This is a genomic window from Gryllotalpicola ginsengisoli DSM 22003, assembly GCF_000419445.1.
GTDB lineage: Bacteria > Actinomycetota > Actinomycetes > Actinomycetales > Microbacteriaceae > Gryllotalpicola > Gryllotalpicola ginsengisoli.
Map to the genome: position 1 here is coordinate 1 of NZ_AULK01000003.1, position 111,871 is coordinate 111,871.

A 111,871-nucleotide genomic window follows, 5' to 3' on the forward strand; every position below is an offset into this window, starting at 1 on the left:
GGTCGAGTTCCGCAGCGAAAAACGCCGACGCGGTCTTCAGGATCTCGTTGGCGCGGCGCAGTTCGGCGTTCTCGCGTTTGAGCCGCTTCAACTCGGCGCTTTCCGCCGTGGTCACCCCGGCGCGCTGGCCGGAGTCGATCTCGGACCGGCGGCGCCACTTGCGCAGCGTCTCCGGACCGATGCCGAGCTTGGTGGCGACATGACGGATCGCCGAGTACTCGGTCTCGTGCTCAGGGATCGCCTCTTCCAGCATCCTGAGCGCACGCTGCCGGAACTCCGGCGCGAACTGACGGGGCATGATTCATCCTCCCAAAGGAAGCGGAACCAAACCCAGGGCGAATCAGAGCTCATCCCCGACATGCGCTACCGCGCCCCCGAGGGCACCTACATCGCCTGGCTCGACGCCCGCGACCTCGGCATCGACGGATCGCCCGCCGAATTCTTCCGCGAACGCGCCGGAGTCGCCCTCACCGACGGCGCCGCCTGCGGCGAGGCCGGCCGCGGATTCCTGCGCTTCATCCTCGCCACCCCGCGCCCGATCCTCGAGCAGGCGGTGCGCCAGATGGCCGAGGCGCTCGACGACCTCCGGACTGGCGCCGCGGCCGAGGCGGGCGACGCGGAGGCCGAAGTGGCGACCGAGGCAGCCGCGGCCGCCGCCGACAGCCCCGCGGCCACCCCGCTGCCATGACCTCATCGGATGCCCCGGCCGAGCGCCCCTCGGCTCCGAGTGCGCGTCGGGTGCGGCCGTCGGCGAGTGCTAGCTGAGTAGCGCTCTTCGGCCCCGCGCTGGCCCACTCACGCTGTGCATGAATGGAGACCCGCGCTCCCGCTATAGTCACTTCAGGTTCAAGAGTTGCAGCCTTCGGTACCTGGCCGGCTGCACGGCAACCCTCCTCCGTCGAGCGGGGTGCCCCAGGGGAAGAACCGGCCCGAGGCATCCGTCGCGGGCAAGTCGGCGGAGGCGCGCTGTGCCTCCCTCGTGACGAGGAGAGAGCTGTGGCTGCAGGCACTGACATCGACTATTGGGCGCCGATTGCGAAGGAGGACCGGCTCGCCTGGAGCGAGGCGCTTCTGCGCCATCCGCCAATCGCTATCCCGAACGGCGTCGTCGGAGCCGGAATCTCAACGGTTCATCGCAACGGCAAGTACCACCGGAATGCGACTTGGGCCGCGTACGCCGTCGAGCTCGCCGCCGCCGGGTTCCGGCCTGACGAGTTCGCAAAGCTGAGCGAGGCGATCAGAGACCTTCGCGAGCAGCTGTCGCGCCTGCGACCAGACATGATTTCTCGCATCCCCGACGGTGCGCGAACGGCATACCGGCTCAATCCGGCGAGATGGACGAGCTGGTTGCGCGCGTTGCGTCAGGGCCTCACCCCGGCGGACGCGCTGGTCGCGGAACGGATCTGGGTCGTCGCCGAGGAAGTGCGACCGGCCCGCTCGGTTGGATGACTGGAAACCGCGGTCATGCTCCATGACCCCCAAAGGTGGCCTTTGCAGCAGTTCAGCAAGAGCCAAGCATTGACGACGACATGACTCTGGGGGAGCCAGCCATGATGACGACGTGCGCTGAAGGACACGAGAACCCGGAAGGCGCTGTCTTCTGCAACACCTGCGGTGCGCGGCTCACTGATGAGCCCGCACCGATCAACGCCGGGGCAGCTACTCCGGTCGGGACCGCCAGAGATGCTGGGCCGGTTCCGGAAGCCAAGCGAGGCTTTCGTGCGCAGCCACGTTGGCTTCTCGGAGCAATCATCGCGGCTGCTGCCGTCGTGGCCGTGGCGGTAGCGGTGACATTGGGCGTGAGCCTCTCCAACGCTTCCGCAGCCGCGCACAAGAAGGCTGAGCAGAAGGCCGCCGCCGCCGCTCGACTCAAGTTGCTCCCCAAGGCCGCCACGAGCTGCGACCTACCCGCGGATGTCATCGGGGACAATGGGCGAAGCGCGTTTCTTGACGGTGAAGGCGATGACTTCGGTTCGGGCGAGCTCTCGGTCACAGATCTTGCATGCATGCTCGATGCGTTGAAGGCACCCGACGCCGTCATCGACCACATGGACAGCACACGATCCATTGACGGCACGCAGACTGATGATTGGGGTGACTTCAGCGCGTCATGGACCTACCACCCCGACAACGGTCTCGACATCATCATCAGACTGACCGACGAGTAGCGCGTGAGGGCCAAAGCCAAAGCTCCGCGCGACCGCTCGAGTCGGTGTTCGCGTCCGCGTGAGCGTCGGCGCCGCGAAGGAATGACCCCCGAAGTTGGCCTTTGCACGCGCTCGGCAAGAGCGAAGCATTGAGGCAGACACAACGGTGGGGGATCCATGTCCGCAGGCGCTTCAGCGGCCGAAGAAGCCGATCGGCAACGGCTGCTTGCCGAAGCGCATCGGCGGGCGGCATCCGAGGCGGCACGGCTCGCCCTCAACTACGCGGCCGCCGCGTCCTCTGAGAAGCAGACCGCGCGGCTGCTCGCCCGGCTCGCGGGCGTCGGCTATCACCTGTTGCCCGACCGCCGCTGGCCGGGCACCCGCCGAGCGAACGTCGACATGGTCGTCGTCGGACCGGGCGGCGTCTTCATCGTCGACAGCAAGAACTGGGCTTCACCGACCATCGCCGCCGGCCGCATCTACCGCGACCAGGAAGACGTCACCGACGAATTCGAGCGCCTCGAGCAGCTGGCCGACGACACCGAAGCCGCCCTCGGTGAGATCGGTCTCGCCCCTGGCGAGGTGCGCATCATCGTCGTGTTCACCGGCAACAAGCGCATCCGCCCGGGCACTGTCGGCCGCGTGGAAGTCGTCGGCGAAGCCGACCTCGTCACGCAGATCCTGGGCCGCGGCTACCGCCTCTCCCCCGACCAGGTCGACCGCGTGCTCGTCAAGGTGGTCGAGTTCTTCCCCGCGATCTCAGCGCCGAGCCCCTCCCCGGCGCCGGTCGTCGCATCCGTGCCCGAACCGGTCCTGGCCCCGCCCACGCCCCCGACGGAAGCCGACCTGCCCGACCCCGACGAGATCGACGACGCGATCCTCGAGGCGATGAAGTCGAAGCCCATCGAAGACTGGATGGCGTTCCTGCACCCCGACCAGGCCAAGCTCGTGCGGCGCAGTTTCGGCGGACCGTCGCGCATTCGCGGCGCCGCGGGCACCGGCAAGACGGTCGTCGGCCTGCACCGCGCGGCGTACCTCGCCCGCAGCAATCCCGAGGGAAAGGTGCTCGTCACCACCTACGTGCGCACGCTGCCGCAGGTGCTGAAGAACCTGTTCGCGCGCCTCGCGCCCGACCTCGTCGATCGGGTCGAGTTCACGAGCGTGCACCAGCTCGCGAGCCGCATCCTCAGCCAGAACGGGGTTCGGCTGAACCTGAACAAGCAGCGCGCAGACCTGCTGTTCGAGAAGGCGTGGGCCGAGGCATCCGCCCCGCTCATCGCGATCGAGAAGAACAAGGACTACTGGGAAGAAGAGGTGCGCCATGTCATCAAGGGGCGCGGGCTGACCACTCTCGACCAGTACCGCGACTGCGCGCGCGTCGGCCGCAACCGCAAGCTCGGCCCGAACCAGCGCGCGGATGTCTGGAAGCTCTACACCGCCTACGACCGCCGGCTGCGCGAGGCGGGCGTGTGCGACTTCGAAGACCAGATCCTGCGGGCCGAGCAGGTGTTGCGCGAGCATCCCTTGACTGGGTACAGCGCCGTCATCGTCGACGAGGCGCAAGACCTGTCGTGCGCGATGGTACGGATGCTGGCGCGCATCGCCGGCGACGCACCCGACGCACTCACCCTCATCGGCGACGGGCAGCAGACGATCTACCCGGGCGGCTACACGCTGACCGAGGCGGGCGTCTCGCTCGGCAACCGCGGCGTCGTGATGGAGACGAACTACCGCAACACGGCCGAGATCCTCGAGGCGGCGCGCTCGATCGTCGCCGGCTCCAGCTACACCGACATCGAGGGGATCGCCGCGCAGGCTTCGGCACCCACCGCGCCTCGGCGCGGGCCGAAGCCGGTCTTCGCGTCGTTCCCGACGAAGGTCGCGCACAACACCGCCATGGTCGAGCGGGTGCGCGCGGCGACGAAGGCGATCGACGTGAGCGTCGGTGACGTGGCCGTGCTGTGCTTCTACCAGTACCAGGTCGACCAGGCGGTGCGACTGTTCGCGGCCGCCGGCATTCCGACGATCACGCTCGACAAGTACGACGGCACGACGACGGATGCGCTCAAGATCGGCACGATCAAGCGGTCGAAGGGCCTCGAGTTCAAGCACGTGCTCGTGCCGTGGGTTGCGCCCCGGTTGAAGGCCGAGCGCAGGGCGATCGGCGAGATGGATGCCTCGTCGGAGCGCGAGGACCGGGACCGGCGGGAGCTCTTCGTGGGGATCACGCGGGCGCGGGATCAGGTCTGGGTTGGGAGTGTGGGGGCTAAGTAGTGGGTGAGCTAGTGCCCGTGGCACTGCGATTCTTTCCCGCTTACGCATGAGGACCCCGGTCTGCTGCGCTCCGTCGCCTTGTGCGTCGTATAGGCCCAGCGTGAAGTAGGGCTTCTGCTGCCTTTCACCCTTGGCGATTACGGACCGGGGTAGCGCCTGTATATCGAGCGAATAGAATTACAGCATGGCTGGATACAAGAAACCGAAGAAGAAGCTGCACAGAGACTTTTTGTATTTGGACGACTCTGTCATAGTTAACGCCTTAAGCGCAATCGAGTCAGGCAAGGTTGACGAGATCATCGAGCAATCGCAGATAGTGAAGGATGCTGGCTTTGACGCCAGCCTAGGCTACGGCCCAGCCAAGATTGCAGCAAAGAAGGGACGGACTGCCGATATAACTGCCAATCTCGTTCGCACCCGTACGGCATTCTCCGCCTTTGAGGCTTGGTACCAGTTCCTGAAGGCCGAAGATGCCCTGGGAGAGCTAACGGATTGGAACGAGGCGACGCGAAACGAGCTGGAAGTAGGCGACACGCTGGAGGTGAGGGCAAGAGTCCAGTTTGCTCCCGTGCACAAGCTTTTCGCACTGTTTTTCTCGTATGTGGAGAACGCAAACAAGCCTGATTCGTTCTTTAGGGTCCCAGCCGCTGAGCTCGCCACGCTCAAACAGATCGCCAATCAGGCAAGGAGCATGGTTAAGGGAGCGGACGGTTCAATGGCGAACCTCGTTTACATACAACCGCTTGGGGTGGAGCGGCCGCTTGTCGTTGGCGCCCTAAGCGAAAATCACTTTGTCGGCGACAAGTCGAATATGGATGGGGAGTACATGGTTGTATGTCAAGTTACGTCGCTTCTCCGGCAGTCCGAAACGCTCGCGGCAGTCCGCGCGATGAGTGACGCTCCACGAACCGATACGGAAGCCGCGGGTGTTGCCCAGGCGCTTGACGGGCTCGCTGAGGCTGGCAAAGGTCTTGGCGTAGCGATCGGTGATGACGACAAGTCATTCACCTACCCGACGGTGGTCACGCGGCCCCTGGCGATCTACCGTTAGCACAAGCCGAGGGCGGTACGTTGATTGCGCCCGCGAATCTGAGGCCCCCTCCAGTGCTTGTGGGCTCTCAGCTCCGCTTGGCTTTCGGAGCGACCATCTGTGCCACTTTCAAGGCGACTTCAGCGGGAGATTCGTGCTCCCAGTATCGGAGCACCGTCCACCCGTCGGCCTCGAGCCGAGTCGTGGTTTCGGCGTCGCGCGCACGATTGCGAACGACCTTGTCGTCCCAGTAGTCGACGTTGGATGCCGGGCGCCGGTAGTGCTCAGGGCACCCGTGCCAATAGCAGCCGTCGATGAACACGGCCACCCGTGCGCGCGTGAATGCGATGTCGGCCGTTCGCCGAGGAAGTACCGGCGCTCCAAGGCTTTCCCGACGACTACAAGTTCATGGGGTCGAAGGTCGAGATCGCACGCCAGATCGGCAATGCCGTGCCCATCCCGCTGGGCGCCGCGCTCGGGCGACATCTGGCCCAATTCCTCTGAATCTCTGGACGCTCGACCTCATTCGCCTACGAGCGGTGACGACGGCCACACTCCCTCTGCACATGTTGCCGCGAGCTGTCGCGTTGATCACTCGGGAAGCCGGCGCGGAAGTTCCTGGGCGAGACGGGCCCCCGAATCGGGGCGCGACCAGGACGGCCAGGGACTGTCATGATGAGCTGTCCAGTTCGCACATCAAAGGACGCCCGTGACGACCCAAGTCGATGGCCCCAGAGTCGTAAGGGGTGAGAACCCGGAGCCTGAGTCAGGCTGGTCGTGGTATCTCACCGACTACGAGATCGCGTACATCCGTGAATTCAACGTCCGTCCGCCCCGCGGCGGCGCCTGGCAAGCGACTCCCGAGGCGGAATACCGACTCGAGACGGAAGCGGAGGGAATCCGACAGAAGACTTTCGTCACCGCAAAGACGCCGTGGCGAAAGCAGCGCGTTCGACGGTCGTGGCCGTGGGTCACCATTGCGGTTACACTCACGACCGGTTCGCTCGCCCTCGGCGCCTTGGGGTGCCTCGAATATCAGAAGGTCGAATCGATCGACCATCAAACGTCCCTCATCAAACAGAAGCTCTCCGATGAGTGAGCCGGATGCCCGCGAGCCGGGGGCTGCTTCAGAGTCACACGTTCGCGCGACCGCGCGGCAGAGGCGGCTCCCTCTCACAAGACTGACTGTCACGTGGATGACGGCACTGTCACTGCTGCTCGCCGCAGTCGGCGGCGGCTTCGCGGTGTTCGAGCGCGGGCAAGTCGCCATCGCTGCATCCGCGCACGCTTCGGCGATCAAGAAAAAGAAATCGCATGATGAAAAGGTCGCCAAGCGGGAAGCCGCGGAGGCGGCGGAGCGGGAGGCTGCCCAGGCGGTAGAGGACGCGGCCGCCGAGCTGGCGAGGCAAAAGGCACAAGCAGACGAATCTGCCGAGGAGGCCGGATTCACACCGTCTCCCACGGCAGACGGCCTCGTCTTCTACAAACCTGTCGAGGCGTCCTGCAGCTTGATGAGTTGCGCCTGGCTGGACATCGCGGTCGCGCAGGACTGCCCCAACGGTGTCTATGTCGCTGCGAATCTCGAGACGTCGAGCGGCGTGGTCGTCAGCTACGGCAACAAGATCACCGGCGCTTTGGACCCGTCACACGGGGCGGCGATCGAAATCGACTTCCCGAATGCGCCCGGTGGCGATTTGACCTACGAGATCACAGACGCGCACTGCATGTGATTCAACCTCAGCCCCGGCGACCTGACCGAATCCCGGCGCTACTCGTCAGCCCTTTTCGCGCGCGTCAGAGCGAGAGAATGCAGCGCAGCCCCCACTGCAGTGGCGTAGCCGCCGAGCTGGGCCGGCACGACTCTTACCGCCGCGCTGCGCATGCCTTCAGTGCGCAGACTCTCGAGCAGTGCGTCCCAGTAGAGGCCGCCGATGTCAGGGACGCCGCCGGCCAAGAGCACGGTGTCCAGATCCAGCGTGTTCGCCAAACCGCCGAGCGCGCGCCCCAGTAGAGCGGCCGCGCCGGCGATGACCTGGCGCGCAAGGGCTTCTCCATCACGCGCGCGCGCCGCAATATCCCGAAGCGAACCGACGTCGCCGCCCTGCTCGCGGTAGCTCTGCTCCATTCCTCGGCCTCCGGCGTACGCCTCCAGATGCCCTCGAGCACCGCAAGGGCATGTCCGCATGCCGCCGTGCGGTGCCGGAATGTGCCCAATCGAACCGGCGATGCCGCGAGCGCCCTCAGCAACCCGGCCCTTCATCACTAGCGCTCCTCCAACCCCGGTTCCCACGGCGACGACGAGCGCCTGCGAGGAATCCCGCAACGCTCCCACCCGGAGCTCACCGACCGCCGCGGCGTGCACGTCGTTAAGAAGTGAGACCGGACAACCGAGCTCGTCCGCGAGCATCGGAGCAAGCGGCGCCCCCGCCCAGTCAGGGATCAATGCATTGGCGGAGACCACCTGGTTGCCGACCACAACCCCGGCCGTGCCCACACCACACGCAGTAATCAGTTCGCCCGTACTTGACGCTCGCAAGCTTTGAACCAGCGAACGAGTGGCGTCGATGATGCGGCCTGCTCCTCCGGCCGGCGTCGGAACCTGTTGCGACTCCCGAACCGCGCCGGCCGTGTCGACGATCGTGCCCAGAATCTTGGTGCCGCCAATGTCAATTCCAATGGCCGCCCGTGGCTGAGTCATTTGAGCGCGCCGGCGGCGACGCCGCTGATGAAGTAACGCTGCGCGATGATGAAGACCGCGAAGGCCGGCAACGTGAACAAGACGCATGCGGCCATGAGTGGCCCCCACTCGACTCCGTGCTGCGAGAAGAAGGAGTAAAGCCCGAGCGACAGCGTGTACTTACTCGAGTCGCCCAGGTAGATCAGTGGATTCATGAAGTCAGTCCACGCCCACACGAACTGGAACACCGCCGAGGTGACGAGAGCGGGCCTGGCGATGGGCAACACGATGGACCAATAGACGCGGAGCTCGCTGGCGCCGTCCACGCGCGCCGCCTCCAAGAGCTCGTCCGGGACCGCTACGAGGAACTGTCTGATGAGGTAGATGAGGAACGGTGTGCCGAGGAAAGTCGGCACCACGAGCGGCACGAAGCTGTTCGAGAATCCGATCTTGTTCCACAGCAGATACACCGGGATCATCGTTACCTGCGGCGGCAGCATCATCGTCGCCAGCACGACGACCAGTAGGCCGTTTCGCCCGCGCCATCTGATTTTTGAGAGCGCGTATGCGACCAAGGGCGCTGAGACGAGAGCGCCGATCACGCTCAGCCCTGACACGAGCACCGTGTTCCCGAGGTACTGCCAGAACGGAATCGTGCTCAGCGCCGAGGCGAAGTTATCAAGCGTCCAGTGCCGCGGCCACAACTCCGGTGGCGAGTGGAAGATGTCCGAACTCGGCTTGAATGCGGTGGTGAGCATCACGACGAAAGGAAAGAAGAAGGCCGCGACCAGCAATATCAGCAGCACACGTTCAATCGCCCAAGCCAACCGGAACCGAGCGACGGTCCGCCGCCGAGCTGTGGTACGCACCGGCGCCTGACCGAGGATCTTAGTCATCGGGGTTGTCATAGTGGACCCACCTCCTGGACGACCAAAGCAGGATCAGCGTGATGAGCATTGTGAGGACGAAGAGCACCCACGCCATCGCTGAGGCGTAGCCCATCTTGAGGAACGTGAAGGCGTTCTGGAACAGATACATCGACAGGCTCAGCATGGAGTCACCGGCGCCCCCGCTTGCTGCCGAGCCGTTCCCGACGGCGGTGGTCTGTGTAAGCAGGTACGGCTGGGTGAATATCTGAAGGTAAGAGATCATGACGACGATGATCTGAAACAGCGTCACGGGGGTCAGTTGCGGCCAGGTGATACTGAAGAATCGGCGCCACGGCCCCGCACCGTCCATCTGAGCCGCCTCGTACAAGTCCTGCGGAACGTCACGGATCGCGGCGAGATAGATGATGATCGTGCTCCCGATCGTCCAGAGAGCGATCAACAGGATGGCCGGTTTGCCCCACTGGGGCTCGGTGAGCCAGCTCGGCTGCGGCAAGCCGACCAACTGCAGGAGCCGATCCACATACCCGTACTGGGAGTTCAACATCCAGCGCCACAGGTAGCTGCCGACGACGACGGGGACGATTACCGGAACGTAGACCAAGGCACGGTAAATGGCCTGGCCCCTGATGCGGAAGTTGAGAATGTGCGCGCCGAGCAACCCAATGATGATCGTGAGCGGAACGCCGATCACGCTGAGATAGAGCGTGTTCCAGAGGGCGTGCCAGAAGGTCGAGTCGCCGAACATGTGCCGGTAGTTGGCGAGGCCGACCCATTTCGGCGCCTGAAACAGGTTGAAGTCGGTGAAGCTATAGAAAGCCGAAGCGAGCATCGGATAAGCGATGAGCACCACGAACCCGAGCAGGAACGGCGAAGCGAATGCCAGGCCCTTCCAGATCGACTTCGTATTGCGCGAGCGACGGCTGCGGCGCGCCCGGAGGCGCGCCGCAGCATTCTCACTGGTCATAACTTGCGGCCTTACTTGCCACTGACTTCATGGCCTCTTCTGCGCTCTCCTTACCCAGCACGAAGGAGCTGAACGCCGAGGTCAAGTCGGCCTGGTACTGGGTTGTGTACGTGGCAGGAGCGAACGAGAACGCGTTCTTGCTCTTCAGGCCCTGCAGCCACACGCTGAATCCCGGAAGCGAGTCGTATGACGAGTCGTCGAGAAGCGACGTGCGGGCCGGCAGGTTGCCCAGCGCCTTCGTGAAACTCAGCATCGCCTTCTTGCCGGTGAGGTACTTGATGAACGTCGCCGCTTCCTGCTTGTGTTTAGAGTTCGCCGGGATGAAGAACATGCTGCTGTAGGTCTGCGTGGCGTTCTCGAGCCCAGGAACTGCGGTGGGGATGTCCGCCACGCCCCATTTCAGATTTGGCGCCACCTTCGCGATGTTGGCAGATTGCCACTCGCCGTCGAGCGTCATAGCGATCTTGCCGGTGTAGAACGGGTCCTGGGCAGTCATGTACTCGCCGTAGCCGGACTCGAACTTCGCAATGTTCGATGCCCCGTACTTGTCCAGCACGTTCGTCTTGTACCAGTTCAGAGCTGCGATGTTCCCCGCGTCAGTGGGACTTGGTTTCCCGTTCGTGTCCCATTTGCCGCCGAACACGTACGCGAGTGTGCTCAGCAGGTTGTACGCCGACGAGGTGCCGAGGCCAAGTTGCGTGATCGTGCCGTCGGAACTTTGTTTCGTGAGCTTGGCCGCGTCCTGAGCAAGCTCGTCCATCGTGGTCGGCGGTGACGTTATTCCCGCGGCTGCGAACTCTGCCTTGTTGTAGATCAGCTTGTACTCCTGCACAGCGATCGGCATGGCGTACAACTTTCCCTTGTACTTGTCCTGCTTGAGGACCGACGGAATGAAGTCGCTGGTGTCGAATGAGTAGTCGTCAAGAGGCTCGAGAATCCCCTTGGAAGCCCACGCGCCGACGTTCGAGCCGAACGAATCCGAGACGTCGAAGGAGCCGTTGGCGCTAGACATCGACGACAACTGTTTCGTCTGGTCCGGGTTGGAGACTGCCTTGACCGTGATCTTCGACTGGCTCTTGTTGAAATCGGCCACCACTTGCTTGAGCGCATCCGCCTCTTTTCCCGTCCACAGATAGGAGAACGTGATCGTGGTACGACCTCCGGTCGAGGCGGTACCGCTGCAACCGGCAAGAGCAAGTGCCGCTGCGACCGCCGCTGCCGCGGCTGCGGTCGCGATTCGGCCGCGACGGCCGAGGAACTTCATGGTCATGTCAACTCCTGGGGAGGGATTAAGGAGGTGCTGGTTAGATTGGTATAGCCCAGTCCGCGGCCCAGCATCAAGCCCGGCGCCAGGGTTTGCGGAATGCTTTTACATGCGCGACACATCACGACGCCCGATTGGTCAATACCATTACTATGGCTGCGACTGCCGAGTTGAAAGGCCAGGATGACCAGAACCGCGAGCCACGCCGACGAATCCCCCGCCCTTCGCGTCACCAAAACGGAACGGCTGCGCCAGCACATGCTCGGACTGATCGATGGGGGGCTGCAGCCACACGACAAGCTCCCGACTGAGCGAGATCTCGCTGAGCAGTTCTCCGTGTCGCGACTGACCGTACGACAGGTTCTCGACCGGTTGGAGTCGGAAGGCCGGGTCTACCGTGAGCAGGGCGCGGGAACTTTTGTGAGCGAACCGCGTATTGCGAAGTCGCTTGAGCTCACGTCATTCAGCGAAGACATGCGTTCGCGAGGGCTCCGGCCTGGGTCGCGGGATGTGTCGGTCTCTCTCGTGCCCGCCGGTGCCGAGATCGCGTTTGCACTGTCAATCAGTCCTCGCGCCGACGTGATCCACATCCACCGTGTTCGAACTGCAGACGATTCGCCGATGTGTATCGAAGACAGCTACGTTCCGGCCGACCTCGCGCCGGGCCTCACTGAGGCGGACTGGGGCGGATCACTCTATGAGGTGCTCGAGAACCGCTTCCACACGCGCCTCAATAGGGCGGAGCAGCGCATTCAAGCCACCGTGCTCAGCGCCGCTCAGGCAGGACAACTTGAAAGCGTCGAGTTCGGACCTGCTTTCGACGTCACCCGCATCGGATACGACGCGCGAAGCAGAAGGATCGAGTTCGCGCGCAGTATCTATCGCGGTGATCGCTACTTCTACGACCTGACGGTGTATCGGTGATCAGCCTGTCAAGTCAAGAGGGATCGATGAACAGGGCAGCCGGAGTCCTCAAGGGAGCAACGTGGGCGTGATTGATCGCATTAGTGGCGGACTTATCGTGTCCTCTCAGGCGATGGATCCGCGAAGTCCGCTATCCGACGCCCACCTGTTAGCCGTGCTCGCACAAGCGGCAGAACTTGGCGGACCGGTTGGTTTCCGGGTCGACGGCGCCGAGGTCGTCACCGAACTCCGGAAGCGAACGCAACTGCCGATCATCGGCATCCGCAAGCAACGAGAACCAGGTACCGACACCTACATCACAACGTCTGTGCGTGACGCAGTAGAGCTCATATCGGCTGGTGCCGATATCGTCGCAGTACAGGCGACCGACGGCTCCCGCCCGCACGAAACCTTTGCGGAGATCGCCCACGCCGTCCATGAGAAGGGCGGCGTAGTCATGGCAGACATCGCCACGCTCAACGAAGCGCTGGCCGCTGTGCAAGCCGGCGCCGACATCGTCGCCACGACCTTGGCCGGTTACACGAGCGACTCGGAGGACGCCTCTCGACCCGCAACGGAACTGGTGCGTAAGATCCGCTCGCGAACGAACGTTCCGGTCATTCTGGAGGGCGGAGTGTGGACCCCCGAGCACGTACGTGAGGGGTTCGCCGCGGGAGCGACCGCTGTTGTTGCCGGCAGTGCGATCACTGCACCTGATCTGATCACTCGACGGCTTGCAGCCGCAACCCCCAGGCTGAGATCTGACCGCCAGATGGATTAGCGCGACCGGCGCGCTGACAAGCACTCGAAACAACTGGTGGGCAGTGGGAACTGCGCACCGCCTTCGTCTGGTGCTACCGCTTCAAGTGTGCGGCTCAACGCGTGGAGATCGCGACCGGCTCGATGCCGTCGATCTCGGTGGTCTCACGTGCCCGGGCGAGGTCGTAACCCTCCTGCAGGCGCAACCAGAACTGCGGGCTGGTCCCAAAAACCGCGCTGAGGCGCAGGGCAATGTCAGCGGTGATCGCTTGCTGGCCGCGGATGATGCGCGAGACCTTCGATCGATCTACACCGATGCTCGTCGCGAGCTCGTGCTGCGTCATGCCGAACGGCTCAAGAAACTCCTTGAGCAAGGTCTCGCCCGGTGTGGACAGGTCATCGGTGATGGTCGATGAATTGGACATCGGTCGCCTCCCCTCCATCCCAGTCGAAGACCAATCGCCATTGGTCGTTGACATGATTACCCTCTTCCGCATGGCGCGCACCTTCTACTTGACCGTCGGCCGTGACGGTCGTCTCAAGTTGCCAGCGGGCACGTGTGCCCGATTCGGGTGGAGCGCTGGCACCACTCTCATTGCAACTGAGTGCGACAACGGAGTGGTGCTCACCCAGCGGGGTGAGGCGCTCAAGGCGATCCGCGCACAGTTGGCGGACAAGCCGGTACTTGAGGAGCTTTTCGATGAGCGGCGCCGGCAGGCGGCGCTTGAGGACGAAGGGATGGCATAGGGGAATCGGGTGCGGGGTCGCTGGTTTCGATACGCGCGCCTCCGGCGCGCTACTCAACCAGCGGGGGCGAGAGCAGGGCGGGGGCGGGAGCAGGGCGGGCGCGAAAGGTTCGCGCGCTATTGGCGGCGCAGGGAGACGCTGCCCTGCAATTCTTCGAACGGGCGTTCCCCCACGTCCCCCGTCTTCGGGGGTGATTTCGGTTTGATCGGGGGTTTGAGGGGCGGAAACGGGCCTCCAATGTCGGAGGTCGTCGGAAAGGTGCCGGTGCTTCACGCAAGACCGCGTGGAGAAACCGTTCGCACAGAAAGACGCATCACATGTCCGACGAACTTCCGCAGCCGACGCAGCCGCAGATCTACCCGCCCGTTCCGCCCCAGCCGACGACCCCGCTGGCCCCGCCCGTTCCGCCGACGCCCGACGACGGGTACGGGTACGGCTACGGCGCCGCCCCCGGCGGCCAGCAGGCGCCGCTGCCCGGAGCATCCGTGCCCGCCAAGTCCTTCCTCGCCACCTGGCTGTTTGCGCTGCTTCTCGGCTGCTTCGGCGTCGACCGGTTCTACCTCGGCAAGGTCGGCACCGGCATCCTCAAGCTGATCACCTGCGGCGGCGCGGGCATCTGGTACCTGGTCGACCTGATCCTCGTGCTCGCCGGCAAGCAGCGCGACAAGCGCGGCGCCCCGCTCGCCGGGCTCGACCACCGCCCCCTGCGCAACACCGCCTGGATCGTCAGCGCCTTCGTCGTCCTGCTCCTCGCCGTGGGCGGCGGCAGCGGCGCGGCGAGCGGCGACGACGCATCCGCTGCCAAGCCCGCCGCCTCGCACAGCGCCGCGCCCGACTGCTCGCAGTACCTCGACGCGACCGCCCAGCAGGAGTGCGCCGCCGGCGACACCGCGGCCGCCGACACCGCGCAGGACGCCGCCAATGCGAAGGCCTCGTGCCAGAGCGAGTACAGCGACTCCGCCGCCGAGGAGAAGTGCGAGGCGGGTGACACGGCCGCCGCCGACAGCGCGCAGGCCGAGGCCGACAAGGCCGAGCAGGCCGCCGCCGAAGCCGCCGAGAAGGCCCTGACCGTCGGCACCACCTACGACAACCCGAACCCGGCCGGCACCCACTCGACCATGCAGAGCACCAACCGGCTCGACGGCACCGAGGTCGACTACGAGGAGTGGTTCGACGGCTATAGCGACGACTGGCGCGGGTACGACGAGTTCGAGGCGCCGAGCGCCAACATGAAGTACATCTCCTTCACCGTGCACGTCAAGGGCACGGATGCCGGGCTCGACGCCTCCACCGCCGCATACGACGCGAACTTCACCGACACGAGCGGCACCATCTACGAGCAGGCCGACGTGTACGGATACGACGGCGAGATGCCCGACGTCACTCTCGGTGCCGGGCAGCAGACGCAGGGCGTCGTCGTCTTCGAGGTGCCGAACACCGTGCACGGGGGTGTCGCGACGTTCGGGGACGGCTCGGTGTTCACGGCGCTGCAGTGACCGCGGCGGCCGAACTCAGGAGCAGCGGGCAGCGGAGGGTGTGGGGGGCTCGAGTTGAGGCTGTTCCTGAGTTCGGGCGGGGCGAGGCCGGGGTCAAAAAATGTTCCGAAATCTGAACGGCGCACGGGCAGGTTTCGATACGGCCGCTGCGCGGCCTACTCAACCAGCGCGGGGCGGGGGCGGCGCGGGCCCGGCTTCGAGACGGCGCTTCGCGCCTCCTCAGCCATCGAGGGGGCGGGGCGCGGGCGGGTTTCGATACGGCCGCTTCGCGGCCTACTCAACCAGCGCGGGGCGGGGGCGGCGGGCGCGTCAGACCAGCCAGTCGCCGAAGGCGAGCACCGCGGTGCGGGCGAGCGAGTTGCCGGTACCTCTATATGTGGCGAGCAAGTCCACCGAGCCGGTGCGCAGGTAGGCGTGGCCGGCGACGTCGAGGATGGCGACCGTGTCGACATCGCGCATCAGCGCCCAGAACGGGTTCGGCAGCACGGTGCGCGACCGCAACGCCCCAGACGACCTCTCGTAGTACCCGAGCGACGCCCCGACCGCACCGGGGAAGGGGTCGACGGTGCGGTTCCAGGCATCCGTCGTCATGCCGGCCCACGCGCCCGCCGTCGGGTACCCGGGCAGCGACACCGCGTGCCACGTGTACCGGTCGTCGACGCCGAGCGCGAGCAGCTTGGCGATCAGCCGGTAGACCACGGATCGCTCCGTCATCGGCGGCGCGGTCGCCACGATGCCGAGCCCACTCTCGAGCTCGATGCGGCGCACGAGCTGCAGCGGCTCGTTGGAGCCGAAGAGCTCCGCCCACTCGATGCGCTTGAGCACCCCGCCGGCCAGGAACTGGATCGCCGTGCTCAGGTCGAAGCCGATCTTCATGCCCTCGCCCTCGTCGTGCACGAGCAGCACGGGCGGGGCGCCCTCCGACTCGCGGCGCGAGATCATAAGCCGCGGGTGCCGGCGCACCAGTTCGCTCGCCACCCACCAGGTCTGGGCGAGCGTGAACCGGTCTGCGATCACGCCCCGACCGCTTTCGTGGCGAGCTCGACGAGATCGGATGCTCCGAACGCGAACTCTCCCCCGGGCCATCCGTGCAGATTCTCGACCCACGCCGTCGGCAGCTGGGAGTATCCGTACCGCGCGCCGCCGAGCGACCCGGCGATCGCCGCCACCGTGTCGGTGTCGTTGCCGGCGCGCACCGCGAAAACGAGCGCGTCCTCGAGGGTGGACGTGTGGGTCAGCGCCGACCAGGCGGCCTGCAGCGCGGCGACGACCCATCCGTTGTTGCCGGTCAGCTGCCACGGCAGCACGGCCTCGGCCGCGTCGAGGCGGCGGTTCCACAGTGTGCGGCGGTCGGGCTCGAGCACGTCGAGGGCACAGCGCAGCCCGAACTCGCCGGTGAGGATCGCGTGCCGGATCGCCACCGACCAGATGGCGCAGGCGTCGCCGGCATCCGTCTCGAAGTGCGTGAGCTCGCTGACGCGGCGGGCGGCGGCGGCCAGCTCGGCGAGGGTGGCTCGGTCGTGCGGGTCGGCTCGGTCGTGCGGGTCGGCTCGGTCGTGCGGGTCGGCTCGGTCGTGCGGGTCGGCGGGGCCGGCGTCGAGGTAGCCGAGCGCAACCGGGCCGGTGCGCATGAGCGACCCGTTGCCCGCCGAACGGCCCGTCTCGTCGTGCACGGAGCGGGCGGCGGCGCGGGCGTCCTGCTCGGTGACGTGCCGCACGCGGGAGAGCACCGCCCTGGTCTGGATGCCGACGTCTTTGGCCACCCGCACCCAGCCGATCCACTCGGCGACGATGTGCGCGAGGGTGTCGGGGTCGTCGAGGCGGCGGCCGCGGGCCAGCTCCTGCAGGATCGGCACGGCCATCGCGGTGTCGTCGGTCCACTCGCCGAGCTCCCACGGGGGCGAGGCGTGCAGGGTGATCGGCTCAGGCGGCAGCACCGACGCCTGGAACTCATACGGCGCGCCCAATGCGTCGCCCGCCGCCGACGCCACCACGGCGCCGACAGCGCGATCGAGTTGCTCGCTCGTCAGCACCGCTTCTCCCTCAAACCTTAGGAGTTGACCGTAACCGGCAAAGGCCCCTGCGCACGTCCCCTAATACAAGGGTCGACGGGCGGGCCGCGACGCGGGCGACGGCCGCGGGGTGGGCGCGCGGCCGACGGGCGCGCGGCGGCGGCCGGGGCGCGGGTGGGCGCGCGCAGGCGTGCGGGGCGGGCGCGCGCAGGCGTGCGGGGCGGGCGCGCGGCCGACGGGCGCCGACCTCGAGCTGCGCCGCGGGCACAAACGTCACGATCGGGCACACGGATTCCCCAATACCCGTGCCCGATCGCACCACTTGTGCCCGGGCGGGCTGGGGTCCGACGCCGCCACCACCACGAAGGGCACACTTCGCGCCCTCGGGCACCCCGCAGCCCGGGTCCGGCGTGCCCCTGGCGGCGAAGAGCGCCGCTCGGCAAACCCGGCGCGCAGCGAAAATCCCAAGACGCAGGCTCGGGAGGAACTTTTCGCGAAAAGCTCCTCCCTCCGGTGCGTCTTGGGAGACTGGCGGCGACCGGCCCACCTTGGGCCGCTTGAGACGGCGGGCACGCCCCTAGGCTGACGGCATGACGGATGCCCCGGCCGCACGCCCCGGGATCGCCGAGCGCCTCTCGCGCTTGATCCGGGTGAACACCGTGAGCGCGCACCTCGTCGAGCACGGCACCGCCGAGTTCGAGGCGGTGCTCGAGGAGCTCTACCCGCTGGTGCACCAGCACCTCGTGAAGGAGCGCATCGGCGAGCGCGGCCTGCTCTTCCGGTGGGAGGCGGCGGCCGGAGGCTTCGAGACGCCGGCTCCGCCGGCTCCTCAGCCACCGAGTGGGGCGGCCGGAGGCTTCGAGACGCCGGCTCCGCCGGCTCCTCAGCCAACGGGTGCGGGCAGAACCTCGATCCCTGAGGAGCGGCCGGAGGCCGCGTCTCGAAGGGCCGCAACCCCCGCCATCCTCATGGCGCACTACGACACCGTGCCGCTGGCGGAGGACGACTCCTGGACGCACCCTCCCCTGAGCGGCGCGATCGAGCACGGCACCGTCTGGGGCCGCGGTGCCATCGACGACAAGGGCGCACTCGTCGTGCTGCTCGACGCCGTCGAGAACCTCCTGGCCGCGGGCGGAACCCCGAAGCGCCCCGTCTTTCTCAGCCTCGGCGGCGACGAGGAGACCTCCGGCGTGAGCGCACGGGCGATCAGCGAAGAGCTCGCGGCACGAGGCATCCGCCCCTGGATCGTGCTCGACGAAGGCGGCGCGGTGGTCGACGGCATCCTGCCCGGCCTGCCCCAGTCGGCGGCGGTCGTGGGGCTCGGCGAGAAGGGCGTGCTGAGCGTGCGGCTGACCGCCACCGCGCCCGCCGGTCACGCGAGCACGCCGGGCCGCGCCCGCACCGCCCCCGAGCGCATCGCGCGGGCCGTGACCCGGCTGCACCGCAACCCGTTCCCCAAGCGGCTGAGCCGCACCAGCCGGCAGATGTTCGAGGCCTACCGCGGCCACGCCCGCGGCGCCGGCCGCGTGCTGATCGAGGCCGTGCCGCGGCTCGCGCCGGTCAGCGCGCGGCTGCTCTCCCTGCTCGGCGGAGAGCCCGCCGCCATGGTGCAGACCACCGTCGCCACCACGGTGCTCGAGGGCGGCGGGGCGCACAACGTCATCCCGAACTCGGCGAGCGCCGTGCTCAACCTGCGCATCGCCCTCGGCGAGACCGTCTCCTCGACGCTCGCTGTGCTGCGCCGCGCGATCGGCGACCCGGCCATCTCGATCGAGGTGATCGAGGGGCACGACCCGAGCGCGGAGTCGCGCACCGACACCGCCCAGTGGCGGCTGATCGAGCGGGCAGTCGGGGCCGCATACCCGGGCACGCTCACCGTGCCGTACGTGATGATGCAGGCATCGGATGCACGGCACTTCCAACCCCTCGCGCCGGAGGCGACCTACCGGTTCGCGCCGCTGGCGATGTCGAGCGAGGAGCGCACCGGCCTGCACGGCGTGAACGAACGCGTCACCGTCGACGCGCTCGAGCGGGGCGAGCGGTTCTACCGCGAGCTGATCGGCGCACTGCCCGCCTACGATTGAGCCATGGCCGAGACGTTCGACAAGATCACCATGTTCGGCGCCGCGTGGTGCGGCGACTGCCGTCGCTCCAAGGCGCTGCTCGACAGGCTCGGAGTCGACTACGACTACGTCGACGTCGAGCGCGAGGTCACGGGCGCCGAGCGCGCCGAGGCGATCTCGGGGCGCAAGAACATCCCCGTCATCGTGTTCCCCGACGCGACCCATTTCGTCGAGCCGACGGATGCCGAGCTCCAGTCGAAGCTCGAAGAGGTCGGCGCCGCCTGATCGCTGGTCGAGTAGCGCGCAGCGCGTATCGAGACTCCCGCTGGTCGACTCACGCGAAGCGTGAATGGAGACCAAGGGGACGCTGCTCGGTCTCCATTCACCCGCTGCGCGGCTGAGTCGACCGGCGCCGCGCGCCGCGCGCTACAGCTACACCGCCGGCAGGTACGGCCGCCCCTTCAGCAGCCCCGCCAGGTGGAAGGCGTTCCTCGCCAGCGTGTGCGTCGTCGCCGCCACGGCCGGCGGAGTCTGCTCGAGCTGGTTGTAGTTCACCGTCTGCATGGCCTCGCCGTTCCAATAGGTCGAGCCCTGCGCCGGGATGGTGAATCCCACGTCGTTCAGCGCCTGGAACACGTCGGCGACGATCGCGTGCGCGCCGTCCTCATTGCCGACCACGGCGACCACGGCGACCTTTCCGGTCATGGCCTTCACTCCGTTGTCGTCGGTGACCGACAGCTCGGCGTCGAGGCGCTCGAGCACGCGCTGCGCGACCGACGACGGATGCCCCATCCACGTCGGCGTCGCGAAGACCAGGATGTCCGCCCCCAGGATGCGGTGCCGCAGGATCGGCCACTGGTCGCCGTCGCCCTCGTCGGCGGTCACTCCGGGGCGCACGTCGAAGTCGACGACGCGCAGCTGTTCGCCGGTCACGCCGAGCGCGGCGAGCTCGGAGAGCACCTCGCCGGCGAGCTTCTGTGTGCTCGAGTCGGCCGGGGAGGGCTTGAGCGTGCAGTTCAGGGCGAGTGCCGTGAGTTCATTGCTCATGTGGGCGCGGTACCCGCTTGGTCTCCATTCACGCCTCCGGCGCGAGTCGACCAGCGGGGTCGCTGCGCTGGGGCAGACTGACCACGTGCCCTCACCGCTTCGTACCCTGCGTGCCGGCGGCGCGTGGGTGTCGCGCACGAAGTGGTTCCGCCGCATCGGGCCCACCGTCATGCCGCCGTTCGAGCGGTTCATGCGCGCGATCACCGGCGGCCGGGTCACGGCGAGCGGCCTGCTCGTGCCCTCGCTCGTGCTGCACACGACGGGCGCCAAGTCCGGCCAGCCGCGCCGCACCGAGCTGATGTGCGTGCCCGATCACGGCACCTGGCTGATCACCGGGTCGAACTTCGCCCGCAGCACCCACCCGGCGTGGACGAGCAATCTGCTCAAGCATCCGGATGCCGAGATCGAATGGCGCGGCCGACGCATCCCCGTGCACGCGACGCTCATCGGCGACGACGAGCGCGAGGCGGTGTGGCAGACGATCCAGCGCCAATGGCCCGGCTACCGCCAGTACGAGCGCGAGGCGGGGCGAAAATTGCGTATTTTTCGCCTCGCTCCGCTGACGGAGAATTAGCCACATGCCCGACCTCGACGAGCTGCGGCGGCTGCGACGCGCCCGCGACCGCATGGACCGCGAGTACGCCCAGCCCCTCGACGTGCCCGCCCTGGCCAAGACCGCGCTCATGTCGACGGCGCACTTCTCGCGCCGCTTCCGCGAGGCCTACGGCGAGACGCCGTACTCCTATCTCATGACCCGCCGCATCGAGCGGGCGAAGGCGCTGCTGCGCCGCGGCGACATGACCGTGACGGATGCCTGTTTCGCCGTCGGTTGCACCAGCCTCGGATCGTTCTCCGCGCGGTTCACCGAACTCGTCGGCGAATCGCCGAGCGCCTACCGCGCCCGGAACCACGACGAACTCAAGGCGATGACGGGGTGCCAGGCGATGGTAGTGGGGCGCCCTTCGAGACGCGCTTCGCGCTCCTCAGGGACCGACCCTTCGAGACGCGCTGCGCGCTCCTCAGGGAGCGGGCCGATCAAGCCGAGCAGTTTCGGAGAAGCATCCGTCGTCTCGCCCGCCTAATCTCGGGCCCATGACCGTTTCTTTGAGCGGCGTGCACGTGCTCGTCGACGACCCCGACGCCGCGCTCGCCTTCTACCGTGACACCCTCGGACTCACCGTCGTGAACGACGTCTCGCAGGGCGGATTCCGCTGGATCACGCTCGTGACCCAGACCCAGCCCGAGATCCAGCTCGTGCTCGAGCAGCCGCACGGCGGCCGTTCGCAGGAGGACGGCGACACCCTCGCCGCCCTGCTCGCCAAGGGGCAGCTGCAGATGCTGCAGCTGCGCTCGGACGACCTGGAGGCGACCTTCGACAAGATCGCGTCGTTCCCGGGAGCCGAGATCCTGCAGGAGCCCACGGACCAGCCCTGGGGAGTGCGCGACGGAGCCGTGCGCGACCCCGCCGGCAACATGGTGCGCATCTCCCAGGCGTGAGCCGCGTGGTCTCCATTCAGCCGCTGCGCGGCTGAGTCGACCAGCAGAGCGCCGCTGCGCGGCTGAGTCGACCAACGGTGCACGCTGGTCGACTCACGCGCAGCGTGAATGGAGACCCGCACCGGCATGCCAGCATGGGGGCATGACGGATGCCGACCGCCCCCGCCGCTCGTCGCGCTGGGTTCTGCTCGGCGTCGGACTCGTGCTGGTGCTCGTCGCGGCCGCACTGGTCGCCTGGCAGCACGTGCGCACCGAGGCATCCCCCGCCCAGGTCGCGACCGAGTACTGGCAGGACCTCGCCGACGGCAAGGCGCAGGAGGCGCTCGCCCTCACCGACCTGCCCGCGCAGAACAACGCCCTGCTGCTCACCGACAAGGTGTACGCCATGGCCGACCGGCGCATCGCCGACGTGACCGGTAAGGGCGCGATGCAGGACGGCGACACCGCGACCGCGACGGTCTCGGTGAAACTGAACGGCGAGCCCACCACCGTGCGCATGAGCCTCGAGCGCGAGCAGCACGGATTCTTCAGCCCCCAGACCTGGCACCTCACCGACGTGAAGCTCGCCACGCTTCAGGTCACGGTCAGCGGCTCCGGCCACGCCGACGCCCTCTCCGTCGACGGCGTCACCCTGCCGCTGCCGCAGGGCGACGGCACCCTGTCGATCCCGGCCCTGCCCGGCGTGTACTCCATCGCGCTGCACAGCAGCAGCGCGCTGTTCACCGCCGCACCGCAGAAGGTCGCCGCCTTCGACACCGCCGCCACCCAGAAGGTCTCGCTCACCCTCGCCCCGTCGGCACAGCTCAAGCAGCAGGCGGTTTCGGCCGCGTCGAAGCTGCTGAGCGGATGCTTCACCCAGCCGACCCTCGCCTCCGGGTGCACGCTCACCCAGGGCATTCGCAACCTGTTCAACCTGACGGCCGAGGACAGCGTGACGTATCAGTTGACCGTGGCCCCGAAGCTGGCGTTCCGGCAGAGCGGGTCGACGATGGAGGTCGTCTCGACCTCGCCGGGCACGATCGTCGCCACGCCGACGGATGCCCTCTGGGGAACGTTCACCAACACGGCCCAGTTCTCGGCCGCGTTCGATGTCGCGGTGGACGGAGACAAGGTCACGGTCAGCCCGCGGCAGGGCGGGCTGACCCTCGTCGACTACACGGACTGAGTCGACTACGCGGACTGCCCCGGCTATCCGGGCCGACTCAGCTACGCGGAGTGGTCGGGCGCACCGGCGCGCTCGAGCTCGCCGGCGATCTCGAGGCCGTCGCCGGTCCACCTCGCGTGCGTGAGATCGGCGATCACCACGTCGCAGCCGAGGCCGAGCGCCGACGCGGAGACGCCGACCAGCGCGCCGACGCCCGCCGCCCTCGCCGCCCGGATGCCGTTCTCGCTGTCCTCGAAGATCGCACATTCCGAAATGGGAATACTCAGCTGCCGCGCTGCGGCGAGGTACGGGTCGGGCGCGGGCTTGCCGCGCTCGACCTGCTCGGCGGAGACGATCACCCGCGGCACCGGCACCCCCGCGGCGGCGAGCCGTGCGGCGGCGAGCGGCCGCGTCGCCGAGGTGACGACCGCCCGGGCCGGCTCGGGAAGGGATGCGACGAGCTCGGCCGCACCCGGGATGGCACGGGCCGTGTGCGCCGTCTCGAGCTCGAGGCCGTCGATCACCGCGACCGCCTCATCCACCTCGTCGGCCGGCACGTAGAGCGCGACGGTCTCGCGCGAGCGCCGGCCGTGCATGCCGTCGAGCACGGTCTCCGGATCCTGCCCGTACCGGTGCGCCCACTCGATCCACGCCTCCTCGCCGGCCCGCTTCGAGTCGACCAGCACCCCGTCGTTGTCGAACAGCACGGCACGGCAGGGCAGGAAGACGCTCACCCCCCGACGCTACAGCGCCCGCACGGCGCGGGCGCGCGCATACGAAGTGCTGCCGGGCATCCGAGCACAGCGAGACGTGCCGAACAGGATGCTCGCGACCCGCACAGTGCACACGACGCGCATGAGAGTCGCCCACATCCCCGAACGACTCAGATTCGGGAACATTTTCTACGTCTCGTAGAAAATGTTCCGAAATCTGAGCGCTTGAGCGCAGACGCTCCTAACCGACCGCCCGAAGCGGCCCGTAGGCTTTCCGGCATGTCAATGACGACAGAACCCGGCCACTCTGCGGCCTTCGGCAACGCCACGGCCTTCGACACCGCCGTCGCCCGGCTCCGCGCGGTCGTCCACCCCGGCACCGGCGCCGACTTCGCCGCCGAGCTCGCCGCCGAGACCGACGCGCTGGTCGGCGCCCTCACCGACGAGGAGAAGCTCGGCCTGCTCGACGGCGACGAGGAGTTCTGGGCCGGCATGACCGACATGGCGGTGAACGGATACAACACGCATCCGATCGTCATGGGCGCGGTCGACCGCGTCGGCCTGCCCGGCCTGCGCTTCTCCGACGGCCCGCGCGGCGCGGTAGTCGGCCGCTCGACGGCGTTCCCCGTGTCGATGGCGCGCGGGGCGACCTGGGATATCGCGCTCGAGGAGCGCATCGGGCGGGCGATCGGCGCGGAGATCCGGGCGCAGGGCGCGAACTTCTTCGGCGGCATCTGCATCAACCTGCCGAGGCACCCGGCGTGGGGGCGCATTCAGGAGACCTACGGCGAAGACCCGATCCTGCTCGGCGAGTTCGGGGCGGCGCTGCTGCGCGGCGTGCGCCGGCACGCGATGGGCGTCGCCAAGCACTTCGCGCTCAACTCGATGGAGAACGCTCGCTTCACGGTCGACGTGACCGCGGACGACCAGACCCTGCACGAGGTGTACCTGCCGCACTTCCGCCGACTCGTCGACGAGGGCGTGCACGCGATCATGACCGCCTACAACTCGGTCAACGGCGAGTGGGCGGGGCAGAACGCGCAGCTGCAGCAGCGGATCCTGCGCGAGGAGTGGGGCTTCACCGGCATCACCGTCTCCGACTTCATCTGGGGGCTGCGCGACGCGGCACTGTCGCTGGCCAACGGCCTCGACGTCGAGGAGCCGTTCGCGCAGCAGCGCGCGCAGCACCTGCCCGCCGACCTCGCCGCCGGCCGGGCGAGCTGGGCCGACGTGGAGCGGTCGGCCCGCCGCATCGTCGCCACGCAGCTCGCCTTCTACGCCGGCGAGCGCGACCCCGAGCCGGATCCCGCCGTGGTGTTCTCGGCCGAGCACCGGGCGCTTTCCCGCGAGGCCGCCGCCACCGCGATGGTGCTGCTGAAGAACGAGCCGGTGATCGAGGAGCCGGTGCTTCCGCTGCCGGCGGATCTCGCATCCGTCGCCGTCGTCGGCCGCCTCGCCGACGCCGCCAACACGGGCGACCACGGCTCGAGCGACGTGCGCTCCCCCGAGGTCGTCACGGCGCTCGCGGGTCTGCGAGCGGCGCTGCCCGAGGCATCCGTCACGCACGTCGCGGACGACCCGAGCGAGGCGGCCCGCGCCGCCGCCGACGCCGACGCGGCCGTGGTCGTGGTCGGCTACACCGCCGAGGACGAGGGCGAGTACGTCGGCGGCGAGTCGATGAGCGATCCGGCACTGCTCGCGCTGTATCCGCCGGCGCCCGACGGCGTCGACACCGCGCTTGTCGGCAACCCGGCGGGAATGATGGGCGGCGAGATCGGCGGCGACCGCGACTCGCTGCGCCTGCGCCCGCGCGACGTCGAGCTGATCACGGCCGTCGCCGCGGTGAACCCGCGCACGGTCGTGGTCCTCGTCACGGCTGGCGCCGTGATCTGCGAGGAGTGGCGGCACACGGTCCCCGCGATCCTGCTCGGCTGGTACTCCGGCTGCGAGGGCGGGCACGCCCTGGCCGACGTGCTGCTCGGGCGCACCGACGCGTGCGGGCGGCTGCCGTACGCGGTGCCGACGAGCGAGGCGCACCTGCCGTTCTTCGACAAGCACGCCACCGCGATCACCTACGACCGCTGGCACGGTCAGCGGATGCTCGACCGCGACGGCCATCCGGCAGCGTTCCCGCTCGGCTTCGGGCTCTCCTACACCTCGTTCCGCTTCACGGGGATCGAGCTGGGCGACGTCGAGGACGAGACGTTCCGGGCCACGGTCACCGTGCGCAACACGGGCGAGCGGCGCGGCCGGCAGGTCGTGCAGTTGTACGGCGTGACGGATGCCGCGGACTTCCCGCAGCGCGTGCTGCTGGGGTTCGCCCCGCTCTGGCTCGACGCCGGCGCCACGGGCCAGGTGGTCGTGACGGGCTCGACGCGCCCCCTGCAGCGCTGGAGCTCCGACGGCTGGGTGCCGGTCGACGTGGCGGTCACCGTCGAGGCGGCGGGCTTCTCGGGCGATCCACATGCCGCGCACGGCGCGCTCACTCTCGGCTGAGCGCGGGCGCGGGCCGCGGAAGCCCGGCCCTCACGGGGTGATGTTGCAGGTGTAGGCGCCGAGCCGGTTCGGCCCGGTTAGTGGAACCCCTCCTGCGGACGCAGTGCCTTCAGGTCCTCCTCGATGAAGCGCATGATCCGCTCGTCGCGGAACGCGAGGTACTCGGGGTCGTCCTCGATGCGCGGCCCGCTCAGGCGCGAGGCGAGCGCGCCGCCTACCTCGTCCCACGCGGCCACCTTCGCCTCGCCGACGAGCTGGGTGAGAGCGGATGCCTCGACGGCGGTCGTCTGCAGCGCCTGCGCCACCGCCCGCAGCGTCGCGGGGGTGCGCCGGTGCCGCTCGTCGACCTCGACGGGTTTGCCGCCCGGGAAGATGCGCCCGCTCGGCAGCTGCTCGTCGCGCCGCAGCTGCTCCTCGGCACGGTCGGCCGCGTCGAGGTTCGCCTCGGCTAGCCGCGCGTACTCGGCGCGGGCGAAGTCCATCAACTCCTCCTCGTCGAAGGGCTTGCCGTCGCGCAGCGCGTTGACGATGAGGTGGTTCTTCACGGCCATCCGCACGCCGTGGTAGGCGATCTTCAGCGCGTCGGCCACGACCAGCTCGAGCGGGGTGAGCGGTTTCTCCTCGGGCGGCACGAAGCGCCCGACGTCCCGCCGCGGCTTGCGGAACCAGCTCACCCAACTCACCCCTCCATCTTGCCCGTCGCCCGCGTCACGATCACGCCCCGGCGGGGTCATAAAGGGCATGGGTGACATCTATCTCGCCGGCGAGACGATCGCCGACAACGACCGACTGGCTCTGCGGCTGACGCCCCCGTGGCACGCCGAGACGATCACGAACGAACGCACCGGAGCGGTGCTGTTCACCGCCTGCGACTGCCCGATCGGCGCCGACCACGCCTACGCGCAGCGCTACCGCCACCTCCGCTCCCTGACCGCGTAGCGTCGCGCCCCGTCCCCCGAGGAGCGCCCACCGCCCCTTGCCCTCCCCTGAGGAGCGCCCGCAGGGCGCCTTGCCGTTCCCTGAGGAGCGCGCAGCGCCCCTTTCCGTTCCCTGAGGAGCGCCCGCAGGGCGCGTCTCGAAGGGCGCCCCCCCCGCTGGTCGACTCACGCCGCAGGCGCCCCCGCCGGTCGACTCACGCCGCAGGCGTGAATGGAGACCGAGGCGCGCCCCCGAGGCGCACGCTTCGCGCCCAGCGGCACATCGGATGCCGGGTTCGGCGGTGCCCTCCGCGTCGACATGTGCCGCTCGTGAAACCGCCCGCGCACCGAAACGCCCAAAACGCACCGTAAGGAGGAACTTTCGCCGAAAACCTCCTCCCTAGCCTGCGTCTTGGGCGATTGGCGTCCTACAGGTTCCAATACGGCCGCCCCGCGGCCCACTCAACCAGCGGAAGCCCGCTCCCTGAGGAGCACCCGCAGGGCGCGTCTCGAAGGGCTACCCCCGGTGCCGGTCCGCGCGCGGCACGAGCGCGATCGACACGAGCGGCGCCACCGCGACGAGCGCGAACGCGGCGGGGTATCCGACCGCGGTGATCAGCGCCCCGATGCCGGGGCCGACGGCCGAGGCGGCCACAAACTGCCCCGTGTTCTGGATCCCGAGCGCCTTGCCCGACCACGACGGCCCCGCCGCTTCGGCCACCGAGGTGAACGCGAGCCCGTTGTCGGCGACGCTGACCGTCGTCGCGATCACCAGCACGACGGCCCCGACCGCCGACCAGTGCAGCGCGCCGGCCGCGGCGAGCGCGAGCATCACCACGACGCCGCTCATGGCGACCCAGCGCAGCACCCGCACCCGGCTGCCCACCCGGTCGCTGGCCGAACCGATCACGATCCGCCCGAGCGCTCCGACGAACTGCGACAGCGCGATCACCGCCCCCGCGGCGGCCTGGCCCCAGTGCAACTGGGTGATCAGGAACACGAGCCCGAAGGTCGACAGCGTGAACTGCGGCACGACGAGCAGCAGCGAGACGGTGTGGATGCGGGCGAGGAATCCGCTCTCGCGGTACGGGTTGACGGATGCCCCGACCGCCCGCGCCTCGCCCCGCGGCGGGTTGCGGATGCCGACCGCGGTGAGCACCGCGAGCACCGCGGTCAGCGCGGCCGCCAGCAGCAGCGGCGCGGCGGTGCCGAAGCGATCCGCGAGCGGCGGTACGGCCACGGCGGCCACGGCCACGCCGAGCGGCTGCGACATCTGCCGGATGCCCATGGCGAGTCCGCGCCGCCTGCGCGGGAACCACCCGACGACCACCCGCCCGCTGGCCGCGTTGGTGCTGGCCGACGCCGCCCCGCCGAGCAGCAGCAGCACGCCCAGCCAGAGGAAGCCGTGCGCGGCGGCGGCACCGAGCGCGCAGACCGCCGTGAGCGCGAGGCCGCCGGCGATCACCCAGCGCTCGCCCCTCCGGTCGGCGAGCGCGCCCCACGCCACGAGGGTGAGCACCATGCCGAAGGTGGGGGCGGCGGCGAGCAGCCCGGCCTGGGCGAGCGGAACCCCGCGCTCCACGTGCAGCAACGGGATCAGGTAGGCGGGCGTCGAGACCAGGAGGGTGCCGGCGGCCTGCGCGGCGACGCCGAGCGCGAGCATCCGCCACGCCGCCGCCGTGGTCTGCTCGCTGTCGGTCCGGGTCATCTCCCTTGTGGAGTATGCCCTACCCGTCCCGCCCGCGCGCCCGCCCGTTCCCTGAGGAGCGCGCAGCGCGTCTCGAAGGGTGGTCCCCTCAGCCGCGCGTCGTCGCCTCGGCGACGAGCCGCCCGCCCTGCGTGAACGCGGACGCGACCACCGCCCCGCGCACCTCGGCGCGCAGCTGCGTGGCCGCCCCCAGCTCGCCGAAGGCGGGGAAGGAGATGCTCACATCGGCGGGCCGCCGGCCGACGGTCCGCTCGTGCAGTTCGACGGCGGAGTGCAGCAGCAGCATGCCCGGCAGGTGGTCGACGGCGTGGTCGAAGAAGAACGGGTCCGCCTCGTCCACGCCGACGCCCGCCGTGACCGTCGCGCCCCTGCGGCGCAGCCCCGGCAGCAGGTCTTCGGCGGTCTGCGGCAGGTGGTCGGCCAGCGCCGCCGCGTTGCGCCGGATCGCCCGGTAGTCCCGATCGGCGAGCACCTGCGCGCTGACATGCCCGCTGCCGGCGCCCGGCAGCAGGTAGTCGACCTCGAGCCGGTGCGGCACCCCGCGGCGCAGGGTCACCTCGCGGAACTCCACCTCCAGCACCGCCTCCAGCGCCCCGAACCGCGGGAACACCAGCAGGTCGGGCACCGTCTGCAGCGACATCGACGAGATCACGAAGTGAACGGATGCATCGAAGCCGAGCCCCGCCGTGCACACCGCCATCCCCGCCTGCCGCAGCGTCTCCGCCATCAGCGTGAGCGGCACGCGGCCGGGCCGCGGATGGTTCAGCCAGTGGCTGCGCGGCAGCGAGATGTGCGCGTTCCAGGTGGTGTCGCCGAGCTGTTCGACGGTGCGCACGAGCACGTCGGCCTGCGTGGACCGGTGCACGGCCGAGCGGTCGACCGCGGTGGCGCGGTGGGTGAGCGTTTCCATGTCGGCCTCTTTCACGGCGCCGGGGGCAGTGAGGGAAGGGGGGTGCCTTCGGCGCGCAGCGGCAGCCGAACGGTGAAGGTCGAGCCATGCCCGACCGTGCTGTGCACATCGACGGTGCCGGCGTGGGCCTCGACGATGGTCTTGACGATGGTGAGTCCGATGCCGGCGCCCTGCACCGCGCCCTCGCGTGCCTCCCGCGAGCGGAAGAACCGGTCGAAGAGGCGCGCCTTGTCCGCCTGGCTGATGCCGGGCCCCGAGTCGGTGACCGAGATCACGGCCTCCTCGCCGTCGCGCTCGAGGGCCACGGTGATCAGGCCGCCCGCGGGCGTGTACTTGACGGCGTTGGAGATCAGGTTGTCGACCACCTGGGTGACGCGGCCGGCGTCGAGGTGGGCGATCAGCGCCGGCTGCGGCAGCTCGAGCTCGAGCCGGTGCTCGCGCGCGGCGACCGCCGGCCGGAACTTGCTGGCCGACTGGGTGAGCAGCGCGTTCAGGTCGGCGGGCTCGATGCGCAGGCTGAGGTCGCGGGTGCTGGTGCTGAGCAGGTCGCGGATCAGTTCGAGCATCTGCTCGGCGTTGCGCTGGATGATGCGGAACTCGTTGCCGACCCCGAGCGCGTCGACGTCGTGGCTGTCGGCGATCAGGTCGAGGTATCCGACGATCGAGGTCAGCGGCGTGCGCAGCTCGTGCGAGACGGTCGCGAGGTACTCCTCGCGGATCTCGATCGCGTTGGCGAGGTCGGTGATGTCGTAGGTGACGACGGCCGAGCCGAGCGGCTCGCCGTCGGGCCGCACGATGCGGTGCGCCTCGGTCACGATGGCGCGCTGCTCGCCGGCGGGGTCGCCGATCCAGTAGATCAGGCCGCGCTGGTCGCCCTCGAGGGTCTCCGACACGATGTTCTTGCCCTGCTTGACCGGGGTGCGCCGGTCGGAGGCGTACACGTGCTTGCTCAGCCCGGTCGCCGGGTCGTAGCCCGTGAGCTGCAGGAACTCCTGCACCATCCGGTTGTGCAGGGTGGGCCGGTTCTCGGTGTCGTAGAACATCACGCCGACGTTCACCGCGTCGGCGATCGACCGGATGATCACCCCGAGGTCGTCCTTCTCGTCGAGCAGCCGCTGCAGCTCGCCCGACGTCTCGGCCAGCTGGTGCTCGACCCGCTGCTGGCGCTCCAGCAGATGCAGCTCGCCGATCGCGAGCGCGAGCTGCCGGCCGACGTAGTTCAGCAGCGACTTCTCGAACGAGGTGCGCCGCCGGTCGGCCGCATCGGCGAGCACGAGCACGCCGTCGACTCTGCCGTCGGCGACGGGCACCAGGGTGAGCCGCTGCGCGGGCCGCCCGACGAGCTCGAGCCACCACGCCTCGTCGCCGTCGTGCACGGCGACGCCCTCGTCGGGCACCTGGGCGAGTTCGGCCGTGAGCACCCGGCGGAGCGCCGCGATCTGCTCGGCCGTGAGCCGTCCGCCGTCGCTCCACCCGGCGGGCTGGTCGTCGTCGACGCCGTCGCCGTCGCCGAAGTGCGCCACCACGAGCGCCTGCGGTGCGAAGAGCTCCGCCAGCGCGTCGTGCACGATGCGCGTCGCATCCGTCGGGGTCGGCGCAAGGTGCATGCGCGAGACCATGCGCATCGTCTCCGCGCGCAGCCGCTCGGCGTCCGCCAGGCGAGCGCGGCGGCGGGCGTCGCGCTCGGCGAGCGCGGCGACGCGCACGGCGAGATCGGATGCGACGTGCTCGAGCACCACGAAGTCCCGGTCCGGCGAGCACGTCAGCGCGTCCCAGTCCACCTCGTCCGAATGCTCCACGACGAACAGCACGGGCGCGCGGTCCAGGTCGTCGCCGGCCACGGCCGGCCGCGCCACCTCGGGAGCGATGGCGGCTGCCTTCAGGGCGGACTCCACCTGGCCGGCGAGCGCGTCGGGGGCGACGACGAGCACCACCGAGGACCGCGCCGCGGTGCGCGGTGCGGATGCGGAACGAATAGCAGCGGGCAACGCGCCCTCCTCTCGGCGTGACCGACACCCCATCGCGTCGCCGTGGGCGGAAAGATCAGCACCGTCGGGTCGGGGCGGCGCCTTGGTGTCAGGGTACCCACGGGCAAGGCCGATCTGACCGGCCAATCCGGGGGCCACGGCCCCCCACTTCGGGGCGGGTCCGGGGCCGAGGTCGCGGCCTCGCGACAACCTTGAGCGGCTCTTGAGGTGATCCTGCGCTTCCCTCGCGGCACGCCCTGCAGACTGGCCGCGCGGCCCCGCCCCGAGAGGGCCGCGAAGCTCTCAACCCGAAGCAAGAAAATGGGGCGTCCTCGACCCGAACGAGGACGCCCCTCCCCCTTTTTCTCGTGGCGCTCTCAACCCGATGAGGCAGCCAGCGGGGCGGCGACGAAGTCAGACACGTCGCACGCCACTCCACAGGCTAGCGTCGCCCCGCGTCGCGCGGCCAGAGTCCGGGTCCGAAAGGTCGCCGAAGCCCACCCCGAGTTCGGGGGGCCAGTGCCGTTGAGGACAGTGCCGTTGAGGCCGGTCCTGTTGGGGCCTGTGCTGTCGGCAGCGCCGACCTCGAGCGCCGGTGCGCGTCAGCCGCGCGGCGCGGTGAGCCGGTAGCCCACCCCGCGCACGGTCTCGATGATGCGCGGATGCGCGGCGTCGTCCGCGAGCTTCTTGCGGAGGTTGCCGATGTGCACCTCGACGCCGCGCCGGTCGGCGTCGCTGACGTACGGGTCGGCCAGGTAGCTCTCGCCGCGCAGCAGCACCGCCAGCTCGGCCTTGGTGCGCACGGTGCGCCCCGACTCGAGCAGCGCCGTCAGCAGCTCGAACTCGCTGCGGGTCAGGTCGACCTGCTCCCCGTCGAGTTCGACCAGCCGCGCCGCCGTGTCGACGACCAGTGCGCCGTGGCGCAGCACGACCGCATCCGGGTCGATCCGGGGCGCCTCGGCCGTGGCGGCGAGCACCGGCGGCAGCTCCACGGTGCGCGGCCGGCGCAGCATCGCCTCGATGCGCGCCCGCAGCTCACGCGGCCGGAACGGCTTGAGCACGAAGTCGTCGGCGCCCGAGCCGAGCCCCTGCAGGGCGTCGATCTCCTCATCGCGCGCCGTGATCATCACGATGTAGGAGCTGCTGATGGCGCGAATCCGTTTGGCCGTCTCGAACCCGTCGATGCCCGGCATGTTGACGTCGAGCGTCACCACCACCGGCTGGTGGTCGGCCACCGCCTGCACCCCCTCGGCCCCGTCGCCGACGGCGACGACGGAGAGCCCGATCTGCTCCAGCACCGCCCCGATCAGCTGCCGAATGGAGTCATCGTCCTCGATGACAACGGCGCTGGGTCCCGAATCCCCTGCCATGGGGGAAGCGTAGCAACGGGCCGCTTCGGCACGGTCACCCCTAAGCTGGGCGCGTGCCTCAGCAGCGCGCCTCCTCGACTCGCGACGAGATCCTGCGCGCGGCGGCCGCGGAGTTCGACGAGTTCGGCTACGCCGGAGCATCGATGTCGGGCATCGGCGCCCGACTCGGCAAGACCAAGGGCGCGCTGAGCTACCACTTCTCCTCGAAGGAGGCGCTCGCGCGCGAGATCATCGAGAGCCAGTTCGACTACTGGGCGAGCGTGCTGCGCAGCATCCGCTCGGACGGCCACGACGCGCTCGCCGCCATGATCCTGCTCTCCTTCGCCGTCGGGCGCCGCTTCCGCGACGACGTGGTGGCGCGCGCCGCGATCGGCCTGCAGCACGACGCAAGCCTCGCCCGGGGAGTCGCGCCGACGCCGTTCGTCGGCTGGAACGAGCTGAGCTTCGAGCTGCTCGCCGAGGCGGTCGAGCTGCACCACGCGCAGCCGACGCTGAGCACGGATGACTCGGTCGAGGTGCTCGTCGAGGGATTCACCGGCCTGCAGCAGGTGGCGCGCCGCCTGACCGCCGCGGCCGACATCGACGAGCGCGTGCGCCGGTACTGGCTGCTGGCGCTGCCCGGTCTGGGTGTTCCGGCGCCCTGCGATCTCGTCGACCGGCTGGCGGCCGACACCCGGTACTGATCCGCCTGACCCACCGCGGGGGCGCTGTCCGATGCGCGCTGTCCCATTCGCGCGTGACCCGTGCTGGGGACTGGTGCCGAATCAAGACGACCGTCTAGGTTGATCGCATCGGGGGGTTTCGGCCCAGTGAGGAAAGACGGGCGGCGTGAGAGCAGTCACCGGCGCGTGGGCGCCACAACCATGAGCACGGCGGAACGGCCGGTCGCGGTCGTGATCGAAGACGACGAGAGCATCCGCTATCTCGTCGGCGCCGTGCTGGCCAAGCTGGGACTGCGCATCGTGCCCGCCGAACACGGCGAGAAGGGCATCGCCGACGTGCGCGAGCACCGGCCGGCCCTCGTCACGGTCGACCTGCGGATGCCGGGGATCGACGGTTTCGCGACCATCCGGCGCATCCGCGAGTTCAGCGACGTGCCCATCCTCATGCTCTCGGCCCGCGACAGCGAGAGCGACGAAGAGCTCGGCCGCGAGGCGGGCGCCGACGAATACCTGCGCAAGCCGTTCCGCACCCGCGAACTGCGCACCCTGGCCGCCGCGATGCTGCGCACGCCGCGCCGGCAGGACGCCGGCTGGGCCGCCTGCATCGTCGACTGACGGGGCCCCTGATCTACGAGAGCTGGTACTGCTTCTCGAGCGGATGGTTCACGATGTCCCACTTCCGCGTCTCGGCGCTGAGGAATCCGCCGACGACCATCAGCACGCCCGCGAGCACCAGGAGGACGACCGGCGTGTACGCGAACGGCACGATGTGGCCCAGCCAGTTCTGGTAGTAGGCGTAGAAGCCCGTGACGATCAGGGGGAGGCTGTAGCTGAGCCCATAACCGGTACCGCGGAGAGCCGCCGGGTAGCGCTCGCTGAGATAGGCGGGAGTGAGGGCGAACATGCTGGCGCCGCTGATGCGAATCACGACGACAAGCAGAAGGACCGTTCCGAAACCGATGACTCCTCCGTGCCCGAACACGGCGAAGCAGGCGGCGCAGACCGTACCGGTCGTTATGCCGCACAGAATGAAGAACATCTTGCGGCCGATCCGGTCAGACAGCGCACCGAAGACGGGGAACAGCACCGTGTGGATCAACTGTGCGATGACGATGATCAACGAGATTCCGGACGCGTCCACGTTGCTCCCGGATTTCGCCGTGCTCGCAAGGAGGCTGGAGGCCATGTTCGACGCGAACCAGACCCCGAGCATCATGACGAAGAGCGTCCAGTAGTTCTTCGGGGCCACGGGACCGAGGAGCCGGCCGACCGGGTGCTTGACACGCGTCACTTGGAGCTTGTGCGTGACCGCCAGGGAGTCCTTCGCGGCGCGCGAGTAATAGATGAGGAAGAACACGCTGAAAATAGCGCCGCAGAGGAACGGGATGCGCCATCCCCAGACGGTGAACGGGGCGTCAGCGCCGCCGGACGGAAAGAAGTGCAACGTCGCCCACGTAATGGCCGCGATCGCGCAGTACGAGAGCGGGAATCCCGCGCCCACCAGCGAACCGTAGAATCCGCGCCGGTCCTGCGGTGAGTGCTCGATCGCCAGTGCCATGGCGCCCGTGTACTCACCGCCGATGAAGATTCCGTCGACGAATCGCAGCAGGATCATGAGCACGACCGCTCCCGCGCCCCATTGTGCGTATCCAGGCAGGAACGCGATGAGGAAAGTGGCGGCTCCGCAGCCTGCGACCGACCACAAGGTGACCTTCTTGCGACCGACATGATCTGCGATCGGGCCGAAGATCATCGACCCGACGGGGCGCCCGAACAGAGTCGCGACGAACACAAGCGCCGTGATGATCGCCTTTGTCGCCACCGGAAGCGACGCGGGGATGAAGTAGACGGTGGCGGGCGCCAGGGCGATCGTCGGCAGGTACACGTCGTACATGTCGACGAAGAAGCCGAACGCGCCACCGACGACAGCGCCGGTCAGACGGCGTCGGCTCTCAGCTGTGGAAACGATTGCGGGCGCAGCCGCTGCTTGAGACATCGTGGTTCTCCAAACTCCATTGTTTGTTTCGCTGATTTCGGGACGCGTCTCCCCTGCGCTCGGAGACGTGCCGTTCCGAGCGCTGCGTCAGGGGCTGGGGTTGTTCCTAGTTCAGGTGGTCGCGTTCTCCTCGTCTTCCTTCCGGAAGCCGTAGGCGTCGTACGAGAACTCGCCGGCCTCCCAACGGACGCGAAGGCCGTTTTCCTTCGCTTCACGAGCGAGCGCGGCGTCGACCACCTCTTCGAGACGCTCGCGAGGAACAACCGTCACGCCGTCGGCGTCCGCGATGACGACGTCGCCTGGGTGGATGGTCTGGCCCCCTACCTGAACCGGAACCTGGACGGTTCCCCGGGCGTCCTTCGCGGCGCCGCGCATCCGAACCCAGCGGGACCACACAGGCAGGCCCAGTTCCCGCAGATCATCGGTGTCGCGCACGCCACCGTCGATAACCAAGCCCGCCGCACCCGCGTGTGCAGCCTGCGTTGCGAGCAGCTCCCCTACCAAACCGAAGGGGGTCGGGTTGGGGCTAGTGGCGACGAGCACGTCGCCTGGCGACAGCTTCGCGATGGCCTCGTGGATGCCCCGATTGTCGCCGTCCGCGCAGAGAACGGTGTAGGCCGGGCCGGCCACGCGCGTTCCCGGAAGCACCCGGATCCACTCGCCATCGACCATGCCTTTGCGTCCGGCCGCCTCATACACGGTGGCGGCGCCCAGGCGAGCTAGTTCAGCGACCGCCTCCGAAGGCGTCCCGGTCATCACAGCGCCTCCACGACGTTCGGAATCAGGCGCTGGAACGCCTCGGCCTGTCGGATCGCCTTGTTGCCGGTGACCTTGCGGGCATGGTTGCCGCGGTGCTCAGCGCGCTGCGTGTAGTACTCGCGCAAGTAGCTCTGCGCCTTCATGGCTTCCATAGCCGTCGCCTTCTTCTCGAACACAGACGTGATATCGACGAAGACGGACGGCACGAAGCCGCAGAGCTCCGGCTGGTGCGGTTCGAAGACGAGGAACTCGGTGGGAGGAGCAGTCTTGAACCCGGCTTCGACCACCGCGCCGGAGGTGAGCAGTCGTGCTTGCGCGACGATCCGGTGGGCGACCGGGTGGTCCGGATTGAATGGGTCCTTGTCGGGGTGGGTGAGCACGACGTTCGGCTGCCAGTCCCGAATCAGATCCGCGAGCCTGTCCACCGCCTCCGGGGTCTCGCGCAACGGGTAGTCGCCGAGGTCGAACCCCTCGAAGGTCGCGCCGACGGCCCGAGCGGCGGCCTCGGCTTCCTCGTGGCGAATGCGCTTGACGTTGTCCTCGGTCTGACCCGGCTCCTTCCAGAGCTCGCCGGACTCGCCGCGCTCGCCGTAAGAAAGCGCGACGATGCGCACCTCGCCGCCGTTATCCACCGTCTTTGCCGCGACTCCCGCAGCGCGCCAGACGAAGTCGGCGCTGTGGGCCCCGACGATGAGAAGTTTTCGTGACGTCACGACGCTGGTCCTTTCATTCTTTCCGTGGGTGGTCGCGCCTTCAGTCGATGACCGCAAGGTGCCGAGTGTTGGCGACCGCCATCGTCCTGATCTCGTCGTCGCTGAATCCGGCGCGATGAAGGTGGTCGGCCATGATGGGCAGGCCGTCCTCTACGGGTGGATTGAACGGCTGGCCGAGGTCGCTGGACAGGATCGAGTGCTCAGGTCCGACGTCGCGGATGTGGTCTTGCAACTCATCCCAGCTGACCTTCCCGCTGTGCGGGGTAGTGAAGCAGCGCTCGAGGAAGGCACCGAGTGCCGCGAGTTCCTTCTGCGTCTGCACGTCGAGGCGCTGGGAGGTGAACTCTGGGTGCGTGACGATGATGCGGGAGACACCCAGCTCGTGGGCCGCGTGCACCAGCGCCACGATCTCCGTTCCGGAAAGGTGCCCTGTCGCAAGCGTCATCTTGTACTTGGCGATGAGCTTGAGCACAGCGCGCGCCTCTTCGTTGACCTCGCCGTGCCCGTCAAGAACGTCGATCGGTGCCGGCTCGAGGCCGTCTGCCTTCAACTCGTCCTGCAGCGCCGCCCACATCGGCGGGACTGCACCCGGGGGAAGTTCGGCCCTGCTGTCCCGCTGGTTTCGTCCATCCACCGTGGGAAACCACACAACTCGCGCTCCCTCTCGGCCGGCGATGTCGACCGCCGAGGGGTTCAACCCTCCGACAGCTGCGTTGAGCGTGATGGCTCCCAGAGCATCCACCTCGGGCACCGCGTAACGCACCACCTCTGCACGCTCCGCCGTGGGTACGTAGTGCGACTTGAGGACGAACCCGGCCAGCCGGCGCTCGCGAAACCGTCTCGCGAGTTCGATGTCGTTGATCCGGCGCTTCATCACGTCCGGTGCCACGTGGACGTGGAGGTCGTACGCACCCTCGACGAGCTTCCGCGCATAGTCGCTCGGTTGGGGATGTTCTTCAGCCATCACGGCTCCTTCGGGTCACGGATCGACGCGGTGGCACGCGTTCTGTGCAACGCCCCGATCAGGTGGGTGAGATGCAGTTCCATGGCCGCCTTCGCCCGCTCGGGGTCGCGTGCCGCGATGGCCGACACGATCTCGGAGTGTTCCGCGAATGACTCCGCCGAACGCCCGGGGGCGAGAGCCGTGCGGAACTGGAATTTGACGGCCTGGATCTTCAACGACTGGACGATGCGCGAGAGGCGAGGATTGGCTGAGATGGCCAGAATCTTGTCGTGCATCGCGGCGTTGGCCGTCGAGTAATGGAATAAGTCGCCTGCCTCAAGATCTGACTTCATTTCCCGGACGTGGTCCAAGAGTTCTGCGATTTCCTTGTCGGTGGCCTTCACGGCCGCCTCCTCGGCCGCGAGCGCCTCCAAGGCGCGACGGATCTTCGTGATCTCGATCGCCTCCTCTTCTGACACGGATCGGACGCTGATGCCCTTGTTCGGCTCCTTGACTACGAGCCCGTCCTGCTCAAGACGAGCAAAGGCCGTGCGCACGGCCGTTCGGCCGACGCCGTATCGCTCGGAGACGGCCGCCTCCGTGAGACGTTGACCCGGCGGGAACTCACCCTCCGCAATTGACTGCTTGATGGCGTCAGTGAGCCCGTCGATATTCAGTGGAGTGCGGATCGTCATGCTCACGATCGTTCCCCCGCTCCCGCGAGCCTGTCCAACCATGCAACAGCGGCGAGAGTCATCTCCCGGTGGGCACCTGTCTCCGACAAGAACGCCGCGGCATCCTCCATTTCGTGGAGTCGGCGTTCCGCGTGCATGCGCGTCCCCGTGATGAGTCGCTCAAGCAACTCGCGGCCGGCGGGGCCGAGCTCGTCCGCCATCTGGTCCCGGAGCCATTCGCGCTGGCCGACTCTTGCAGACGCCTCGTCGGCTTCGATGACAACGGCTGCGAGCCCCTTCATGAAGACGCTCCGCAGCAGTTTTCGCGCGGCCGCGTCACCCATCTCGCCACGAATAGACTGCGCTTCGGCGCCGACTACATCTCGAAAGAACTCGGTTACGGCATCGGCACCGGGCCCGGAGACCAGGAGAGGCGTCTTCGCTCCCGCCCTCGGCACGGGGGCCAACACCGCAACGTCGGCCGCGATGGCGCCGGCCGCGTCCACGATCCTGCCGATCTCTCGCTTGAGTACGGGCGAGCCGGTATTGAAGTCGGCGTAGAGGGTCCCACGCGGGATAACCTCACACGCTTGCCGAGCAACGATGGCCGACGCTCGCGCACCGGTGAAGCTGATCACGATCTCGGCCGACTCGACCGCCTCCGCGAGGCTATCGCAGCGCCTGACGCCAGTCGGGGTCGGCACCGGCGCCGGGTCGAAGCCGAGGACGTCGACGCCGGCCGCGGCAAGGTCACGGCCGTACCGGCCGCCGGCCTCGCCCAGCCCCAAGATCGATAGCAACGTCATCGTTGTGTATCCAAAATTGTCGACAATCGTGTGGACAAGCAGAGTTTGCCACCGCGGCGGGCTGGTCGTCAATAGCCCGCGCCAGCAGGGCGGCGGATATAGAAGAAGGCCCCGAGCCGGAGCTCGGAGCCTTCTCGATCTGGTGCGCGAGGGGGGAGTTGAACCCCCACGCCCTCACGGGCACACGGACCTGAACCGTGCGCGTCTGCCTATTCCGCCACTCGCGCGAGATCAGTCGCCGACGTCGAACGTCAACCTGCAAGAAGATAGCACGCAGCGCGGGCGATCGCCATTCGAGGGCACGTTGCCAGGGCCCGCGGAAGACCCGGCCGCTAACATGCAACAGCAGGACCACACGACAGGGAGATCCGTGGGCTTTCTGGACAACTTCGAGAAAGGGCTTGAGCGCGCCGTCAACATGGCGTTCGCCAAGACCTTCCGTTCGGGGCTGCAGCCGGTCGAGCTCACCAGCGCCCTGCGGCGCGAGATGGACACCAAGGCGGCCGTCGTCGCCCGCGACCGCATCCTCACCCCCAACTCCTTCACCCTGCGCCTGGCGCCCGCCGACTACGAGCGGATGAGCCGCATGGGCGGTGCGCTCACCGACGAGCTCACCTCCTTCGTGCAGAAGCACGCCCGCGCGCAGCACTACGCCTTCGCCGGCGCCGTCTCGGTCGAGCTGCAGTCCGACACCGGTCTCAGCACCGGCGTGCTCGAGGTCGACTCCGGCAACGTCAAGCAGGACGTGCGCTGGAGCCCGGTCGTCGACGTCAATGGCAAGCGGCATCCGCTCACCCATGCCCGCACCGTGATCGGGCGCGGGTCGGAGGCCGACATCACCGTCGACGACACCGGCATCAGCCGCCGCCACGTCGAGATCGCCTGGGACGGCAATCGCGCGCAGGCCCGCGACCTCGGCTCCACCAACGGCTCCAAGCTCAACGACCGGCCCCTGTCCACCGCCGTGCTGAGCCCCGGCGACGTGATCACCGCCGGGCGCACCCGCATCGTCTTCGACGTCGTGCCGCAGGCCGCCGGCCGCCGCGCCCCCGGAACGCCGGCCCCGGGTCGCCGCCGGGACGCGGCACCGCAGCCGGGCGGGTTCTGGAGCGAGCCGTGAACGCGAGTTCGCTGACCCTGCTGGTGCTGCGCATCGGCTTCCTCATCGTGCTCTGGTCGTTCGTGTTCGTCATCGTCTACACGCTGCGCAGCGACCTGTTCGGGCCGCGCGCGAAGAGACTGCCGGATGACGCGGCCGGCGGCGCCCCCGCCGCGGGCGGCACCCCCCACGCCGCCCCGCCGGCCAGCCCCTCTGCCAACCCCGACGCCGCGCTCGGCGGCCTCTTCGCCGGTCTCGCCGCCGCCCCGACCGGCCCGGTGACCCCGGCGCGGCAGGCGCCCCCTGAGCCCCTGGGCTCCGACGACGAGCATCCGCTCGCCGGCCTCGCCATCGACCGCACCGGCTCCGTGCCGACCGTGCCCGGCGAGCCCACCGCGCCGACCGGCGGCCGGCAGAAGGCGACCGTGTTCAACGCCTCCAAGCTCGTCATCACCGGCGGCCCGCGCGCAGGCGTCGAGTACGAACTGACCAACGAACCGCTCACCATCGGCCGCTCCAGCGAGTCCGGCCTGGTGATCCGCGACGACTACACGAGCACGCATCACGCCCGGCTGATGCTGTGGAACAACGACTGGATGCTGCAGGACCTCGACTCCACCAACGGCACCTTCCTCGACGGCGAACGCGTCACCGCTCCCACGCAGGTGCCGCTCGACACGCCGATCAAGGTGGGCATGACGACGTTCGAGCTGCGGCGGTAAGCGCATGGCGCCCAATACGCGGGGCGCCGCGGTCAGCAACGTCGGCCGCGTGCGCAGCAACAACCAGGACTCCGGCTACGCCGGGCACGACCTGTTCCTCGTCGCCGACGGCATGGGCGGCCACGCCGGCGGCGACGTGGCGAGCGCGATCGCCACCAACTACATCAAGCAGGTCGACCGTGAGTACGACGACCCCGAGGTCGCCCGGGAGACCCTCAAGAACGCCCTGCTCGAGGCCAACACGCGGCTCGCCGAGACCGTGTACGAGCATCCGGAGCTCACCGGCATGGGCACGACCGTGAGCGCGCTCATCCGGGTCGGCGACTACGTCGCCCTCGCCCACATCGGCGACAGCCGCATCTACCTCTGGCGCGACGGCGAGCTGTCCCAGATCTCCACGGATCACACCTTCGTGCAGCGCCTCGTCGACACCGGCCGCATCACCGAGGAGGAGGCGCTCGTGCACCCGCGCCGCAGCGTGCTGATGCGCGTGCTCGGCGACGTCGACGCCCACCCCGAGGTCGACTCCTGGATCCTCGAGACGAAGCCCGGCGACCGCTGGCTGCTGTGCTCCGACGGACTCTCCGGCTTCGTCAAGAAGGAGCAGATCGCCCGCGCGCTGGGCAGCCAGGCCTCGCCCAAGACCGTCGCCGACCGGCTGCTGAAGGCGAGCCTCGACGCGGGCGCCCCCGACAACGTGACCGTCATCGTCGTCGACATCGACCGGGGCGATCAGCCGCACGAGCCGCTCACCGTCGGCTCGGCGGCCGCCCCGCTGTCCTACGTCACCGACATCGAGCGCCCCCGCCCCGCACGCCTGCCGCTGCCGTCGCTGCTGCATCCGGCCCGGCCCGCGATCGAGCCGTCGCACTTCGAGCCGCAGACCCAGGACTACCTCGCCGAGCTCATCGAAGAGGACGAGCGCCGCCACCGCCGGCGCCGCGCCTTCTGGCTCGGCTTCGCCATCATCGCCGCGCTCGCCCTCGCCGCGATCGTCGTGATCGGGTACCGCTGGACCCAGACCCGCTACTACATCGGAGTCTCGGAGGGCGATGTGGCGATCTACCAGGGCGTGCAGCAGGATCTCGGGCCCTTCCCGCTCTCCCACGTCTACGCCCGCACGACCATCCCGGTCGACGAGCTGAGCGCCTTCGAGCGGCAGCAGATCCGGCAGACCATCGACGCCGGCAGCCTCGGCGACGCCGAGCGCATCGTCGAGCAGCTGGGGGGCGGCAATGGCTGAGTCCACCCGCACCGGCTTCGTCGGCACGATGACGAGCGTCGTGCCGCGCATCCGGATGCCCCGGCGCCTGCGCAACCTCGAACTCGGCCTGCTCGTGTTCGCGTTCGCGATCGACGTGGCCGCCGAGGTGCTGGTGCAGCTCGGCACCAAGGGGCAGATCGACGGGTCGCTCGCCTTCTACGGCATCGCCCTCGGCGTGCTCGCCTTCGGCCTGCACATCACGCTGCGATTCACGGCGCCCGACGCCGACCCGTTCATCCTCCCGATCGCCACCGTGCTGAACGGCATCGGCATCGCCGAGATCTACCGCATCGACATCCACAAGGCGGCGAGCGGATGGGATGCGGCATCCGTGCGCCAGATCGTGTGGACCGCGATCGCGATCGTGTGCGCGATCGTCGTCCTCGTCGTCGTGCGCAATCATCGGATGCTGCAGCGCTACACGTACCTGAGCGGCCTGCTGTCCCTCGTGCTCGTCTTCATCCCGCTGCTGCCCGTGATCGGGACGAAGAACGAGTCGGCGAAGGTGTGGATCCAGATCGGGCCGCTCAACTTTCAGCCCGGCGAGATCGCGAAGATCACGCTCGCGGTGTTCTTCGCCGGCTACCTCGTGCAGCGCCGCGAGTCGCTGGCCGCGGTCGGCACCCGGTTCCTCGGAGTGACCTTCCCGCGGGCGCGCGACCTCGGCCCGATCGCCGTGATCTGGCTGATGACGCTCGCGGTCATCCTGTTCGAGCGCGACCTCGGCACCGGTCTGCTCTACTTCGGCTTGTTCCTCGCCGTCATCTACGTCGCCACAGGCCGCACCAGTTGGGCGCTGATGGGCGTGGCCGCCCTCGTCGGCGGCGCGTTCGCGGTCGACTGGCTCTCCTCGGTGCTGCCCAAGCTCGGCTACGTGCACGGCCGGTTCGAGAACTGGCTGCACCCGTTCTCGCAACACCAGTACGACTCGGTCGGCGGCAGCGGTCAGCTCGTGCAGGGCCTGTTCGGGCTCGCCCACGGCGGCCTGCTCGGCACGGGGCTCGGGCAGGGGCAGCCGTACATCACGCCGGTCGCCGACAGCGACTACATCGTCGCCTCGATCGGCGAGGAACTCGGCCTGATCGGGCTGTTCGCCATCCTCGGGCTGTACATGATCTTCGTCGCGCGCGCGTTCCGCATCGGCTTCGCCAGTGAAGACGACTTCGGCAAGCTGCTGGCCGTCGGCCTCGGCTTCGTCGTCGCGCTGCAGACCTTCGTCGTCATCGGCGGCATCACCAGGGTGATCCCGGTGACCGGGCTGACCGCGCCGTTCCTGGCGGCCGGCGGCTCGTCGCTCGTGGCGAACTGGGTGATCTCGGCGCTTCTGCTGAGGTTGTCCGACACCGTCCGCAACCAACCGAGGCAGGCGTCGTGAACAGAGAACTCAAACGGGTCAGCGTGGTCGTGCTGATGATGTTCGTCGCGCTCTTCGTGGCGTCATCCGCCATCCAGGTCGGCTACGCCGACGCGCTGGGCAACGACCCGCGCAACACCCGCGCCATCAACGACAGCTACAACGTGCAGCGCGGCTCGATCATCGTCGACGGCAAGGCGATCGCCGAGTCGCGCCCGAGCGACGACCGCTACAAGTACCAGCGGGTCTACACGAACGGCGAACTGTACTCGTCGGTGACGGGCTATCTGTCCTCGGTCACGGGTGCCGCCACCGGCATCGAGTCGGCCATGAACCAGGAGCTGTCCGGAACCTCCGCCTCGGACTTCTTCACCCGCCTCAAGAACACCTTCACCGGCAAGCACCCGCAGGGCAACTCGGTCGAGCTGACCATCGACCCCGTCGCGCAGCGCGCCGCCTTCGAGGCGCTCGGCAATCTGCAGGGCTCGGTCGTCGTCGAGGAGGTCAAGACCGGCCGCATCCTCGCCATGGTGTCGAAGCCCGACTACGACCCCAACCAGCTGGCCGTGCACGACTACTCCGCCTACCTGAAGGCGTATCAGCAGCTCGAGTCGCAGGACGGCTCCCCGCTGGTGAACAAGGCCATCACCGACCTGAACCCGCCCGGGTCGACGTTCAAGCCGGTGGTGACCTCCGCCGCCCTCTCGTCGGGCAAGTACACGAAGGACAGCACCTTCCCGAACCCGTCGAGCTACCAGCTGCCCGGCACGTCGACCGTGATCCACAACGACACCGGCGCCGCCTGCAGCGGCGGGTCGAAGGGCAAGGTCTCGATCGAGATGGCGCAGATCTGGAGCTGCAACATCCCCTTCGCCGAGCTCGGGCTCAAGGTCGGGTCGGACGCGATCAAGAAGCAGGCCGAGGCATACGGATGGGGCCACCAGTTCGAGATCCCCATGACGGTGTCGACCAGCCAGTACCCCGGCTACGACGACCCGGCGGAAGTGGCGCAGAGCGCGTTCGGTCAGCAGAGCGACCGCGCGACCGCGCTGCAGATCTGCATGGACTCCGCGGCGATCGCCAACGGCGGCGTGGTGATGGAGCCGAACCTCGTCGAGTCGGTGATCACGCCCGACCTGCAGAAGCAGCAGCAGTTCTCGCCGACCGAGTACGGCCGCGCCACGAGCGAGTCCGTCGCCAAGACCGTTACACAGATGATGGTCAGGGGGGTCAATGAAGGCACCGGGACGAATGCGAGAATCAATGGTGTCAGCGTGGCGGGCAAGACGGGAACGGCCCAGAACGGTGAGGGCGACCCGTACACCTTGTGGTTCACGGGCTTCGCGCCGGCTGACAACCCCGATATCGCGATCTCGGTCGTGGTCGAAGACGGGGGCGGACTCGGTCAGAGCGGCACGGGCAACAGCGTGGCCGCGCCGATCGCACGAACTGTACTTGAGGCGGTGCTGAACGAATGAGACCCACGGCAGGACTCACCTTCGGTGGGCGGTACGAGCTGCAGTCGCGGATCGCGATCGGCGGCATGGGCGAAGTGTGGCAGGCCACCGACCTCGTGATCGGGCGCACCGTCGCGATCAAGATCCTGAAGGACGAATACCTCGGCGATCCGGCCTTCCTCGAGCGCTTCCGCACCGAGGCCCGGCATGCGGCCCTGGTGAACCACGAGGGCATCGCGAACGTCTTCGACTACGGCGAGGAAGAGGGCAGCGCCTTCCTGGTCATGGAGCTCGTGCCCGGTGAGGCGCTCTCCTCGATCCTCGAACGCGAGGGCCACCTGTCGGCTGACAAGACGCTCGACATCGTCGCGCAGACCGCCGCCGCGCTGCAGGCCGCGCACCAGGCCGGCCTCGTGCACCGCGACATCAAGCCCGGCAACCTGCTGATCACCCCCGAGGGCCGGGTCAAGATCACCGACTTCGGCATCGCCCGCGTGGCCGACCAGGTTCCGCTCACCGCGACCGGTCAGGTCATGGGCACGGTGCAGTACCTCTCGCCCGAGCAGGCCAGCGGCCACCCGGCATCCCCCGCCACCGACATCTACTCGCTCGGCATCGTCGCCTATGAGGCGGTCGCGGGCCGCCGGCCGTTCACGGGCGAGTCGCAGGTGGCGATCGCCATGGCGCAGATCAACGAAGCGCCGCCCGAGCTGCCCACCTCGATCCCCGAGCCGGTGCGCAACCTGATCATGTCGTGCATCGCCAAGAACCCGGCCGACCGGCCGGCGACCGCTGCGAACCTGTCGCGCGCCGCCCAGGCGCTGCGCCGCGGCGACGTCGCGGCGGCGGCCGCCGCCGTCCCGGCGGTGCTCGGCGGCGAGGGCGCGACCGCGGCCACGATGCTGCTGCCCTCGACGAGCGCGGCGCCCACGCAGGCCACCACGATGTACCCGCAGCAGCCGACGGTGCTGGTTCCGGCGACCGCCCCCGCCCCGACGCCCACCCGCGCGGAGGCCCGGCAGACCAAGAAGCGGAACCCGTGGACGGTGCCGCTGATCATCCTGATCCTGATCCTCATCGGCGCCCTGGTGTGGTCGCTGATCAACTTCTTCGGTCAGGACAAGGCGTCCTCGCCGACCTCGAGCAAGCCGGCGGCGAGCCCGAGCCGCACCTCCGAGAGCCCGACGCCGAGTCAGACCGCGACGCAGGCCACGCGCGGCATGATCGATCCCGACGACTACATCGGCCTCACCGCCGACGAGGCCAGGCAGAAGCTCGCGGCCGGCGGATGGACCAACGTGCAGGTGCTCACCGGTGACCCGGCCACCGACCCCTCGCAGGTCGGCCTCGTGTACGAGATCAACCCGACCCAGTCGGTGCCGTTCGACGAGCAGATCACGCTCTCGGTCTACGCCGACCTGGTGAAACCCAACGCGCCGTCGTCGGCCCCGACGATCCAGAGCCAGAGCGACGACCCGGCCGTGCCGGGCACGCAGTTCGCCTTCGCGTTCAACAAGGCCGACTCCTGCCCCTCCGGTCAGACCCTGACCGGCCGCAACCTCTACGTCGACGGGACGAAGGTCGCCTCGGTCGACGGGTCGACCGGCGCCGCCAACTGGACCGTCCCGGATGAGGATGCCGGCAAGACTGTCAGCGTCGCCTACTCCATGGTGTGCGCGGGCCAGAACGAGTCGGGCCACTCCCCGGCTCTGCGGGTGCCGATCAGCGACCCGTCGAGCGAGACCTCCACCCCCACTCCGTCGACGAGCTCTTCGGGGAGTGCGAGCTCCGGAAATGAATCCGATAACGGGGCCGGCGTGACGCCGTGATCCTCCGCGACGCTCAGCTTCTCCTGATTACACTTTCCCGCAGTGAGCACTGAACAGGAGACCCCCGTGACCGACCTCCGCCGGGTGATCGCCGGCCGGTACGAGGTCGGCGAGCTCCTGGGCCGGGGCGGCATGTCCGACGTGCACAAGGGTGTCGACACCCGGCTCGGCCGCACCGTCGCGATCAAACTGCTCAAGCCGCAGCTGGCCACCGATCCGGCCTTCCGCACCCGCTTCCGTCAGGAGGCGCAGGCGGCGGCCCGCATGGCGCATCCCACGATCGTGCGCGTGTTCGACGCCGGCGAAGACACCGTGCACGACGAGGACGGCAACGAGGTGCAGGCGCCGTTCATCATCATGGAATACGTCGACGGCGTTCCCCTCGACGAGCTCATCGAGCGGGGCCCCATCGTTCCCGAGCACGCCATCCGCCTCACCGAGGGCATCCTCACCGCGCTCGAGTACTCGCACCGCGCCGGGGTCGTGCACCGCGACATCAAGCCGGCCAATATCCTCATCACCCGCCAGGGCCAGGTGAAGGTCACCGACTTCGGCATCGCCCGGGCCATCAGCGAGACCAGCGCCTCGCTCTCCCAGACGACCGCCATCCTCGGCACCGCCAGCTATTTCTCGCCCGAGCAGGCGCGCGGCGAGCAGGTCGACGCCCGCACCGACCTCTACTCCACCGGCGTGGTGCTGTTCGAGATGCTCACCGGCCGCCCGCCGTTCCGTGGCGAGACCCCGGTGCAGGTCGCCTACCAGCACATCAGCGAGATCCCGGTCAAGCCGTCGAGCCTCAACCCCAAGGTCTCGCCGGCCCTCGACGCCGTCGAGCGCAAGGCCCTGCAGAAGGACCGCTTCGAGCGCTACCAGACCGCCGCCGAGTTCCGGGCCGACCTCGAGGTCGCCGCATCCGGCCGCGTCCCGCGCGCGCCCAAGAGCAACGCGCCCGCCGACCTGCTCTTCGCTCCGCCGCCGGCGCCCGTCTCCAAGGTCGAGGCGTCCTTCCGCCAGCTCGCCGACGACAGCCGGCAGCCCCGCACGCAGAGCCGCCCGCCCGCGCTGTGGATCATCGCCGGCGTGCTCACCGTCATGGCCGTGATCGCCGCGCTGCTCATCGCGATCATGAACCAGAACCCGAGCCAGGTCATCAGCGACACCTCGACCACGGTCCCCTCGATCGCCGGTGAGCCGCTCGCCCAGGCCAAGCAGGCTCTCACCGACGCCGACCTCAAGATGGTCGTCGAGTACGAGGCCAGCGACACGCAGGACAAGGGCACGGTGATCCGCAGCGACCCCGACGAGGGCTTCGTGGCGACCAAGGGCACCGAGGTCACCGTGTTCGTCTCCTCGGGTCAGGCGACCGTCACGGTTCCCGACGTGACGGGCATGTCCGACAAGGACGCGCAGAAGAAGCTGACGGATGCCGGGTTCCAGATCGGCTTCGTCCGCCTGGCCGACTCCGCCACCGAGCCCTCCGGAACGGTGCTGTCGACCGATCCCGCCAAGAACACGCAGGCCCACAAGGGCGACACCGTCGACCTGACCGAGTCGAACGGCAAGGTCTCGGTTCCCGATGTGACGGGCCATTCGATGCAGGACGCCCAGCAGGAGCTGAGCGCTCTCGGCTTGCAGGTCGACGCGCCGCAGCCGGACAGCAGCTGCAAGGTGCAGGCAGGAACGCCGGTCATCCGGCAGTCGATCGTGGGCGATCAGCCGCAGGGCGCGGAGATCCAGCTCTACTACTGCTTCGGCGACTAGGCGTCAGCCGCCGGCCTTCATGAGCGGGTCGAGCGTCGCCGCCCGCGCGGCCGCGCCGCCGAGTCCCGCCGCCTCGAGCCAGTTGCCGAGCATGCGGTAGCCGTCTTCGGTGAGCACGGATTCGGGGTGGAACTGCACCCCGTAGATCGGCGCGCGCACGTGCTGCACCGCCATGATCACGCCGCCGCTCGTGCGGGCGATCACCGCGAGCTCTTCGGGCAGGGTGCCGTCGACCACGGCCAGCGAGTGGTACCGGGTGGCGGTGAACGGCTGCCGCACCCCGCGCCAGAAGGCGCTGCCGTCGTGCTGCACGAGCGAGGTCTTGCCGTGCATCAGCTCCTCGGCGCCGGTGACCACGCCGCCGAACGCCTCGGCGATCGCCTGGTGTCCGAGGCAGACGCCGAGCAGCGGCGCGCCGGAGTCGAGCGCCGCGTGCACGAGCGGGATCGACACTCCGGCGTCGACGGGCTTCCCGGGGCCGGGCGAGAGCAGCACCGCGTCGTACGCGGCGAGCTCGGCCGCGGCATCCGCCTGTGCGATGTCGTCGTTGCGCACGACGTGAGTCTCGGCACCCAGCTCCTGCAGGTAGCCGTTCAGCGTGTAGACGAAGCTGTCGTAGTTGTCGACGACCAGCACCCGCGTCATGTGCCCACCGTGCCCTGCTCGTTGGCGTTCAGCAGCGAGTCGACCCAGGGGAACACCCAGGTCACCAGCGCCCACAGCACCAGCACCAGCAGGACGAGCAGGATGAGCACCCGCACCCACCACGGGCCGGGCAGCACCCGCCACAGCGCGCCGTACATCAGCCCACCTCCGACGCGATCGCGGCCGGCGGCGTCTTCGAGAACGACTCCAGCACGCCGTAGGCGATGAGCCGCTCGACCGAGTGATACGGCGGGTTGCAGGTCGTCATGGTGAGCAGGCGATCGGATGCCTTCGCCTTCGCCTCGTGCGGAACCGGCAGGAGCACGTCGACGGCGGTGGGCTGGACGTACTCGTAGTTGCGGAAGGCGTAGGTGTAGAAGCCGTCTTTGGTCTGCACGTAGATCTTGTCTCCGACCCGCAGGTTCTGCATGTGCAGGAAGGTGTTGCCCCAGCCGGTGTCGTGGGCGGCCACCGCGAAGTTGCCCACGCCGCCCGGCATCGCCGTGCCGTCATAGTGCCCGACGCCGGCGTCGTAGCTGTTGAGCACATCGTCGCCCGTGCCCTCGCGGATCGTTCGGCGCCACTCGGTGCCGAAGCGCGGCACGTACATGATGCCCACCGCCTGCGCGTGCGACGGCTCGTCGGAGACCGGGATGGTGCTGCTGGTCTGCGCCTGGCCGCTGCCGCTGCCGCTCGGCGCACTCGACGCCGTGCTGCCGTCGCCGGATTCGCCGGATTCCTGCAGCCACTCCTTGCTCAGCTGCGAAGCGGCGCCGTTCTGCTGGGCGTTCAGCACCCAGCTGTTCCACCAGTTCTGCCAGCCGATGAAGAGCAGCACGATGACCCCGGCGGTGACGAGGAGTTCGCCGAACACCCCGACGATCGAGACGCGCGCGCCGCCGCGGTTCCGCCGGCCGCGACGAGGGCTTTCGTCGGCCGCGGGGCCGGGGGTGCTGACGGGGGCGCTCACCCGCGCGATTCTATCCACGTGGGCCGCTAAACTACCGGGCTATGGCCTCCAACACCCGCTCGAAGCTCTCGCCCGAAGAGCGCGCCGCCGCCCGAGAGCACGCCGGCAACCCGATCTGGTTCAAGCCGGTGATGCTCGGCTTCATGATCGTCGGGCTGCTGTGGATCATCGTCTACTACGTCGCCGGGGGCACCTATCCGGTCCCGTCGCTCGGCGCCTGGAACCTGCTGATCGGGTTCGGCGTCGCCTTCATCGGCTTCCTGATGACGACCCGCTGGAAGTAGCGACGCTCGTCCACACGCCATCAACACTGGGGATAATTACAGCGCTGTGATTATCCCCACTGTTATTAAGGCTGTGGATAACCAGCGCCGTTCTACACAGTGTGGATAACCATCGGCACGCAGCCCAGCACGAGCAGCACGGCGCAGTAGCCGACCAACAGCCACACCTGCAGTTTCTGCCGGCGCACCTGCCGCGTTTCGAGCAGGATGAACCCGACGATCAGCCCGCCGATGAGGCCTCCGATGCCGATCACGAGCACGAGCCATCCGCTGAAGAAGACGTTGATGGCCAGGTTGATCGCCACGAACAGCAGCACCGGCCCGACCCGGCCGCCCATGCGCCGCTGCACGATCACCATCGCGCCGAACAGGCCGAAGATCGACGCGAACGCGCCTGCCGTCGTGTAGAAGCCGGAGACCCACAGCATGATCAGCCCGCCGGTCACGCCGCTGGCGAAGTAGACCACCAGGAACCGCCACCAGCCGAGCAGCTGCTCGAGCACCTGCCCGAGCATCCAGATGCTGAGCAGGGCGAACAGCACCGACAGGGGGCTGCCGGTGATCAGGATCGGCGTGACCACGCGCCACGGCGCGAGCCAGTTGGCCGAGTAGGACAGCGCGCCGAGCACCGAAGTGCCGATGACCGGCAGCACGCCGAGCAGGAACACGAGCGCAGTGGCCGCCATCACCCCGTAGGTGGCGATCGGATGCCCCGCCGCGGCGAGCCCCGTGATGCGGCGCACCAGCCGCGATGAGCGCACCCGTGGCGGGCGGGCGCTCGCGCCGCCCCCGTAACCGGAGTAGCCCGACCCGCGCGTGTACGCCGTCTCGCGCGCTTCGGCGCGCTGCTCGCGCATGCACTCGGGACAGATCACGCCGACCGGAGCGGGCGTCTGGCATTCGCCGCAGATGGTGCGCCCGCACCGCTGGCAGAGCACGAAGCTCTGCCGGTCGGGGTGCCGGTAGCAGTAGTTGGCCGGGTCGGATCGGTAGTCCGTCACTGCGCCGCCGCGTCCTTCCTCTCGGCCGGTCGGGGGGTCAGTTCACGCGTCGACGACGTCGATGGAGGTGATGACGACGTCTTCGAGCGGCTTGTCGCGGGCGTCGGTCGGAACCTGCGAGATCTTCGCGACGACCTGCTTCGAGTCCTCGTCGGCGACGGCGCCGAAGATGGTGTGGTTGCGGTTCAGCCAGGGCGTCGGGTCGGTGGTGATGAAGAACTGGGAGCCGTTCGTGCTCGTGCCGCCGCCGCGATTGGCCATGGCGAGCAGGTAGGGCTCGTTGAAGGTGAGCTCGGGGTGGATCTCGTCGGCGAAGGTGTAGCCGGGCCCGCCGGTGCCGTTGCCGGCCGGGTCGCCGCCCTGGATCATGAAGCCCGGGATGATGCGGTGGAAGATGACGCCGTTGTACAGCGGCCGGGTGGTCTTCTCCCCGGTGGCCGGGTCGGTCCACTCCTGGGTGCCGGTCGCGAGGCCGACGAAGTTCCGCACCGTCTTGGGGGCGTGGTTGCCGTAGAGGTTGACGACGATGTCGCCCTGGTTGGTGTGGATGGTGGCCACGGCCGTGTGGATGGACATGATTCCCATACTGGCATAGAGGGTACTTCCCCCTCGCTTGCCTCCTGGGAGTCAGGTGGCAAGATGGGAGGCAGTTTCACTCCCCCGTAAGCCCTCGAGGAGGTACCCGGTGAGTCTGACCCTGTCGAAGAAGCGCGCGAAGGAGCTGAGCAAGCTCAAGGCTGAGGCCGAAGCGCTGCTCGCGCACCAGCAGGACGTGCTGGCGCACGCCACCAGCGTCGGGCGGGAGGCCGGGCGTCAGGCTCAGCACCTGACTCGCGAGGAGCTCGTGCCGCGCGTGCGCGGCGGATACGAGAGCTACGTGGCGCCGGTGGCCAGCAAGGCCGGCGACTTCGTGAACCACACCGTCGTGCCTGCGGTCGGCACCGCCATCGGCACGGCGCTCTCCGTGGCCGACGTGGCGAACGACGCCCGCGTCAAGGCGGCGGTCAAGCGCCTCAAGCAGGCCACCGGCAAGGTCCCTGCCAAGAAGAAAAAGAAGTCGGGCTTCGGCACCTACATCGCGATCGGCGTCGGCGTCGCCGCACTCGCCGGCGTGGCGTACGCCGTCTGGCAGACCTTCCGCGCCGACGACGAGCTGTGGGTCTCGGACGAGCCGCCCGCCTCCCCCGAGGGCTGACCCGCAGGTCTCCGTCGGCTGAGGGGCCGCGAAGCGCTCTTCCCTTCCGTCGGCTGAGGAGCCGCGAAGCGGCGTCTCGAAGCCGCTTACAGCTCCACGCCCGCCATCCGCATCCCGACCTCGACGAGGCCGACGCGCTTCAGCGCCGCCACCTCGTCGAGCTGGATCCAGCGCGCCTCATCCGTCGACCCGTCGATCTCGTTGGTGAGTTCGCCGCCCGTCACGTGCGCGCGGTAGATGATGCGCAGCGCCTGCAGCGGCTCGTTCACGTCCGCGAGGCGCTGCTCGGTCGGCACGATGTGCGAGTCGATTCCGAGCAACTCGTCGAGCTCCGCCCGGTACCCCGTCTCCTCGAACACCTCGCGCACCGCCGCGTCCCGCGGATCCTCGTAGGGCTCGAGCCCTCCGCCCGGCAGCGTCCACCCGTCGCTGCCCCGCTCGCTCCAGTGTGAGAGCAGGATGCGCCCGTCCTCGATGATGATGCAGTAGGCGGCGACACGAAGACTCACGTGAGCGAGCCTAGTGTCGCGATGCATACCGTATTGGCATGACGGATGCCTTCACCGCGCGTCCCTCGGCGCTGCTGCGCCTCACGATGCTCGCCCTTCCGCTGCTGCGCAGCAGGCATACCCTCGTGTCGGAGCCACGCTCCCGCGCGGACATCGCGGCATCCGTGGGAAAGCGATTCGCGCCGCCGCCCCGGTCGGCGGCACGCCGCCTCTCGATCTCTCGCACGCGCCTCGGCCCCCTCGACGCGACCGTCATCGAGCCGCGCGGGGTGCAGTTGTCGCGCCGATCTCTCGTGTACGTGCACGGCGGCGGGTACGTGCATCAGTTCGAGCGGGCGCACTGGTGGCTCACCTCGTCGCTCGCGCACTCGCTCGGCGTCCGGATCGTGGCGCCGGACTACCGGCTCGCCCCGACGGGCGATGTGGTGGCAGGCGTGTCCGATGTCGCCGCGGTCGTGCGCGTCGTCACGGAGCGCGACGGGCTCGCGCCGATCATCGCCGGCGACTCGGCCGGCGGAGCGCTCGCGCTGAGCGTCGCCCGGCGCCTGCGCGGCACGAGTGCGGCCCCGGCTCACGTCGTGCTGTTCTCGCCGTGGCTCGACGCCGCCCTGCGCAACCCCGAGATCGCCGAGTTCGATCGGCGTGACCCGATGCTCGCCGTGACCGGCGTGCGCATCGCGGGCGAACTGTGGGCGGGCCCGTTCGGCGTCGATCACCCCGACGTCAGCCCGGTGTTCGCGGATCCCTCGGGTCTTCCGCCGACCTCGATCACCATCGGAACGCGCGACATCTTCTATCCGGATGTACGCGACTTCGCCGCATCCGCTCGCCGGGCCGGCGTCGACGTGGCCGTGTTCACCGCATCCGACGCGTTCCACGTGTTCGTGGCCGCGACCCTGCTGCCCGAGTCGATCGCCGCCGGCGACTGGCTGAAGGACCGCCTCACCGGCGTGCTGCGGGCGTGAGCCGGGGGCGTCGCCCGCGTCACTGCGTCGTGTAGTGCTCCACGCTCATCACGAGGATGACCCGGTCCGGGCTGTCCGCCGGCGGCTGCTGGTCGGTGATGCCGTAGCGGTGCGCGAGGTGCACATAGAACTCGCCGGTCGGGTCGGGCACGACCTCGATCAGTCTGCCGCGCACCTCGACGTAGTTGAACACGTCGTCCGGGTTGATCACCGCCAGGCTCATCGACGGGTTGTGCTGCAGGTTGCGGTACTTGGCGCGCTTCGTCGTGTGCGTGAAGCGGATCACCTCACCGTCGAACTCGAACCACATCGGGTTCACCTGCACGGTGTCGTCGGGGCGGATCGTGCCGAGGAATCCGTAGTTCGGCGCCTCGAGCAGTGGGATCAGATGGTCGGGAATGATGTCGCGTGCACCCATGACTCCATTGTCGCCGCGTTGTGTCATGAGTCGACGGATGCGCGAGCCGGCAGCGCCTCGATCCACCGATCCAGCTCGCGCGGGGTGCGGAACAGGATCGTCTGCGGCATGGTCGGGTCGGCGGCCCAGCGTCGCATGGTCTCGCGCTTTGCCTTCCAGGTCTGGAAATGCCACGCGACGATCGAATCCCGGGCGAACGCGCGCCCGAGGGACTCGCGGTTCCCGTTGCAGATCTCTTCGCGCGTACGGATGCGTCGCGCCGTGCGGCGCAGCAGGCGCTGCAGGGAGAACCACCGCGGGTAGTCCAGCCCGAGAATCAGGTCGACCCGAGGAAGCACTAGGTCGCGCCATGAGCTGTAGCTGCTGTCGAGCACCCAGCCATCACGGGCTGTCGCGGCGTCGACCAGCGCGAGCTGCTCCTCGGGGTCGCGCTGCACCCACCCGGGCAGCCAGCCGATGTCGTCGGCGAGGACCGCCGGCACACCGAGCCGCTGGGCGATCCGCACGGCGGCGGTGCTCTTCCCTGAGCCGGTCACCCCGTGGATGAGGATCCGCCGCTCAGCAGCATCCGACATGCCCGCTCCCCCTTCGATCCGCCGCTTTGGCATAGTAGCCGCATGCTCGATCTCGTCTTCGTGCACGAGTACGACCAAGTGGCCGAGAACTTCTGCCGCTGCCAGGCGCAATAGCCTTGGGGACGTGTCGCACCCGGACTTCATCGCCGACGTCCTTGCACATGTCCGCCGCATGTCGGCCGGAGAGCCGCTTGAGCACACCGCGCGCGTCGATCTTCACTTCCATCCAGACGTGTACCTCCCGGGCGGCGCATCCGTTCTCGACGGCATCGCCTCCTCCGGCGTCTACAAGTCGCAGTTCGAGACGGGCGTCAGCGGCGGCGGGTTGACCGCCTACTTCGGTGGCGACCGGTTCGTGTGGGAGCAGCGCATGTTCGCCGGCATCTACGACGCCCTGCCTCCGGCCGCCCGACCCAAGTACGGCGCGCTGAACCTCACCGCGGACCCCTACGGCGCGGCACCCCGATTCGGGAGCTGCTACTTCAGGCTCCGGGCCGCCGTGCTCGCGCGCACGACGTTCTGCTACCCCGATAGCTACCTCCAGCCGACGCGCTTCGCCACCGCCGATCGATTCGGGCTGCGCGAGGCGTTCGCCGTGCCCCCGACCGACGACCCGCTCGATCACTACATCGAGGCCCACGTCCACGGCGACGTCGTCATCGCGAGAGATGTCGAGGCGCTGGTCCTCGATCCCGCCTACCGCGGCACCGCGATCGAAGCCGCCGCCCACCGCCTTGGCTGCCCGCTCGAATGGCACCCGGGCTATCGGGCCTCAGTGGAGGTTATCCGCCGGCATCCCGCCTATCGGGGAGCGGAGATCGCGAACGTCGCAGACGAGCTCGCCGAGCACGGCGAGCTCACCCCCGAGATGATCGGGCGCGCCCGCGCAAGCGCCGGCTACGATCCGCAACAGCTGAAGAAGGTTTGGCACTGTCTGGCCAGGTACGGGCGAGCGTTCTCCGTCAATCCCGGGGCGGAATGAGTCCGCGGCCTCCGCGCATCCCAGTTTTCTTGTGGAGCCTAGGAGATTCGAACTCCTGACATCCTGCTTGCAAAGCAGGCGCTCTACCAACTGAGCTAAGGCCCCGGGGGGGACAAATGTGGTGGGGCTACCAGGACTTGAACCTGGGACCTCTTCATTATCAGTGAAGCGCTCTAACCGCCTGAGCTATAGCCCCGAAAATCGGACCTGTGCAAGGTTACCCGACGCAGTGGCCTGCCGCGAAATCGGCCCGGGAAACCACTGCGAAGGGCGCGGCTCAGCTGTTCGTGAAGCCGACCAGCAGCCCGCCGGTGATCTTCACGCTGAGGTTGTACAGCAGCGCGAGCACCGCGCCGAGCGCGGTGATCACGACGATGTCGAGGATGCCGACGATGATCGAGAAGCTCATCACATTGCCGAGGCCGATGGCGTCCATCAGACTGTTCGACCCCTGGCCCGAGATCGAGGTGAAGAGCTGGTCGACGGTGTCGAACACGCCCGTCTTGGTCAGCACCGTCCACAGCAGGAACGAGGCGACCACGCCGATGATCGCGACGGCGAGACCGGCCAGGAAGGAGATCTTCACGCTCGACCAGAAGTCGATGTAGACCAGCTTCAACCGCACCTGCTTCGACGCGGGGCGCTTCGCGGTCTTACGGGCAAGCCTTTCGGCAACGCTCGTGGTCATGGGTCGTTAATCCTCCGCTTCGCCCGATTCCTCGGGCTCTGGCTGGTCGGGCTCAGTCGACTCGGACGATGCCGAACCGGACTCCTCAGCGTCCTGTTCCTCGAGGTCTTCCTCGATCTTGCGCTCGCTGTTGCGAGCCAGGGCGATGATGCGGTCCTCATCCGCGAAGCGGGCGAAGACGACGCCCATCGTATCGCGACCCTTGGCGGGAACCTCGGAGACCGCCGAGCGGACGACCTTGCCGCTCGCGAGCACCACCAGCACCTCGTCGTCGTCGCCGACGATCATCGCGCCGGCGAGGTCGCCGCGGTCCTCGACGAGCTTCGCGACCTTGATGCCGAGGCCGCCGCGGTTCTGCACCCGGTACTGGTCGACCGCCGTGCGCTTGGCGTAGCCGCCTTCGGTGACGATGAACACATAGCCCTCGTCATGCACGACGGATGCCGCGAGCAGGCTGTCCCCGTCGCGGAAGCTCATGCCCTTCACGCCGGAGGTGGAGCGCCCCATCGGCCGCAGCGCCTCATCCGAGGCGGTGAACCGCAGCGACATGCCCTTGCGCGAGACCAGCAGGATGTCGTCGGTGTTCTCCACCAGCAGTGCCGCGATCAGCTCGTCGCCCTCGCGCAGCTTGATGGCGATGATGCCGCCGCTGCGGTTCGTGTCGTACTCGGCCAACGGCGTCTTCTTCACGAGCCCGTCGCGGGTGGCGAGCACGAGGTGCGTCGCCGCCCGGTAGTCGCGCACCGCGATCATCGTCGCGATCCGCTCGTCGGGCTGCATGGCGAGCAGGTTCGCCACGTGCTGGCCCTTCGCGTCGCGGCCACCCTCTGGCACCTCGTACGCCTTGGCCCGGTACACGCGGCCCTGGTCGGTGAAGAACAGCAGCCAGTGATGCGTGGTGGTGACGCCGAAGTGCTCGACCACGTCTTCGCCGCGCAGCTGCGCACCGCGTACGCCCTTTCCGCCGCGGCGCTGCGCCCGGTAGTTGTCGCTGCGGGTGCGCTTGATGTAGCCGTCGCGGGTGACGGTGATGACCATGTCCTCTTCGGGGATCAGGTCCTCCATCGACATGTCGCCGTCGTATCCGTACAGGATCTGCGTGCGTCGCTCGTCGCCGTACTTGTCGACGATTTCCGTCAGCTCGTCGCTGATGATCGTGCGCTGCCGCTCCGGGCTCGCGATGATCTCCTTGTATTCGGCAATCTGACGCTCGAGCTCTTCGAGCTCGTCGATGATCTTCTGACGCTCGAGGGCCGCGAGCCGGCGCAGCTGCATGGCGAGGATCGCGTCGGCCTGCAACTGGTCGACCTCGAGCAGTTCCATGAGCCCCTGCCGCGCCTCGTCCACGTCGGGCGAGCGGCGGATCAGCGCGATCACCTCGTCGAGCGCGTCGAGCGCCTTCACCAGACCGCGCTGGATGTGCGCGCGCTCCTCGGCCCGACGCAGGCGGAACTGCGTGCGCCGGACGATGACCTCCATCTGGTGGTCGATCCACGCCGAGATGAAACCGTCGAGCGGCAGGGTCCGCGGCACCCCGTCGACGATGGCGAGCATGTTCGCGCCGAAGTTCTCCTGCAGCTGCGTGTGCTTGTACAGGTTGTTCAGCACGACCTTCGCGACCGCGTCGCGCTTCAGCGTGATGACCAGGCGCTGGCCGGTGCGGCCCGAGGTCTCGTCGTTGATGTCGGCGATGCCGGCGAGCTTGCCGTCCTTGACGAGGTCGGCGATCTTCATCGCCAGGTTGTCGGGGTTCACCTGGTACGGCAGCTCGGTGACCACGAGCGCCGTGCGGCCCTGGATCTCCTCGACGCTGACCACGGCGCGCATCGTGATCGAGCCGCGGCCGGTGCGGTAGGCGTCCTGGATGCCCTTCGTGCCGAGGATCTGCGCACCGGTCGGGAAGTCCGGCCCGTGGATGCGCTTCATGAACTCCTCGAGCTGCTCCTCGCGGGTCGCCTCGGGGTGTGCGAGGGCCCACAGCGCAGCATCCGCCACCTCGCGCAGGTTGTGCGGCGGGATGTTCGTCGCCATGCCGACCGCGATGCCGACCGAGCCGTTGACCAGCAGGTTCGGGAACCGCGCCGGCAGGATCGTCGGCTCCTGGGTGCGGCCGTCGTAGTTGTCCTGGAAGTCGACGGTGTCTTCGTCGATGTCGCGCACCATCTCGAGCGCGAGCGGGGCCATCTTCGTCTCGGTGTACCGCTGTGCGGCGGCGCCGTCGTTGCCGGGCGAGCCGAAGTTGCCCTGGCCGAGCGCCAGCGGGTAGCGCATCGTCCACGGCTGCACGAGGCGCACGAGGGTGTCGTAGATCGCGCTGTCGCCGTGCGGGTGGTACTGACCCATCACCTCGCCCACCACACGGGCGCACTTCGAGAAGGGCCGGTCCGGGCGGTAGCCGCCGTCGTACATGCCGTAGATCACACGGCGGTGCACGGGCTTCAGCCCGTCACGCACCTCGGGCAGCGCGCGGCCGACGATGACGGCCATGGCGTAGTCGAGGTAGGACCGCTGCATCTCCAACTGCAGGTCGACCTGGTCGATCCTGCCGTGGATGCCAGGGCCTTCGGGGACGGGGGTCTCGTCACTCATTTAAACGGATGCCTTCGTGCTCAGGGTCTCGTCGATCGGCCGCTGGGCCGATCGCTCGACCTTGACGGGTTCGCTGCTTCGCATCTCACGCCGTCAAATGTCCAGGAAGCGGACGTTCTTGGCGTTCTTCTGGATGAAGTGCCGGCGCGAGTCGACGTCTTCGCCCATCAGCGTGGCGAAGATCTCGTCGGCGCTCGCGGCGTCCTCCATGGTGACCTGCCGCAGCGTGCGGGTCTCGGGGTTCATCGTGGTCTCCCACAGTTCCTCGTAGTTCATCTCGCCGAGACCCTTGTAGCGCTGCACCCCGTTCTCCTTCGGGATGCGCTTGCCCTCGGCCTGCCCGGCCTTCAGCAGCGCGTCGCGTTCGGCGTCCGAGTACACGAACTCGTGCTCGGCGTTCGTCCACTTCAGGCGGTACAGCGGCGGCTGGGCGAGGTAGACGTAGCCGAGTTCGATGAGCGGGCGCATGTATCGGAAGATCAGGGTCAGCAGCAGCGTCGTGATGTGCTGGCCGTCGACGTCGGCATCCGCCATCAGCACGATCTTGTGGTAGCGCACCTTCTCGGCGTTGAACTCTTCGCCGAGCCCTGCGCCGAACGCGGTGATCATCGACTGGATCTCGAGGTTGGCCAGGGCCCGGTCGAGCCTGGCCTTCTCGACATTGAGGATCTTGCCGCGCAACGGCAGGATCGCCTGCGTCATCGGGTTGCGGCCCTGCACCGCGGATCCGCCTGCCGAGTCGCCCTCGACGAGGAAGATCTCGCTGATCGACGGGTCCTTCGACTGGCAGTCCTTGAGCTTGCCCGGCATGCCGCCGCCCTCGAGCAGGCTCTTGCGCCGGGCCGTCTCGCGCGCCTTGCGGGCGGCCAGGCGCGCGGTGGCCGCCTGGATGCCCTTGCGGATGATGTCGCGGGCCGCGTTCGGGTTGCGGTCGAACCAGTCGCCGAGCTGCTCGCCCACGACCTTCTGCACGAACGCCTTGGCCTCGGTGTTGCCGAGCTTCGTCTTGGTCTGGCCCTCGAACTGCGGCTCGGCGAGCTTGACCGAGATGACGGCGGTGAGGCCCTCGCGGATGTCCTCGCCGGAGAGGTTGTCGTCCTTCTCCTTGAGGATGCCCTTCTCGCGGGCGTACTTGTTCACGAGCGTGGTGAGCGCCGCGCGGAAGCCCTCCTCGTGGGTGCCGCCTTCGTGGGTGTTGATCGTATTGGCGTAGGTGTGCACGCTCTCGCTGTACGCCGTCGTCCACTGCATGGCGAGCTCGAGGGCGATCTTCTTCTCCGTGTCCTCCGACTCGAAGTGGATGATCTCCTCGTTCACGACCTCGTTCTTCTTGATCGAGTTGAGGTACTCGACGTAGTCCTCGAGTCCGCGCTGGTAGAGGAAGACGTCGTGGCGGGCCTCGATGGGCTCGCCTTCGTCGTCGAACTTCTCCTGCTCGCGCTCGTCGAAAAGCTCGATCGTGAGGCCCTTGTTGAGGAAGGCGTACTGCTGGAAGCGGGTACGCAGCGTGTCGTAGTCGAACTCGATCGACTCGAAGATGTCGCCGTTCGGCCAGAACGTGATCGTGGTGCCGGTCTCGTCGGTCTCCTCGCCCTGGGTGAGCGGGGAGTCGGGCTTGCCGTCGTGGTAGGTCTGGCGCCAGACGTGGCCCTTCTGCTTCACCTCCACCTCGAGGCGGTGGCTGAGAGCGTTCACCACGGATGAACCCACGCCGTGCAGGCCGCCGGAGACCTGATAGGCGCCGCCGCCGAACTTGCCCCCGGCGTGCAGCACGGTCAGCACGAGCTCCACCGTCGAGATGCCCTCGGGTTGGTGGATGCCGACGGGGATACCGCGCGCGTTGTCGACCACGCGCACGCCGCCGTCCTTGGTCAGCGTGATGACGATGCGGTCGCCGTACCCGGCGAGGTACTCGTCGACCGCGTTGTCGACGATCTCGGTGACCAGGTGGTGCAGCCCGCGTGGACCGGTCGAGCCGATGTACATGCCCGGACGCTTGCGGACCGCTTCGAGGCCTTCGAGCACCTGGATCTGATTTGCTCCGTAATCCGAAGCTCCGGCCGTCGTCGGTTCATCCGTCATGTGAGAATTGGGCTCCTGACCGCACTGGAAGTGTCAGTCCATGCTATCAAGCGGGGAGCGCTTTCCCGGGCTTCGCCGCCCTTCTGACGCGTTTTCTTCGCCCCTGTGGACAGATTTGCCCTCTCAGCCGTAGGTATCGCGAGGGCCGCGCCCTGGAATCGACCTGGGACCGTATTTCCAGCTCGGTACGTCCGGCCCGTTGAAGCGGATCGACTGGATGCCCGCGCGGGGGTACCGCTCGGCGATCGCTTTGAGCAGCTCGTTGCGCATCAGCCGCAGCTGGGTCGCCCACGCGGTCGACGCGCAGCGCACCGTCAGCACGCCCTCCTCGATCCCGATCGGCTCCGATTTCGCCGCCGTCGTCTCGCCGACCAGCTCGGACCAGGCGCCGATCAGCTCGGCCTTGTCCAGTTCCGAATCCCAGCCGAGTTCGGTGGTCAGCGCGTCCATGACCTGGCCGAGGCCGCGCGGGTCCCGCCCGGGCTCGTAGGGCAGGCTCCCCGGCTCCTCTTTCTCACGACGTGCGCGGCGAGATGTGCGTGCCGGAGCACCGCCGAAGAGCGCCTTCAGGCGCAGGTAGACGACGGATGCCTCGCTCCGCCGCTCCTCGTCGCTCACTGTTCCACCACCTCGCCGGCCTTGATCCTCACCAGTCGCGCCCCGAGCCCCTCCGGCACATCCTCGAGCACCGCCGCGGTGATCAACACCTGTTCGAAGCCGGCGATCGACGCCGCCAACGCCCGCCGCCGCCCCGCGTCGAGCTCGGCGAAGACGTCGTCCAGCACGAGCACGGGGTCACCCGTGGCCGACTGACGCCGCAACAGCTCGGCCGACGCGAGCTTGAGCGCGAGGGCGAACGACCAGGATTCGCCGTGGCTCGCATAGCCCTTGGCCGGCAACTCGTTGAGCTCGAAGAGCAGCTCGTCGCGGTGCGGGCCGACGAGCGTCAGCCCGCGCTCCAGCTCCCGGCGCCTCAGCTCCGCAAGTGCGGCGCGGAACCGATCGGACGTGCCTATCCCTCCCGTCGTCTCGGGCGAGACGTTCCGCGCGGCCGCCGCTACGGCATCCGTCTCGTCATCGTCGCCGACGGCGCCCAGAATGCTGAGCCGCGGCGTGATGCGCGGGTGCTGGTCGACCCCCGCCACCGCCTGATACGCCTCCCGCAACGGGGTCGCGAGTTCGCCGACGAGGGCCGTGCGCTGATCGATCAACTCGACGCCGAGCTCGACGAGGCGCTCGTCCCAGATGTCGAGGGTCGTCAGCTGGCCGGCGCGCAGGCCCTGCGCCCGGGCCGACTTCAGCAGCGAATTGCGCTGGGTGACCACGCGGGCGTAGTCGGCCTGCACCCCCGCCAGCCGGGGAGAGCGCTGCACCAGCAGTTCATCGATGAAGCGGCGCCGCGTGCTCGGTTCGCCGCGCACAAGGGCCAGGTCCTCTGGGGCGAACAAGACGCTCGAGAAGTACCTCGGCAGCTCGCGCGTGCGCACCGCCGACCGGTTGACCTGAGCCTTGTTGGCCGCCCCGCGATTCAGCTGCACTTCCACGAGCAGCTCTCGTTCCGCATGGCGCAGCAGGGCACGGATGACAGCACTGTCGGTTCCGGCGCGGATCATCGCCTGATCGCTCGCGGTGCGGTGCGAGCCGAGGGTGGCCAGGTACCCGAGCGATTCGACGAGGTTGGTCTTGCCCTGCCCGTTCGGCCCGACGAACACCGTCACCCCGGCCTCGAGTTCGACGTCCGCCGAACGATAGTTGCGGAAGTCGGTGAGGGAGAGCCGTTTCACGTGCAACGGTCGTCTCCTCCTTTAACGGACTCCGCTGGTCGACCCACCGCGGGTGAGCCGACCAGCGAGAGTCGACTGATTAGTCGACGGCCTTCACGGCGTGACCGCCGAACTGGTTGCGCAGGGCGGCGACGGCCTTCATGGCCGGCGAGTCCTCCTGGCGCGATACGAAGCGGGCGAAGATCGACGCGGAGATCGTCGGCAGCGGCACCGCGTTGTTGATGCCCTCCTCGACGGTCCAGCGACCCTCGCCGGAATCCTGCACGTAACCCTCGATGTTCTTGAACTCGGGGTCGGCCTCGAGCGCCCGCACCAGCAGCTCCAGCAGCCAGGAGCGCACCACGGTGCCGCGCTGCCAAGCCTTGAAGGTGCCGGTGACGTCTTTGATGATGTCCTTGCGGGTGTCGAGCAGCTCGTAGCCCTCGGCATAGGCCTGCATCAGCGCGTACTCGATGCCGTTGTGCACCATCTTCGCGTAGTGGCCGGCGCCGACCCCGCCCACGTGCACGAAGCCCTCTTCCCGCGGACCCTCAGGGCGCAGCGCGTCGAAGACGGGCATGACGCGCTCGACCTGCTCGGTCGAGCCGCCGACCATGAGTCCGTAGCCGTTCTGCTGACCCCAGACGCCGCCCGAGACGCCGGCGTCCATGTAGTCGATGCCCTTCGCGGCCAGCTGCTCCGCGTGGCGGAAGTCGTCGGTGAACTTCGAGTTGCCGCCGTCGATGACGAGGTCGCCCGGCTCGAGCAACCCCTCCAGGTCGGTGATGACCGAGTCGGTGATCTTGCCGGCCGGGACCATCACCCAGACGGTGCGCGGAGTCGGCAGAGCCTTCACCAGCTCGGCGAGGCTGGCGACGTCGGAGACGTCGGGGTTGGTGTCGTAGCCGGTGACTTCGACGCCGCTCTTCTCGAGGCGGGCGCGCATGTTGTTGCCCATCTTGCCGAGACCGACGAGACCGATGTGCATGGGAGTCCTTCTTCTTGTCTACTAGCGCAGCAGCAGGTTGGGCTGCAGCAGGTACTTGTAGTTGTCGCTCCCGGCCTGTTCCCTGCTGGTCTGGCTCGTGATGAGCACAGGGCCGGGTTTGTTGGGGTTGTCGGTCTTGGTGAACGAGATGCGCACGAACTCCGAGTGCACCGAGCTCAGACCGTCCAGCAGGAACTGGGGCTTGAGCGAGACGACGGTGTCCTGCCCAGTCAAGAGAGCGTCGATGCTCTCCGAGGCTTGTGCCTGCTCCGAACCGATGGCCTCAAGGGTGAGACCCTCGGAGGAGAAGCTGAATCGCAGCGCGGCTTCACGTTCGAGCACGATCTGCACCCGACGCGTGGCTTCGATCAAGTCGCCGGTGTTGAGGACCGCATAGTGGTCGACGGATTCGGGGAACAGCCGCTTCACCGGAGGGAAGTTGCCCTTGATGAGCAGCGACGTCACGGTCTTCTGGTCTGCGGTGAAGGCGATGAGTTCGCGGTCGTCGTTGTTCTGGATCGCCACCTGGATGGTCGAGGCGTGGCCGAGGGTGCGGCCGATCTCCTGCAGCGTCCGCGCCGGAACGAGAGCGGTCGCCTCGGTGACTCCGGCCGAGCCGTCCCAGTCGATCTCCCGCACGGCGACGCGGTAGCGGTCGGTGGCGACGAGGCTCAGCACGTTGTCGGCGATCTCGAGCTGCACACCCGTGATGACCGGGGTCACATCGTCGCGAGATGCTGCGACACCCACTTGGGCGACGGCCTCCGCGAAGGCGTCGCCGGGAACGAGACCCGCCGGCTGGTCGACCGACGGAAGCGTCGGGTACTCCTCGACCGGCATCGACAGCAGGGTGAAGTGGGCCGAGCCGCAATCGACCGAGATCTTCCCCTCGTCCGTCGCGAACTGCACGGGAGCGTTCGGCAACTTCGACACGATGTCGGCCAGGAGACGGCCCGAGACCAGGATCACGCCGGGCTCCTGCACCTCGGCCGCGATCTCGGTCTGCGCCGACACCTCGTAGTCGAAGGAGGCGAGGGAAATGCCCGAGTCCGTGGAGCGGATGAGCACTCCGGACAGGATCGGGAGGGTCGTGCGCTGAGGCAGGAGTTTGACGGCGAATGAGACGGCGTCACTCAAGACGTCGCGATTGGCCTGAAACCTCAAGACGCACCCCTCACGGGTCGATCGACGGAACGCTGACCATGCTAGCGCCGCCGGATGGGCACCGGACAAACGCGAGGTTCACCGGTCGGCGCCCACGGTCGAGGTTGTGGGAAGCCTCTTACATCGAATGATTCGTTAACGGTCTTAACCCGTGTGGAGAATGTGGATAACTCGGCGGAGAAGAAGCCAGAGGCGGGAACTACATCCGTGTGAGTTGTCAGCAGCTTGTGGTGTGAGGGCGAAGCGAGCACTGACGCGGCACGGCCGGGGAGGCATCCGACTCACAACTTCGCCGAAGCCGCCCACACCGCTGCGGCAGTTATGCCTTAACTCTCCACATGGTTTTCCACAGTGTGAAAAAGCGCGGCAATACCGGGCCCGATGCAAGTCCTCCGTCAAGGGGACGCGATCCGGGGTCGACCGGTGATCGTCAGCGCCGGATCTGCTTGATGCGGCTGGTGAGCTCGGTCACCTGGTTGTAGATCGAGCGGCGCTCCTTCATGAGCTCGCTGATCTTCTTGTTCGCATACATGACCGTCGTGTGGTCGCGGTTGCCGAACAGCTGCCCGATCTTCGGCAGCGAGAGGTTGGTCAGTTCACGGCACAGGTACATCGCGATCTGGCGGGCCGTCGCGATGGCCTGCGAGCGCGAGGAGCCGTAGAGGTCGTCGACCGACAGTTTGAAGTAGTCCGCCGTCGCCGTGATGATGTCGACCGGTGCGATGACGTTGTCGTCGTCGAGGGTCACGAGGTCTTTGAGCACCGTCTGCACCAGGCTCATGTCGACAGGGGTGCGGTTGAGGCTCGCGAAGGCGGTGACGCGGATCAGCGTTCCTTCGAGCTCGCGGATGTTGCTCGACACCTTGGTCGCCATGAACTCGAGGATGTCGTCGGGCACCATCACCTTCTCGCTCTGCGCCTTCTTGCGCAGAATCGCGATGCGCGTCTCGAGGTCGGGCGCCTGGACATCGGTGATGAGACCCCACTCGAAGCGGCTGCGCATGCGGTCTTCGAAGCCGGTGAGGTGCTTCGGCGGCAGGTCGGAGGTGATCACGACCTGTTTGTTGTGGTCGTGCAGCGTGTTGAAGGTGTGGAAGAAGGCCTCTTGCGTCTCCGCCTTGCCCTGCAGGAACTGGATGTCGTCGATCAGGAGGATGTCGATGTTGCGGTAGCGGGCCTGGAAGCTCGCGCCCCGGTTGTTCTGGATCGAGTTGATGAAGTCGTTGGTGAACTCCTCCGAGCTCACATAGCGCACCCGGATCCCCGGATAGAGGCTCATGGCGTAGTGGCCGATGGAGTGCAGCAGGTGCGTCTTGCCCAGCCCCGAATCCCCGTAGATGAACAGCGGGTTGTATGCCTTCGCCGGCGCTTCGGCCACCGCGACGGCCGCCGCGTGAGCGAACCGGTTCGATTGACCGATGACGAAGTTGTCGAAGCTGTACTTCGCGTTCAGCCGCGTCTCGGTCGACCGCGGGGCGACGGTGAGATCGGATGCCTCGAGCGGCGGCGCCACCGCCACCGGCTGTTCCCGCACCGCCGTGTGCGCCGGTGCCGCTGGCAGGGGCTCGCCGGTCTGCAGGATCTCCTGCTCGATCTCGGGATTGACGACGATGGCGAAAGTCGTCACCTCGTACGAGGGATCCAAGGCACCGATCGCGGCGAGGAGCGGCATGCGGCTGCGCTGCTCGATCATCCCCCGGGTGAACTCGTTCGGAACCTCCAGATAAAAGGTTCCTGCCATGATGCCCTTGGGTTCGACGAGGCTGAGGAATCCGTAGAGCTGCGGGGTGACGCGCTCATCCTTTTCCAGGGCGGCGAGGATGGTCCTCCATGCCTGGTCGAGGGTGGCGTCACCGTCGGTCATAGCTCCCCTGGTTTCTCGTCTCGCCCCTGTTATGCACACCGTTATCCACCGCCGATTCTTGGGAATCCGAAGGCGACGTGGCGCCCGACGAACGGACCTGGGGATAACTGTGTCAGCCACGGTAGTGAACGGTGCGGCTGTGGACAAATCCCGAACGGGGCATAGAACGAGGGTTCCGCGGCGTGTCGCGCGTGTCCGCCCAGGAATGAGCCGAGATAATCCACGGTTGCCCGGGGCCGGTTTGAAGTTGTGTGCTTCGGCCCGTAGAGTTATTTGGTTGACTCGGCACCCGTTTCGGGTGCTCCAGAATCCTTCCGGCCTGTCCGCCCTCGCTATCGGCGGTGGCCCGCGCACAGATCGAGAGACGAATCACTATGAGCAAGCGAACCTTCCAGCCCAACAACCGCCGCCGCGCCAAGGTGCACGGTTTCCGTCTTCGCATGCGCACGCGTGCCGGCCGCGCGATCCTCGCCGCCCGTCGTCGCAAGGGTCGCACCGAGCTCAGCGCGTAACCCACTCGGTACGGCGGTGCTCGCCAAAGCCAACCGCATCGTTCGAGGTGCCGACTACAAGGCCGTCGTACGCAAGGGGTCGCGCTTTCCTGCTCCGCACACCCTGGTCTACGTGCGCATGAACCCGGATTCGTGCGCGGTGCGCTTCGGCTTCATCGTCGGAAAGACCGTCGGATCGGCGCCGGTTCGGAACACGGTACGACGCAGATTGAAGGCTGCCGCCTACGATCTGCTCCCCGAGGTTCCGGCCGGCGCCGACATCGTCATCCGGGCGCTTCCAGCCTCCGCGCAGGCCTCCTGGTCTACGCTCCATCACGAGATCTCCCAAGCCATCCACAGGGCAGGAACACGATGACATCCGCGATCCGCAGCTTCGCGCTCGCCGTGTGGCTGCTTCCTCGCAACATCGTGGTTGCGTTGCTGCGCGGCTACCGGGCCCTGATCTCGCCGTTGTACGGCGACGTGTGCCGTTACTATCCGTCCTGCTCCGCCTACGCGCTCGGCGCCGTGCAAGAGCACGGCGTCTTCGTCGGCGGGGCCTTGGCCGCACGTCGTGTTGCGCGATGCCACCCGTGGGCCGCGGGCGGCGTCGATGACGTGCCGCCCTCTCGAACTCACCGCTATCGACGCACCCGTTTCGGGTTCGTCGTCGCCTCCCCCCATGGAAAGGGCTGATCCGTACCGATGGAGAACTTCTTCCTGACGATCCTCTGGCCGATCAGATGGCTGGTCGAGCTGGTGCTCGTCGCGTGGCACTGGTTGTTCAGCGCCCTGGGCATGGACCCGGCCGGCGGGCTGACGTGGGTGCTCTCCATCGTGGGCCTCGTGATCGTCGTGCGTGCGGCACTGATCCCCGTGTTCGTGCGGCAGATCAAGAACCAGCGCAAGATGCTCGAGGTCGCGCCGCAGATCAAGAAGATCCAGGACAAGTACAAGGGCAAGCGCGACCAGCTCTCTCGTGAGGCGATGAGCCGCGAGATGATGGAGTTCTACAAGGAGACGGGAACCAACCCTCTCGCCTCGTGCATCCCACTGCTCATCCAGATGCCGATCTTCTTCTCCTTGTTCTCCGTGCTGAACAACGCGCAGCACGACAAGGTGGGCGTGGGCCCGTTGAATGCCGCGCTTTCCAAGTCCTTCGGTCATGCATCGCTCTTCGATGTGGCGCCGCTGCACATGAGCTTCCAGGACGCGCTCAACGAACACAACGCGGCCGTGATGATCGTCGCCGCCGTGATGGTCGCGCTCATGGTCGCGTCGCAGTTCTACACGCAGCTGCAGATCATGTCGAAGAACATCTCCGACGAGACCAAGAACAGCCCGCAGTTCCGGCAGCAGCGGATGCTGATGTACTTCCTGCCGTTCATCTTCCTGTTCTCGGGCTTCGCCTTCCCCCTCGGCGTGATGTTCTACTGGCTCACCACCAACATCTGGACGATGGTGCAGCAGTTCCTCGTCATCCGCGCCATGCCGACACCGGGCAGCGAGGCTGCTCGTCGCCGGGAAGAGCGCCTCGCTCGCAAGCGCGAGGCGCAGTTGGCGGCCGGCAAGATCGTGCTCGCCGAGCCGGCGGTGGAAGGCGGCGAACCCGTCGTGAAGCGGGTCAGCACGCAGCGCGTGCAGCCCAAGAGCAACAAGCGCGGCAAGAAGCGCCGCTAGAGGCCAGAAGGACCCGGGATCATGAGCGACACCACCACTGAAGAGAACTCGCCCGTCGCCGACGGCGACGACGAGGAGCTCACCCTCGATGACGAGGGCGACATCGCAGCGGACTACATCGAGGGACTTCTCGACATCGCGGATCTGGATGGTGACATCGACATCGAGGTGCGCGGGGAGCGCGTCTACCTGTCGGTCTCGACCGAGACCGGCGATCTGAGCGCACTCGCAAAACCGGAGGTGGTGCGCGCGTTGCAGGAGCTCACACGCCTTGCGGTGCAGAACCAGACCGGAGAGTTCTCGCGGCTGATCCTCGACATCGGCGGCTCCCGCGACGTGCGGCAGCAGGAGCTCGCCACGCTGGTGGATCGGGCGATCGCCAAGATCGAGGAGGGTGCTGTGCAGGCATCGCTCCCGCCCATGTCCTCCTACGAGCGCAAGCTGGTCCACGACCTGGTCGCCGAACGCGGCTACGTGTCCAACTCGCACGGCGAGGGAGCAGAGCGCCACACCGTCATCACCCGCTCGTAGCCTGCTGGCGACATCGCGCTGGGGACGGGCGACGCAGCGCCCGGCGGATGTTTCACGTGAAACCGGAGGGGAACGGATGACGGAGCTCGAACCGGAGCCCGACGCGGCCGCGAGCCTGTTCGGCGAGCGCATCGAACTCGCACGACGATTCACCGCTGCGCTGGCGCAGCACGGCGAGGAGCGCGGACTGATCGGCCCGCTGGAACCGCCCAGACTGTGGACCCGGCACGTGCTAAACTGCGCGGTCGTCGCGCCGCTGCTGCGTCCGGGTCTGGTCGGCGACATCGGTAGCGGGGCGGGTCTGCCGGGACTCGTGCTCGCGATAGCGCGGCCCGACGTACACCTCGTGCTGATCGAGCCGATGGAGCGCCGTGTTGCCTGGCTGGAGGAGCAGATCCAGGCCCTCGGCCTCGACAACGTCGCGGTGGTGCGCTCGCGCGCGGAGGACGTGCGGCTGGAGCATCCGTTGGATCAAGTGACGGCCCGCGCGGTGAGCGCACTTCGCAAGCTGATCCCGCTGGCCGCTCCCCTGTTGCGCCCAGGCGGCGAACTGGTTCTCATGAAGGGGGCCGGCGCGCAAGCCGAGATCGAGGCGGCCGCCAAACAGCTGTCGAAGTACAGAGTGCGGAACGTCGAAGTCCTTGTGCTCGGTGAGGGAGTGCTCAGCGAAGTGACCAGGGTCATCCGGGCTACAGTGAAATGACTGACGCGAAGACGACCGACCACTCGACGCCGACCGCAAGGGATCACCGTTTCACGTGAAACAAGCCGACCAGAACAACGACGACGCCGTCCAGGCTCCCCCGCTGCTGCGCGAGCTCACCGACATGACGCGACGTCGCATGGCGGCGGAAGCGCAGGTGCTCCCCCTGCCGTCCAAGACGCGCATCTTCACCATCTCGAACCAGAAGGGTGGCGTCGGTAAGACGACGACCGTCGTCAATCTGGCGTCTGCGCTGGCGAAGTACGGCGCGCGAGTGCTCGTCATCGACCTCGACCCGCAGGGCAACGCGTCTACCGCCCTCGGGGTGGAGCACCGCGAAGGCACCCCGAGCGTCTACGACGTGATCGTGGGCGAGACGCCGATGGAAGACGTCGTGCAGCACAGCCCCGAAGCCGAGGGGTTGTTCTGCATTCCCGCGACGATCGACCTCGCCGGTGCGGAGATCGAGCTGGTATCGATGGTGGCGCGGGAACAACGGCTGTCGCGGGCGCTGCAGGAGTACCTCTCGGAGGTCGACTTCGACTACGTGTTCGTGGACTGCCCGCCCTCGCTGGGCCTGTTGACGATCAACGCATTCGTCGCCGCCACCGAGGTGCTGATCCCGATCCAGTGCGAGTACTACGCGCTGGAGGGTCTGAGCCAGCTGCTCAAGAACATCCAACTGATCGAGAAGCACCTGAACCCGAAGCTCAAGCTGTCCACCATCATCCTGACCATGTACGACCAGCGCACCAATCTCGCGCACCAGGTCGCCGCCGACGTGCGCGAGCACTTCCCGAAGGAGACGCTCGACACGGTCATCCCCCGGTCGGTGCGCATCTCGGAGGCTCCCAGCTACGGTCAGTCCGTCATCACCTACGACTACGGGTCGTCGGGGTCGCTCGCCTACCTCGAGGCCGCAGTCGAGATCGCACGAAGAGGAGTACCTCGGTAATGGCAAAGCGCACAGGACTCGGTCGCGGCATCGGCGCGCTGATTCCGACGTCGACGGAAGGCGCAGCGCGCCCCACGGACGTCTTCTTCTCGACCACGGATGCTGCGGCGCCCGCGACCGCGCAGCGATCGGGCGACGCATCCGATCTCGTCGCGGTGCCGGGCGCGCGCCTGGCCAACCTCTCCCCCGACGACATCGTGCCCAACGCGGCACAGCCGCGCACCGAGTTCGATCAGGAGCTGCTGGACGAGTTGATCGCGTCGATCCGCGAGGTCGGCGTGCTCCAGCCCGTCGTCGTGCGCCCGATGAAGGGCGACGAAGGCAAGTACGAGCTGATCATGGGCGAGCGGCGCCTGCGTGCGACGAAGGCGCTCGGCTTGCCGACCATCCCGGCCGTGGTGAAGGACACCAAGGACGAGGACATGCTGCGCGATGCGCTGCTCGAGAACCTGCACCGAGCGCAGCTGAACCCGCTTGAAGAGGCGTCCGCCTACCAGCAGCTGCTGATGGACTTCGGCATCACCCAGGAGGAGCTCGCCGCGCGGATCGGACGCTCGCGCCCGCAGATCTCGAACACGCTGCGGCTGCTGAAGCTGCCGGCCCCGGTGCAGTCCAAGGTGGCGGCCGGAGTGCTGTCCGCAGGGCACGCCCGGGCGATCCTTGCGGCCGGGGACCCCGAGTCGATGGCGCGTCTGGCCGACAAGATCGTGAATGAGGATCTGAGCGTGCGGCAGGCGGAGGCCGTCGTCAGCAAGGCGCCGAAGCCCACGCGCACCAAGCCGACGGCCGGCCGCCACAAGGGGCACCTCGATGAAATCGCCGAGCGGCTGGGCGACCGGCTGAACACGCGGGTGAAGATCTCGCTCTCGTCGCGTAAGGGGCAGATCACGATCGACTTCGCCACGATCCAGGACCTCAACCGGATCCTCGGCGAGCTGGGCGAGCCGGACTACGCCGGCTGAGCCTCCGTTTCACGTGAAACGGCCCAGGATTCAGCTGTGGCCGAGCAGCGCGGCGTCGAAGTCGCGGATCGCCAGCTGTGCGAGGCCGACGTACACGGCGCCGAGGTCGAAGCCCGCGGCCTGGATGGCGAGGGGGACGAGCGAGGTCTCGGTGAGCCCTGGAAGCACGTTGGCCTCGAGGAACCAGGGTGTTCCGTCGGCGTCGACGATCAGGTCGACCCGCGAGATGTGGCGAAGCCCGAGCGCGTTGTGGGCGTCGACCGCCGCCTGCGCAGCAGTGGCGGCAACCTCGGGTGCCAGGCGGGCGGGCGTGAAGAAGTGCGTCTCCCCCGCGTTGTAACGCGCTTCGAACGAATACACGCCGTGGTTCGGAGAGATTTCGACGGCCGGAAGCGCCTGGGGTCCGTCTCCTGTGTCGAGCACCGTGATGGCTATCTCGGTGCCGACGACCTTGCGTTCGAGCAGGGCGACATCCGCGTAGGTGTAGGCGGTGACCATCGCACGAGGCAGCTCGGCGTCGTCGTCGACCAGTGTCACACCCTGCGCCGACCCGCCCTGGGACGGTTTGACGACGAGAGGCGAGCCGAGATGGTCGCGCAGGGTGCCGAGAACGGCGCTCGCACCGAGCTCACGGAAGGTCTCGCGAGGCAGGGTGACCGACGTCGGCGTCCGCACGCCGGTTCGCGACACGACCGTCTTCGCGATGGGTTTCAGCCATGCCAGCCGGGCGGGTTCGGGGCGCGCGCCCACGTACGGGACGCCGGCCGCCTCGAGCAGCGCGCGCAGGGCGCCGTTCTCTCCGCTGGCGCCGTGGAGTGCGGGCCAGACGACGTCAGGGCGTTCGGCCTCCAGGTAGCCGAGCAACGAAGCATCCGGTTCGCGCATGACGACACGGTGCCCATGCGCCTGCACGGCGTCAGCGACGCGGCGGCCCGAGCGCAGCGAGACGTCGCGCTCGTGAGAGATGCCTCCTGCCAGCACCAATACATTGAGGCGGTTGAAATCACTCATGATCAGGGAGTTCCTTTCATGCCGCTCAACGCATATCCGACGGCGGGTAGCTCACGCCGTCGGTGCGCGTCGGCGCGAACTCGCCGGTTCCGGCGAAGGTTTCGAGCAGATCCAGCTCCCCGTTCACAACGTTGGCGAGTCGGCGGATGCCGATCCGGATCTGATCGGGAGTCGGGTAGCAGAAGGAGAGGCGGATGTTGTGGCGTCCGCCGCCGTCCGCATAGAACGCGGTGCCGGGCGTGTACGCCACCAGCTCCTTGACCGCACGGGGCAGCATCGCTTTGGAGTCGAGAGCGGGCGGAAGCGTCAGCCAGACATAGAAGCCGCCGTTCGGATTCGTCCACGAGAGCTCGGGCAGGTGCTCGGCCAGCGCGGCGAGCATCGCCTCCTTGCGCTCCCGGTACACACCGCGGAAGATGTCGATCTGCCCACGCCAGTCGGCCTTCGAAAGGTACTCGGAGACGACGAGCTGGGTGAAGGAGGACGGAGAGAGCACTGCTGCTTCGTTGGCGAGGATGAGTTTCTCGCGGATGGCGTGCGGGGCGAGGGCCCAGCCGAGGCGGAATCCGGGCGCCAGCGTCTTGGAGAAGGTGCCGAGGTAGACGACGCCCTCATCCTCGATCGATCGCATCGCAGCGGGTGGGCGATCGCCGAAATAGAGCAGTCCGTACGGGTTGTCCTCGAGCACGAGGATCCCCTCGGCGGCGCAGATCTCGAGGATCTCGAGGCGGCGCTCCCAGCTGAGCGTCACCCCGGCCGGGTTGTGGAACGTGGGGATGGTGTACAGGAACTTGATCCGGCGCCCGGCGGCCTTGAGGCGGGCGATGTGCTCACGCAGGGCGCCGGGAAGCAGGCCGTGCTCGTCCATCGGCACGTGGTCGACCTCGGCCTGGTACGAGCGGAAGATGACCATCGCGGTGACGTAGCTGGGCCCCTCTGCGATCACGACGTCGCCGGGGTCGAGGAAGAGCTTGCTGAACAGCTCGAGGGCGTGCTGCGAACCCGTGGTCACGACCACGTCGTCGGCGGAGCCGCTGATGCCCTCCAGCGCCATGACCTCGAGGATCTGCTCACGCAGGCGGGGCACGCCCTGACCGGAGCCGTACTGCAGGGCCGTGGGGCCCTCATCCGCCATGACCTTCTGCATCGCCCCGGTCACCAGCTCCTGCGGCAATGCCGACACGTAGGGCATGCCGCCGGCGAGGGAGACGACCTCGGGGCGTGACGCGACGGCGAAGAGAGCTCGGACCTCGCTGGCGGCCAGCCCAGCGGTGCGGGCGGCGTAGGAGTCGTACCAGGGATCCAGGTTGTTGCCCCGCGCGGGCAGGCTCTGCGTCACGTGTTCGTCCAATCTCGACGGTTCGTCAATCGTAACGGGCGGCTTAACGGCGGAAGGCCCCGTTTCGCATGAAACGGGGCCTTCCGAAAGTAGAGGGACCGCCCTTCGAGACGCGCTGCGCGCTCCTCAGGGACCGCCCTTCGAGACGCGCTGCGCGCTCCTCAGGGACCGGGCGACCTACGCGAGGAACTCGGCGAGGTCGTGCTCGAGCGCCGGCTTCGGCTTGGCACCGATGACGGTCTTCTTGACCTCACCGCCCTGGTACACCTTCATCGCCGGAATCGACGTGATCTGGTACTTCGCCGCGGTCGCCGGGTTCTCGTCGACGTTCAGCTTCACGATCTCGATCTTGTCGGCGTGCTCGGTCGCGATCTGGTCGAGGATCGGCGCCACCGCGCGACACGGGCCGCACCACTCGGCCCAGAAGTCGACGAGGATCGTCTTGTCGGAGTTGAGGACGTCGGCCTCGAACGAGGCGTCGGTCACGGCCTTGGCTGCGGACATATTCTTACTCTCCTTATGAGGGGCTGATGCGCTAGTTGGCGGCCTGCAGGGCCGCCGCGGTGACGGATACCTGGGCCTGGTCCAACGCGGCGAGGTAGTGCTCGGCGTCGAGGGCGGCGACGGTGCCGGACGCAGCGGCGGTGACCGCCTGCCGGTAGGTGGGGTCGATCACGTCGCCGGCGGCGAAAACGCCCGGCACGCTGGTCTTCGAGCTGCGCCCCTCGACCTTGATCGTGCCGAACTCGGTGAGCTCGAGCTGACCGTGGAACAGATGGACGCGCGGCTCGTTGCCGATGGCGATGAACAGTCCGTCGAGGTCGAGGTGACTCTCCGAGCCATCCGTCGTGTCACGCAGCGTGACGCCGGTGACGGCCTCGGTGCCGGAGATGCCGACCACCTCCTTGTTCCACGCGAACTCGATCTTGTCGTTGCTGAACGCGCGCTCCTGCATGATCTTGGAGGCCCGCAGCGTGTCCTTGCGGTGGATGACGGTGACCTTGTCGGCGAACTTGGTGAGGAAGGTCGCCTCCTCCATGGCGGAGTCCCCGCCGCCGACGACCGCGATGTTCTTCTGGCGGAAGAAAAAGCCGTCGCAGGTGGCACACCAGGACACGCCGTGTCCGGAGAGGCGGTCTTCGTCGGGAAGGCCCAGGCGCCGGTACGCGGAGCCGGTGGCGATGATGACGGTGCGGCTCTCGAAGGTCTCGCCCGAGCCGGTCACGACGCGCTTCACGGGACCCTCGAGCTCGACCGCGACGACGTCGTCGAGCAGCACCTCGGTGCCGAAGCGCTCGGCCTGCTGCTGCATCTTCACCATCAGGTCGGGGCCCATCACGCCCTCGGGGAAGCCCGGGAAGTTCTCGACCTCCGTCGTGTTCATCAGCTCGCCGCCGGCCTCGACCGACGAGGCGATCACCAGGGGCTTCAACTGGGCGCGCGCCGCGTAGATGGCTGCGGTCCACCCGGCGGGGCCGGACCCGATGATGACGACGTCACGCACGTGTTGCTCCTTGGAAGACTTTCGCCCGCGCGAGGGCAGGCGTCAGAGGGGTAGAACACATCCTAGGCAGAACTATTCCGTGACCCGGGAGCGGCCGAGGCGAGCCCGGGCGATCGCCCAGACATCCGCCAATTCAGGTGTGCGCAACGCGCGCAAGATGGCGATATACACGGCCAGCATGATGAGGCCCGCCACCGCCATGGAGACGATGGCGGTCAGCGGGGTGGCCACGGTGAACCGGCCGCCGTCGATCAGGCTGAGCAGCAGCATGACGACGACGCCGACGGCGAAGGAGATCAGCGCGGCGATGAAGCTGCGCACGAGGGTCTGCACGATGTTGCGGATGTCGAGACCGCGCAGCCGGCGACGCAGGAAGTACATCGCCAGCGACGCCTGCACGGAGCCGGCGATGGAAACGGTGACGGCGATCGCGGCCACGCGCACGTCGAGGGGAAGGCGCAGGCAGATCAGCAGCCCGATCACGACGAGCGACGACTGCACCAGCGTGTAGAAGAACGGCGACCTGGTGTCGCCCAGGGAGTACAGGGCGCGCAGGGTCACGAATCCAACGACCGAGGGCACGAGTCCGAGGAGGAAGCCGATGAGCACCACCCCGTAGGCGAACCAGTCGGCGGTGAACACGCGTGAGAACGAGAAGGCGGTGAGGATGAGCACGGCCGAGCAGAACGTGATGAGCAGCACGTTCGACCGGACGGCGGCCGAGTAGTCGGCCTTGAACGCGTCGTACCGGGCGTCGCGTGCATCCTCGGCCATGCGCGTGAAGTACGCGGTCACGATGGACACGGCGATGATCGAGTACGGCAGCATGAAGATGAGCCAGGTCGTGCTCAAGGCCTGCGAGCCGGCCCGGTGCGCGCCGGAAGCCGAGTTCGCGACGAAGGTCTCGAACGCGCCGGCGAGCTGCGTGCACACGAGCATGGCGAAGGTCCACCCGGCGGCCCTGCCGACATCGCGCAACTGCATGCCGCGCCAGCGGAAGTCGAGGCGGAAGCTGAGCCCGACACGGCGCCAGGCGAGGAACAGGATGAGCGCCTGCGCGGCGATGCCTATCGTGGCGCCGCCGGCGAGGATGAAGATCTTGAGCGGCGGCCAGGCGCTGGTGTCGCCGACCGTGTGCGGGCCGTAGGCCCACATGAAGACCGCGAGCGAGGCGATCGACACGATGTTGTTGAGCACCGGCGACCAGGTGAACGGCCCGAACGACTTGCGCGCGTTCAAGACCTCGCCCAGCAGGGAGTAGAGGCCGTAGAAGAACACCTGCGGCATCGACCAGTACGCGAACGCGATCGCGAGCTGCGTCTCGGGGCCGCGGATGCCGAAGATGTACATGAACTGCGGCGCAAGCAAGGTCGCGATGACGGTGAGGAACGCGAAGACGCAGATGCCCAGCGTGACGAGCTTGTTGATGTAGGCGCGCCCGCCGTCGCTGTGCTTGGCCGCCCGCACCAGCTGCGGGATCAGCACGGCGTTGAGGATGCCCTGGCTGATGATGGCGTAGACCGTGTTGGGCGCGCTGTTGGCCGTGTTGAACGCATCGGTCACGAACCCGGTGGCGCCGATCGCCTGCACGAGCAGCCACTGTCGGCCGAAGCCCAGGGCGCGCGAGACGATGGTTCCGGAGGCGAGGAAGGCGGTGGCCCGGCCGATGCTAGCCATCCGCGCCCTCGCCTTCGCCTGTCGGAGCGAGGGCGGCCCGCTTTTCGCGCCTGCGACGACGGATGCTGCGCACCAGACCGAACGCGAAGAATCCGACGATCAGCACGCCGAGCGCGAGGGCGCCGATGCCCTCCCAGTCGGCGCGGACGTCGACGCTGGCGCCCTTGGCGCTGCCGATCGGGACCCCCGACCGGCTGTAGAGCTGCAGATCCAGCCACACCGTGCCGTTGCCGAGCTGGGCCTTGACCGGCACCAGAACGTTCGCGCTGGAATCGGCGGGGATGACCCGGTCGGTGTCGGTGTCGATCTCGAGCAGCGGGGACGACGGCCGCGTGCGCAGCCGCACTTCCACGGGGTGGTCGAGCCGGTTGGTCACCGTGATCGGGATCAGCGCCTGGCTGCTGAGCTGATGGATCTTGCCCGGCGCGACGATCTGCACCGCCGAGAGGTCTTCGGCCGTCTTGGAGAGGTTCTTCGTGACCGCGGTCGACCAATCCGCCGACCCCGTCCAGCCGACGGCGAGCAGCGACAGCAGTTCATTGCGGGTCGGCGCGGTCAGCAGGCTCGGCTGCTGCAGCACGCTCGAGAACTGCGCGATGGTCTGGCCCGTCTCGGCGGACCCGGCGCGTTCGTCGCCCTCGCGGTCGATCAGGCGTTCCACGAGACTGATTCGGGACGCCGAAGCCTTGTGGTCGACGAGCTGCAGCCCTGTGGTGCGAGGAGCGACCAGGGCGTCGCGCAGGCTCGAGACGTGCGTCGAGCCGGAGCCGGCGACCAGCTCGAGCGCCGACACGGCGGCGCCCACATCGGCGGGCCAGAACCGGTCGAGCGCTGCCAGAACGACGCCGCCGTCCGTGGCGGAGCCGGCGGCGAGGGTGAGTTGCGCCTCGAGGGCGGCACGGGTGCTGGACTGTTCGAGAGGATCGGCGGCACGCATGGCTGCCGTGAGCGCGGCGCTGATGCCGTCGTCGGCGACGAGCGCCGTGCCGCCGGAGACCGGGAGCACCGTATTGGGCGTGCCCGTGAGCGAGGCCGCATTGGTGTTGGATCCCGACAGGATGGTCGTGGTGAGGCCGCCCCGCGCGAAGGTCTGCACGTCGGCCTGACGCACCTCGCCGGCCGCCGGCCAGGCGATCCCGCCCAGCGTGTAGGGCCAGTCGAGCAGTTCGGCCGTGGTCGGCAGCTTGCTGCTGCTCGTGGGGCTGGGCGACGGGGTCGCGGATGAATCCGAATCGCTGGGCGTCGGCGAGTCGGTCGACTCGCCGACGGTCAGCGGAGAACCGTGATCGCCTGGGTCCATCGCGTAATCGAAGGAGATCGGGGTGAGCTGCCGGGAGAGCCCGGCCTGCGACTCGAGGGCGGGATCGGCGTCGGCGTACTGCAGGGGGAAGGACGGGTTGCTGAGGGCCGCGAGGGAGCTCAACCAGTCCTGGGCGCTCTGGGGGGCGCTGCTGCCGAGCACGCGGATCGACGCGAGGATCATCGGATCGATGCCCAGGGTGAGCGACGGGGTCTGCTGGGCGATCTGCAGCTCCCGGGTCAACAAGCCGCCCGGCGCGGTGTAGGTGGCCAGGTCGTTCGACCCGATCAGCCCGTCGCTGCGGGCCGGGACCGTCAGCGGCATGACGACCGCCACCCCGAGGCTGTTCGCGCTCGAGCCCCGCCAGACCACCGTTCCGGTGCCGGTGCCGAGAGACCCGGCATCCGTCTTCACCGTCGCCGACAGCCCGTAGACCGCCGCGCTCTTGCCGCTCAGCTTGACCTTCGAGGCCGGAACGGTCAGGGTCGCGACGGCCAGCGTGGCACCGGGCGGGACCGCATCGGTCGCCGCGCTCGCGAGCGTGCGTCGCGGCAGCGAACCGGGCGACTTCTGCCACGCGGCGAGCGCGGTGCGACTCGTGATCGCGGACCGGGTGAGCTGAACGCTCACGGTGCCGGCCTCGATCGTCGAGGAGCCCGGGTTCTTCACGACGACGGTGACCGACAGGCTCTGTTTTCCGGAGAGCCGGCCGGCGTCGTCGGCGAACACCTGCACGGTCGGAGCGCTCGCGGAGTCGGTCGCGGCGTGGGCGGGCGCGGGGGACGCGACCAGTGCCTGCATGCAGAGCAGAATCGCGACCAGGGCGCCCGCTAGACGCATGCGTCGGCGCACCTGACCTCCTCTGCCGCCATGCGGTCGAGTCTACGGGGGCGCGGCTGAGGGGCCGCGGAGCGCCGCCGGTGCCCTCGCTAAGATCGCTGGCATGCAGAGCGTGGCCGATTCTCTTGCGCGCCTGCGCTCTCTGGCCACGTCGCCGATCGTCTCGCGCCTCGCCGAGGCGTTCGCCGACGCCGGCTTCGAGCTCGCCCTCGTGGGCGGCCCCGTGCGCGACGCGCTGCTGGGCCGCGCGGTGCACGACCTCGATCTCACGACGGATGCCCGGCCCGACGACATCCTGCGCGTCGTCGGTCCGCTCGCCGAGACGACCTGGGACGTCGGTCGCGCGTTCGGCACGATCGCCGCGCGGGTCGACGGCGAGACGGTGGAGATCACCACCTACCGCGCCGACAGCTACGACGGCGCGACGCGCAAGCCGACGGTCGAGTTCGGCGACAGTCTCGCCGGCGACCTGGTGCGCCGCGACTTCACCGTCAACGCCCTTGCGCTGCGCGTCCCGCAGATCAAGCTGGAGGACCCGTCGGGCGGGGTGGACGACCTGCTGGCGAAGGTGCTGCGCACCCCCATCGACCCGGCCGTGTCGTTCGGCGACGATCCGCTGCGCATGCTGCGGGCGGCGCGCTTCGCGGCGCAGCTCGGCTTCGAGGTGGCGGCCGAGACGATGGACGCGATGAGCCGGATGCGCGAGTCGCTGCAGATCGTCAGCGCAGAGCGCATCCGTGACGAGCTCGTCAAGCTGCTCGCCGCGCAGACCCCGCGGCCGGGCCTCGAGCTGCTCGTCCACACCGGTCTCGCCGAGTCGGTGCTGCCCGAGCTGCCGGCGCTCCGGCTCGAGATCGACGCCGAGCACCGGCACAAGGACGTCTACGAGCACTCGCTGACGGTGCTCGACCAGGCCATCGGATACGAGCACTCGCGCCACCCGGGCGAACCGCCCGACGTCACCCTGCGCCTGGCCGCGCTGCTGCACGACATCGGCAAGCCTGCCACCCGCAAGCTCGAGCCCGGCGGCGCGGTCAGCTTCTACAACCACGACCTGGTCGGGGCGCGGATGGCGCGCAAACGGCTCTCCGCCCTGCGATTCGACAACGAGACCATCGCCGCCGTCAGCCGGCTGATCGAACTGCACCTGCGCTTCTTCGGCTACACCGACGGGGCCTGGACCGACTCGGCCGTGCGCCGGTACGTGCGTGACGCCGGCGACCAGCTGGAGCGGCTGCACATCCTCACCCGCAGCGACGTGACCACCCGCAACAGGCGCAAGGCCGAGCGGCTCGCCTTCGCCTACGACGACCTCGAGGCCCGCATCGCCGAGATCAAGGAGCAGGAGGAGCTCGACGCCATCCGCCCCGACCTCGACGGCAACCAGGTGATGCGCCTGCTCGAGCTGAAGCCCGGCCCGGAGGTGGGCGAGGCGATGCGCTTCCTGATGGAGTTGCGTCTCGACGAGGGGCCGCTCGGCGAGGAGGAGGCGACCCGGCGGCTGCTGGACTGGTGGCGGGCGCGGCCATGAGCCGCCGCAGCGGTCGGGCGGGCGAGGCGCTGGCCGGCTACGCGATGCTCGCGCCCAGCTTGTTCGGGCTGCTCGCGTTCCTCGCCGTGCCGATCGGCGTCGTCGTCTGGCTGAGCTTCCAGAACTGGGACCTCATCGCCCCGCTGCGCCCGGTCGGCCTCGCCAACTGGCGCGACGTGCTCACCGACCCCGATTTCGGGCACGCGCTGCTGGTGACCGCGCTGTTCGCCCTCATGGTGGTGCCGGTGCAGACGGCGCTCGCGCTGCTGCTGGCGGTGCTGCTGACCCGCGGCCTGCCCGGCTCCGCGCTGTTCCGGGTGATCTACGTCATCCCCTGGGTGTGCGCGCCCCTCGCGCTGGGGCTGGTGTGGAAATGGATCTTCGCGCCGAGCTACGGTGCGCTGAACGCCGTGCTCGGCACGCACACGGCGTGGCTCACGGAGCCGGCGCTCGCGCTGCCGGCGATCGCCGCCGTCACCATCTGGTCGCAGGTCGGCTACGTCACCCTCTTCTTCATCGCGGGGCTGTCGCAGATCCCGGACCACCTGCTCGAAGCGGCCCGGGTCGACGGGGCCGGGCCGGTGCGGGTGTTCTTCTCGATCACGCTGCCGCTGCTGCGACCGACCATGTTCTTCGTGCTGGTGACGAGCGTCATCTCCGCCTTCCAGGTGTTCGACACCGTCTACGCGCTCACGCAGGGCGGTCCGCAGGGCGCCACCGACGTCGTCGCCTACGCGATCTACCACGAGGCCTTCACGGCGTTCGACCTCGGTCACGCGGCGGTGATGGCGCTCGTGCTCTTCGCCGTCCTGGTCGTGGTGACGCTGGCGCAGCAGCTCTACTTCCGTCGGAGGATCAGCTATGAGATCGGATGAGCGGCGGCGCAGGGTGCGCGGCGCGCTCGCCGGCGCATCCGTCTACCTCGTCCTCATCGCCGGCGCCGTGCTCACGCTCGCGCCGTTCGTGCTCTCGGTGATGACCTCGCTGAAGACCTCCAGGCAGTTGGCGACCGAGCCCGCGCTCGCCGCGCCGCAGCCGGCGACGGGACGCAACTACTCCGCATTGTTCGGGGCGGGGGAAGGCTTCGGGCACGCCCTCGCGGTGACCGCGCTGGTCGTCGTGGTGGTGCTGATCGGGCAGCTGTCGTTCTCGATCCTCGCGGCGTTCGCGTTCGCCCGGCTGCGGTTCCCCGGCCGCGATGCGCTGTTCTGGGTGTACCTGGCTACGCTGATGATCCCGCCGTCGGTGACCCTGGTGCCGCTGTACCTGATGATGACCGAGGCGGGGCTGCGCAACACCTTCTGGGGTCTCGTGCTGCCGTACCTGTTCGGGTCGCCGTACGCGGTGTTCCTGCTGCGCGAGTACTTCCGCGGCATCCCGCAGGATCTCGTCGACGCCGCCCGGCTCGACGGTGCCGGTCCCGTGCGCGTGCTGCTGCAGCTCGTGCTGCCGCTCTCGCGCCCCGTGATCGCGACCCTCGCGGTGATCACGGTGGTCACGCACTGGAACAACTTCATCTGGCCGCTCATCATCACAAGCGGTAACACGTGGCAGGTGGTGACCGTGGCCACTGCTAGCCTCCAATCCCAGTACAACGGGAACTGGACCCTGGTGATGGCCGCGACCACGCTCGCGATCGCGCCGCTGCTCATCGTGTTCCTCATCTTCCAGCGGCAGATCGTGCGCTCGATCGCGATCACCGGCTTCCGCTGACCGACCCGAGAAGGAGAACGACGGATGCCTCGACTGCGCGCCCTCGTCGCCACCGCCGCCCTGCTGGCCGCGGCGGGCGCCCTGCTCACCGGGTGCTCGCCGGCGTCGTCGGGAGCGACCACGCTGACGTTCCGCACCTGGGACGAGAACGCCGCGAAGGCGTACCGACAGTCGTTCGCGGCCCTGCACAAGAAGGACCCCGACCTCACGGTCAAGGTGGACGTCGTGCCGTGGGCCGACTATTTCACCAAGCTGCGCACAGACCTGGCCGGCGGCTCGGCCGACGACCTGTTCTGGATGAACGCGCAGAACTACAGCGAGTACGCGAAGAACGGCGCCCTCGTCGACGTCGACAAGGCACTGGGCACGAGCGCGAAGAAGGCCTGGGCCCCGCAGGTGGTCGACCAGTTCACGCAGGACGGAACGCTGTGGGGGGTGCCGCAGACCTCCGACGGCGGCATCGCGGTGTACTACAACAAGGAGCTCGTGCAACAGGCGGGCCTCACGGAGGCCGACATCGCGAAGCTCACGTGGAGCCCGGACCACGGGGCGGACGACACACTGCTGAAGGTCGCGCAGAAGCTGACCAAGGATTCGAACGGGAAGACCGCCGACCAGCCCGGCTTCGACGCCGACAAGACGGTGCAGTGGGGCTACAGCGCCGCCCAGGACCTGCAGGCGATCTACCTGCCGTTCATCGGCTCGAACGGCGGCACCTTCCAGAAGTCGGACGGCACCTTCACCTTCACGGATCCGAAGACGGAGCAGGCCTTCCAGTACCTCGTCGACCTGATCAACGAGTTCCACGTTGCGCCGTCGGCGGCCGACACCAACAGCGACGGCGACTTCACTCTCAACCAGTTCCAGCAGGGCAAGATCGCGCTCTTCCAGTCGGGGCTGTACAACCTGTCGAACGTCGCCGACAACGTCAAGTTCTCCTGGGGGGTCGTGTCGCTGCCGGCCGGTCCGGCGGGTGCCGTGAGCGTCACGAACGGCGTGTCCGTGGTCGGCAACGCGAAGAGCACCCACCAGAAGCAGGTCGCCGAGGTGCTGAAGTGGCTCGGGTCCGAGAAGGGCAACGCCTACATCGGATCCTCCGGCGCCAACCTGCCGGCGGTGCTCGACGCCCAGCAGGTCTACTTCGACCACTGGAAGAAGGCCGGTGTGGACGTGAGCCCCTTCTTCGACGTGATCGACGACAAGCCGACCATCCCGGCACCCGTCGGCGCGCACTTCTCCGACGCGTCCACGGCGTTCAAGCCGTACCTCGACGAGGTCTTCCTCGGGCGCACCTCGGTGAAGAAGGGGCTCGAGCAGGCGCAGAAGGCCGCCAACAAGGCGGTCACCGGCGGGGACTAGAGTTCGCCGAGCGTCGAGGCGCGCGACACGAGCCGCGGCGGCACTCGCTCGACGCCCGAGTGCTCCCGGCCGGCGATCTTGTCGAGCAGCAGCTCGGCCGCGCGACGCCCGATCTGGCCCAGTTTGGGGTCAACAGTGGTGAGCGTCGGGCGCGAGCCGCTGACCATGACGTCCCAGTCGTCGTAGCCGGTGACGGCGATGTCGGACGGAATGCGGACCCCGCGCTCGCGCAACCGCTCGGTGACGCCCCGGGCGATCTGATCGCTGCCGCAGGTGATGGCATCCGGCATCCGTGCGCCGTGTTCGAGCAGCGCTTCGGCGGCCGCTCGTCCCCATGCCTCGCTCCACTCCCCGAACAGCGGTGCGCCGTGCGGTTCGAGCCCGCGCTCGGTGAGACGTTGCGCCACGGCGTCGGCGCGAAGCCGTGCGCTCAAGTGGCTCACCGGCCCGGTGATGTGGGCGATGCGTTCTCGCCCGAGCGCGAGGAGGTGGTCGACGATGAGACGCATCCCTTCCGCCTCGTCGGCGACGACGGAGCTGTCGGCGGGGTCGTCGGAGGGAGCGTAGGCGTATACCGCCGGCAGGGCCGCGTCGATCGGATGCCGGGGCTCGGTTCGCCGCCCTGTCACAATCACCCCCTCGGCCCGCCGCTCGAGGACGTTGCGCAGGTAGTGCTGCTCGCGCAGCGGGTCGTCGCGGCTGTCGCAGAGGAAGACCAGCATCTTGCCGGCGGCGAGCGCGTTCTCCGCGCCGAGCATGATCGGGATGGAGAACCGGCCGATCGCGTCGCCCGTCAGCACGGCGACTGAGTAAGTGCGGCCGGAAGCGAGTGAGCGGCCGACGCCGTCGAACACGAAACCGAGGCGTTCGGCCGTCTCGCGCACCTTCTGCCGCGTGGCCTCGCGCAGCTGCCCCGTGTCGTTGAGCGCTTTCGACACGGTGGCGGGCGAGACGCCGGCCTCGCGGGCGATGTCGATCACGGTGATGCGCTTTCGGGGCGTAACCATGGCCGGACTCTTTCCAGAAAATTTTCCAAAATGCGGAATGCAAAGGATATAACCCATTGTGGTTGACGTCGCAAATCGGGCGGGGCTAGCGTGACAGAAAACGTGTTCCGATTTGGACTCAAGGGAGAGCCATGACCATCGTGTCCTCGGTGAGACCGCCCGCGTCGCCGACCGGTGTTTCAACCAGCGCATTGGGCGCCCTGCAGCCGCTCGGCATCGACGTCGCGCACATCACCGGCGGCTGGTGGGCTGGGCGGCAGCGCCGAATCAGGGAAGTGTCGATTCCCGACGGACGGCGCCAGCTCGAGGAGGCGGGCAACCTCGACAACTTCCGCATCGCCGGCGGGTCGCTCGAGGGTGAGATCCGCGGGCCGGTGTTCGCCGACTCCGACGTGTACAAGTGGCTCGAGGCGGCCGCCTGGGAGTACGGCCGGCAGCCGGACGAAGGGCTGCTGGCCGAGCAGCTCGAGATCACGGCGCTCGTGGCCGCCGCGCAGGAGGACGACGGGTATGTCAACACTGTCATCCAGATCCGCGGCGATCGCTACCGCAACCCGGCGCGCGACCACGAGCACTACTGCGCTGGACACCTCTTCCAGGCCGCCGTGGCGCAGTCGCGTTGCACCGGCCACGACGAGTTGCTCGAGGTCGCGATCCGCTTCGCGGACCACCTCGTGCGCACCTTCGGCGCTGGCAGGCGCGAAGACGTCGACGGGCATCCCGTCGTCGAGATGGGCCTCGTCGAGCTGTACCGCCAGACGGGCCGGGTCGAGTACCTCGACCTGGCGCGCTACTTCGTCGAGGCGCGCGGCCACGCGCTCACCACGCGCTACGGCGGGAACGCGACGTATCTCTCCGACCGCGTCCCGGTGCGGGAGGCGGCCACCGTCGAGGGTCACGCGGTGCGCGCCGTCTATCTCGCCGCCGGCGCCGCCGACGTCGCCGTCGAGACGGGCGACGAAGAGCTGTTGCGGGCGCTTGACCGGCAATTCGCGTCCATGACTGAGGCCAAGCAGTACGTGACCGGGGGCCTCGGTGCCCGCTGGGAGGGCGAGGCGTTCGGTGACCCCTACGAGCTGCCCGCCGACCGCGCATACGCCGAGACCTGTGCCGGCATCGGGGCGGTGCAGTGGGCATGGCGGATGCTGCTCGCCACCGCCGAACCGCGCTACGCGGATCAGATCGAGCATCTGCTCTACAACGCGGTGATGCCGGGCGTCTCCCTCGGCGGCGACGAGTACTTCTACGTCAACACGTTGCACCTTCGCGATGGGGCCGAGGCCGACAACGAGCGCAGCGCGGCAAGCGGTCGGCGCCGCTGGTTCGACTGCGCCTGCTGCCCGCCCAACGTCATGCGAACGCTGGCCCAGCTCGGCGGCTATCTCGCGACGGTCGACGAGCGCGGCCTGCAACTGCAGCAGTACGCGCCGTCTCGCATCACTGGCGCGCTCGCCGACGGTGAGTTCACCGTCGCGGTGCAGACCGACTACCCCTGGAAGGGCGCGGTCCGCGTCACCGTGGAGGCGGCGCCCGGGGGCGAGGCGGACCTCGCGCTGCGCATCCCCGCGTGGGCCGAGGGTGCAACCGTCGACGGTCAGGCGGTGGAGGCCGGCAGCTATGCGCATGTACGGCGCGTCTTCAATCCGGGCGACGTCGTCGAACTCGAGCTGCCGCTTCAGGCATCCGTCGTCACCGCGCACCCCCGAGTCGACGCCGTGCGCGGAAGCGTCGCGGTGCGTCGCGGCCCGCTCGTCTATGCGATCGAGCAGGCCGACCAACCGGACGGCGTCGTTCTCGACGATCTGCGGGTCGACCCCGACGCAAACTACGCGGCGCAGCACCGACCCGACCTGCTCGGGGGCGTCACGACTCTCTCGTTCCCGGCGGTGGGGCCCGACGGGCAGCGGGTGCAACTCACCGCGATTCCTTATTTCGCGTGGGCGAATCGCGGCATCGGTCCGATGCGCGTGTGGATACCGACGGTCTGAATCGCCGGGAAACGGAGGGGCTATCAATGGAGATAAGCCGCCGACGACTGCTCGGCCTTGCCGGAGCAGGCGCCGCAGCCGCAATCACCGGGGTGCTTGCCGGATGCTCGAGCACGCTGCCCGAACCGGACGTCGCGGCCGCGGGATTCGGGGCGCGGGCCCGCGGCACCGTGTCGGTCTGGTCTCGCTCGGCCACTCAGACCGGGATGCAGACGATCATCGACCGGTTCCACAAGGTCCAGAGCGCGATCCGGGTGCAACTCACCCCCGTGCTCGACGCCGAGTACGTGACCAAGCTGGCGACGGCGATCCGCGGCGGCGAGGTGCCGGACCTCGTCGACATGGACGACATCAACTCGTCCTTGTTCATCTATCGCGACACCTTCACGGACTTGACCCCGCTCGTCGACGAACTGCCGTACCGCGACAAGCTCTCGCCCGGTCACCTGTCGCTGGCATCGCTGGGGAAGAAGGTGTACGGCGTCCCGTTCCTCGCCGACAACTCCCTGCTCTGGTTGAACACCGAGTTGTTCGACAGAGCCGGCGTCGACCCGGATGAGGCCACCCAGTCCCTCGAGACGCTGCAGGAAGCGCTGCCGAAGCTCACCTCGGCGAAGGACGGCATCTACGCGTGGACCTTCCCCGGCAACGGCCAGGGGGCGCTCGGCTTCACCTTCCTCCCGCACCTGTGGGCTCAGAATGCGGACGTCTTCCGCGGTGAAATCGGATCACAGACCGGGTTCATCGAGAAGAACGACAAACTTCGGACGACCCTCGAGTTCTTCCGTCGGATGTGGCGCAACAAGTGGGCGCCGCCGAGTTGCTACGCCGATGCCGCCACGCACTGGGGAAGCGACTTCCTCGCCGGGAAGATCGCGATCTTCCCAGGCAACTTCGCCGTGATCAAGGCGGCGCCGAAGGCCATGGCCGCGAAGCTCAAGCCCGTGGTCATCCCCGGCCCGACGGGCGGTCGCTGCTTCTTCGACGGCGGTGACAACCTGTGCATGCCCCGTGGCGCCAAGAACCCGTCGGCGGCCTGGGAGTTCGCGAAGTTCGCGCTCGAGACAGCCCAGCAGCAGAGCTTGCCCGACGGAGGCTATACGCCGATCCGGAGCGATGCCGATACGGCGGCATTCCGCGCGAAGTATCCGCTCGATACGACGCCGCTGGAGCACCTCGACCTCGGCTACGCGCCGCGAACTCTCGCCTACAACCTCGCCATCAACCAGGCGGACGGCCCGTTCCTCGCCATGTTCCGGAAGGCGGTGTTCGACGGAGACGTCGACGGCGCCCTCAGTGACGGCCAGGCGGGCTTCGACAGACTCTTGAAGGAGACCCAGGCATGACCGCCGTCAGCAGCCGCCCCGAGCCTGCGTTGCGCAGGCCGGCGCGTCCCGTCACGCACCTCCGCCCGACCGGGCGCAGGCGAGGCCCACTCACCCATCCCGGCGGCACCGGACTGGCGCTCGTGCTTCCGGTCGTCGCCTTCGTGGCGGTGTTCGTGCTCGCACCCCTGGTAGTCGCGGTGTACATCTCGCTCACCGACTTCCCGCTGATCGGCTCGTACCGCTTCATCGGGCTGACGAACTATCTGTCGGCGCTGACCGACCCTGCGTTCGGGCACGCGCTGCTCTACACGCTGATCTACACCGCCATCGTGACCGTGCCGATCCTGGTGCTCGGGTACGTCCTCGCGGTGCTGGTGCGAAGGCGGCGCCGGGGCAGCACGGTGCTGCGCACCATCCTCTTCGTCCCCTACGTCGTCGGGCTCACCACGCTCAGCTTCTTTCTCGTGCTGGAGGCTCAGCCCGGATCCGGGGCGGTGAACATCGTGTTGCGCGCGCTGCACATCACCGACGGGCAGACCGCGTGGCTCGTTTCGGGGCCACTGGCAACCGGGCTGATCTGTGTGCTCGTGGTCTGGGCGGCGAGCGGCCTGACCATGGTGCTGCTCATGTCGGGCATGCAGGGGATTCCCGCCGACGTCTACGAGTCTGCGGCCATGGACGGCGCGACGTGGTGGCAGGCGGAGCGGCAGATCACCATTCCGATGGTGCGCCGCACCATCGCGCTCAGCCTGATCATTTCGGTGATCGGGTCGTTCCTCGCCTTCAACCAGTTCTTCATCCTGACGGCCGGCGGCCCGGGCGCCGCCACGACGACGGCCGTGCTGCAGATCTACAACAAGGCGTTCGTCCAGCTGCAGCTCGGAGCGGCGAGCGCCGAGTCGATCCTGCTGATCATCGTCACCGGCATCATCACGGCGGTGCAGTTCTGGCTGCTACGCGATCGTGACGACGCGAAGGGAGCGCGCGCATGACCGCCATCACCGTCTCGGGCCGTCGGGAGTCGGGTGCGAAGATCGCGCTGTACGTCGCGGGCTTCGTCCTCTCCGTCATCGTGTTCGCCGCTCCGCTGCTGTTCGCGCTGTTCCGCGCGTTCCAGCCGGCACAGGTCATCGAGAACCCGCCGGATGGGTCGACCTTCTTCCACCTCACCTGGCAGAACTTCGCCCATCTGGGCTCCGAGGCGCACCTCGGGGAAGCCATCCTGAACTCGGCCATCGTGGCGGTCGTCACCGCCGTGCTGACGGCGGTGCTCTCGACCCTCGCCGGCTACGGCTTCGCGAAGTTCCGCTTCCGCGTCTCGAACTGGCTGTTCGGGCTGATCGTGCTGACAATGATGGTGCCGTTCCAGGCGATCCTGACGCCGCTCTACCTCGAGCTCAACAGCATGCATCTGACCAACAGCCTGCTCGGCCTGATCCTCTTCTACACGACGGTCAACCTGCCGTTCGGTGTGTTCGTGATGCGGAATGCGTTCGAGTCGATCCCGCCGGAGTTGGAGGACTCGGGTTTCGTCGACGGCGCCGGCACCACACGGATGCTGCTCTCGGTGCTGCGCCCGTTGATCCTTCCCGGTGCAGCGACGGCGGCGCTCTACGCGTTCCTGGCGTCGTGGACGGAGTTCCTCGGCGCGCTCACCTTCCTGACCAACGCGAAGCTCTACACGCTGCCGCTGGCCCTCGTCAACGTGCAGCAGGGCGCCTACGGTCAGGTCGACTTCGGTCTCCTGGCCGCAGGCGCCGTGGTCGCGATGATCCCCTGCATCGTGCTGTACGTCGGAATGCAGCGCTTCTACGTCGCCGGCCTCGCGAGCGGAGCGGTGAAGGGCTGACCCTTACAGCTCGTCCGGGTGCCCGCCGCGGCGTCCGGCCTCGCCCCGATCGACGGCGGCCAGAGCGGCGAGTTCGGCGTCGTTGAGTTCGAAGCCGAACACGTCGAAGTTCTCGGCCATGCGCTCCTTGCGACTCGACTTCGGGATCACGACGTTGCCGGTCTGCAGGTGCCAGCGCAGAATCGCCTGCGCCGGGGTCACACCGTGCGCCTTCGCGACCTCGAGCAGAGCGGGGGCGGTCGACACCTCGCCGCCGCCAAGCGGGTACCAGGCCTCGGTCGCGATGCCGTGCTCGGCGTGGAACGCCTTGAGCTCGCGCTGCTGGAACTCGACGTGCAGCTCGACCTGGTTCACGGCGGGGGTCACTCCGGTCTCGGCGATGACCTGCTCGAGGTCCTGGATTCGGAAGTTGGAGACGCCGATCGAGGTGGCGAGCCCCTGCTGCTGCAGTTCGATGAGCGACTGCCACGCCTCCAGCGCGTGCCCGCCCTTCGGGTGCGGCCAGTGGATCAGGTACAGGTCGACGTGATCGAGGCCGAGCTTGTCGAGGCTCGTCTTCAGCGCCTCAGAGGCGTGGGTCTGGTCGGAGTTCCAGAGCTTGGTCGTGATGAACAGCTCGTCGCGCCGGATGCCGGAGGAGGCGATCGCGGCGCCCACGCCCTCCTCGTTGCGGTAGATCGCCGCCGTGTCGATGTGACGGTAGCCCACCTCGAACGCGTCCGAGACGACTCGGGTGGCCTCGGCCGGGTCGACGCGGAAGACGCCGAAGCCGAGCTGCGGGATCGCGTTGCCGTCGTTGAGCTTCAGTTCGGGAACAGTCGTGCGTGCGTCGGTCATGTCTCCACGCTAAGACGATTCGAGCGCGCATGGCCATCCGAGTCGGCACCGGAGCCTGCTGCCTTCGGGTTCGCGGATTCCCGGGCCGTCCGCTACGCTATTGAGGTTGTCGTGGTGCGCCATCCGGCCGCCACGGATGCACATACCCTCCTGCTGCGGAAATACCGCAGCCGTTCGAGTCCAGAGGAGGTGGGTTAGTCATGCATCAGTACGAGCTCATGGTGATCCTCGATCCCGAGATCGATGAGCGCACCGTCGCTCCCAGCCTTGACAAGTTCCTCAACGTCGTCCGCAACGACGGCGGGTCGATCGACAAGGTCGACGTCTGGGGCCGTCGCCGTCTCGCCTACGAGATCAACAAGCGCGCCGAGGGCATCTACGCCGTCGTCGACTTCACCGCGAACCCGGCCGCGACCGCCGAGCTGGACCGCCAGCTGAAGCTGTCCGAGGCAGTGCTGCGCACGAAGGTGCTGCGCGCCGAGGAGGCCGTCGCCCGCGTGGCCAAGGTCGAGGCCAAGGCTGAGGCCAAGAAGGCCAAGGCCGCCGAGAAGGTCGGCGCGTAGTCCGATGGCCGGCGAGACCGTCATCACCGTGGTCGGCAACCTGACGGCAGACCCCGAGCTGCGCTACACGCAGAGCGGGCTGGCGGTTGCCAACTTCACCATCGCGTCCACTCCGCGCACCTTCGACCGCCAGGCGAACGAGTGGAAGGACGGCGAAGCCCTCTTCCTCCGCGCCAGCGTCTGGCGCGAGTTCGCCGAGCATGTCGCGGGGTCGCTGAGCAAGGGCTCGCGCGTCATCGCGACCGGCCGCCTCAAGCAGCGCTCCTACGAGACCCAGCAGGGCGAGCGCCGCACCGTGATCGAGCTCGAGGTCGACGAGATCGGCCCGTCGCTGCGTTACGCCACCGCCCAGGTGCAGCGTGCACAGTCGTCCGGCGCCGGCCGCGGCGGCTCGAACTTCGGTGGCAGCGGTGGCGAGGAGCCGTGGGCCCAGGCCGCTCCGGTCGACGCCCCCGCGTCGAACGACCCGTGGTCGACGCCCGGCGGCTACAGCGACGACACCCCCTTCTAAACCCCCTTTTTGATCAACTAAGGAAACTTCAACCATGGCTGGAAAGTCGAGCGGCGACCGCCGCAAGCCGATCCGCAAGGGCAAGGACGGCAAGAACGCCGCCCCGGCGAAGTCCGTGACCGTCGGTGTCATCGACTACAAGGACGTCGCCACCCTGCGCAAGTTCATCTCTGAGCGCGGCAAGATCCGCGCCCGCCGCATCACCGGCGTGTCGGTCCAGGAGCAGCGGCTCATCGCGAAGGCGATCAAGAACGCCCGTGAGATGGCGCTCCTCCCCTACTCCGGCGCCGGCCGCTAAGGAGGACACAATGTCGAAGGTCATTCTCACTCACGAGGTCTCCGGCCTCGGTTCGGCCGGTGATGTCGTCGAGGTCAAGAACGGCTACGCCCGCAACTACCTCGTTCCGCAGGGCTTCGCGACCCCGTGGACCCGCGGCGGCGAGAAGCAGGTCGAGGCCATCAAGGCAGCCCGCTCCGCCCGCGAGCACGCGAGCATCGAAGAGGCGCAGGACCTCAAGTCGAAGCTCGAGGCGAACGTCGTGACCCTGGCGGTCAAGGCGGGCGCCGAGGGACGCCTGTTCGGCTCCGTGAAGCCGGCCGACATCGCCGCCGCGGTCGAGGCCTCCGGCCTCGGCTCGGTCGACAAGCGTCGCGTCGAGCTGACCTCCCCGATCAAGTCGACGGGAGACCACGAGGCGATCGTGAAGCTGCGTGACGACATCGTCGCGACCATCTCGCTGAAGGTGGTTGCGGCCAAGTAGCACCGCAGGCACACTGGCTGTAGCGGCGAGCCCCGGCTCGCCGCTACAAGCATTTAATGGGGCGATTTTCCCCAGCATTTTGCACAGGCAACCTGCCCGAAACATCAACCTTCGACCATCACTCCAAACAACTTTCTACACACAGGGTGGGGAAGAAAAGAAGGCCGGTCAAGCGTGATTTCAGTGCCGAGATTTCTCAGCTCTCCACAGTTATCCACACGCGTTCTGCACACTGCTCCCGGCGTTTCGCACGCTTCCTCCCCAGGGTTTTCCACAGGCCGTGTTGTGACCGGCCGAGACGACTCCCTAGGGTGGCGCAAGGCTTCGCCGACAGGGGCGGCTCGACACCGATGAGGGTGTCGCCGCGGGGATGTCGGCGGCCCATGCGAAGTTGGAACAGGGCGCTTCTGCGCGCCCGAGGAGAACGTGAGGAGTCGGATTGTCGATCGCACACCTGGAGGACCGCCGCGATGATCGCGGGAGCGGCCGTAGCGGCCGCGACGGCGACGCCGGCGCGTATCCGGGTGGGCGCACGCCCCCCTTCGACGAGCTCGCCGAGCAGAGCACGCTGGGCGGCATGCTGCTCAGCAAGGACGCGGTGGCCGACGTCGTCGAGGTGGTGCGGGGGCGCGACTTCTACCTGCCGAAGCACGAGGTCGTCTTCGAGGCGATTCTGCGGCTGTACTCGCACGGCGAGCCGACCGACGTCGTCGCGGTCACGGACGAGTTGATCAAGACCGGCGAGCTGCAGCGGGCCGGCGGCGTCGAGTACCTGCACACGCTCACCAGCGTGGTGCCGACGGCGGCGAACGCCGGGTTCTACGCCGAGATCGTCGCCGAGAAGGCGCTATTGCGCCGCCTCGTGGTCGCCGGCGAGCGCATCGCCCAGATGGGCTACCAGGGTGAGGGCGAGGTGCTCGACCTGGTCAACAACGCCCAGGCCGAGATCTATGACGTGACGGGCACGAACGACAGCGAGGACTACGTTCCCCTGACGCTCGCCATCGAGGCCGCCGCGGAGGAGATCGACGCGGCCAGCCACAAGGACGGCACGATGACCGGCGTGCCCACCGGCTTCGCCGAGCTCGACGAGCTGACCAACGGGCTGCACCCCGGTCAGATGATCGTCGTGGCCGCCCGGCCCGCGATGGGCAAGTCGACCCTGGCGCTCGACTTCGCCAGGGCGGCCGCGCTGAAGCACGACATGCCGACCATCTTCTTCAGCCTCGAGATGGGCCGCAGCGAGATCGCCATGCGCCTGCTCTCCGCGGAAGGGTCTCTGCCGCTGCACGTGTTGCGCAAGGGCCGGCTCGAGCAGCAGGACTGGACCAAGCTCGCCTCCACCCGCGCGCGCATCAACGATGCGCCGCTGTACATCGACGACAGCCCGAACATGACGCTGGTCGAGATCCGCGCGAAGTGCCGGCGGCTCAAGCAGCGCGTCGGGCTCAAGATGGTCGTCATCGACTACCTGCAGCTGATGACGAGCGGCAAGCGGGTCGAGAGCCGTCAGCAGGAGGTCTCCGAGTTCTCGCGCGCGCTCAAGCTGCTCGCCAAGGAGCTGCAGGTGCCGGTCGTGGCGCTGTCGCAGTTGAACCGCGGCCCCGAGCAGCGCACCGACAAGCGGCCGGCGATCAGCGACCTGCGCGAGTCGGGCTCGATCGAGCAGGACGCCGACATGGTGATCCTGCTGCACCGCGAGGACATGTACGACAAAGACAGCCCCCGCGCGGGCGAGGCCGACCTGATCGTCGCCAAGCACCGCAACGGGCCGACGCGCGACGTCGCGGTCGCCTTCCAGGGCGCGTACTCCCGCTTCGCGGACATGGCGCCGATGTAGCGTTCCTCGTTGTAGGGCTTCGGGAAGACTGCGAAAGTCCGGCCGAGACAGCGCGCGTCCGCGCTCAGTCCCGAACCGTCGCGGGGATGGCGGCGTCGATGAGCGCGGTCGCGATCTCGGCAGCGGTGGCGAAGGCATCCGTGCCGAGGACCCGGGTGCGCGCCGCGGCGCCGTCGAGGAGCAGCGCGAGTTGTTCGCCGAGCCGGTCCGGGTTGTCCGCGCCTGCCTCGCGGGCGGCGTCTGCGAGTCGGGTGGCGAAGGCCTTCTTGTAGTCGCGCGCGTAGGTGCGCGCGGGGTGGCTCGGGTCGGAGATTTCAACGGCCGCCTGGATGAACGGGCACAGCGGCGCATGGACGTCGAAGACGGCGAGGAGCCGTTCACGAGGCGTGAGATCGGTGCGGTCGAACACCTCGGGCAGGATGTCCGGGTCGAATCGGTGCAGGTGTTCGGTGATCAGGTCGTCCTTGCCGGCGAAGTGCTGGTAGAGCGTGCGCTTGGACACCTCGGCCGCCGCACAGAGCTGGTCCATGCCGGTGCCGTTGATGCCCTGATCCCGGAACAACTTCTGCGACGCGGTGAGGATGCGCTCACGGGCTCCCCTGCCGCGCCGGCGGCCTTGCGGGCCCTTCTCCAACTCCGTCACGGCTCCATCCTACCCGTGTTTGGTACGAATCGGTGTACTTAGTCTGTTAGCGTAAGCACACTGAGCGGTGTACGTAGCATCGCCATCCGGGTGCCATGGCACCACCGACCCGAAGGAGCAACATGGGAAAGCTGGACGGCAAGGTCGCGGTCATCACCGGCGGCACGAGTGGAATGGCGCTGGCCGGCGCGAAGCTGTTCGTCGACGAGGGCGCGCACGTGTTCATCACGGGCCGCCGCCAGGACGCTCTCGACGAGGCGGTGAGCCGGATCGGCCACGGGGTCACCGGCGTGCAGGGCGATGCCGCGAACCTGGACGACCTGGACCGTCTGTTCGAGACGGTCGAGCGGGAGAAGGGCTCGATCGATGTGCTGTGGGCCAGCGCCGGCGGCGGGGAGGCCGCTGCGCTCGGGGAGATCACCGAGGAGCAGTTCGATCGCACCTTCGGGCTCAACGCGCGCGGCACCTTCTTCACCGTGCAGAAGGCTCTGCGGCTGCTCAACGACAATGCCTCGATCATCATGACCGGATCCAACGCGTCCCTCGGCGCCTTTCCGGGCTGGAGCGTTTACGCCGGCAGCAAGGCCGCCCAGCAGGCGTGGGCGCGCGTGTGGCTCAACGAGTTGCGCGACCGCAGGATCCGCGTCAACGTCCTGACCCCGGGCTCGGTCCTGACCCCGATGCAGGAGGCGGTGCTGGATGAAGGCGCCAAGGCGGCGTTCGAGTCCATCATCCCGCGTCGCCAGATGGGGCGTCCCGAGGAAATCGCCACCGTCGCGCTGTTCCTCGCCTCCGACGACTCCAGCTATGTGAACGGCCTGGAGCTCGTCGCCGACGGCGGCACCACCGCCCTCTGAACCGAACGACACACGAAAAGAGAGTCAGGACCCCCATGAGCAACATCAGCATCATCGGCACCGGCAACATGGCCCGCACCATCGGCGCGCTGGCCGTCAAGGGCGGCAATACCGTCGAAGTGATCGGCCGCGACGCAGCGAAGTCCGCCGCCCTGGCCGAGACGCTCGGCGGTGGAACCACGGTCGGGAGCTTCGGCGCCGCCCCGGCCGGTGACATCGTCATCCTCGCGGTGCTGTTCGAGAGCGCCGTACCGGTGATCCGCAAGTTCGGAGACGGATTGGCCGGCAAGATCATCGTCGACATCACCAACCCGTTCAACGCGACCGGAACGGGGCTGGCCGTCCCACACGACACCTCCATCGCGCAACAGATGGCACAGGCGGCCCCCGCGAGCGCCCACGTCGTGAAGGCCTTCAACACCCTCTTCCGCCATGTTCTGGCGCATGGGGCGCCGGTGGACGTTTTCATGGCGGGCGACGACGCGCAGGCGAAGGCCGGCGTGGCGGCCTTCATCGAGAGCCTCGGTCTGCGCCCGCGCGATACGGGCGACCTGAGCATGGCGCACTGGGTGGAGGGAGCCGGCGTGCTGACCATGGGCCTCGCCCGCTACGGCGTCGGGAACTTCGACTTCTCCCTCGGCGTCAACACCCTCGGTTGAGACCCCGCCGAGCACGAGCGCGCGGTCGAGGCATCCGTCATCGCAACTGTTCACGGTGAAGGGGTGCCCCGGTGGGACACGACTGGGTACAGTGCCCCTTGTGACGACGCCAGAGCTGTTCGCCGGCGTTCGCGCCGCGCTCTTCGACCTCGATGGAGTCCTGACCCCCACAGCGGCCGTGCACCGTGTCGCCTGGTCGAGGCTCTTCACCGAGTACTTCGCGAAGGCCGGGGTGGCGCCCTACACAGAGTCCGACTACTTCGAGTACATCGACGGCAAGCCGCGCTACGACGGGGTGCGCTCGGCGCTCGCCTCGCGCGGGCTCGAGCTGCCCGAGGGCGACCCGTCGGACGGGCCCGACGCCCCCACCGTGTGCGGGCTCGGCAATCGGAAGAACCTCGAGTTCACCCGGATCCTCTCCGAGGAGGGCGTGGAGCCCTACCCCGGATCGATCGAGTTCCTCGACGCGGTCGACGGCAGCGGGATCCCCTCCGCGGTGGTGTCGAGCTCCGCCAACGCGGTCGACGTGCTGCGGGCGGCCGGGCTCCTCGGGCGGTTCGCCGCCGTGGTCGATGGCAAGGTGGCGAAGGAGCACGCGCTCGCCGGCAAGCCGGACCCCGCCACCTTCACGTACGGCGCCGAGCAGCTCGGCGCGCCGGTCGACCGGGCGGTCGTGTTCGAGGACGCCACCTCGGGGGTGGCCGCCGGCCGGGCGGGGGGCTTCATCGTCGTCGGTGTCAACCGGGGCACGGGGCGCGACGCGCTGCTGCAGGCGGGCGCCGACGTGGTCGTCGACGACCTCGGCGAACTGGTGGATGACTGGCGGGCGGCCGCCCGGAAGGAGCACGCATGAGGCGCTCGACGACCGACCCCCTCGACCGCGACCGGTTCCCGGTCGACGAGTGGGCTCTCGTGGAGAGCCAGCTCGACAAGCGCGACCTGGGCCGCACCGAGACGCTGTTCGCCGTCGGCAACGGCTACGTCGGCATGCGGGGCAACTACGAGGAGGCGCGCGAAGGCGTCATGAACGGCACCTTCATCAACGGCTTCCACGAGACCTGGCCGATCCGCCACGCGGAGGACGCGTTCGGCTTCGCCCACGTCGGGCAGACGATCGTGAACGCGCCCGACGCGAAGGTGATCCGCGTGTACGTCGACGACGTGCCGTTCGTGATCGGAGACGCGGAGCTGCTCGACTACGAGCGCCGGCTCGACTTCTCCACCGGCGTGCTGTCGCGCGAGGTCGAATGGCGCACGCCGAAGGGCGCGCGCGTGCAGATCAGCTCGCGCCGGTTCGCGTCGTTCGCCGAGCGGCACCTGGTGGTCATGGAGTACGAGGTCACGGTGGTCGACGCCGAGGCGTCGGTCGTGATCTCGAGCCAGGTGATCAACCGACAGGATCGCAAGGACGAGTACGGCATCGGCTCCGCCGGGGGCGACGCGGCGTTCGACCCGCGCAAGGCCGAGACGTTCACGGACCGGGTGCTGCAGCCGCGGCTGAAGCGCAACAGCGGCGGGCGCAGCGTGCTCGGCTACCGCGCCACCAATTCGCGGATGACGATCGCCTGCGCCGCCGACCACGTGATCGAGACGGCGAACGAGGTGCAGCAGTCGTACGCGCTCGAGGACGACCTGGCCAAGCAGGAGTACCGCATCCACGCGCAGCCGGGGGTGCCCATCCGGCTGACGAAACTGGTGAGCTACCACACGGCCGCGCAGGTGCCGGTGCGGGAGCTGGCCGACCGGTGCGACCGAACCCTCGACCGGGCCCGGGAACGAGGCATCCGTGCCCTGTTCGACGAGCAGAAGGAATGGCTCGACGAGTTCTGGTCGCGCAGCGACCTCGAGATCCTCGGCCAGCCGGCCGTGCAGCAGGCGGTGCGCTGGAACCTCTACCAGCTGGCGCAGGCCTCGGCGCGGGCCGACGGCCTCGGCATCCCGGCGAAGGGGGTGACCGGCTCGGGCTACGGCGGCCACTACTTCTGGGACATGGAGATCTACGTGCTGCCGTTCCTCAGCTACACGAGCCCTGTGGCGGCGCGCAACGCGCTGCGGTTCCGGCACAGCCTGCTCGACGACGCCCGGGCGCGCGCCAACGAGCTGAGTCAGCGCGGCGCGCTGTTCCCGTGGCGCACCATCAACGGGCAGGAGTCGTCGGCGTACTACGCGGCCGGAACCGCGCAGTACCACATCGACGCCGACATCGCCTACGCGCTCGGGCAGTACGTGAACGCGACGGGCGACGAGGCGTTCCTCGAGGGCGACGGGCTCGACATCCTGGTCGAGACGGCGCGGATGTGGGCGGACCTGGGCTTCTGGCGCTACAACGGCGGCGAGATCTTCCACATCCACGGCGTGACCGGGCCGGACGAGTACACGACCGTGGTCAACGACAACCTGTACACGAACGTGATGGCGCGGTGGAACCTGCGCGCCGCCGTGGACGCCATGCGGTCGGTCAGGGAGAAGGACCCGAGCGCCTACCACCGGGCGCTGGCCCGGCTCGGCGTCGAGGAGGCGGAGATCGACGAGTGGGCCAGGGCCGCCGAGGCGATGCACATCCCCTTCGACGAGAACCTCGGCATCCACCCGCAGGACGCGCAGTTCCTCGAGAAGGAGCTCTGGGACCTGCCGAACACGCCGCGGGACAAGCTGCCGCTGATGCTGCACTACCACCCGCTCGTGATCTACCGCTTCCAGGTGCTTAAGCAGGCCGACGTCGTGCTGGCACTCGTGCTGCAGGGCGACCAGTTCACGATGGAGCAGAAGCGCGCCGACTTCGAGTACTACGACCCGCTGACCACCGGCGACTCGACGCTGTCGGCGGTCGCGCAGGCGATCGTCGCCGCCGAGGTCGGCTACAGCGACCTCGCCGTGGACTACTTCCTCGATGCGGTCTACGTCGACCTGGCCGACCTGCACGGAAACGCCGTGGACGGGGTGCACGTCGCCTCCACCGGCGGCGTGTGGAGCACGGTGGTGTGGGGCTTCGGCGGCGTGCGCGACTACGAGGGCGAGCTCACCATGGATCCGCGCCTGCCCACGGACTGGGAGGGCGTGCGCTACCGGCTCACGGTGCGCGGCTCGCGGCTGCGCGTCGAGTTGCGGATGGCGAGCGTGAAGCTCACCGTCGAGGACGGCCCCGGGGTCGATCTCAAGGTGCGGGGCGAAGAGGTGTCGGTGCGGCCCGGATTCCCGGCGCTCATCACGCTGCCCGACCAGGGCCCGATCCGCCGCGGGACGCCGAGCACGAAGAACATCGCCGGCGAGCTGCGGCCCGACGGCTCGGTCATCACCGCGTCGATCCCGACGCTGGCCGCCGACGATGAGCCGCCCACGACGGGAACGCAGCCGGTGCCGGTGCAGACGCACCGACCCGACTGAGGCGGGGCGGCGGTCGCGGCCGCAGGTGTGGTCGGCGCTCGGGGCGGGCGGCGCGGGCCAGGCCGACGAGAAAGCGGTTTCTCGATTAGAGTCGGCGCATGGGCGACGACGCCTTCCCCGAAGAACGCGTGGGCGCCGCGCGGGCCGAGAAGATCCGCCGCGTGCGCGAACTGCTCGCGGCCCGCGAGCTCGAGGGGGTGCTGCTGACCGGCATCGAGACGGTCGCGTGGCTGCTCGACGGGGCGCGGGTGGCGGTCCCCCTCGGCGGACCGCCCGTGGCCGCCGTCGAGGTGCGGTACGACGCGGTGATCGTGCACGCGCCGGCGAACGAGCTCGAGCGGCTGCGGGGCGAGGAGCTCGGCGATCTCGCAGGGCTGGAGCTGCGCCCGCGGCCGTGGCACGAGCCGCTGCCCGCGTCCGGAGCGCAATCCGCCGCCGGCCTCGCCGACGAGGCGGCGCTGGCCGCCGAGCTGTGGGTGCTGCGCACGGTCCGGCTGCCGGCCGAGCTCGCGCGGTTCCGGCGACTGGGCACGGATGCCGCGGCGCTCGCCACCCGGATCGCGTCCGCCGCACGCCCCGAATGGAGCGAGCGGCGCCTCGCCGCCGAGCTCGCCGCCGGCGTGTACGAGCTCGGGGCGGAACCGGTCGTGGTGCTGGTCGGGGGCGCGCGGCGCAGCGGCGTGCAGCATCCGTTGCCCACGGCCGCGCCGCTCGGGCGGCGGGCCGTGTTCGCGTTCGGGGCGCGCCGCGCGGGCGCCGTCGTGAACCTCACCCGCTGGCTGCAGCGCGGCGCCGACCCGGCCGACGAGGAGCGCGACGCGCGGCTGCGCGAGGTGGAGGCGGAGGTGCTGGACGCCACGGTGCTGGGCGCGCCGCTGGTCGCGGTGCTCGAGGCGGCGCGGGCCGCTTATGGCCGGCATGGCTTCGGCACCGAGGCGTGGCTGCGCCACCATCAGGGCGGCCCGAGCGGGTACGCCGGCCGCGACCCGAAGGTCACCCCGCGCAGCCCGGGAACCGTGCACGACGGGCAGGTGCTCGCCTGGAACCCCTGGGTGCCGGGGGCGAAGCTCGAAGACACCGTGCTCGCCACCGCGTCGGGGGTCGAGGTGCTCACGGCCGATCCGGAGTGGCCGGCGACGACGACGCGGGGCCGGGTGCGGCCGCTGCCCCACCCGTACTGACCCGGCGGCTACTGGTCCGGCGCCCACTGGGCGGGGTTCACTGGCCGGGGCTTACTGACCGGGCGCGACGAACACCGGGCCGGTGCGGGCGACCACCTGCCCGTGCTCGAGCTCGACCCGCTCGTCGGCGCGCAACTCCAGCTCGTGCACGGCTCCGCCGATCTCGAACCGGCCGCCGACCGGATGCGGGGAGACGTTGACGATCGCGCGAGCCTCACCCGCGGCATCCGTCACGACGCGCACGCCCGCCGGGGTGCGGGCGACGACCTCGCCGTCGCGGCTCGCGGTGAGCGTGCCGGCCCGGACGTCGACGCGCAAGTCCCCACGGCGGTACGAGCCGCCGGTGACGCCGTCGGGCAGCAGGCCCGTGAACCAGACCTCACCCTCGGGCCGCGGCTCGACGCCGCAGCAGCGCTCGACCGCGTCGAGCAGCCAGAGCATCGCCGGCGTGTACCGCTCGGCGTAGCCGGGGGCGCCCGTGTCGGGGTCGTAGGTCTGCGGGAACCGGCCGGCGCGGGCCAGTGCCGTCAGCAGCGGCAGATCGACGAGCGCCAGCTCGGCCGCGCGGCCGTGCCGCTCGAACGCGGCGGGCGCGCGCAGCACGGCGAGGAAGTTGGGCGGGCCGCCCCACGAGTTGCGCTCGACGTCGCGCTGATAGGCGGGGTGGGCGCGGGCGACCGTGGTGAACGGATGCCTCGCGAAGAACCCGCGCGGATTCAGCAGCCACCTCCGTAGCGCCTCGGCGAAGAACACGTCGTCGCCGATGCCGCACGCGAGCACGCGCAGCAGCACGTCGGAGGGCACGCGCACCGCGCCGCCGAGCGCGTCGCGGTCGTAGAACTGGCCGTCGTCGGCGTCGAAGCACTGCTGCCACAGCGCGGCCCGGCTGCGGGCGGCGGCCTCGAGCCACGGCTGCGCCGGTTCGCCGAGTTCCGCGGCGATGAGCGCCAGGTGCTCGCGCTGGCAGGCGGCGTGCGCCGTGAGATCGGGGGCCACGAACGGCAGCCGCGGGATGCCGCGGTCGAACCGGGCCGGGTCGCGGCCGGGCGTCGTGTCGGGGATGCCGGCGAAGCGGGGCGAGCCGTCGTGGCCGGTGTCGAAGGCGCAGAACGCCTCCACGCCGCCGGTGCCCCGGGTGTCGCGGTGCCGGGCGACCCAGGTGTCGTCGGCGGCGAGCGCCCGGTACAGCACGGCGAGATCGCCGCGGTCCAGCGCGCCCAGCCGGTAGGCGGTCCACGCGCTGCGCGCGAGCGGGGTCACGCGCTGGATCTGGCCGAACGCGGGCCCCTCGGCGGTGATCTTGTACGGCAGCAGCCCGTCGGCGCGCGCCAGTCGGGCGAAGCGCAGCATCGTCGCCCGGGCGAGCCCGGGAGCGAGGCGGGCCAGCACCTCGGCCGAGATCGAGCCGGTGCTCTCCAGCCACGCGCCCGGGTACGGCCCGCCCTCGAGCAGCACCGGCTCGCCCCCGCCGAGCGGGGCAGTGCACTCGGCGAGCTGCGCAGCGGCACGGCGCCACGCATCCGCGAGCCCGCCGCCGTCGGCGTCGAACCGGATGCCGCGGCCCGCGAGCCCGAGAGCGTCGCTCACGCCGTCCGGGTCACTTGTTCAGAGCCGCCGACATCGTCTTGATCCACTCGTCGGCCGCCTGCTTCGGGGTCTGCCGGCCGAAGATCACCTCGGCGTCGAGCCGGTTGGTGGTGTCGACCATGATCGATCCTCCCGCCGGCTGCGGCGGCAGCGCGGAGCGGCCGTTCGCGGCCACCTGCTGCACGTAGTCGGCGGCCGCACGGCTGCCCGGGTCGAGGGAGGGCTTGATCGCGTCGAGCACCTTCTGATTGAACGGCAGCCCGCGGTCGGCGAGGATCTTCTTGCCCGCCGCCGGCGAGTTGACCAGGTAGTCGATCAGGATCGCGGCCGCCTCCGGGTTCTTCGACTTGGAGTAGATGGCGTAGTACTGCGACGGCAGCACGGTCGTGCCGGGCCGGGCCGCCTGCTTCTCGCCGGGCACGCCGATGATGGTCATGTCGTCGCCGGAGGCCTGCGCGAAGGTGGGCGTCAGGTTGCTGTAGGCGAAGGTCATCGCCGCCTTCCCCTGGCCCATTAGGGTCTGCTCGGGGGCCGCACCCTGGGTCTCGGTGGTGACGTCGGCGGGCGGCATCCCGCCGCCCTTGATCAGCTGCTTCTCGAGGTTCCAGAAGTCGACGAGGGTCGACGCGGTGATGCCGAGCTTGCCGCCTGAGGTGTACATGCCCGTCTTCGTCTCCTGCGCGGCGAACACGCCGAGGATGTCGGAGACCTGCATCTCGAGCGCGTAGTCGCCCTTCGGCAGCTTCCCGCCCAGCTCATCGGCGTACGCGACGAAGTCGTCCCAGCTCATGTCGGCGGTGGGCGGCTGCATGCCGGCCTTCTCGATCAGGTCGGTGTTGACGACGAGGCCGATCGCGTTGCCCCCGGTGGGAACCCCGTACAGCTTCCCGTCCACCTTCGCCGAGGTCAGCGACTGAGCGGTGAACGGCTTCGTGTCGAGGTACTTGGAGACCGTGGAGAGGTCGAGCAGGGCGCCGCGCGCGCCGTACTCCTGCGGGTAGGCGCCGCCGAGCGTCATCACGTCGGGGGCGTCGCCGGCCGCCGTCTCGGTCGCGAGCTTGGCGAAGTAGGAGTTGATGTCGTCGGCCGGCTGCGTCTCGACGGTGATGTTCGGGTGGGCCTTGTGGAAGTCGGCGAGCACCGACTTGGTGGTGGCGAGGCGGTCTGCGCTGCCCCACCAGGAGAACGAGATCGTGACCTTCTTCGAGTCGCTGTAGCCCGAGTCCCCGGTCGACGCCGAGCCGGTGCTGCAGCCGGCGAGCAGCAGTGCGGCGGCCGCGCAGGCGGCGGCCGCGGCGGCGAGGGGCAGGCGATGGAGTCGAGTACGCATCATTGCGCCGTTCCAATCCGGGTGATGATCCGGTCTCCGACCACGGTGTCAGAAACCGCTTTCACGGCATCTTCACGCGGCGCCTGCCCGCTGTCAAGGGCGCTGCCGAGGGCGAGGTCAGGACGCGCGCACCGCGTGCGATCGGATGCCGCGGTCAGCGGCGCGCCGCCGTCGAGGCGCGCACCTCGAGCCGCGGTTCGAGGAGCAGGTCGCCCGGCGCATCGGCGCCCGTCAGCAGCGCCGACATGCGCCGCCATGCCTCCCGGCCCAGCTCGTCGTGGGGCGCGGAGGCCGTGGTCAGGGCCGGGCTCGTGTAGGCGGCGAAGGGGATGCCGTCGAAGCCGGCCACCGACACCCGGCCCGGAACGTCGACCCCCAACTCGGCCAGCTTGTGCAGCACCCCGATGGCCACCAGGTCGTTGTAGGCGAGCACGGCCGTGGCATCCGATGCGGCGATCGCGGGGGCGGCGGCCAGGCCGGCGTCGATGCCGGCGCCGCCCGGCATCCGTTGCAGCGTGACGTCGTCGTGGTCGCGCTGGAACTGTTCCAGGCCCCGCAGCCGGTGGCGGTTCGAGACGCTGTCCTCCGGGCCCTCGAGGTAGACGATCGTGCGGTGCCCGAGGTCATAGAGGTGCGCGGCGAGCAGCCCGATGCCGGTGACGTAGTCGATCGACAGCGACGGCACCGCCACGGCGTCGCTGCGCCGGTTGATCAGCACCAGCGGGTCGAACTGGTCGGCGAGCGCGGTGAGCTCGCTCTCCGACATGCGCGGCGCGCACAGCACGAGGGCGTCGCAGCGCCGGCGCAGCTCGACCGAGAGCGGGCCCTCCTCGCTGGGGGACTCGGCCGAGTCGCCGACGAGCACGCGGTAGCCGTCGCGGGCGGCCGCCTTGCTGAGGCTCGTGAGGACGGCCTGGAACGCCGGGTTGCCGAGGTCCGGCACCATGAAGCCGATCGAGCTGGTGCGGCCGAGGGCGAGGCTGCGGGCCAGGGTGCTGGGGCGGTAGTCGAGCTCCTGCGCGGCGGCGCGCACCCGGTCGGCGACGGCGGGGTCGCCGAGGAACTTGCCGTTCATCACCCGCGAGACGGTGGCGGGCGAGACCCCGGAACGGCGCGCGACGTCCACGATCGTCGGCGACATCGAGCGGCGGGCCATGCCGACCTCCTTCCATCGACGCCTTCCAGCGGCACCGTCTACCGATACCGGTGCGGTCTCTCCCATCCGCACGGGCCGCGGTTGACCGCGCGCGACCCACGGTCCCATAATCGTGCATCGGAGAAGAAACCGCTTTCACGCGGCATCCGCCCCACCCGAACGGCGACGAGGAGGTCACCGGACGTGAGCAGCATCGGCGAGCTGCGCACGCTCACCAAGAGCATGCGCCAGCGCGGGGAGAAGACCCGCGAGAAGATGCCGGACAACAAGGCCGGCTTCCTGTTCCTGCTGCCGTGGCTCATCGGCCTCGTCTGCATCACGATCGGCCCGATGGTCGCCTCGCTCTACCTGTCGCTGACGGACTACAACCTGCTGCAGCCGCCGCAGTTCGTCGGGCTCAAGAACTACCTCGACATGTTCGACGATCCGCGGCTGTGGAATTCGCTGCGGGTCACCGTGATCTACGTCGTGGTCGGCGTGCCGCTGCAGCTGCTGCTCGCCCTCGGCATCGCGCTCGTGCTGAACCGCGGCATGCGCGGTCTCGCCTTCTACCGCTCGATCATGTACCTGCCGAGCCTGCTCGGCGGCTCGGTCGCGGTCGCCGTGCTGTGGCGGCAGGTGTTCGGCAGCGCGGGCCTCGTGAACTCGCTGCTGGCGGTGTTCGGCGTCCAGGGGCCGGGGTGGATCTCGAGCCCGGACACGGCGCTCAGCACGATCATCCTGCTGCACATCTGGACCTTCGGCTCGCCGATGATCATCTTCCTGGCAGGGCTCCGGCAGATCCCGGGGCAGTACTACGAGGCGGCCGAGGTCGACGGCGCCGGGCCGGCGAGGCGGTTCTTCGAGATCACCCTGCCGCTGCTGTCACCGGTGATCTTCTTCAACCTGGTGCTGCAGATCATCTTCGCGTTCCAGTCCTTCACCCAGGCGTTCATCGTCTCGGGCGGGACCGGCGGCCCCGCCGACTCGACCCTGTTCTTCACGCTGTACCTGTACCAGCAGGGTTTCGGCAACTTCAACATGGGCTACGCGAGCGCCATGGCCTGGTTCCTGCTGCTGATCGTCGCGGCGTTCACCGCGGTCAACTTCTGGCTCTCCCGGTACTGGGTCTTCTACGAGGAGGGGTGAGGCGGCCGACATGGTGACGGAGACGTACAGCGCCGCGTCACGGGCGGCGAGCGGCGAGCGGATGCGGCGCAGCATCGGCCGCGCGGTGACGAGCGTGCTGAAGCACGCCGGGCTGATCGTGCTCGTGGTGATCATGATCTACCCGCTGATCTGGCTCGTCGTGAGCTCCTTCAAGCCCAACGACATCATCTTCCGCGACCCGGGCCTCGTGCTGCACGACCTGACGCTGAAGAACTACACCGACGGATGGACGGCGCAGGAGTTCCCGTTCACGAAGTACCTGGTGAACACGGCCGTGCTCGTGCTCGGCGCCGTGGTCGGGAACCTGATCTCCTGCTCACTGGCCGCCTACGCCTTCGCGCGGCTCAGGTTCCGGTTCCGCACCCTGTTCTTCGCGATCATGCTCGCGACACTGATGCTGCCGATCCACGTCATCATCGTGCCGCAGTACATCCTGTTCTCGCAGCTGGGCTGGGTGAACACCTTCCTGCCGCTCTTGGTGCCGAAGTTCCTCGCCACCGACGCGTTCTTCGTGTTCCTCATGGTGCAGTTCATCCGCGGCATTCCGCGCGAACTCGATGAGGCGGCGCGCATCGACGGCGCCGGGCACTTCCGCGTCTTCGTGCAGGTGATCCTGCCGCTGATGGTGCCGGCGCTCGCGACGACCGTGATCTTCACCTTCATCTGGACCTGGAGCGACTTCTTCAGCCAGCTGATCTACCTGACGAAGACCGACCACTGGACGGTCTCGCTCGCGCTGCGCGGCTTCATCGACTCGTCGTCGAGCTCCGACTACGGCGCTATGTTCGCCATGTCGGTGATCTCGCTGCTGCCGCTGTTCCTGATGTTCCTGTTCGGGCAGCGCTTCCTGGTGCGCGGCATCGCCACGACGGGAGGCAAGTGATGCGGGTGCTGGTGACCGGAGGCTCGGGGCGGCTCGGGCGCAGCGTGGTGCAGGTGCTGGCCGAGCGCGGGCACGAGGTGGTCTCGGTCGATGCGGCCGAAGGGTCGGCCGCTGTGCGCGAGCACGTCATCGACTGCGCGGACCCGGGCGCGCTCGCATCCGTCATCGCCGCTGAACGGCCGGAGGCGGTGGTCGCGCTCGCCGCGATCGCCGTGCCGTTCAGCGCGCCCGAGGCGGTGATCCTGCGCCAGAACGTGGCGCTGGTGAGCGCGTTGCTCGAGGCGACGATGCGGGACGGAGGGGTGCGCACCGTGATCGCGGCCTCGAGCCCGACGGTGCTCGGCTACGGCGCCCCGCACGGTTGGCTGCCTGAGCGGCTGCCGCTCGACGAGGAGGAGCCGCGGCGGCCGTGGAACGCCTATGCGCTCTCGAAGCTCGTGGTGGAGGAGGCGATGCGGTCGGCCGGCCGCAGCGTGGGCGATCGGATGCGGTTCGTGAGCTTCCGGCCCTGCTATGTGATCGCGCCGGAGGAGTGGCGCGGCGCCCCGACCCAGCAGGGGCATACGGTCGCCGAGCGTCTCGCGGACCCGGATCTGTCGGCGCCCGCGCTGTTCAACTACGTCGACGCGCGCGACGCCGCCGCGTTCCTCGACCTCGCGGTGCAGGCCGGGCCCGAGCTGCCGCAGGGCGACACCTTCTTCGTCGGCGCAGCCGATGCGCTGGCCACCCGTCCGCTGGCCGAGCTGCTGCCGCGCTACGTGCCGGGCACCGAGGAGCTCGCGGCGGGTCTGACCGGCACGGCGCCCGCCTTCTCCTTCGCGAAGGCCGAGCGGGTGCTCGGGTGGCGGCCGCAGCGCAGCTGGCGCACGGAGCTCGCCGACTCTGAGCAGGGAGATGTGCAGCAGGGAACGGAGGGTGCGGCATGAGCGATCTGGTGTTCGAGAGCGTGTTGTTCTTCCCGGTCACGCCGTTCGACGCGGCCGACCGGGTCGACGAGGAGCTGCTGGCCGCGCACGTGGCGGGCGGCGTCGCCGCCGGTGCCGGCGGCGTGTTCGCCGCGTGCGGCACCGGCGAGCTGCATGCGCTCTCGGTGGCCGAGGCGCAGCGCGTGGTCGCCGTGTCGGTCGAGGCGGCCGCGGGGCGGGTTCCCGTCGTGGCCGGGGCGGGCGGATCGCTCGGCACCGCGCGCGAACTGGCGCGAGGGGCGGCGGATGCCGGGGCCGACGCCGTGCTGCTGATGCCGCCGTACCTCGTGCAGGGCTCGCAGACGGGGCTGCTGCGTTACGTCGACGCCGTGGCGCAGGCGAGCCCGCTTCCGCTCATCGTCTACCACCGCGCCAACGCCCAGTTCACCCCCGACTCGGCGCGCGCCCTGGCCGCCGACCCGCGCGTGATCGGGATCAAAGACGGCGCCGGCGACATCGGCCGGGCCCAGGAGCTGGTCGTCGCCGTGCGGTCGAGCGGCCGCGACGACTTCCTGTTCTTCAACGGGCTGCTCACCGCCGAGGTCAGCCAGGCCGCCTACCGGGGCATCGGCATGCCGCTGTACTCCTCGGCCGCGTTCGCGATGGCGCCCGAGGTGGCGCTCGCCTACTACCGCGCCTACATCGCCGGCGACGAGCCCGCCCGGCTGCGGCTGCTCGACCGGTTCTTCCTGCCGCTCGTCGCCCTGCGCGACGAGACCCCGGGCTTCGCCGTCTCGCTGATCAAGGCCGGGCTGCGCCTGAAAGGGGTCCCGGTCGGGTCGGTGCGGCCGCCGCTCACCGACCCCGACGAACGGCAGACGGCGCGGCTCGCCGAGATCCTCGAGGCGGGCGAGGCCGTCGTGCGCGAGCTCACCCGATGACCGCTGACCCGACGACCGCAGAGCGGCTGCCCGAGCTCGGCGATCCGGTCCGCGCCGTCGAGGCGCGCCTGCTGACCGCCCGGCTGCCGCGGCCCTGGGGGCCTGAGGCGCCCGAGAACCACGTCATCGTCGTGACGGTCAGCACGGAGAGCGGGCGGCAGGGCACCGGCTTCGCGTGGACGCCCACGGTCGGCCCGACCGCGGTGCTCGCCGCTCTGCGCGACGACCTCGCCCCCCGCGCCGTCGGCCTCGAGCCCGACCCGGTCGCCGTGTGGGGCCGGCTGTGGCTGGAGACGCACGAGGCGGGCGACGGGCTGATGGGCATCGCCCTGGCCGGAGTGGACACGGCGCTCTGGGATCTGCGGGCGCGCTCGGCCGAGGCATCCGTCGCCGCGCTGCTCGGCGCGAGCCGCCGCGCGCTGCCCGCCTACGGCAGCGGCGTGAACCGGCACTACCCGCTGCCCGAACTGGTCGCCCAGGCCGAGCGCTGGGTCGCGGCCGGATTCGACGCGGTGAAGGTCAAGGTCGGCGGCCGCGAGACAGCCGAAGACCTCGACCGGCTGCGCGCGGTGCGCGAGGTGATCGGGCCGGGCCGCGCCCTGATGATCGACGCGAATCAGCTCTGGGACGTGCCCGCCGCGGTCGCCGCGATCGACCGGCTCGCGGAGGTCGAACCGGCCTGGGTGGAGGAGCCGCTGCTGTCCGACGACCTCGCCGGCTACCGCGCGCTGCGCGAGGAGGTCGGCGTGCCGATCGCCGCCGGCGAGAACCTGCGCTCGCGGTGGGCGTTCGAGCGGTTCCTCGAGGCCGGCGTGCTCGACGTGGTGCAGCCCAATGTGGTACGGGTCGGCGGCATCACCCCCGCGCTCGAGATCGCCGCGCTCGTCGCCGACGCGGGCGCCCGGCTCGCCTTCCACCTGCTTCCCGAGCTGTCGGCGCCGCTCGCGGCCGCGCTGCCCGACGCGGGGGCGATCGAGATCGTCGAAGACGCCACCTTCGACCGGCTCGGCCTCGTGCGCGCGGCGCCGTTCACGCTCGCGGGGGGAACACTGACCTTGAGCGACCGACCCGGCCTGGGGCTCGACTTCGTGACGAGCGTGCCGGGTGCCGCGGGCGCGGCGGGTACTGCGAGCACAGGAGAGGACACGAGATGACGGATGCCGAACGCTACGCCCTGATCGGAACGGGATCGCGCGCCGA

The 111,871-nt window shown here is 68.7% G+C and carries 115 protein-coding genes, 3 tRNA genes and 1 riboswitch (1 of these 119 cut by a window edge); of the genes, 65 read left to right on the forward strand and 53 right to left on the reverse strand.

The window, feature by feature from the left end; genetic code table 11:
• Window positions 1–298: transposase (locus tag H563_RS0106680; RefSeq protein WP_022881833.1), on the reverse strand; the 298-nt coding region annotated here is incomplete at its 3' end.
• Between the two features lie 60 nt (window positions 299–358).
• Between H563_RS0106680 and H563_RS0106685 the strand changes: the two genes are divergently transcribed.
• The 5 genes from H563_RS0106685 (at window position 359) to H563_RS17295 (ending at window position 5,472) form a co-directional block, all read left to right on the forward strand.
• Window positions 359–688: a hypothetical protein gene (locus H563_RS0106685; protein WP_022881834.1), complete on the forward strand. Its 330-nt coding sequence runs from the start codon at window positions 359–361 to the stop codon at window positions 686–688.
• 156 nt (window positions 689–844) lie between these two features.
• Window positions 845–960, forward strand: a riboswitch (SAM riboswitch).
• 36 nt (window positions 961–996) lie between these two features.
• Window positions 997–1,449 carry a hypothetical protein gene (locus H563_RS0106690; RefSeq protein WP_022881835.1) on the forward strand — a complete coding sequence of 151 codons (453 nt, stop codon included), beginning with the start codon at window positions 997–999 and terminating at the stop codon, window positions 1,447–1,449.
• An 80-nt stretch (window positions 1,450–1,529) separates the two neighbouring features.
• A complete protein-coding gene (locus H563_RS17870) occupies window positions 1,530–2,168 on the forward strand; it encodes a zinc ribbon domain-containing protein (RefSeq protein WP_155865058.1) in 639 nt (212 codons plus the stop codon).
• A 156-nt stretch (window positions 2,169–2,324) separates the two neighbouring features.
• Complete coding sequence (locus H563_RS0106700; RefSeq protein WP_022881837.1) at window positions 2,325–4,421, forward strand: nuclease-related domain-containing DEAD/DEAH box helicase; 2,097 nt, start codon at window positions 2,325–2,327, stop codon at window positions 4,419–4,421.
• Between the two features lie 184 nt (window positions 4,422–4,605).
• The gene (locus H563_RS17295) at window positions 4,606–5,472 is read left to right on the forward strand and encodes a DUF6414 family protein (protein ID WP_022881838.1); all 867 of its coding nucleotides are present in this window, start codon (window positions 4,606–4,608) and stop codon (window positions 5,470–5,472) included.
• Between the two features lie 67 nt (window positions 5,473–5,539).
• Here H563_RS17295 and H563_RS17875 read toward each other — a convergent pair whose 3' ends face one another.
• Window positions 5,540–5,779, reverse strand: coding sequence for a hypothetical protein (locus H563_RS17875; protein ID WP_022881839.1), 240 nt, complete (start codon window positions 5,777–5,779; stop codon window positions 5,540–5,542).
• 80 nt (window positions 5,780–5,859) lie between these two features.
• Here H563_RS17875 and H563_RS18290 point away from each other — a divergent pair, with 80 nt between their 5' ends.
• From H563_RS18290 to H563_RS0106720, 3 genes are all read left to right on the forward strand, one after another.
• On the forward strand, window positions 5,860–5,955 hold the full coding sequence (locus tag H563_RS18290; RefSeq protein ID WP_245556830.1) for a hypothetical protein: 96 nt from the start codon (window positions 5,860–5,862) through the stop codon (window positions 5,953–5,955).
• A gap of 205 nt (window positions 5,956–6,160) precedes the next feature.
• Window positions 6,161–6,550 carry a hypothetical protein gene (locus H563_RS0106715; RefSeq protein ID WP_022881841.1) on the forward strand — a complete coding sequence of 130 codons (390 nt, stop codon included), beginning with the start codon at window positions 6,161–6,163 and terminating at the stop codon, window positions 6,548–6,550.
• A 97-nt stretch (window positions 6,551–6,647) separates the two neighbouring features.
• Window positions 6,648–7,181 carry a hypothetical protein gene (locus tag H563_RS0106720; RefSeq protein ID WP_022881842.1) on the forward strand — a complete coding sequence of 178 codons (534 nt, stop codon included), beginning with the start codon at window positions 6,648–6,650 and terminating at the stop codon, window positions 7,179–7,181.
• Window positions 7,182–7,219: 38 nt separating this feature from the next.
• Here H563_RS0106720 and H563_RS17630 read toward each other — a convergent pair whose 3' ends face one another.
• The 4 genes from H563_RS17630 to H563_RS0106740 are packed head-to-tail and all read right to left on the reverse strand — an operon-like array spanning window position 7,220 to window position 11,252.
• A complete protein-coding gene (locus tag H563_RS17630; RefSeq protein WP_022881843.1) occupies window positions 7,220–8,149 on the reverse strand; it encodes an ROK family protein in 930 nt (309 codons plus the stop codon).
• Window positions 8,146–9,024, reverse strand: coding sequence for a carbohydrate ABC transporter permease (locus H563_RS0106730; RefSeq protein WP_022881844.1), 879 nt, complete (start codon window positions 9,022–9,024; stop codon window positions 8,146–8,148). Before H563_RS0106730 ends, H563_RS17630 begins: the two co-directional genes overlap by 4 nt.
• On the reverse strand, window positions 9,017–9,982 hold the full coding sequence (locus H563_RS0106735; RefSeq protein ID WP_022881845.1) for a carbohydrate ABC transporter permease: 966 nt from the start codon (window positions 9,980–9,982) through the stop codon (window positions 9,017–9,019). Before H563_RS0106735 ends, H563_RS0106730 begins: the two co-directional genes overlap by 8 nt.
• Window positions 9,972–11,252, reverse strand: coding sequence for an ABC transporter substrate-binding protein (locus tag H563_RS0106740; protein WP_022881846.1), 1,281 nt, complete (start codon window positions 11,250–11,252; stop codon window positions 9,972–9,974). The genes H563_RS0106735 and H563_RS0106740 overlap by 11 nt, the downstream gene beginning before the upstream one ends.
• A gap of 177 nt (window positions 11,253–11,429) precedes the next feature.
• Between H563_RS0106740 and H563_RS0106745 the strand changes: the two genes are divergently transcribed.
• A complete protein-coding gene (locus H563_RS0106745; protein ID WP_022881847.1) occupies window positions 11,430–12,170 on the forward strand; it encodes a GntR family transcriptional regulator in 741 nt (246 codons plus the stop codon).
• Window positions 12,171–12,231: 61 nt separating this feature from the next.
• Window positions 12,232–12,930 (forward strand): N-acetylmannosamine-6-phosphate 2-epimerase, encoded by a 699-nt coding sequence (locus H563_RS17635; RefSeq protein ID WP_081416180.1) that lies wholly within the window; start codon window positions 12,232–12,234, stop codon window positions 12,928–12,930.
• 94 nt (window positions 12,931–13,024) lie between these two features.
• Here the strand turns inward: H563_RS17635 and H563_RS0106755 are convergent, their stop codons facing one another.
• Window positions 13,025–13,333: a HigA family addiction module antitoxin gene (locus H563_RS0106755; protein ID WP_022881849.1), complete on the reverse strand. Its 309-nt coding sequence runs from the start codon at window positions 13,331–13,333 to the stop codon at window positions 13,025–13,027.
• A 70-nt stretch (window positions 13,334–13,403) separates the two neighbouring features.
• On the opposite strand from H563_RS0106755, the gene H563_RS0106760 reads away from it, so the two are divergent.
• Entirely contained in the window at window positions 13,404–13,655 is a 252-nt protein-coding gene (locus H563_RS0106760) for a hypothetical protein (protein ID WP_155865064.1), read from the forward strand.
• A gap of 317 nt (window positions 13,656–13,972) precedes the next feature.
• Window positions 13,973–15,151 carry a TM2 domain-containing protein gene (locus tag H563_RS17880; RefSeq protein ID WP_022881851.1) on the forward strand — a complete coding sequence of 393 codons (1,179 nt, stop codon included), beginning with the start codon at window positions 13,973–13,975 and terminating at the stop codon, window positions 15,149–15,151.
• A gap of 309 nt (window positions 15,152–15,460) precedes the next feature.
• Here H563_RS17880 and H563_RS0106770 read toward each other — a convergent pair whose 3' ends face one another.
• Both H563_RS0106770 and H563_RS15415 read right to left on the reverse strand, forming a co-directional pair.
• On the reverse strand, window positions 15,461–16,168 hold the full coding sequence (locus tag H563_RS0106770) for a TY-Chap2 family putative peptide chaperone (protein ID WP_022881852.1): 708 nt from the start codon (window positions 16,166–16,168) through the stop codon (window positions 15,461–15,463).
• Window positions 16,165–17,184: an ADP-ribosylglycohydrolase family protein gene (locus H563_RS15415; protein WP_022881853.1), complete on the reverse strand. Its 1,020-nt coding sequence runs from the start codon at window positions 17,182–17,184 to the stop codon at window positions 16,165–16,167. The genes H563_RS0106770 and H563_RS15415 overlap by 4 nt, the downstream gene beginning before the upstream one ends.
• 569 nt (window positions 17,185–17,753) lie before the next feature.
• Here H563_RS15415 and H563_RS0106780 point away from each other — a divergent pair.
• The gene (locus tag H563_RS0106780) at window positions 17,754–19,247 is read left to right on the forward strand and encodes a M20/M25/M40 family metallo-hydrolase (RefSeq protein ID WP_022881854.1); all 1,494 of its coding nucleotides are present in this window, start codon (window positions 17,754–17,756) and stop codon (window positions 19,245–19,247) included.
• 3 nt (window positions 19,248–19,250) lie between these two features.
• Complete coding sequence (locus H563_RS0106785) at window positions 19,251–19,511, forward strand: glutaredoxin family protein (protein WP_022881855.1); 261 nt, start codon at window positions 19,251–19,253, stop codon at window positions 19,509–19,511.
• A 147-nt stretch (window positions 19,512–19,658) separates the two neighbouring features.
• Here H563_RS0106785 and H563_RS0106790 read toward each other — a convergent pair whose 3' ends face one another.
• Window positions 19,659–20,273, reverse strand: coding sequence for a flavodoxin family protein (locus tag H563_RS0106790; protein WP_022881856.1), 615 nt, complete (start codon window positions 20,271–20,273; stop codon window positions 19,659–19,661).
• An 85-nt stretch (window positions 20,274–20,358) separates the two neighbouring features.
• Between H563_RS0106790 and H563_RS0106795 the strand changes: the two genes are divergently transcribed.
• From H563_RS0106795 to H563_RS0106810, 4 genes are all read left to right on the forward strand, one after another.
• Window positions 20,359–20,847: a nitroreductase/quinone reductase family protein gene (locus tag H563_RS0106795; RefSeq protein WP_027479194.1), complete on the forward strand. Its 489-nt coding sequence runs from the start codon at window positions 20,359–20,361 to the stop codon at window positions 20,845–20,847.
• Window positions 20,848–20,851: 4 nt separating this feature from the next.
• Window positions 20,852–21,355, forward strand: coding sequence for a helix-turn-helix transcriptional regulator (locus H563_RS15420; protein ID WP_022881857.1), 504 nt, complete (start codon window positions 20,852–20,854; stop codon window positions 21,353–21,355).
• Window positions 21,356–21,365: 10 nt separating this feature from the next.
• Window positions 21,366–21,770 (forward strand): VOC family protein, encoded by a 405-nt coding sequence (locus H563_RS0106805; RefSeq protein WP_022881858.1) that lies wholly within the window; start codon window positions 21,366–21,368, stop codon window positions 21,768–21,770.
• Between the two features lie 142 nt (window positions 21,771–21,912).
• Window positions 21,913–22,935, forward strand: a complete 1,023-nt coding sequence (locus tag H563_RS0106810; RefSeq protein ID WP_022881859.1) for a hypothetical protein — start codon at window positions 21,913–21,915, stop codon at window positions 22,933–22,935.
• A gap of 41 nt (window positions 22,936–22,976) precedes the next feature.
• Here the strand turns inward: H563_RS0106810 and H563_RS15425 are convergent, their stop codons facing one another.
• Window positions 22,977–23,648: an HAD-IA family hydrolase gene (locus tag H563_RS15425; protein ID WP_022881860.1), complete on the reverse strand. Its 672-nt coding sequence runs from the start codon at window positions 23,646–23,648 to the stop codon at window positions 22,977–22,979.
• Between the two features lie 258 nt (window positions 23,649–23,906).
• Between H563_RS15425 and H563_RS15430 the strand changes: the two genes are divergently transcribed.
• Window positions 23,907–26,123, forward strand: a complete 2,217-nt coding sequence (locus H563_RS15430; protein WP_245556831.1) for a glycoside hydrolase family 3 protein — start codon at window positions 23,907–23,909, stop codon at window positions 26,121–26,123.
• Between the two features lie 77 nt (window positions 26,124–26,200).
• On the opposite strand, the gene H563_RS0106825 is transcribed toward H563_RS15430, so the two are convergent.
• A complete protein-coding gene (locus H563_RS0106825) occupies window positions 26,201–26,806 on the reverse strand; it encodes a hypothetical protein (RefSeq protein WP_155865066.1) in 606 nt (201 codons plus the stop codon).
• A gap of 58 nt (window positions 26,807–26,864) precedes the next feature.
• Here H563_RS0106825 and H563_RS0106830 point away from each other — a divergent pair, with 58 nt between their 5' ends.
• Window positions 26,865–27,062: a hypothetical protein gene (locus H563_RS0106830; RefSeq protein WP_022881863.1), complete on the forward strand. Its 198-nt coding sequence runs from the start codon at window positions 26,865–26,867 to the stop codon at window positions 27,060–27,062.
• 495 nt (window positions 27,063–27,557) lie between these two features.
• Here the strand turns inward: H563_RS0106830 and H563_RS0106835 are convergent, their stop codons facing one another.
• The 4 genes from H563_RS0106835 to H563_RS0106850 all read right to left on the reverse strand — a co-directional run bounded on the left by H563_RS0106835 (window position 27,558) and on the right by H563_RS0106850 (window position 32,995).
• On the reverse strand, window positions 27,558–28,748 hold the full coding sequence (locus H563_RS0106835; protein WP_022881864.1) for an MFS transporter: 1,191 nt from the start codon (window positions 28,746–28,748) through the stop codon (window positions 27,558–27,560).
• 88 nt (window positions 28,749–28,836) lie between these two features.
• On the reverse strand, window positions 28,837–29,658 hold the full coding sequence (locus H563_RS0106840; RefSeq protein ID WP_022881865.1) for an AfsA-related hotdog domain-containing protein: 822 nt from the start codon (window positions 29,656–29,658) through the stop codon (window positions 28,837–28,839).
• Between the two features lie 11 nt (window positions 29,659–29,669).
• Entirely contained in the window at window positions 29,670–31,646 is a 1,977-nt protein-coding gene (locus tag H563_RS17305; RefSeq protein ID WP_162138927.1) for a sensor histidine kinase, read from the reverse strand.
• A 581-nt stretch (window positions 31,647–32,227) separates the two neighbouring features.
• Complete coding sequence (locus H563_RS0106850; RefSeq protein ID WP_022881867.1) at window positions 32,228–32,995, reverse strand: response regulator transcription factor; 768 nt, start codon at window positions 32,993–32,995, stop codon at window positions 32,228–32,230.
• 53 nt (window positions 32,996–33,048) lie between these two features.
• Here H563_RS0106850 and H563_RS0106855 point away from each other — a divergent pair, with 53 nt between their 5' ends.
• Together H563_RS0106855 and H563_RS15440 are read left to right on the forward strand one after the other, a co-directional pair.
• A complete protein-coding gene (locus H563_RS0106855; protein ID WP_022881868.1) occupies window positions 33,049–33,678 on the forward strand; it encodes a ScbR family autoregulator-binding transcription factor in 630 nt (209 codons plus the stop codon).
• Between the two features lie 180 nt (window positions 33,679–33,858).
• Complete coding sequence (locus H563_RS15440; protein WP_155865068.1) at window positions 33,859–34,272, forward strand: response regulator transcription factor; 414 nt, start codon at window positions 33,859–33,861, stop codon at window positions 34,270–34,272.
• A gap of 13 nt (window positions 34,273–34,285) precedes the next feature.
• Here the strand turns inward: H563_RS15440 and H563_RS15445 are convergent, their stop codons facing one another.
• The 7 genes from H563_RS15445 to H563_RS0106895 all read right to left on the reverse strand — a co-directional run bounded on the left by H563_RS15445 (window position 34,286) and on the right by H563_RS0106895 (window position 39,775).
• On the reverse strand, window positions 34,286–35,653 hold the full coding sequence (locus H563_RS15445; protein ID WP_022881870.1) for an MFS transporter: 1,368 nt from the start codon (window positions 35,651–35,653) through the stop codon (window positions 34,286–34,288).
• Window positions 35,654–35,764: 111 nt separating this feature from the next.
• Window positions 35,765–36,409 carry a 4-carboxy-4-hydroxy-2-oxoadipate aldolase/oxaloacetate decarboxylase gene (locus H563_RS0106870; protein ID WP_027479195.1) on the reverse strand — a complete coding sequence of 215 codons (645 nt, stop codon included), beginning with the start codon at window positions 36,407–36,409 and terminating at the stop codon, window positions 35,765–35,767.
• The gene (locus H563_RS0106875; RefSeq protein ID WP_022881872.1) at window positions 36,409–37,125 is read right to left on the reverse strand and encodes a PIG-L deacetylase family protein; all 717 of its coding nucleotides are present in this window, start codon (window positions 37,123–37,125) and stop codon (window positions 36,409–36,411) included. Before H563_RS0106875 ends, H563_RS0106870 begins: the two co-directional genes overlap by 1 nt.
• A 40-nt stretch (window positions 37,126–37,165) precedes the next feature.
• Window positions 37,166–38,089, reverse strand: coding sequence for a DUF6282 family protein (locus H563_RS0106880; protein WP_022881873.1), 924 nt, complete (start codon window positions 38,087–38,089; stop codon window positions 37,166–37,168).
• Window positions 38,089–38,763: a GntR family transcriptional regulator gene (locus H563_RS0106885; RefSeq protein WP_022881874.1), complete on the reverse strand. Its 675-nt coding sequence runs from the start codon at window positions 38,761–38,763 to the stop codon at window positions 38,089–38,091. Before H563_RS0106885 ends, H563_RS0106880 begins: the two co-directional genes overlap by 1 nt.
• 2 nt (window positions 38,764–38,765) lie before the next feature.
• Window positions 38,766–39,548, reverse strand: a complete 783-nt coding sequence (locus tag H563_RS0106890; protein WP_022881875.1) for an NAD(P)-dependent oxidoreductase — start codon at window positions 39,546–39,548, stop codon at window positions 38,766–38,768.
• A 140-nt stretch (window positions 39,549–39,688) separates the two neighbouring features.
• Window positions 39,689–39,775 (reverse strand) — tRNA-Leu (locus H563_RS0106895).
• 143 nt (window positions 39,776–39,918) lie between these two features.
• Here H563_RS0106895 and H563_RS0106900 point away from each other — a divergent pair.
• From H563_RS0106900 to pknB, 7 genes are read left to right on the forward strand one after another with little or no spacing between them, the layout of a single operon-like run.
• Window positions 39,919–40,668: an FhaA domain-containing protein gene (locus H563_RS0106900; RefSeq protein WP_022881876.1), complete on the forward strand. Its 750-nt coding sequence runs from the start codon at window positions 39,919–39,921 to the stop codon at window positions 40,666–40,668.
• Window positions 40,665–41,369 carry an FHA domain-containing protein FhaB/FipA gene (locus H563_RS0106905; protein ID WP_022881877.1) on the forward strand — a complete coding sequence of 235 codons (705 nt, stop codon included), beginning with the start codon at window positions 40,665–40,667 and terminating at the stop codon, window positions 41,367–41,369. Before H563_RS0106900 ends, H563_RS0106905 begins: the two co-directional genes overlap by 4 nt.
• Window positions 41,370–41,373: 4 nt before the next feature.
• Window positions 41,374–42,612 carry a Stp1/IreP family PP2C-type Ser/Thr phosphatase gene (locus H563_RS0106910; RefSeq protein WP_022881878.1) on the forward strand — a complete coding sequence of 413 codons (1,239 nt, stop codon included), beginning with the start codon at window positions 41,374–41,376 and terminating at the stop codon, window positions 42,610–42,612.
• Entirely contained in the window at window positions 42,605–44,008 is a 1,404-nt protein-coding gene (locus tag H563_RS0106915) for an FtsW/RodA/SpoVE family cell cycle protein (RefSeq protein WP_022881879.1), read from the forward strand. The genes H563_RS0106910 and H563_RS0106915 overlap by 8 nt, the downstream gene beginning before the upstream one ends.
• On the forward strand, window positions 44,005–45,465 hold the full coding sequence (locus tag H563_RS0106920) for a peptidoglycan D,D-transpeptidase FtsI family protein (protein ID WP_022881880.1): 1,461 nt from the start codon (window positions 44,005–44,007) through the stop codon (window positions 45,463–45,465). The genes H563_RS0106915 and H563_RS0106920 overlap by 4 nt, the downstream gene beginning before the upstream one ends.
• Window positions 45,462–47,273 (forward strand): protein kinase domain-containing protein, encoded by a 1,812-nt coding sequence (locus H563_RS15450; RefSeq protein WP_022881881.1) that lies wholly within the window; start codon window positions 45,462–45,464, stop codon window positions 47,271–47,273. Before H563_RS0106920 ends, H563_RS15450 begins: the two co-directional genes overlap by 4 nt.
• A 42-nt stretch (window positions 47,274–47,315) precedes the next feature.
• Window positions 47,316–49,034 (forward strand): Stk1 family PASTA domain-containing Ser/Thr kinase, encoded by a 1,719-nt coding sequence (gene pknB / locus H563_RS0106930; protein ID WP_245556832.1) that lies wholly within the window; start codon window positions 47,316–47,318, stop codon window positions 49,032–49,034.
• A 3-nt stretch (window positions 49,035–49,037) separates the two neighbouring features.
• Here pknB and H563_RS0106935 read toward each other — a convergent pair whose 3' ends face one another.
• From H563_RS0106935 to H563_RS0106945, 3 genes are read right to left on the reverse strand one after another with little or no spacing between them, the layout of a single operon-like run.
• Window positions 49,038–49,679 (reverse strand): anthranilate synthase component II, encoded by a 642-nt coding sequence (locus H563_RS0106935; protein ID WP_022881883.1) that lies wholly within the window; start codon window positions 49,677–49,679, stop codon window positions 49,038–49,040.
• Entirely contained in the window at window positions 49,676–49,837 is a 162-nt protein-coding gene (locus tag H563_RS18135; RefSeq protein WP_022881884.1) for a hypothetical protein, read from the reverse strand. Before H563_RS18135 ends, H563_RS0106935 begins: the two co-directional genes overlap by 4 nt.
• Window positions 49,837–50,649, reverse strand: a complete 813-nt coding sequence (locus tag H563_RS0106945; protein ID WP_022881885.1) for a class E sortase — start codon at window positions 50,647–50,649, stop codon at window positions 49,837–49,839. Before H563_RS0106945 ends, H563_RS18135 begins: the two co-directional genes overlap by 1 nt.
• 41 nt (window positions 50,650–50,690) lie before the next feature.
• Between H563_RS0106945 and H563_RS0106950 the strand changes: the two genes are divergently transcribed.
• Complete coding sequence (locus H563_RS0106950) at window positions 50,691–50,933, forward strand: cell division protein CrgA (RefSeq protein WP_022881886.1); 243 nt, start codon at window positions 50,691–50,693, stop codon at window positions 50,931–50,933.
• A 92-nt stretch (window positions 50,934–51,025) separates the two neighbouring features.
• Here H563_RS0106950 and H563_RS0106955 read toward each other — a convergent pair whose 3' ends face one another.
• Together H563_RS0106955 and H563_RS0106960 are read right to left on the reverse strand one after the other, a co-directional pair.
• Window positions 51,026–51,934, reverse strand: coding sequence for a rhomboid family intramembrane serine protease (locus tag H563_RS0106955; protein ID WP_022881887.1), 909 nt, complete (start codon window positions 51,932–51,934; stop codon window positions 51,026–51,028).
• 42 nt (window positions 51,935–51,976) lie between these two features.
• Window positions 51,977–52,510 carry a peptidylprolyl isomerase gene (locus H563_RS0106960; protein WP_027479199.1) on the reverse strand — a complete coding sequence of 178 codons (534 nt, stop codon included), beginning with the start codon at window positions 52,508–52,510 and terminating at the stop codon, window positions 51,977–51,979.
• 109 nt (window positions 52,511–52,619) lie between these two features.
• Here H563_RS0106960 and H563_RS0106965 point away from each other — a divergent pair, with 109 nt between their 5' ends.
• Window positions 52,620–53,129, forward strand: coding sequence for a hypothetical protein (locus tag H563_RS0106965; RefSeq protein WP_022881889.1), 510 nt, complete (start codon window positions 52,620–52,622; stop codon window positions 53,127–53,129).
• 86 nt (window positions 53,130–53,215) lie between these two features.
• Here the strand turns inward: H563_RS0106965 and H563_RS0106970 are convergent, their stop codons facing one another.
• Window positions 53,216–53,638, reverse strand: coding sequence for an NUDIX hydrolase (locus H563_RS0106970; RefSeq protein WP_022881890.1), 423 nt, complete (start codon window positions 53,636–53,638; stop codon window positions 53,216–53,218).
• Window positions 53,639–53,676: 38 nt separating this feature from the next.
• Here H563_RS0106970 and H563_RS15460 point away from each other — a divergent pair, with 38 nt between their 5' ends.
• Window positions 53,677–54,603, forward strand: coding sequence for an alpha/beta hydrolase fold domain-containing protein (locus H563_RS15460; protein WP_022881891.1), 927 nt, complete (start codon window positions 53,677–53,679; stop codon window positions 54,601–54,603).
• A 19-nt stretch (window positions 54,604–54,622) separates the two neighbouring features.
• Here H563_RS15460 and H563_RS0106980 read toward each other — a convergent pair whose 3' ends face one another.
• Both H563_RS0106980 and H563_RS0106985 read right to left on the reverse strand, forming a co-directional pair.
• A complete protein-coding gene (locus H563_RS0106980) occupies window positions 54,623–55,021 on the reverse strand; it encodes a PPOX class F420-dependent oxidoreductase (RefSeq protein ID WP_022881892.1) in 399 nt (132 codons plus the stop codon).
• A 23-nt stretch (window positions 55,022–55,044) separates the two neighbouring features.
• Window positions 55,045–55,596 (reverse strand): P-loop NTPase family protein, encoded by a 552-nt coding sequence (locus tag H563_RS0106985; protein ID WP_027479202.1) that lies wholly within the window; start codon window positions 55,594–55,596, stop codon window positions 55,045–55,047.
• 124 nt (window positions 55,597–55,720) lie between these two features.
• Between H563_RS0106985 and H563_RS0106990 the strand changes: the two genes are divergently transcribed.
• Entirely contained in the window at window positions 55,721–56,578 is an 858-nt protein-coding gene (locus tag H563_RS0106990) for a DUF3626 domain-containing protein (protein ID WP_022881894.1), read from the forward strand.
• Window positions 56,579–56,610: 32 nt separating this feature from the next.
• Here the strand turns inward: H563_RS0106990 and H563_RS0106995 are convergent.
• The 10 genes from H563_RS0106995 to dnaA all read right to left on the reverse strand — a co-directional run bounded on the left by H563_RS0106995 (window position 56,611) and on the right by dnaA (window position 67,716).
• Window positions 56,611–56,683, reverse strand: a tRNA-Ala gene (locus tag H563_RS0106995).
• 14 nt (window positions 56,684–56,697) lie between these two features.
• A tRNA-Ile gene (locus H563_RS0107000) sits at window positions 56,698–56,774 on the reverse strand.
• 81 nt (window positions 56,775–56,855) lie between these two features.
• Window positions 56,856–57,266 carry a DUF3566 domain-containing protein gene (locus H563_RS0107005; RefSeq protein WP_022881895.1) on the reverse strand — a complete coding sequence of 137 codons (411 nt, stop codon included), beginning with the start codon at window positions 57,264–57,266 and terminating at the stop codon, window positions 56,856–56,858.
• 6 nt (window positions 57,267–57,272) lie between these two features.
• Window positions 57,273–59,855 carry a DNA gyrase subunit A gene (gene gyrA / locus H563_RS0107010; RefSeq protein WP_022881896.1) on the reverse strand — a complete coding sequence of 861 codons (2,583 nt, stop codon included), beginning with the start codon at window positions 59,853–59,855 and terminating at the stop codon, window positions 57,273–57,275.
• A gap of 93 nt (window positions 59,856–59,948) precedes the next feature.
• Window positions 59,949–61,937, reverse strand: a complete 1,989-nt coding sequence (gene gyrB, locus H563_RS0107020) for a DNA topoisomerase (ATP-hydrolyzing) subunit B (protein WP_022881897.1) — start codon at window positions 61,935–61,937, stop codon at window positions 59,949–59,951.
• Window positions 61,938–62,060: 123 nt separating this feature from the next.
• Window positions 62,061–62,555 (reverse strand): DUF721 domain-containing protein, encoded by a 495-nt coding sequence (locus H563_RS0107025; protein WP_022881898.1) that lies wholly within the window; start codon window positions 62,553–62,555, stop codon window positions 62,061–62,063.
• On the reverse strand, window positions 62,552–63,727 hold the full coding sequence (gene recF / locus H563_RS0107030) for a DNA replication/repair protein RecF (protein WP_022881899.1): 1,176 nt from the start codon (window positions 63,725–63,727) through the stop codon (window positions 62,552–62,554). The genes H563_RS0107025 and recF overlap by 4 nt, the downstream gene beginning before the upstream one ends.
• A 73-nt stretch (window positions 63,728–63,800) precedes the next feature.
• Window positions 63,801–64,688, reverse strand: a complete 888-nt coding sequence (gnd, locus tag H563_RS0107035) for a phosphogluconate dehydrogenase (NAD(+)-dependent, decarboxylating) (protein WP_022881900.1) — start codon at window positions 64,686–64,688, stop codon at window positions 63,801–63,803.
• 21 nt (window positions 64,689–64,709) lie between these two features.
• Complete coding sequence (dnaN, locus tag H563_RS0107040; RefSeq protein WP_027479204.1) at window positions 64,710–65,852, reverse strand: DNA polymerase III subunit beta; 1,143 nt, start codon at window positions 65,850–65,852, stop codon at window positions 64,710–64,712.
• Window positions 65,853–66,282: 430 nt separating this feature from the next.
• Window positions 66,283–67,716 (reverse strand): chromosomal replication initiator protein DnaA, encoded by a 1,434-nt coding sequence (gene dnaA / locus H563_RS0107045; protein ID WP_022881902.1) that lies wholly within the window; start codon window positions 67,714–67,716, stop codon window positions 66,283–66,285.
• A gap of 374 nt (window positions 67,717–68,090) precedes the next feature.
• Between dnaA and rpmH the strand changes: the two genes are divergently transcribed.
• The 8 genes from rpmH to H563_RS0107085 all read left to right on the forward strand — a co-directional run bounded on the left by rpmH (window position 68,091) and on the right by H563_RS0107085 (window position 73,038).
• A complete protein-coding gene (rpmH, locus tag H563_RS0107050) occupies window positions 68,091–68,228 on the forward strand; it encodes a 50S ribosomal protein L34 (protein WP_022881903.1) in 138 nt (45 codons plus the stop codon).
• A 16-nt stretch (window positions 68,229–68,244) separates the two neighbouring features.
• The gene (gene rnpA, locus H563_RS17645; protein ID WP_081416185.1) at window positions 68,245–68,583 is read left to right on the forward strand and encodes a ribonuclease P protein component; all 339 of its coding nucleotides are present in this window, start codon (window positions 68,245–68,247) and stop codon (window positions 68,581–68,583) included.
• Window positions 68,580–68,903, forward strand: a complete 324-nt coding sequence (yidD, locus tag H563_RS0107060; RefSeq protein WP_022881904.1) for a membrane protein insertion efficiency factor YidD — start codon at window positions 68,580–68,582, stop codon at window positions 68,901–68,903. The genes rnpA and yidD overlap by 4 nt, the downstream gene beginning before the upstream one ends.
• Window positions 68,904–68,912: 9 nt before the next feature.
• The gene (gene yidC / locus H563_RS0107065) at window positions 68,913–69,887 is read left to right on the forward strand and encodes a membrane protein insertase YidC (RefSeq protein ID WP_022881905.1); all 975 of its coding nucleotides are present in this window, start codon (window positions 68,913–68,915) and stop codon (window positions 69,885–69,887) included.
• Between the two features lie 21 nt (window positions 69,888–69,908).
• Entirely contained in the window at window positions 69,909–70,418 is a 510-nt protein-coding gene (locus H563_RS0107070) for a Jag family protein (RefSeq protein WP_022881906.1), read from the forward strand.
• Window positions 70,419–70,494: 76 nt separating this feature from the next.
• Window positions 70,495–71,121 carry a 16S rRNA (guanine(527)-N(7))-methyltransferase RsmG gene (gene rsmG / locus H563_RS0107075; protein ID WP_022881907.1) on the forward strand — a complete coding sequence of 209 codons (627 nt, stop codon included), beginning with the start codon at window positions 70,495–70,497 and terminating at the stop codon, window positions 71,119–71,121.
• A 124-nt stretch (window positions 71,122–71,245) separates the two neighbouring features.
• Complete coding sequence (locus tag H563_RS0107080; protein ID WP_155865112.1) at window positions 71,246–72,076, forward strand: ParA family protein; 831 nt, start codon at window positions 71,246–71,248, stop codon at window positions 72,074–72,076.
• Window positions 72,076–73,038, forward strand: a complete 963-nt coding sequence (locus tag H563_RS0107085; RefSeq protein ID WP_022881909.1) for a ParB/RepB/Spo0J family partition protein — start codon at window positions 72,076–72,078, stop codon at window positions 73,036–73,038. Before H563_RS0107080 ends, H563_RS0107085 begins: the two co-directional genes overlap by 1 nt.
• A gap of 30 nt (window positions 73,039–73,068) precedes the next feature.
• On the opposite strand, the gene H563_RS0107090 is transcribed toward H563_RS0107085, so the two are convergent.
• The 6 genes from H563_RS0107090 to H563_RS15465 all read right to left on the reverse strand — a co-directional run bounded on the left by H563_RS0107090 (window position 73,069) and on the right by H563_RS15465 (window position 80,709).
• Window positions 73,069–74,049 carry a D-alanine--D-alanine ligase family protein gene (locus H563_RS0107090; protein WP_022881910.1) on the reverse strand — a complete coding sequence of 327 codons (981 nt, stop codon included), beginning with the start codon at window positions 74,047–74,049 and terminating at the stop codon, window positions 73,069–73,071.
• Window positions 74,050–74,074: 25 nt separating this feature from the next.
• Complete coding sequence (locus tag H563_RS0107095) at window positions 74,075–75,388, reverse strand: aminotransferase-like domain-containing protein (RefSeq protein WP_027479205.1); 1,314 nt, start codon at window positions 75,386–75,388, stop codon at window positions 74,075–74,077.
• Between the two features lie 177 nt (window positions 75,389–75,565).
• A complete protein-coding gene (gene trxA, locus H563_RS0107100; RefSeq protein WP_022881912.1) occupies window positions 75,566–75,892 on the reverse strand; it encodes a thioredoxin in 327 nt (108 codons plus the stop codon).
• 31 nt (window positions 75,893–75,923) lie between these two features.
• Window positions 75,924–76,892: a thioredoxin-disulfide reductase gene (gene trxB / locus H563_RS0107105; protein ID WP_022881913.1), complete on the reverse strand. Its 969-nt coding sequence runs from the start codon at window positions 76,890–76,892 to the stop codon at window positions 75,924–75,926.
• 72 nt (window positions 76,893–76,964) lie between these two features.
• Window positions 76,965–78,569 (reverse strand): murein biosynthesis integral membrane protein MurJ, encoded by a 1,605-nt coding sequence (gene murJ / locus H563_RS0107110; RefSeq protein WP_022881914.1) that lies wholly within the window; start codon window positions 78,567–78,569, stop codon window positions 76,965–76,967.
• Entirely contained in the window at window positions 78,562–80,709 is a 2,148-nt protein-coding gene (locus tag H563_RS15465; protein WP_022881915.1) for a DUF6049 family protein, read from the reverse strand. The genes murJ and H563_RS15465 overlap by 8 nt, the downstream gene beginning before the upstream one ends.
• A gap of 103 nt (window positions 80,710–80,812) precedes the next feature.
• Between H563_RS15465 and H563_RS0107120 the strand changes: the two genes are divergently transcribed.
• From H563_RS0107120 to H563_RS0107135, 4 genes are read left to right on the forward strand one after another with little or no spacing between them, the layout of a single operon-like run.
• Window positions 80,813–82,240, forward strand: coding sequence for a CCA tRNA nucleotidyltransferase (locus tag H563_RS0107120; protein WP_022881916.1), 1,428 nt, complete (start codon window positions 80,813–80,815; stop codon window positions 82,238–82,240).
• A complete protein-coding gene (locus tag H563_RS0107125; protein ID WP_027479206.1) occupies window positions 82,237–83,115 on the forward strand; it encodes a carbohydrate ABC transporter permease in 879 nt (292 codons plus the stop codon). The genes H563_RS0107120 and H563_RS0107125 overlap by 4 nt, the downstream gene beginning before the upstream one ends.
• Window positions 83,102–83,953 carry a carbohydrate ABC transporter permease gene (locus H563_RS0107130; protein WP_033210003.1) on the forward strand — a complete coding sequence of 284 codons (852 nt, stop codon included), beginning with the start codon at window positions 83,102–83,104 and terminating at the stop codon, window positions 83,951–83,953. The genes H563_RS0107125 and H563_RS0107130 overlap by 14 nt, the downstream gene beginning before the upstream one ends.
• A 24-nt stretch (window positions 83,954–83,977) precedes the next feature.
• The gene (locus H563_RS0107135; protein WP_022881919.1) at window positions 83,978–85,312 is read left to right on the forward strand and encodes an ABC transporter substrate-binding protein; all 1,335 of its coding nucleotides are present in this window, start codon (window positions 83,978–83,980) and stop codon (window positions 85,310–85,312) included.
• Here H563_RS0107135 and H563_RS0107140 read toward each other — a convergent pair.
• Complete coding sequence (locus H563_RS0107140) at window positions 85,309–86,319, reverse strand: LacI family DNA-binding transcriptional regulator (protein ID WP_022881920.1); 1,011 nt, start codon at window positions 86,317–86,319, stop codon at window positions 85,309–85,311. The genes H563_RS0107135 and H563_RS0107140 overlap by 4 nt on opposite strands.
• A 131-nt stretch (window positions 86,320–86,450) precedes the next feature.
• On the opposite strand from H563_RS0107140, the gene H563_RS0107145 reads away from it, so the two are divergent.
• The 4 genes from H563_RS0107145 to H563_RS0107160 are packed head-to-tail and all read left to right on the forward strand — an operon-like array spanning window position 86,451 to window position 91,484.
• A complete protein-coding gene (locus H563_RS0107145) occupies window positions 86,451–88,307 on the forward strand; it encodes a glycoside hydrolase family 127 protein (protein WP_022881921.1) in 1,857 nt (618 codons plus the stop codon).
• A gap of 26 nt (window positions 88,308–88,333) precedes the next feature.
• Complete coding sequence (locus tag H563_RS0107150; RefSeq protein ID WP_027479207.1) at window positions 88,334–89,653, forward strand: ABC transporter substrate-binding protein; 1,320 nt, start codon at window positions 88,334–88,336, stop codon at window positions 89,651–89,653.
• The gene (locus H563_RS0107155) at window positions 89,650–90,627 is read left to right on the forward strand and encodes a carbohydrate ABC transporter permease (protein ID WP_022881923.1); all 978 of its coding nucleotides are present in this window, start codon (window positions 89,650–89,652) and stop codon (window positions 90,625–90,627) included. The genes H563_RS0107150 and H563_RS0107155 overlap by 4 nt, the downstream gene beginning before the upstream one ends.
• Complete coding sequence (locus tag H563_RS0107160) at window positions 90,624–91,484, forward strand: carbohydrate ABC transporter permease (RefSeq protein ID WP_022881924.1); 861 nt, start codon at window positions 90,624–90,626, stop codon at window positions 91,482–91,484. The genes H563_RS0107155 and H563_RS0107160 overlap by 4 nt, the downstream gene beginning before the upstream one ends.
• 3 nt (window positions 91,485–91,487) lie before the next feature.
• Here H563_RS0107160 and H563_RS0107165 read toward each other — a convergent pair whose 3' ends face one another.
• A complete protein-coding gene (locus tag H563_RS0107165) occupies window positions 91,488–92,321 on the reverse strand; it encodes an aldo/keto reductase (protein ID WP_022881925.1) in 834 nt (277 codons plus the stop codon).
• A 200-nt stretch (window positions 92,322–92,521) separates the two neighbouring features.
• Between H563_RS0107165 and rpsF the strand changes: the two genes are divergently transcribed.
• The 5 genes from rpsF to dnaB all read left to right on the forward strand — a co-directional run bounded on the left by rpsF (window position 92,522) and on the right by dnaB (window position 95,996).
• Window positions 92,522–92,884, forward strand: a complete 363-nt coding sequence (gene rpsF / locus H563_RS0107170; protein ID WP_022881926.1) for a 30S ribosomal protein S6 — start codon at window positions 92,522–92,524, stop codon at window positions 92,882–92,884.
• 4 nt (window positions 92,885–92,888) lie between these two features.
• A complete protein-coding gene (locus H563_RS0107175; protein WP_022881927.1) occupies window positions 92,889–93,395 on the forward strand; it encodes a single-stranded DNA-binding protein in 507 nt (168 codons plus the stop codon).
• A 34-nt stretch (window positions 93,396–93,429) separates the two neighbouring features.
• Window positions 93,430–93,693 carry a 30S ribosomal protein S18 gene (gene rpsR / locus H563_RS0107180; RefSeq protein WP_022881928.1) on the forward strand — a complete coding sequence of 88 codons (264 nt, stop codon included), beginning with the start codon at window positions 93,430–93,432 and terminating at the stop codon, window positions 93,691–93,693.
• Window positions 93,694–93,703: 10 nt separating this feature from the next.
• A complete protein-coding gene (gene rplI, locus H563_RS0107185; protein ID WP_022881929.1) occupies window positions 93,704–94,156 on the forward strand; it encodes a 50S ribosomal protein L9 in 453 nt (150 codons plus the stop codon).
• 439 nt (window positions 94,157–94,595) lie between these two features.
• The gene (gene dnaB, locus H563_RS0107190; RefSeq protein ID WP_022881930.1) at window positions 94,596–95,996 is read left to right on the forward strand and encodes a replicative DNA helicase; all 1,401 of its coding nucleotides are present in this window, start codon (window positions 94,596–94,598) and stop codon (window positions 95,994–95,996) included.
• Window positions 95,997–96,060: 64 nt separating this feature from the next.
• Here dnaB and H563_RS0107195 read toward each other — a convergent pair whose 3' ends face one another.
• Window positions 96,061–96,639 carry a TetR/AcrR family transcriptional regulator gene (locus H563_RS0107195; protein WP_022881931.1) on the reverse strand — a complete coding sequence of 193 codons (579 nt, stop codon included), beginning with the start codon at window positions 96,637–96,639 and terminating at the stop codon, window positions 96,061–96,063.
• A 122-nt stretch (window positions 96,640–96,761) separates the two neighbouring features.
• Between H563_RS0107195 and H563_RS0107200 the strand changes: the two genes are divergently transcribed.
• The 5 genes from H563_RS0107200 (at window position 96,762) to H563_RS15475 (ending at window position 102,720) form a co-directional block, all read left to right on the forward strand.
• Window positions 96,762–97,496 (forward strand): SDR family NAD(P)-dependent oxidoreductase, encoded by a 735-nt coding sequence (locus tag H563_RS0107200; protein ID WP_022881932.1) that lies wholly within the window; start codon window positions 96,762–96,764, stop codon window positions 97,494–97,496.
• A 35-nt stretch (window positions 97,497–97,531) separates the two neighbouring features.
• Window positions 97,532–98,155, forward strand: coding sequence for an NADPH-dependent F420 reductase (locus tag H563_RS0107205; RefSeq protein ID WP_022881933.1), 624 nt, complete (start codon window positions 97,532–97,534; stop codon window positions 98,153–98,155).
• A 100-nt stretch (window positions 98,156–98,255) separates the two neighbouring features.
• Window positions 98,256–99,008 (forward strand): HAD family hydrolase, encoded by a 753-nt coding sequence (locus H563_RS0107210; protein WP_022881934.1) that lies wholly within the window; start codon window positions 98,256–98,258, stop codon window positions 99,006–99,008.
• A complete protein-coding gene (locus H563_RS15470; protein WP_022881935.1) occupies window positions 99,005–101,539 on the forward strand; it encodes a glycoside hydrolase family 65 protein in 2,535 nt (844 codons plus the stop codon). The genes H563_RS0107210 and H563_RS15470 overlap by 4 nt, the downstream gene beginning before the upstream one ends.
• A 98-nt stretch (window positions 101,540–101,637) precedes the next feature.
• Window positions 101,638–102,720, forward strand: a complete 1,083-nt coding sequence (locus H563_RS15475) for a M24 family metallopeptidase (RefSeq protein ID WP_022881936.1) — start codon at window positions 101,638–101,640, stop codon at window positions 102,718–102,720.
• 51 nt (window positions 102,721–102,771) lie between these two features.
• On the opposite strand, the gene H563_RS15480 is transcribed toward H563_RS15475, so the two are convergent.
• The 3 genes from H563_RS15480 to H563_RS0107235 form a co-directional block, all read right to left on the reverse strand.
• Window positions 102,772–104,307 (reverse strand): MGH1-like glycoside hydrolase domain-containing protein, encoded by a 1,536-nt coding sequence (locus tag H563_RS15480; RefSeq protein ID WP_022881937.1) that lies wholly within the window; start codon window positions 104,305–104,307, stop codon window positions 102,772–102,774.
• Between the two features lie 10 nt (window positions 104,308–104,317).
• A complete protein-coding gene (locus tag H563_RS15485) occupies window positions 104,318–105,637 on the reverse strand; it encodes an ABC transporter substrate-binding protein (RefSeq protein ID WP_162138929.1) in 1,320 nt (439 codons plus the stop codon).
• Between the two features lie 154 nt (window positions 105,638–105,791).
• Window positions 105,792–106,793, reverse strand: coding sequence for a LacI family DNA-binding transcriptional regulator (locus H563_RS0107235; RefSeq protein WP_022881939.1), 1,002 nt, complete (start codon window positions 106,791–106,793; stop codon window positions 105,792–105,794).
• Window positions 106,794–106,976: 183 nt separating this feature from the next.
• Between H563_RS0107235 and H563_RS0107240 the strand changes: the two genes are divergently transcribed.
• The 6 genes in view from H563_RS0107240 to H563_RS0107265 are tightly spaced (at most 10 nt apart) and all read left to right on the forward strand, a layout consistent with a single transcriptional unit that may run on beyond the window.
• Entirely contained in the window at window positions 106,977–107,921 is a 945-nt protein-coding gene (locus H563_RS0107240; protein WP_022881940.1) for a carbohydrate ABC transporter permease, read from the forward strand.
• Window positions 107,922–107,931: 10 nt separating this feature from the next.
• On the forward strand, window positions 107,932–108,825 hold the full coding sequence (locus H563_RS0107245) for a carbohydrate ABC transporter permease (RefSeq protein ID WP_022881941.1): 894 nt from the start codon (window positions 107,932–107,934) through the stop codon (window positions 108,823–108,825).
• Complete coding sequence (locus H563_RS15490) at window positions 108,822–109,751, forward strand: NAD-dependent epimerase/dehydratase family protein (protein ID WP_022881942.1); 930 nt, start codon at window positions 108,822–108,824, stop codon at window positions 109,749–109,751. The genes H563_RS0107245 and H563_RS15490 overlap by 4 nt, the downstream gene beginning before the upstream one ends.
• Window positions 109,748–110,671 (forward strand): 5-dehydro-4-deoxyglucarate dehydratase, encoded by a 924-nt coding sequence (locus H563_RS0107255; protein ID WP_407635315.1) that lies wholly within the window; start codon window positions 109,748–109,750, stop codon window positions 110,669–110,671. The genes H563_RS15490 and H563_RS0107255 overlap by 4 nt, the downstream gene beginning before the upstream one ends.
• Window positions 110,668–111,825 (forward strand): mandelate racemase/muconate lactonizing enzyme family protein, encoded by a 1,158-nt coding sequence (locus H563_RS0107260; protein WP_081416186.1) that lies wholly within the window; start codon window positions 110,668–110,670, stop codon window positions 111,823–111,825. Before H563_RS0107255 ends, H563_RS0107260 begins: the two co-directional genes overlap by 4 nt.
• Window positions 111,822–111,871: the 5' end (the start) of a Gfo/Idh/MocA family protein gene (locus H563_RS0107265; RefSeq protein ID WP_027479212.1), read on the forward strand. 1,276 nt of this gene lie beyond the right edge of the window; only the first 50 of its 1,326 coding nucleotides appear in the window; it begins with the start codon at window positions 111,822–111,824; the stop codon falls past the right edge of the window. Before H563_RS0107260 ends, H563_RS0107265 begins: the two co-directional genes overlap by 4 nt.

Coding starts and splice junctions, on each gene's coding strand:
- H563_RS0106685 (WP_022881834.1), top strand. CDS start 359: ATGCGCTACCGCGCCCCCGAGGGCACCTACATCGCCTGGCTCGACGCC.
- H563_RS17870 (WP_155865058.1), top strand. CDS start 1,530: ATGACTCTGGGGGAGCCAGCCATGATGACGACGTGCGCTGAAGGACAC.
- H563_RS0106700 (WP_022881837.1), top strand. CDS start 2,325: ATGTCCGCAGGCGCTTCAGCGGCCGAAGAAGCCGATCGGCAACGGCTG.
- H563_RS17295 (WP_022881838.1), top strand. CDS start 4,606: ATGGCTGGATACAAGAAACCGAAGAAGAAGCTGCACAGAGACTTTTTG.
- H563_RS18290 (WP_245556830.1), top strand. CDS start 5,860: ATGGGGTCGAAGGTCGAGATCGCACGCCAGATCGGCAATGCCGTGCCC.
- H563_RS0106720 (WP_022881842.1), top strand. CDS start 6,648: ATGACGGCACTGTCACTGCTGCTCGCCGCAGTCGGCGGCGGCTTCGCG.
- H563_RS17630 (WP_022881843.1), bottom strand. CDS start 8,149: ATGACTCAGCCACGGGCGGCCATTGGAATTGACATTGGCGGCACCAAG.
- H563_RS0106730 (WP_022881844.1), bottom strand. CDS start 9,024: ATGACTAAGATCCTCGGTCAGGCGCCGGTGCGTACCACAGCTCGGCGG.
- H563_RS0106735 (WP_022881845.1), bottom strand. CDS start 9,982: ATGACCAGTGAGAATGCTGCGGCGCGCCTCCGGGCGCGCCGCAGCCGT.
- H563_RS0106740 (WP_022881846.1), bottom strand. CDS start 11,252: ATGACCATGAAGTTCCTCGGCCGTCGCGGCCGAATCGCGACCGCAGCC.
- H563_RS0106745 (WP_022881847.1), top strand. CDS start 11,430: ATGACCAGAACCGCGAGCCACGCCGACGAATCCCCCGCCCTTCGCGTC.
- H563_RS0106755 (WP_022881849.1), bottom strand. CDS start 13,333: ATGTCCAATTCATCGACCATCACCGATGACCTGTCCACACCGGGCGAG.
- H563_RS0106760 (WP_155865064.1), top strand. CDS start 13,404: ATGGCGCGCACCTTCTACTTGACCGTCGGCCGTGACGGTCGTCTCAAG.
- H563_RS17880 (WP_022881851.1), top strand. CDS start 13,973: ATGTCCGACGAACTTCCGCAGCCGACGCAGCCGCAGATCTACCCGCCC.
- H563_RS0106780 (WP_022881854.1), top strand. CDS start 17,754: ATGACGGATGCCCCGGCCGCACGCCCCGGGATCGCCGAGCGCCTCTCG.
- H563_RS0106785 (WP_022881855.1), top strand. CDS start 19,251: ATGGCCGAGACGTTCGACAAGATCACCATGTTCGGCGCCGCGTGGTGC.
- H563_RS0106790 (WP_022881856.1), bottom strand. CDS start 20,273: ATGAGCAATGAACTCACGGCACTCGCCCTGAACTGCACGCTCAAGCCC.
- H563_RS15420 (WP_022881857.1), top strand. CDS start 20,852: ATGCCCGACCTCGACGAGCTGCGGCGGCTGCGACGCGCCCGCGACCGC.
- H563_RS0106805 (WP_022881858.1), top strand. CDS start 21,366: ATGACCGTTTCTTTGAGCGGCGTGCACGTGCTCGTCGACGACCCCGAC.
- H563_RS0106810 (WP_022881859.1), top strand. CDS start 21,913: ATGACGGATGCCGACCGCCCCCGCCGCTCGTCGCGCTGGGTTCTGCTC.
- H563_RS15430 (WP_245556831.1), top strand. CDS start 23,907: ATGTCAATGACGACAGAACCCGGCCACTCTGCGGCCTTCGGCAACGCC.
- H563_RS0106830 (WP_022881863.1), top strand. CDS start 26,865: ATGGGTGACATCTATCTCGCCGGCGAGACGATCGCCGACAACGACCGA.
- H563_RS0106835 (WP_022881864.1), bottom strand. CDS start 28,748: ATGACCCGGACCGACAGCGAGCAGACCACGGCGGCGGCGTGGCGGATG.
- H563_RS0106840 (WP_022881865.1), bottom strand. CDS start 29,658: ATGGAAACGCTCACCCACCGCGCCACCGCGGTCGACCGCTCGGCCGTG.
- H563_RS0106850 (WP_022881867.1), bottom strand. CDS start 32,995: ATGGCAGGGGATTCGGGACCCAGCGCCGTTGTCATCGAGGACGATGAC.
- H563_RS15440 (WP_155865068.1), top strand. CDS start 33,859: ATGAGCACGGCGGAACGGCCGGTCGCGGTCGTGATCGAAGACGACGAG.
- H563_RS15445 (WP_022881870.1), bottom strand. CDS start 35,653: ATGTCTCAAGCAGCGGCTGCGCCCGCAATCGTTTCCACAGCTGAGAGC.
- H563_RS0106870 (WP_027479195.1), bottom strand. CDS start 36,409: ATGACCGGGACGCCTTCGGAGGCGGTCGCTGAACTAGCTCGCCTGGGC.
- H563_RS0106880 (WP_022881873.1), bottom strand. CDS start 38,089: ATGGCTGAAGAACATCCCCAACCGAGCGACTATGCGCGGAAGCTCGTC.
- H563_RS0106885 (WP_022881874.1), bottom strand. CDS start 38,763: ATGACGATCCGCACTCCACTGAATATCGACGGGCTCACTGACGCCATC.
- H563_RS0106890 (WP_022881875.1), bottom strand. CDS start 39,548: ATGACGTTGCTATCGATCTTGGGGCTGGGCGAGGCCGGCGGCCGGTAC.
- H563_RS0106910 (WP_022881878.1), top strand. CDS start 41,374: ATGGCGCCCAATACGCGGGGCGCCGCGGTCAGCAACGTCGGCCGCGTG.
- H563_RS0106915 (WP_022881879.1), top strand. CDS start 42,605: ATGGCTGAGTCCACCCGCACCGGCTTCGTCGGCACGATGACGAGCGTC.
- H563_RS15450 (WP_022881881.1), top strand. CDS start 45,462: ATGAGACCCACGGCAGGACTCACCTTCGGTGGGCGGTACGAGCTGCAG.
- H563_RS0106935 (WP_022881883.1), bottom strand. CDS start 49,679: ATGACGCGGGTGCTGGTCGTCGACAACTACGACAGCTTCGTCTACACG.
- H563_RS18135 (WP_022881884.1), bottom strand. CDS start 49,837: ATGTACGGCGCGCTGTGGCGGGTGCTGCCCGGCCCGTGGTGGGTGCGG.
- H563_RS0106950 (WP_022881886.1), top strand. CDS start 50,691: ATGGCCTCCAACACCCGCTCGAAGCTCTCGCCCGAAGAGCGCGCCGCC.
- H563_RS0106960 (WP_027479199.1), bottom strand. CDS start 52,510: ATGTCCATCCACACGGCCGTGGCCACCATCCACACCAACCAGGGCGAC.
- H563_RS15460 (WP_022881891.1), top strand. CDS start 53,677: ATGACGGATGCCTTCACCGCGCGTCCCTCGGCGCTGCTGCGCCTCACG.
- H563_RS0106980 (WP_022881892.1), bottom strand. CDS start 55,021: ATGGGTGCACGCGACATCATTCCCGACCATCTGATCCCACTGCTCGAG.
- H563_RS0106985 (WP_027479202.1), bottom strand. CDS start 55,596: ATGTCGGATGCTGCTGAGCGGCGGATCCTCATCCACGGGGTGACCGGC.
- H563_RS0107005 (WP_022881895.1), bottom strand. CDS start 57,266: ATGACCACGAGCGTTGCCGAAAGGCTTGCCCGTAAGACCGCGAAGCGC.
- gyrA (WP_022881896.1), bottom strand. CDS start 59,855: ATGAGTGACGAGACCCCCGTCCCCGAAGGCCCTGGCATCCACGGCAGG.
- gyrB (WP_022881897.1), bottom strand. CDS start 61,937: ATGACGGATGAACCGACGACGGCCGGAGCTTCGGATTACGGAGCAAAT.
- gnd (WP_022881900.1), bottom strand. CDS start 64,688: ATGCACATCGGTCTCGTCGGTCTCGGCAAGATGGGCAACAACATGCGC.
- dnaA (WP_022881902.1), bottom strand. CDS start 67,716: ATGACCGACGGTGACGCCACCCTCGACCAGGCATGGAGGACCATCCTC.
- rpmH (WP_022881903.1), top strand. CDS start 68,091: ATGAGCAAGCGAACCTTCCAGCCCAACAACCGCCGCCGCGCCAAGGTG.
- yidD (WP_022881904.1), top strand. CDS start 68,580: ATGACATCCGCGATCCGCAGCTTCGCGCTCGCCGTGTGGCTGCTTCCT.
- yidC (WP_022881905.1), top strand. CDS start 68,913: ATGGAGAACTTCTTCCTGACGATCCTCTGGCCGATCAGATGGCTGGTC.
- H563_RS0107070 (WP_022881906.1), top strand. CDS start 69,909: ATGAGCGACACCACCACTGAAGAGAACTCGCCCGTCGCCGACGGCGAC.
- rsmG (WP_022881907.1), top strand. CDS start 70,495: ATGACGGAGCTCGAACCGGAGCCCGACGCGGCCGCGAGCCTGTTCGGC.
- H563_RS0107080 (WP_155865112.1), top strand. CDS start 71,246: ATGACGCGACGTCGCATGGCGGCGGAAGCGCAGGTGCTCCCCCTGCCG.
- H563_RS0107085 (WP_022881909.1), top strand. CDS start 72,076: ATGGCAAAGCGCACAGGACTCGGTCGCGGCATCGGCGCGCTGATTCCG.
- H563_RS0107090 (WP_022881910.1), bottom strand. CDS start 74,049: ATGAGTGATTTCAACCGCCTCAATGTATTGGTGCTGGCAGGAGGCATC.
- trxA (WP_022881912.1), bottom strand. CDS start 75,892: ATGTCCGCAGCCAAGGCCGTGACCGACGCCTCGTTCGAGGCCGACGTC.
- murJ (WP_022881914.1), bottom strand. CDS start 78,569: ATGGCTAGCATCGGCCGGGCCACCGCCTTCCTCGCCTCCGGAACCATC.
- H563_RS15465 (WP_022881915.1), bottom strand. CDS start 80,709: ATGCGTCTAGCGGGCGCCCTGGTCGCGATTCTGCTCTGCATGCAGGCA.
- H563_RS0107120 (WP_022881916.1), top strand. CDS start 80,813: ATGCAGAGCGTGGCCGATTCTCTTGCGCGCCTGCGCTCTCTGGCCACG.
- H563_RS0107125 (WP_027479206.1), top strand. CDS start 82,237: ATGAGCCGCCGCAGCGGTCGGGCGGGCGAGGCGCTGGCCGGCTACGCG.
- H563_RS0107130 (WP_033210003.1), top strand. CDS start 83,102: ATGAGATCGGATGAGCGGCGGCGCAGGGTGCGCGGCGCGCTCGCCGGC.
- H563_RS0107135 (WP_022881919.1), top strand. CDS start 83,978: ATGCCTCGACTGCGCGCCCTCGTCGCCACCGCCGCCCTGCTGGCCGCG.
- H563_RS0107140 (WP_022881920.1), bottom strand. CDS start 86,319: ATGGTTACGCCCCGAAAGCGCATCACCGTGATCGACATCGCCCGCGAG.
- H563_RS0107145 (WP_022881921.1), top strand. CDS start 86,451: ATGACCATCGTGTCCTCGGTGAGACCGCCCGCGTCGCCGACCGGTGTT.
- H563_RS0107150 (WP_027479207.1), top strand. CDS start 88,334: ATGGAGATAAGCCGCCGACGACTGCTCGGCCTTGCCGGAGCAGGCGCC.
- H563_RS0107155 (WP_022881923.1), top strand. CDS start 89,650: ATGACCGCCGTCAGCAGCCGCCCCGAGCCTGCGTTGCGCAGGCCGGCG.
- H563_RS0107160 (WP_022881924.1), top strand. CDS start 90,624: ATGACCGCCATCACCGTCTCGGGCCGTCGGGAGTCGGGTGCGAAGATC.
- H563_RS0107165 (WP_022881925.1), bottom strand. CDS start 92,321: ATGACCGACGCACGCACGACTGTTCCCGAACTGAAGCTCAACGACGGC.
- rpsF (WP_022881926.1), top strand. CDS start 92,522: ATGCATCAGTACGAGCTCATGGTGATCCTCGATCCCGAGATCGATGAG.
- H563_RS0107175 (WP_022881927.1), top strand. CDS start 92,889: ATGGCCGGCGAGACCGTCATCACCGTGGTCGGCAACCTGACGGCAGAC.
- rpsR (WP_022881928.1), top strand. CDS start 93,430: ATGGCTGGAAAGTCGAGCGGCGACCGCCGCAAGCCGATCCGCAAGGGC.
- rplI (WP_022881929.1), top strand. CDS start 93,704: ATGTCGAAGGTCATTCTCACTCACGAGGTCTCCGGCCTCGGTTCGGCC.
- H563_RS0107200 (WP_022881932.1), top strand. CDS start 96,762: ATGGGAAAGCTGGACGGCAAGGTCGCGGTCATCACCGGCGGCACGAGT.
- H563_RS0107205 (WP_022881933.1), top strand. CDS start 97,532: ATGAGCAACATCAGCATCATCGGCACCGGCAACATGGCCCGCACCATC.
- H563_RS15470 (WP_022881935.1), top strand. CDS start 99,005: ATGAGGCGCTCGACGACCGACCCCCTCGACCGCGACCGGTTCCCGGTC.
- H563_RS15475 (WP_022881936.1), top strand. CDS start 101,638: ATGGGCGACGACGCCTTCCCCGAAGAACGCGTGGGCGCCGCGCGGGCC.
- H563_RS15485 (WP_162138929.1), bottom strand. CDS start 105,637: ATGCGTACTCGACTCCATCGCCTGCCCCTCGCCGCCGCGGCCGCCGCC.
- H563_RS0107235 (WP_022881939.1), bottom strand. CDS start 106,793: ATGGCCCGCCGCTCGATGTCGCCGACGATCGTGGACGTCGCGCGCCGT.
- H563_RS0107245 (WP_022881941.1), top strand. CDS start 107,932: ATGGTGACGGAGACGTACAGCGCCGCGTCACGGGCGGCGAGCGGCGAG.
- H563_RS0107255 (WP_407635315.1), top strand. CDS start 109,748: ATGAGCGATCTGGTGTTCGAGAGCGTGTTGTTCTTCCCGGTCACGCCG.
- H563_RS0107260 (WP_081416186.1), top strand. CDS start 110,668: ATGACCGCTGACCCGACGACCGCAGAGCGGCTGCCCGAGCTCGGCGAT.